The following is a 114251-nucleotide window of genomic DNA, read 5'->3' on the forward strand; positions in this document are numbered from 1 at the left end:
TAAGTCGCTGGCCCATAATACAAAAGGTACGACGTCACCCAGAACGTATCTTGGGCTCCGTCTGTTTGTAGGTGTCCGGTTTCAGGTCTATTTCACTCCCCTCGTCGGGGTGCTTTTCACCTTTCCCTCACGGTACTGGTTCGCTATCGGTCGCTGAGGAGTACTTAGGCTTGGAGGGTGGTCCCCCCGTGTTCAGACAGGATTGCACGTGTCCCGCCTTACTCGTGGATACATCATCGCATTACTCGTACGGGGCTATCACCCTCTGAGGCCCTGCTTTCCTGACAGGTTCCGATTGTCTTTGATGTATCACTGGCCTGGTCCGCGTTCGCTCGCCACTACTAACGGAGTCTCGATTGATGTCCTTTCCTCCAGGTACTTAGATGTTTCAGTTCCCTGGGTTTGCTTAAAACCTCCTATTTGATTCAGAGGTCTCATACCTTCTCTTGATAACCGGAAATCCAAAACCTCAAGAGGTCATGGTTCCGATCATTTCTGGTCAAGCCCCAAAACACAAGGTTTTGGAGTTCCGGCTATCGAAGGTGGGTTTCCCCATTCGGAAATCCGCGGATCAAAGCTTCTTCGCAGCTCCCCACGGCTTATCGCAGCGTAGCACGTCCTTCATCGCCTCTCAGCGCCAAGGCATCCACCGAACACCCTTAAGGCACTTGATTGCTCTCATTATCAATGTCCACACACTCGGCAGAATGCTGTCTGTGCAATTGCCACTGAAGGCGCGCATCCTCGATGAATGCGATTGTCACAGCCGGACATTGACTAGAAAGACCAGCTTGCTTCGTAAGATCGGCCCGATAGCGAGGCGGTCAAGCTTCGCTAACAAAGGATCATTTACAACCCGCATTCAATCTCACGACTGAAGCGAGCGCCGAAATGATCCCGGAGATAGTGAATGGGTCAGGCGAATTGCTTCGCTTGATCCAAACTCGGATCGATCTCCTCTTTACGATGTCAGAAAACACACACGTCACTGTCCATCCGGACTCGTGAGTGCGAAGTGATGTTTCGCGGACGATTTGGTTACGAGGGCAACGATCAGCCCGTCTTCGCTCTATCGAGCTTCGCCGGGCACGCTTCGCGATCGCGCTTGGCCGCGCCACGCGAAGCCTTCAGGCGAAGCGTGGTGGAGCCAGACGGGATCGAACCGACGACCTCATGCTTGCAAAGCACGCGCTCTCCCAGCTGAGCTATGGCCCCGTAACCAGAAGACGAATGCTCCGCACTCGATCAAAGTGGTGGGCCTGGGAAGACTTGAACTTCCGACCTCACGCTTATCAAGCGCGCGCTCTAACCAACTGAGCTACAAGCCCCTAACGCTCATCTCTTGCGAGATGCCGGAGCCGGCTGGCGCGCAATCGGCTCGCGCCAATGCATCGCTCAAGCGCTCAGCCCCTGGCGCGTGTTCGTCCGCGAAGAAAGAGAAACGAAGACGGCGAAATCCCGCCAATGGAGCTCAATGATCTTGCGATCGATTGGCCCCTGAATGTTTCTAAAACGGTTCGATAGTGAGCGTGAGCTCTCTGAAGAACCATCCTTAGAAAGGAGGTGATCCAGCCGCAGGTTCCCCTACGGCTACCTTGTTACGACTTCACCCCAGTCGCTGACCCTACCGTGGCCGGCTGCCCCCTTTCGGTTAGCGCACCGTCTTCAGGTAAAACCAACTCCCATGGTGTGACGGGCGGTGTGTACAAGGCCCGGGAACGTATTCACCGTGGCGTGCTGATCCACGATTACTAGCGATTCCAACTTCATGGGCTCGAGTTGCAGAGCCCAATCCGAACTGAGACGGCTTTTTGAGATTTGCGAAGGGTCGCCCCTTAGCATCCCATTGTCACCGCCATTGTAGCACGTGTGTAGCCCAGCCCGTAAGGGCCATGAGGACTTGACGTCATCCCCACCTTCCTCGCGGCTTATCACCGGCAGTCTCCTTAGAGTGCTCAACTAAATGGTAGCAACTAAGGACGGGGGTTGCGCTCGTTGCGGGACTTAACCCAACATCTCACGACACGAGCTGACGACAGCCATGCAGCACCTGTCTCCGGTCCAGCCGAACTGAAGAACTCCGTCTCTGGAGTCCGCGACCGGGATGTCAAGGGCTGGTAAGGTTCTGCGCGTTGCGTCGAATTAAACCACATGCTCCACCGCTTGTGCGGGCCCCCGTCAATTCCTTTGAGTTTTAATCTTGCGACCGTACTCCCCAGGCGGAATGCTTAAAGCGTTAGCTGCGCCACTAGTGAGTAAACCCACTAACGGCTGGCATTCATCGTTTACGGCGTGGACTACCAGGGTATCTAATCCTGTTTGCTCCCCACGCTTTCGTGCCTCAGCGTCAGTATCGGGCCAGTGAGCCGCCTTCGCCACTGGTGTTCTTGCGAATATCTACGAATTTCACCTCTACACTCGCAGTTCCACTCACCTCTCCCGAACTCAAGATCCTCAGTATCAAAGGCAGTTCTGGAGTTGAGCTCCAGGATTTCACCCCTGACTTAAAGACCCGCCTACGCACCCTTTACGCCCAGTGATTCCGAGCAACGCTAGCCCCCTTCGTATTACCGCGGCTGCTGGCACGAAGTTAGCCGGGGCTTATTCTTGCGGTACCGTCATTATCTTCCCGCACAAAAGAGCTTTACAACCCTAGGGCCTTCATCACTCACGCGGCATGGCTGGATCAGGCTTGCGCCCATTGTCCAATATTCCCCACTGCTGCCTCCCGTAGGAGTTTGGGCCGTGTCTCAGTCCCAATGTGGCTGATCATCCTCTCAGACCAGCTACTGATCGTCGCCTTGGTGAGCCATTACCTCACCAACTAGCTAATCAGACGCGGGCCGATCTTTCGGCGATAAATCTTTCCCCGTTAGGGCTTATCCGGTATTAGCTGAAGTTTCCCTCAGTTGTTCCGAACCAAAAGGTACGTTCCCACGCGTTACTCACCCGTCTGCCGCTGACGTATTGCTACGCCCGCTCGACTTGCATGTGTTAAGCCTGCCGCCAGCGTTCGCTCTGAGCCAGGATCAAACTCTCAAGTTGGACTTGAAACCTTGAACCGGCTGATCACAACGTTTGACGAGGTCCCACCATTCTTCACCGGCCGAAGCCGGCAAGCTGCCCACGATTCACATCGCTGGCAGCGATGGTGTAACCTTTAAAACGTGTACCGCCGAAGTCTTTCGTCCACTCTCAGACAACGAAAGCCGAAGCTTTCAGATGTTCCGAGAGACGCAAGGACTCCGCCGTCCACGTTTCTCTTTCTTCATCTTCACTTGTCAAACAGCCCAGGATCCGAAGACCCCACACCCTATAGGGTGGTTTCGCTCTCAGCAACCGACGGTGAACCCCAGCCGACCTATACTAGGTCGACCGTTGCGTCACTCATCAAGGTGAGGAGCATCAAGGGCGCGAATGCTTGCCTTGGCCCCGAGGGCCAATGCAGCGCCGCGCTCAGTGGGTGCCTTATAGGCCGGCCCCTTCCGGCTTGTCAACGCCCATTGTCAGAAAATCGTCGCACGACGACAAACTTTTTTCAGGTGCGGAAAAGCCCCTGATTTTTGGGGACCTTACGCCGCACTTGAGCCATAATCCTGCGACGTTCTGACGATAGTTATGCACTGAACCGCTCGAAACCTGTGGGGGCTCGGGCGGCTTTTCCGGGGGGAACAGGCGATTTCTCCAAAACCCGTCGCCTTTCCTCCTTCACGGCCGAGCAACATCGAGAGATCTGCACACCATTGACGTTCGAGATAGCGGCTAGCTAATGGCCATCGTCTCCCGGACTTCGATGCGAGTGGCTCGCTACGTTGCCGCAATCCCTCTCTAGAGGGCTGAGGCGGGACATGGGACGAGCGAAGGGTCGATCGCATGTTGGTGGAATTTGGGGGGACACTGGGTTGAGCCAACGGGCGTCACGCGGCAGCGGTTATGGGCGCGAGACCGGGATGATCGATCTCGGCCACGAACCGCCGCTTTCCGTCGACGGCACCGAGGCCGCGGTGATCGATCGCCGCCGTGTCTCCGTTCAGTGGTTCAGCGGCACGATTCTGACCGGACTATGCGGCGCGGCCCTCATCGGCGGCGCCGTTTTTGCGTCGCTCGATGGCGAGATGACGTTTGCCAAGGTGCCCGAGCGCGTCGAGAGCGCGCTGCGCGGCGCGCTCGGTGCCACCGATCGCGTCGTCAGCCTGCACAAGGGTGATCGTCTGCCGCCGCCGAGCGATTCGTCAGCCTCCCGCACGCTGATGCGCGTCTCGACGGTGACCCGCGTCGGCAATCGCGATGTGATGCGGGTGCGGCCGTTCATCCGCATTTCCGGCAATCTCGCGATGACGACGAGCGATCTGTCGGCAAAGGTGCCGCCATTCAACGCGCAGCGTCTGCTGGCCGACATCGGCACCAACACCCCGGCCACGGCCGAGGATCCCAACAATCCCGAGGCTGTCGAGCCCGACGCCGAGGTCTCCTTCGTCACCAAGGATCTCGGCAGCGTGCTGCCGAAGGCGAAGCTCGCCGCCATCGTCCCGCTCGACGACGTCCTGATGCGGGTACGCGACGCCGCGAACTGGCGCGGCTCCGGCGGATCGGTCCGTTACACCCTCGCCAATGCCACGGCCGATGCGTCCGGCGCCTCGGACATGAGGATGGCCTACGCGGCCGAGGGCAACGTCTCCGATCCCTACGCGGGCTTCGAGACCCGCGTGGTGCCGGAGAACGTCACCTTGCTGCCGAAGACCAAGGAGCAGGTCACCGGCGGCAATCCGGTCGGCGAGCGGGTCCATGTCGTCAAGAAGGGCGACACCATCGTTTCCATCCTGCGCGATCAGGGCGCGACGCCCGACGAAGCCAGGGCGATCGCCGCGAATCTCGGTCCGCGCGGCCGCGATGGCGGCCTCAAGGAAGGCCAGAAGGTGCGGATCCTGATGGCGCCGGCCGCGCCGGGACCGGGCGTACGGCTACAACCCTATCGCGTGATCGTGGCCAACGATTCGGTCATCGAAGCCGTGGCCGCGCTGTCCGACATGGGCAAATATGTCGCTGTCGACGCGCAGAGCATGAACACGGTCACCGATACTGCGGACAATTCCAGCGACGATGACGAGGATGACGGCAGCGGCGTGCGGCTCTATCAGAGCATCTACGAGACCGCGCTGCGCAACAAGGTGCCGCCGACGGTCATCGAGGACATGGTCCGCATCTACTCCTATGACGTCGACTTCCAACGCAAGGTGCAGCCTGGCGATTCCTTCGACGTGTTCTATGCCGGCGAGGATGAAGGCACGACGAGCACCGACAAGACCGAGGTGCTCTACGCTGCGCTGACGGTGGGCGGCGAGACCAAGAAATACTACCGCTTCCAGAGCTCCGACGACGGTCTGGTCGACTACTATGACGAGACCGGCAAGAGCGCGAAGAAGTTCCTGGTGCGCAAGCCGGTCAACAACGCGATCATGCGCTCGGGCTTCGGCGCCCGGCGCCACCCGATTCTCGGCTACGTGAAGATGCATACCGGCGTCGACTGGGCGACCGCCTACGGCACGCCGATCTTCGCCTCCGGCAACGGTGTGGTCGAGAAGGCTGAACTCGAGGGCGGCTACGGCAAGTATATCCGGATCAAGCACGCCAATGGCTACGAGACCGCCTATGGCCATCTGTCGGCTTTCGCGAAGGGCATGGAGGCCGGCAAGAAGGTGCGGCAGGGCCAGGTGATCGGTTTCGTCGGCTCGACCGGTCAGTCAACCGGTCCGCACGTCCATTACGAAATCCTGGTCAACGGCCGCTTCGTCGACCCGATGCGCGTGAAACTGCCGCGCGGCCGTTCGCTCGAAGGCCCGATGCTGGCCGCCTTCGAAAAGGAGCGCGACCGGATCGACACCCAGATGAACAGCCGTGGCAGCTCGCGCATCGTCTCCGACGCCACGGGCAGCGCTCCGATGACGCGCTCCATCAGCAACCGCTGATCATAGTCCCGAGGGCCGTACGAACCACCTCAGGACGCCGGTGCGCGGCCATTGGAACCGGCTGGCGCGTCGCAACAGGCGCCGACGGAGCCCCCGTACGGCGGCAATTTCACCCAAATTTCGCGGAACAAGACCGGAACCCGTCCGGCCATAGTCCAGTTGACTCATAGGTGAAACCTCCAATGGAGGGTGTCATGGAGAACTGGACGAACGCAAAACTGTGCGACGTCGCGAACCTGATCCTCGGCGCGATTCTTTTCGTGTCACCGTGGCTGTTCAAGTTCGACGACGGGACGGTTTCCACCAACGCCCATATCGTCGGCCTGGTCATGGCGATTCTTGCGATCGCTGCGCTTGCGGCATTTGCGGTGTGGGAGGAGTGGCTGAACCTCATCGTCGGGCTTTGGGCGCTGGTCTCGCCCTGGGTTCTTGGCTTCCAGGGAAGCACCACCCCGATGACCGTGCACGTGGTCATTGGCATCGCCGTCGCGGTCCTCGCCGCGATCGAGCTCTGGGCAATGTCCCAGCATCCGCCACGGCTCACGACGCACAGCTAAGGCTTTGAAGACTCATGCATCCTTACCCGCCGGCCCGCGATGGCCTGCGGGTAAGGGCCTCTCTGTGCCCAATGGGGATTTGCAACCATGACTCGGCTTACCCGCGACGACGTGTTGAAGGCTGTCGGCCAAGCCGACGACGTGACGATCGCCAGAATCATCGCATCGGGCGCAACCGTCACCGAGCTTGCCGAAGCCCAGGCTTGGCTCGCCAATGACGAGCCGCTGATGAATGCCGGCAAGCCGCTCGCCACAGGCCGCGCCCGAGAACTGGTCGACATCCTTTCCGAGCTCGAGCCCAGCGAGGATGACGATCCGGCTCCGCCGAGCACCGCTCCGCAGGAATGACCCGCTACGACGCCAGGCTCGCGCAGACCAGGAACACGATTCCGATTGCGGTCAATCCGAAGGCGACGGCGGCGAGCGGCAGCAGCATATCAATCGTGGCATGGGTGCTATTGAGTGTGCTGCCCCACACCGCGAAATCGGCAGCGCGCCATTCGCGGAACGGGACCGTCTGCTGATGCGCATCGAGCGGACGGCGATGTTTTCGCCAGATCAGCGAGAGCAGCCACGGTAGCAGCACCGCGACAAACAGCAGCACGCTGACCATCGCAAGCGAAAGCTCGATATCGTTCTTGCGATCGAACAGGAGCCACGCCGCGAGCGCAAACCATGCGACCAGGCCGGCGGCCAGGCCATAGACATACGGGTGGAGCCCATCATAGACGGGCCGGTTATGGGCAGTCAGTTCCCTGCTCATCAGATACACCTTCCTGCGAGAGGGATCGGCGGCACGGTCTCGCGCAATGACGCGACCATCAAGGCCAAGTCTGTCTTCGGGGGCAGCACCGCTGATATTTGCCGCGCAACCGATCGAGCTGATTGACAAACGGCGGCCGTGCGCCAGCAGTTTCATTAAACTTCGGCGAGCTATCGGGAACCACAGCGCGCGACGCATGGTCATGAGATCGCTGGATGCAGCCCTGTCGCCAGGCTGCATCCAGATTGGTGAAGTGATCAGTTCAGCTTGCGCTTCGGGACGGGCGTCTCGAACTGCACGATCTCGGCGGTGTTGGGCACGCGACCGTTGAAGGTCAGCACGTTGCCTTTCTCCGAGATCACCACGCGATCGCCATCCTTGACCTCACCGGCGAGGATCATTTCGGCGAGCGGATCCTGCACGCTGCGCTGGATCACTCGCTTCAACGGGCGAGCGCCGTAGGCCGGATCCCAGCCCTTCTCGGCGAGCCAGTCCCGCGCCTTGGCGTCGAGCTTGAGCTCGATCTTGCGATCCTCGAGCAGCTTGGTGAGCCGCGCGAACTGGATCTCGACGATCCGGCCCATCTCGCTCTTCTGCAGGCGGTGGAACAGGATGATCTCGTCGATGCGGTTCAGGAACTCCGGCCTGAAATGCGTCCGCACGACACCCATCACCTGGTCGCGGACCGCTGACGTGTCCTCGCCCTCCGGCTGATTCACCAGGAATTCCGAACCAAGGTTCGAGGTCATGATGATCAGTGTGTTGCGGAAGTCCACCGTGCGGCCCTGACCGTCGGTCAGACGGCCGTCATCGAGCACCTGCAGCAGCACGTTGAACACGTCGGGATGCGCTTTCTCGATCTCGTCGAACAGCACGACCTGATAGGGCCTGCGCCGCACCGCTTCGGTCAGCGCTCCGCCCTCATCGTATCCGACATAGCCGGGAGGCGCGCCGATCAGCCGCGACACCGAATGTTTCTCCATGAACTCGGACATGTCGAGGCGGACCATTGCGGTCTCGTCGTTGAACAGGTCAGCGGCGAGCGCCTTGGTCAGCTCGGTCTTGCCGACGCCGGTGGGCCCTAAGAACATGAACGAGCCGGTCGGCCGGTTCGGATCCTGCAGGCCCGCACGCGCACGGCGCACGGCGGTTGCCACCGCATGCACGGCCTCGGCCTGGCCGACGACGCGCTTGGCAAGCGAGTCCTCCATTCTCAGGAGCTTGTCCTTTTCGCCCTCCAGCATCTTGTCGACCGGCACGCCGGTCCAGCGCGAGACGACCTGCGCGATGTGGTTGGCGGTCACCGCCTCCTCCATCATCCCGCTGTCGTTCTGCTTGCCGCTCTCCTTGGCCTCGATCTCGGCAAGCTTCTTCTCCAACTCAGGGATCCGGCCATAGGCCAGTTCGCCCGCCTTCTGGAATTCGCCGCGGCGCTGCGCGTTGGCGAGTTCGACGCGGAGCGCATCGAGTTCGCTCTTCAGCTTCTGTGCATTGGAGAGCTTGCTCTTCTCCGCACTCCAGCGCGCCGTCAGCGCCGCCGACCTCTCCTCGAGCTCAGCCAGTTCCTTCTCGAGCGTCTGCAGGCGGCTCTTGGAGCCTGCATCGCTCTCCTTCTTCAAGGCCTCCTGCTCGATCTTGAGCCGGATGATGTCGCGGTCGAGCGAGTCGAGCTCTTCGGGCTTGGAATCGACCTGCATCTTCAACCGCGCCGCCGCTTCGTCCATCAGGTCGATGGCCTTGTCGGGCAGGAAGCGGTCGGTGATGTAGCGGTTCGACAGCGTGGTCGCGGCCACCAACGCGGAGTCAGTGATGCGGACACCGTGATGTTGCTCGTACTTGTCCTTGAGGCCGCGCAGGATCGAGATCGTGTCCTCGACGGTGGGCTCGCTGACATAGATCGGCTGGAACCGTCGCGCCAGCGCGGCATCCTTCTCGACATGCTTGCGATACTCGTCGAGCGTGGTCGCGCCGATGCAGTGCAGCTCGCCGCGGGCGAGCGCCGGCTTCAACAGGTTGGACGCGTCCATCGCGCCGTCGGCCTTGCCGGCGCCGATCAGCGTGTGCATCTCGTCGATGAACAGGATGATGCCGCCCTCGGCGGACGAGACCTCCTGCAGCACCGCCTTCAGCCGCTCCTCGAACTCGCCGCGGTATTTCGCGCCGGCAATCAGCGCGCCCATGTCGAGCGACAGGAGCTTCTTGTCCTTCAGGCTCTCCGGCACGTCCCCGTTGAGGACGCGCAACGCCAGGCCCTCGACGATCGCGGTCTTGCCGACACCGGGCTCACCGATCAGCACCGGATTGTTCTTGGTTCGCCGCGAGAGCACCTGAATGGTGCGGCGGATCTCCTCGTCGCGGCCGATCACCGGATCGAGCTTGCCGTCGCGCGCAGCCTGGGTCAGGTCGCGCGCATATTTCTTCAGCGCGTCATAGGCGTTTTCGGCGGTCGCCGAATCCGCCGTGCGGCCCTTGCGCAGCGCTTCGATCGCCGCGTTCAGGCTCTGCGGCAAGACGCCGCCCTTGCTCAGGATGGTTGCGACCTCGCTGTTCTTCTCGAGCGCGAGCCCGAGCAGCAGCCGCTCGACGGTGACGAAGCTGTCGCCGGCCTTGTCGGCAGCCTTCTCGGCCGCATCGAAGGCGCGCGCCAGCTCCGGAGACAGATAGACCTGCCCGGCACCGCTTCCCGACACTTTCGGCAGCTTGTTCAGCGCCTCTTCGGTCGTTTTCAGGATCGCTCTGGAATTGCCGCCGGCGCGGTCGATCAGACCGCCGGCGAGCCCCTCGCTATCGTCCAGCAGCACTTTCAGCAGATGCAACGGCGAGAACTGCTGGTGGCCATCGCGCATTGCGAGCGACTGGGCAGACTGGATGAATCCGCGCGCGCGCTCGGTGTACTTCTCAATGTTCATTCGTTTTCCCTCGGCCTGCCGTCACCACCCGGGGCGCGATCAGCAAAAGTGGGCACCGGTTTTGCGTCCGATCGCGCCCAAACCTTTAGGTTTGCGCGTGGTCTTGTCGCGAAACCGCACACACTTTCGCGGACCACGCGCGAAGGCATGACAACGGCATCTTCATTGGGTTTCCGCGGGCCGCGTTGACTTTCTCAACCAGCCTCTGGTCGTCGCCATCATTTCTTAGGCTTGCCGCAGATGTGGGCACTTGGTTCCAAAACGGAAGAGCCACAGCCTGCGATTTCGTCCGGTCGAGCTCAGCGCCGCACGATGGCGACAAGGTAGCGGCAGGACTGAGCACTCTCATTACGGAAGACGATGTCCGACGGCGGGCCGAGCTCGATACGGTCGCCCGCGGCAAGCTCGTGACGGACCGCCCCCTCCACCAGGATGAGGCGGCCGTCGATGACCCAGACCACCTGACGGATCAGGTGATAGGCGCTGGCGGGGAAACCGACCTCCTGTGTGGCCGGAAGCTCGATCTCGACCAGCTCTAGCGGATTGGCAGGATGCAGGAATACCTGCCGCCGCAAATAGGCCGCCTTCGGATCGCGCCAGACCGGTTGGTCCTTAGCGCGCTGGAGGCGGGGGCCTGCTGGCACTGTCGTCTCGAACAGCGCGGCCATGGTCAGGCCATAGGCCGTCGCAATCCGCGACAGCGTCGCCGCCGTCGGGCTCGCCTCGGCCCGTTCGATCTTGCTGAGCATGGCCTTGGACACGCCAGCCCGGCCGGCAAGCTCCGCAAGCGACCAGCCACGGCCCTCCCGCTCGGCGCGCACGCGCCGTCCAAGGGTTTCGTCCGCCTTGTCCTCTATAATTGACATGACGTCTTATATAGTAGACGATCAGATTCATTCAAGACGTCCGACCGAGGAACCCCACGATGATCATCCGCCCTGCCACCGAGCACGACATCCCCGCGATCACCGCGATCTACAACGAGGCGGTCGCGAACTCGAACGCGGTCTGGACGGAGAAGCAGGACAGCGAGGCCGAACGGCTCGGGTGGATGGAGGCGAAACAGGCCCTGGGTTACCCCATCCTAGTCACGACCGAGGGGCCGACTGTCCTCGGCTATGGCACATTCGGCGACTTCCGGGCCTGGCCGGGCTACCGCTACAGCGTCGAGCACAGCGTCTACATCCATACCGACCATCGCGGCCGCGGACTCGGGCGCTTGATCGTCGAAGAGCTGGCAGTCGCCGCAACCGCGCTTGGCAAGCACGTCTTGATCGCCGGGATCGATGGCGGCAATCAGGCCTCGCTCCGGCTGCATGCCGGCATGGGCTTCGTCGAGGTGGCGCGGATGCCGGAGATCGGCCGCAAGTTCGGCCGCTGGCTCGATCTCGTGTTCATGCAGCGCGTGCTGGACGCACCCGGAGCCGCGCGCGGCGACTAGCCGCTTTCCTCTTCCCGGAGGTTCTCGTCGCGCGTCAAACAGGTTAGATGGGGCGGATGGACAACACACATACCTCCGCCGCCAGGATCGCCGGCATCTACCGTTATCCCGTCAAGGGCCTCACGCCCGAGCCCCTGCCCCGTGCCGAGCTGAAGGCTGGCCAGACGCTGCGGTCCGACCGCCGCTACGCGATCGAGAACGGCCCAAGTGGCTTCGATCCAGCCGCTCCGACATGGCTGCCCAAGCCGCATTTCCTGATGCTGCAGCGGGACGAGTGGCTGGCACCACTGCGCGCCCATTTCGACGACGACAGCCACGTGCTGACGCTGCGGCGCGACGGCGCGGTGGTGGCGCAGGGCGACCTCGAGACGACGGAAGGCCGCGTGGCGATCGAGCGCTATTTCGCCGCTCAACACGCCGGTGAGATCAAGGGACCGCCCAAGGTGCTGACGAGCCCCGGCCACAGCTTCTCCGACGTCGCACGCAAGGTGGTCTCGATCATCAATCTCGCGAGCCTGCGCGCGATCGAGACCATGGTGCAGGCGCAGGTCCATCCGTTACGCTTTCGCGCCAACCTGTATGTCGATGGCTGGCCTGCCTGGCATGAGGCCGGCCTGCTCGACCAGACCATCGCGATCGGCAGCGCGCGGGCCAAGGTGGTGAAGCGCATCACCCGCTGCGCCGCGGTCAATGTCGATCCCGACACCGGCGCGCGCGACCTCTCTATTCCGAACATGCTGATGCAGCGCTTCGGCAACAACGAATGCGGTGTCTACGCCGAGATCATCAGCGACGGCAGTGCGGCCATCGGCGACACCATTGCCGCCGAACAGCCGACGCTGGTTTAGCGCCGCAGTCGCGTAGGATGGGTAGAGCGCAGCGAAACCCATCACTTTCGCCCGAGATGCCGACGGTGGGTTTCGCTTCGCTCGACCCACCGTACTCCGGCTCGCATTGAGAGTTCAGTTGGTCGGCATCACGTAGGCATAGATCCGACCGCGTGACACCGGCGCTTCGCGGACGCGGTTGCCGTTGTTGCCCGAGATCATGATCGGATTGCCCTTGGCATCGATGCCGGTGATGATGCCGACATGACCGCCGCCGCGGCGGCTCATCACAGCGATGGCGCCGATCTGTGGTCCCGAAACGCGCTGGCCGTAATGGGCGAATGAGCTCGCCATGTCGGAGCCGGTGCCGCGATAGCCCGACTCTTTCAGCACCATGTTCATGAAGCGCGCGCACCACAGGCTCGCGCGGCTGGTCGGATTGCCGCCGAGATAGCGACGTGCCTCGGCCACGAGACCGGACGAACCGAAGCTGCTTGTTTCCGTCGCGGCGACCGTGTCCGGCGTCACGCTGGCGTTGGCATCGGCGAGATCGCGGCTCTGCATCCGCGCGACGCCGCGCTCCCAGCGCGAAAGGCGAGATGCGTGCCGATGGTGATGATGGACGTAGTGACGCGCGTGATGGCCTGCATGGGCCGAATGCGCGTGACGTGAATGGTGCGGACGGGCGGAAGCAGGAGCGGCGGACACGAAGGCGAGAGCAAGCGAACCTAGAGCCAGCGCGACGAGACGAAGCGGCTGGCAATACGCAAACAACTGAATCATACTTTCACGAGATCCTCTGTGATACCCCCAATTGCGTTCCCTGCGGAACACGGTTGGCGTTTGAAAATGAGATGTGGCGAAAGGAAGGCTTCATGCGGCGCTGCGGAAAACGATTTCTAGCCCCTTCTTCGCGAATCTGATGACGAGCAAGAAGCTAGAACTGGCGCATTGCAGCTCGGGAAATTAATTGCAAATCTAGGGCCGCCCACGGGAAGGAAATTCAAATGCCGGCCGCTGTCACGAAAGATAATGTCCGTCTCCATTTCGAAGAGGCGGGCAGCGGGAGCCCGATCATTTTCCTGCATGAGTTCGCCGCGGATCACACCAATTGGGAGCCGCAGATGCGATATTTCTCGCGCGGCCACCGCTGCATCGCCTATTCCGCGCGCGGCTACACGCCGTCGGACGTGCCGCCGAACGCCGACGTCTATACGTACCGGCATTTCTATACCGACGCGCTTGCGGTGCTCGACCACCTCGGCATCGCCAAAGCGCATTTCGTCGGCCTTTCGATGGGCTCTTATTCGTCGCTGCAGGTCGCCCTCAACGCGCCGGAGCGCGCACTCTCGATGACGCTGGCCGCTGTCGGCTCCGGCTCCAGCCTGGAGAATCTCGACGCTTTCCGCGCGCAGTGCCGCGCCAATGCCGAGCAATATGAGGCGATCGGCTCGGTCGAGGTCGCGAAGGTCACGCGCGAGGCGCCGAGCCGGATTCCGTTTCTGCTGAAGGACCCGCGCGGGCATGCCGATTTCTACGCGGCGCTGGCCCGTCATGACGCCAAGGGATCGGCCAACACGATGCGCAGCTTCCAGGGCGGCCGCCCCTCGATCTACACCATGACGGAGGCGATCCAGCGCGTGCCGACGCCGGCACTGATCCTGTGCGGCGACGAGGACGACAATTGCATCGAACCCAGCATGTTCCTGAAGAAGCATCTGCCGGCGGCTGGCCTCGCCTTCTTTCCGAAGTCGGGCCACGTGCTCAATCTCGAGGAGCCCGCACTGTTCAACGAGATGGTTGAGCGCTTCATCGCGCTGGTCGAGGCCGGCCGCTGGCCGGTGCGCGATCCACGCTCGCTGGTGGCTGTATCGGTTTGACGGATCGTCATTGCGAGCCACCCGGTCGGCGCGGAGCGCCGCCGGATGACAGGCTCCGCGAAGCAATCCATTCGTCCGCACATGCGGAGAGATGGATTGCTTCGTCGCTTCGCTCCTCGCAATGACGGCAGCTATTTCACACCGCCCCGGCTCAGTAGGAACACGCCCTGCTCGCCGAACATGTTCCAGACCCACCAGGGCAGATTGAGCGGCACGGGACGGCCGTAGAGATCGAGCGCGACCGCGCGCTCCATCTTGACGTTGATCTCGTCGCAGAGCTGCACGAAGTCCTTGATGGTGCAGAAATGGATGTTGGCGGTGTCGTACCAGGTCGCCGGCAGGTTCTCGGTGCGCGGCATGTGGCCGCCGATCAGGAGCTGCAACCGCATCTTCCAGAACCCGAAATTCGGGAACGAGACGATCGCGCGATGACCGATGCGCAGCAGATTCTCCAGCACCACCTTCGGCTGCCGCGTCGCCTGCAGGGTCTGCGATAGGATCACGTAGTCGAAGGCGTCGTCGGGATAGTTGGCGAGGTCGGTGTCGGCGTCGCCCTGCACCACCGCGAGCCCCTTGGCGACGCAGCGGTTGACGCCCTCGCGCGACAGCTCGATGCCGCGGCCGTCGATGCCGCGGCTCTCCAGCAGCTCCAAGAGGTCGCCGTCGCCGCAGCCGACATCGAGCACGCGCGAACCCGAAGCCACCATGTCGGCAACCAGCAGATGGTCAGTGCGGAAGCTTCCGGTGCGCTCGTGCTCGACGCCGGGCAGCGGCAGGGTTTGCTGGATGCTCATGACTGGCCCTCGCCATCCTTAAGCCCGCGCGCCTTGCCCGCGGCCTGCAGAAAGGCGCGCGCGATGTCGAAGAATTCCGGCACGTCGAGCAGGAACGCGTCGTGGCCCTTGTCGGTCTCGATCTCGGCGAACGACACCCGCGCGCTCGAGGCATTCAGCGCGTGCACCAGCGCGCGCGACTCCGAGGTCGGGAACAGCCAGTCGCTGGCGAACGAGATAACGCAGAAGCGCGTCTTGATGCCGGTGAACGCCTTCGCCAGCACGCCGTTGTGGTCGGCGGCGACGTCGAAATAGTCCATCGCGCGCGTCAGATAAAGGTAGCTGTTTGCATCGAAGCGCTCAACGAAAGACGAGCCCTGGTATCGCAGATAGCTCTCGACCTGGAAATCAGCATCGAACGAGAAGGTCGGCAGCTCGCGATCCTGCATCCGCCGTCCGAACTTGCGATGCAGCGCGGCGTCCGAGAGATAGGTGATGTGCGCGGCCATCCGCGCCACCGCGAGCCCGCGATGCGGATGGGTGTCCTCATCGACATAGCGGCCGCCGCGCCAGTCCGGATCGGCCATCACGGCCTGCCGTCCGAGCTCGTGGAAGGCGATATTCTGCGCGGAGTGACGCGTCGCGCAGGCGATCGCGAGCGTCGAGAACACGCGCTCAGGATAAGCCGCGGCCCATTGCACCGCCTGCATGCCGCCCATCGAGCCGCCAACCACGCAGAACAGCGTCGTGATGCCGAGGTGATCGATCAGCATCGCCTGCGCGCGCACCATGTCGGGGATGGTGATGATCGGGAAATCCAGCCCCCACACCTTGCCGGTGGCGGGGTTGAAGGAAGCCGGCCCGGTTGAGCCCATGCAGCCGCCGATCACGTTGGAGCAGATAATGAAATACTTGCTCGGGTCGAGCGGCTTGCCGGCACCGACCATGGTCTCCCACCAGCCGGGCTTGCCGGTGACGGGATGGATATTGTTCACGTGCTGATCGCCGGTCAGCGCGTGGCAGACCAGGATCGCGTTGGAGCGGTCGGCGTTGAGCTCGCCGTAGGTCTGGTAGGCGATCTGGAACGGTGCGAGATCGACGCCGCAATCGAGCTTCAGCGGCTGGTCCATGCCGAACTTCGCCACCAACGACGACGGATGATCGGCCTCCTGGGCGCGATCATCGCTGTTGATCGAAGGGCTCGGTATCGGACGCACGTTGCTCATTTAGGCGACCCTGCCTCCGCGCGGGAGGCCTCGAACAGAAATCAGGCCATAAAAAACCCGGCCTGAACAAAGGTTCGGCCGGGAGCTGATCTGTCCCCGGCCTGTTTAGCGAGTTGTTTAACGTGGCTGCAAGCCGGCCGGCTCAAATGACCACGGAAGTCGAGGGAAACTAGTCTTTGGATCCCGCGTCGTCAAGATTGGCCTCGCCCGCCCCATGGTTAATCCCGGTCGCGCAAGGCACGCCTGCGACGTTTCTCTTTGCTTTCGGCGGCGGTCTTTCCTAATCAGGGACGTCGTCATCGGGCCGCCCGGATCACAAGGTTTTCAGATGTCCAACCCACCCCCGTCGCCGCCTTCGCTGCAGGATCTGCGCAAGGAAATCGACGCCATCGACGAGCAAGTCCATCGTCTGCTGATGGCGCGCGGTGACATCATCGACCGCCTGATCCAGGTCAAGAAGACCCAGGAGGTCGGCTCGGCCTTCCGTCCCGCACGCGAGGCCAGCATGATGCGCGAGCTGGTGAAGCGTCATCGCGGCATCCTGCCGCTCGACACCATCGAAAGCATCTGGCGCGTCATCATCTCGACCTTCACCTATGTGCAGGCACCGTTCTCGGTGCATGCCGATGTCTCGGTCGGCGAGTCCGCGATGCGGGATTCGGCGAGATTCCATTTCGGCTTCGTGGTGCCCTATGTCGCACATTTCAACGCGCAGGCCGCGGTCGACGCGGTGGCGAAATCGAAGGGCGACCTCGCGCTGGTCTCCGCGATCGCAAGCCGCACGCCGTGGTGGAACGCGCTCGAAGCCGATGGCGCGCCGAAGATCATCGCGCGGCTGCCGTTCCTCGAGCGCGCCGATCATCCGGCCGCACTGCCGGTGTTCCTGGTCTCGCGGGTCGCCGACGACGCCATGGTGACGGAAGTCCAAATGTGGAGCGTGCGCGTCTCCGGCTGGAACGCCGACGTCGCGCGCGCGCTGGCGCCGCTTGCGGAAATCGTCGCGGTGCCCGACACCGCCTTCGACGGCGCGGCGCTGCTGATCTCGGTCGCGGGACACGATTTCGAGGCGATCAAGTTTGCCCTGATCGAGGCCGGCGCCTCGGTCCGCTCGTCGGCCCTCGTCGGCAGCCACGCAACGCGCTATACGGTGCCTTCTGGCGGGCCGGCCAGAAGCTAGGCCGACCGCCTCCATGCTTGTTTTGACGCGTTTCCTTGCGCGAGCCGGTATCCACTTCGCGGGAAAACGCTCTGTCCGGAGTTGATGATGTCCCGCCCCGTGCCGAACCCCGGCATCCTCGATATTGCGCCCTACACGCCGGGCAAGAGCCCGGTGCCGGAACCGGGGCGCAAGGTGTTCAAATTGTCGGCCAACGAGACGCCGTTCGGCCCGTCGCCGAAGGCGATCGCGGCCTACAAGCAGGCGGCCGACCATCTCGAGGATTATCCGGAGGGCTCCTCGCGCGTGCTGCGCGAAGCGATCGGCCGCACCTACGGCCTCGATCCCGACCGCATCATCTGCGGCGCCGGCTCCGATGAGATCCTCAATCTGTTGGCGCACACCTATCTCGCACAAGGTGATGAGGCGATCTCGACCACCCACGGCTTCCTGGTCTACCCGATCGCGACCATGGCGAACGGCGCGAAGAACGTCATCGCCGCCGAGAGCAATTTCACCGCCGATGTCGACGCCATCCTCAAGGCGGTGACGCCGAAGACCAAGCTGGTCTGGCTCGCCAACCCGAACAACCCGACCGGCACCTATCTGCCGTTCGACGAGGTCAAGCGCCTGCGCGCCGCCTTGCCGTCGCAAGTGCTGCTGGTGCTCGACGCCGCCTATGCCGACTACGTCTCGCGCAACGATTACGAGCTCGGCATCGAGCTCGTCGCTACCACCGACAACACGGTGGTCACCCACACCTTCTCGAAGATTCATGGACTCGCCGCGCTGCGCGTGGGCTGGATGTTCGGACCGGCGCATATCGTCGATGCCTGCAACCGCATCCGTGGTCCGTTCAACGTCGCGACGCCGGCGATGCTGGCGGCCGCGGCGGCGATCGAGGACTCCGCGCATGTCCAGATGTCGAAGACGCACACCGAGCAGTGGCGCAACTGGCTGACCGAGGAGATCGGCAAGCTCGGGCTCAAGGTGACGCCGAGCGTCGCGAACTTCGTGCTGATCCACTTCCCGACCGACAAGGGAAAGACCGCGGCGGAAGCCGACGCCTTTCTCACCAAACGCGGCCTCGTGCTGCGCGCACTGAACAATTACAAGCTGCCGCATGCGCTGCGTATGACCATCGGCACCGAGGAAGCCAACCGCCTCGTGGTCGCGGCCCTGCGCGACTTCATGGCTGGAAAGTGAGCCCAACGTGACCTCTGCTCCGCTCTTCAAACGCCTCGCGCTGATCGGCTTCGGCCTGATCGGCGGCTCGATCGCGCGCGCCGCCCGCGCGCAGGGCCTGGTCGACGAGATCGTCACCACCGCGCGCTCGGAGAAGACGCGCGCGCGCGTCGTCGAACTCGGCATCGTCGACCAGGTCGTGGCGACCAATGTCGAGGCAGTAAAGGATGCCGATCTCGTCATCCTCTGCATCCCCGTCGGGGCCTGCGGTCCGGTCGCGGCCGAGATCGCGGCTCACCTCAAGCCGGGCGCCATCATCTCCGACGTCGGCTCGGTGAAAGGCGCGGTCGTCAAGGACATGGCGCCGCACCTGCCCGATGCCGTGCACTTCGTGCCGGCGCATCCGGTCGCCGGTACCGAACATTCCGGACCGGATTCCGGTTTCGCTGAGCTCTTCATCAACCGCTGGTGCATCCTGACGCCGCCCGATGGCATCGATCCCGCCGCGACGGATCGGCTGCGCGCCTTCTGGGCCGCGCTCGGTGCCAAGGTCGAGATCATGACGCCGGACCATCATGATCTCGTGCTCGCGATCACCAGCCATCTGCCGCATCTGATCGCCTACACCATCGTCGGCACCGCCGACGAGCTGGCGCAGGTGACGGAATCCGAGGTGATCAAGTTCTCGGCCGGCGGCTTCCGCGACTTTACCCGCATCGCGGCCTCGGATCCGACGATGTGGCGCGACGTGTTCCTCGCCAACAAGGAGGCCGTGCTGGAGATGCTCGGCACCTTCAACGAGGACCTGTCGAAGCTCACCCGAGCGATCCGCCGCGGCGACGGCGAGGCGCTGTTCGACCACTTTACCCGCACCCGCGCGATCCGCCGCGGCATCGTCGAGATCGGCCAAGACTCCGCCGCCGCCGACTTCGGCCGGCCACATGCGAATCTGGGGAAGAAGACAGAGTAAAGTGCAGCGCACTCGGTATCGTCCCGGAGAAAGCACGGACTCATACCGCGCGGCGGACTCTGCGTTCGTCGTCCTGCGAAAGCCAGGACGACGCCAGGGATAGTTCTCGTCCGTTGTCTCACGCCGTTATTGCGAGGAGCCAACGGGTCGCGCGAGCGTGCGCCCGATGACAGGCTCCGCGAAGAAGCAATCCATCCTTCCGCGCTTGCCGCGCGATGGACTGCTTCCGCCTTTGCCAAGGCTTCGGCGGACAAGCCGCTTCGCTCGCAATGACCGGGCCGCCACTCCCCCCCCCCGTGGTCATCCCCCGCGCATGCGGGGGATCCAGTACGCTGCGGCCTCTCGGATCAATCACTGCGGCCTCTGGAATACTGGATCGCCCGCCTTCGCGGGCGATGACAGTTGTTGAGATATGGCATTGCATTCTCGCGACATGAATTGTCCGAGCTTTGCATCTCGTTCCCGCCCTCTTCGAGCAGAGGGCGCAGGGAAAGCCGGGTGCCGATCGCACCCATGGGCCCGGTGCAATAAAAGTAGCACCGGGGGTAGGACCACAGGTGTAACCGGAAACACTCCGGCTTTCCCTGCGCGATGGGTTACGGCTTATACGTGCTCGCCCCGGCGAGACTGGGCTTGGTTGTCACCGCCGTTGCAAGACGCAATTGCGTCTTGCAACAGGACACCTGCCACTAGGGCGTCAGGCCTGCACGACTTCGCCGTCCGCCTCGCATGCGCTCGTCAGTCACACGCTCGGCGTCCACCGCATCTCGACCCGGCACTCGTGACGATCGCGAAGCGCCCCTCAGGCGGGTGAGACGGACTGTTCATACACTGAGTTGCACTTCTTGAAAACCGAAATATTTTTGCATGAGGGTCTTGCGCCGTCGGGCAACTCAGTGATTGGCATGTGAGGAAGGCACCGGCAGGCGGGTTCCCCCTCTCCTCATGTCCGCCGAAGCCTGGCGAAGGCGGATGCGAGAGAGGCAGCCGAGCAGCGTGCTCACCTCACCGTCGCCTCGCCTGTCGGGTCATCGCGATCGCAGTCAGATCGTTCTCACCCTCGACGACTTTGCGGTTCTTGGACGTTTCACCTTGGCGTGACTGTCCCGGGCAGCGGAGCGGTTGCGCGCCTTCGTGTCCAGTGCCGCCTGTTGCGTTTTGGCGCCATGGTTGTGAGCGGCATATTCCTTGCCGTCGATCGGGGCCGTGTGCGGCGGATCCCGATCGAGATAGGGGCGCCCGACGCCGAACTCCCGTCCATGCGCGTCGATCCATTTCCAGAGTTTATCCGACGCCCGCCATCGCTCGTCGCGTGTCGCGCCGTCGACGCTGACAATGTCGGCCGCAAGCCCGTGGCCGTAGCCGCCGCGGAAGCTGCCGCCGTGGTAAGACCTGTCGCTGGCCGCCTTGAGGCCGCTTGCAATCGACTGCCGGTAGTCATCGCGGAATGCGCTGGTGATGCCGGGCGACAGGCCGGCCCGTTCCGCCGCGAGAAGCGCATGAAAGAGCTTCAGCTTGAAGGTTCGATCCATACCTCCGATGACGTAATCCGCCATGGGCATGGCGGCTCTCTGGGCCGCCTTCGCGTCCTTCCAGGTGAAATCCTCATCGACAAGCTTGATGAAGGTTCGGGTGACCTTCACCATTTTCTTCTTTTTCTTGACCATCACCGTCCGTTGTTCCGGCACCTTGATGGTGTCTTCCTTCGGCGTTCTTTGATAGAGCGCCCACAAATAGCGGTCGATGCAGACGTTCACGTCCCAGCACTCGTCGAGAACCTGACCCTCGATGGGCCCCACCGTCACCTTGGCCTCGCGAGGCTCCGGATCCGGCGTGTTCACGATCGGCGCCTGAGCGGGTTGGGTTTCCGGCGACAGCGCGGGATCGGTCAATCTGGCCTCTCCGCTGGTTTCCGGCTCCTGAGAGGTCGGCTCCGGGCTGACGGTCGCCACCATGTCCGATCCGCCAGCGGTCGCCACCTCGGCGACATCGCTCGCGGTGTTCGACCCGGCAGTTGCTGGTGACGCGGCGGGCGCGGCATCAGCGACGACGGGAAGGGCGCGGACCTCATCCATTGACGCGCCGATATTCTCGAGTCCCGCCGAACCGAACATCGCAAACCCGGCGACAATGCAACCAGGCAGAACGACTGTCCGGCACACCGCCGCCGCCCCGATTCCCCGCGCGTTCATCATCCCAGCCTCCAAAGGCTCCTCGGAGCCTGATTGCACAGCCAAGCATGTGACGAGGCCGTGATTGTCGGCTCAGGGAATGGTCGCGCAATGGCGAAAGAAGGTTAACGATCCAACTTTCCGGAGAATGTTGCCCGAATGCAACTCGCCTCAGCAGATGCTCGCTGCTGCGAAGCACGCCTCTTGGCGCGCTGCTAGCGCCGCACCGTCTTCGTAGCGTCGCGCGCCGATCCACGCGCGCCCGCCATCGCGGCGACCGTCCGCCCCAGGCGCTGGCGGCCGAGCAGCCCGGCGGTGGCGAGCATCGCCAGGCCACTGATCCACCAGGAGCCGATCATGAAGGCCCAGGTCCGCGACGGCGCCTCGTCGAAGATGATGCCATAGACCGACACCAGAGCGGCCATCGCCGCAAGGAACGTGCCGCTCGCGCTGAGGAGCTCGACCGCATCGAGCTTGCGCGCACGGATCGCCGCCGACCGCCGCGGCACATCGATCCCGAGATAGAACCCGACAGCGCCGATCAGAATCGTCATCGCAATGAAGGAGACCGTGTCGAACATCGCGACATGGCCCTTCGCAAGCTGAGCGGCAACGAAGGTCCCGCCCATGGCGCCGGCCATCGCCAAGCCGGCTCGCTGCAACAGATGCGCGGCCCGGCTGACCATCATCAACTCGCGCGCGAAGGCGGCTCTGTCTCCGGGTTTGCTTGCGATCCTCATCTACAGTCTCCTTTAGAAGGGGTAGTAGCGGAGCTGGGTCATGACGATGTGGTCGTCCGTCTTCGGCGCGCCGCCGACGCCAGGGAACGCGAAGCGCTGGGTGTAGGAATATTGCGCGCCGGCCTTGATGGTGCCGTAGGAGCCCTTGAAGATCGTGTCGTAGAAGCCCGCGGTGTACTGCCTGACTTCGGAGGTGTTGCCGTTGCAGGTCGCCGCCGGCGAGTTCTCGATGTTGCAGCCGAGATTGTTGTAGAGCGGATTGCCGTAGCCGAACGGCACGGTGCCGACATCGGAGAACGTCGCCTTGGTCTTCTCCAGGCCGGCATAGGCGTAGAGATCGAGCGACGGCGTCGTGTGCCAGACGGTGCCGACCAGGAATGCCGTGATCGGCAATGGCTGGATCGAGCCGTCCTGCCGCACTGTGACATCAGGGAATGGCGTCGCCGTGAAGCGGCCGAGCGCGCCGTAGGAGGCCGAGGCTTGCACCTCCAGCGTCCTCGGCACGATCTCGGCCGAGATGTGCCCGCCAAAGCTCGCAGTGTTGACGTCATGATTGGCGAAATTGAAGCGATCGTAGAAATCGCGATACAACGCCCAGCCCTCGAGATGCAGCTTGTAGGGCCCGAGCCGCGGATCCCACGCGGCCTTCACGGTGATATCGGGAACGTGGTTGAGGCTGACATTGTTCAGGCTGTTGAAGAAGCTGCCGCCCGGGCCGGTCAGGTTCACCAGCAGGTTCGGATTGAGCACGCCTTGCGGCCCGACCGCGGGCGTGCCGACCAATGGCGTATTGCCGCCGAAGAACGAGGTCTGCGGATTTTCCGCCGAGATTGCCAGCTTGAGCTCGGGCCCGAGATCCTGCCAGACACGGATGCCCGGCTGCCGCGCGCCGAGGAAGCCCGGCACCAGTTCGAAATCGATCACGCCGGGCGTATCGGCCGCGCGCGGATCGATGCCCGCCTTGCTCGGCGTGTTCAGCGACCAGCTCTGGCCGGCGAGCACATGCAGGCCGAGATCGGTGCGATCGATCTCGATGCTCGCCTGCCGCAGCCGCGGATTGAACGAGTTGGTGGCGACCGAATTGGCGGTCTGCGCCGCGCCCTCAAAGTCGATCTCGCCATAGCCGGCGACATGGACGTCCGCCGTCGCATTGGCTTCGGCGAGCACGGAGAAACGGGTCTGGCGCGCGGTGAAGCGCGCTTCGTCGGTGTTGAAGTTCTTGCTCTGCGGGAACGGAATGAAGTTGTAGATCGAGCCGCTGTCAGAGGCGAGATTGCGGCTGCGATAGATGCCGGTGAGATCGATCCAGCCGCCGAAGGTGAAGGTGACGCCCTTGTAGCAGAGCTTGCCCGGCACACAGGGATCGAACGGCGACGGCGCCTTGGTCGCGACCTGCGTGTCCGCCCGCGCAGCCAGCGCCACCTGCCGGCGCGCCTGCTGCTCCATGCGCTGCTCGAGCTGCTTCAGCCGTGCCTTCAACGCACGCAGCTCGGACGCGTCATCGTCAGCCCATGCCGGACCGGCCACCACCAGAATGCCGCCGAGCAAAATCCCCCCAAGTCCTTTCATGTGCTCCCTCCCACGCGAGGATGTTTCCTCAGGCTGGAGAGAGCGGCGCTCGACTGCGGATATTCGCAACGAGACGCGATATTCCGATCACGTTTTTCTCATTGCCCGCTTGGGAATGTTTCGCCGTGATCGGCGATATCGCGCGCGCGAGGGCACCGTCCATCGGACCTGCTGACGTGCGAAGCCGAGGAATGATTGAATCGACTCGCTTGGCTCTATCCGCGTCATTGCGAGCGAAAGCGAAGCAATCCATTGCCGACCAAGCGGAAAGATGGATTGCTTCCGCCTTCGCCAAGCCTTCGGTGGACAAGTCGTCTCTTCAGCGCAAATTGCTTCGCAATTTTGTCGCGAGCTCCTCGCAATGACGGAGCTGCATATCTTCACAGCCTGCCGGGATGAAAGGCTATGTCGCCTGTGATGCAGTCACATCAGAACAGCGGCGGAATCTGCGCGACCTTCAGCGGCCCCAGAAACACTGCACCGTCGGCGAAGCGCAGCGGGAAGCTGCGCGCCTTCTTGCCCTCGAGCATGGCTTCGGTGCCGAGCGAATTGATGCCGGCGGTGATGCCGGCATTGGCGTTCTGCTTGATCACCTTGCCGAGACCGGGAATGGCGCGATCGAGCGCGCCGAGCAGATTGCTGAGATCCTGGCTCTTCACACCCGGCGCGACGCGATCGAGCGTTGACTGCGGCACGCCGTCGTCCAGCATCTTGTCGATGCCGAGCGCCGGGATGACGCGCTCGAGGCCGGCGACGGTCATCTGTAGCTCACCCTCGATGCGGCCCTGCGCGTTGAGGCGCAGCGTGCCTGCGGCGACCGAGAGAACGTCGCCCTGCTCGATCCGCGACTGCATGATCTCGACGCTGCCGCCGGCGGCCTGAAGCTCGCGGAAACGATCCGGCCACGGCTTCGGCGAAAGGTCCTTCAGCCCGTTCAGCCGCGCATGGATATCGGCGTTGAACGGCTGGGTCAGCAAGGGATGGACGTCCTGCAGGGTCCCGTTCGAGATCTGCAACACGGTCTCGACCGCCGGGCTGTCCGGGGTCGGCCCTTCGACCTGCCGGCCGTGCAGTTCGACATGACCCACGCGCGCCAGCGGCACCGCCGTCGCGCCGCCGATGCGATCGACGGCGAGATCGTCGAACACCAGCGAGGCGCGCTGCGGCACCGCCGGCAGCCCGACCACGCTGCTGCGCCCCTTGCTCCAGTCGATCGACAGCGACGGCGACGCGCCGTGTTCACCCAACGTTGCCGGCCCCTTGAATTCCGCGATCACAAGCCTGGGATCGTAGATCTGCGCGACGACCAGGATCTCGGCGAGCCGTGCGACGAACGAGGTTTGCGGCGAGGCGGTCTGCGAGACCAGCATCACGCTCGGATCAGCACAGCGGATTTCCAGCCGGAACGGGTAACCGGCCACCGACCGTTTGCCGCAGTCATAGACCCGGCCAGCCTTCGCCTCCTGCGCGCGCCAGGCATCGGCCTGCACCCCGACCTGCGAGGCGGCATAGAACCAGAACCCGCTCCACGCCACCGCGGCAACGAGGACCAGGGCAGGCACGATGTAAAGGCCAAAACGCGAGCGCCGGCGCGGCACGGAGGTCTTGTCGGACATATCGGGTCCTTTGGCGGGCGAATTTGTCAAAATCTAAGCGGCGGCAAGCCGCGGAAACATCGCGGAATTTGCTTCGCCTCGGCGATTCGTTCTGCTAGCCCATCGACGCCATGGCAGCAAATCATCCCTCATCATCCGGCCCGGCTGACGGCGACCTCTGGGTGTTCGGCTACGGCTCGCTGATGTGGAAGCCGGGCTTTGCCTTCATCGAGCAGCTTCCAGCCCGGCTGATCGGCGAGCACCGCGCGCTCTGCGTCTACTCCTTCGACCACCGCGGGACGCCGGAAAAGCCCGGTCTGGTGCTGGGACTCGACCGCGGCGGCGCCTGCCGGGGCATCGCGTTCCGTGTCGCCGCCCACCTGCGCCACGACACCATCGCTTACCTGCGCGCGCGCGAGCAGACCACCAATGTCTATCGCGAGGTGATGCGCTCGGTGTGGCTCGAGAACGAGGCGCGACAACGAGTCAGCGCGCTGGCCTATGTGGTCGATCGCGGCCACGTGCAGTACGCCGGACGCCTGTCGCTGACAGAGCAATTGCGCCTCGTGCAGCAGGGCCACGGCCGCTCCGGCAACAATCGCGATTATGTGCTCTCGACCGTGGCCTCGATCGAGAAGCAGGGCTTTCGCGACGCGCAGCTCCACCAGCTTGCAGTGATGCTGCACGACGCGCATCCGGCCCATCACCCGCTGCTGGATACGAGAGAAGCATAAGGTGGGTTGGCGCAAGCGTAACCCACGTCTTCCTCGCACCGGACATCGGTGGGTTACGCTTCGCTCCGCCCACCCTCCAAACTGGCCGTGATGCCCATATCGCGGCGTTGTGCGTTTATTCCAACGATTGCTCGTGATCCCGGCGCAGCTCCTCGCAGCAACGAAATCGCGGCGGACGTGTGGCGGTCCCCCGTGAGATTTGGGCTTTTGTATCTCGTCGCGGACGGATAGAAGCTCATCCGCAACGACGCCGATCGTGAATTCGATGAATCTCTCCGCCCCCTTTGTCCGCCGTCCAGTGGCCACCACGCTGCTGTCGCTGGGACTCGTGGTGGCAGGCGTCATCGGCTTCTTCAAGCTGCCGGTCTCGCCGCTGCCCGATGTCGACATTCCGACCATCATGGTGCAGGCGACTCTGCCCGGCGCCAGCCCCGCTGACGTCGCCGCCACCGTCGCAAGCCCGCTCGAGCGCCATCTCGGCCAGATCGCCAGCGTCACCGAAATGACGTCCGCGAGTTCGCTCGGTTCCGCCCGCATCACGCTGCAGTTCGACATCGACCGCGACATCAACGGCGCCGCGCGCGATGTGCAGGCCGCCATCAACGCTGCACGCGCCGACCTGCCGACCAACCTGCGCGCCAATCCCACCTACCGCAAGTTCAACCCGGCCTCGGCGCCGATCCTGATCTACACGCTGACGTCGGATACACTGACGCCGGCCCAGCTCTATGATGCCGCCTCGACCGTGCTGGCCCAGAAGCTGTCGCAGGTCGAGGGCGTCGGCGAAGTCTCGGTCGGCGGCGGCTCGCTGCCGGCGGTGCGCGTCGAGCTGGTTCCGTCGACGCTCTACAAGTATGGCATCGGGCTGGAGGACGTTCGTGCCGCGCTCTCCAGCGCCAACGCCCACAGCCCGAAGGGCGGCATCGACGTCGGCACGCGGCGCTACCAGATCTACGCCAACGACCAGTCCCGAAAGGCCGATGACTATAAGCCGCTGGTCGTCGCCTATCGCAACGGCGCGGCGGTGCGCCTGACCGATGTCGGTGACGTCATCGATTCCGTGGAGAACGTTCGCACGCTCGGCCTGTCCAATGGCAAGCCGGCGATCGTGATGATCGTGTACCGGCAGCCCGGCGCCAACATCATCAAGATGGTCGATCAGGTGAAGAACCTGATGCCGCAGCTCAAGGCCTCGGTCTCGCCGGCCATCGACATCACGCTTGCGGTCGACCGCTCGAAGACCATCCGTGCCTCGCTGCACGACGTCGAGATCACGCTCCTGATTGCCGTCGCCCTGGTGATCCTGGTCGTGTTCGCGTTCCTGCGCAACGCGCGCGCGACGCTGGTGCCGGTGGTCGCGGTCGGCGTGTCGCTGATTGCGACCTTCGCGGTGATGTATATGTTGGGATACACTCTCGACATCTTCTCGCTGATGGCGCTGACGGTGGCGACCGGCTTCGTGGTGGACGACGCCATCGTCGTGCTGGAAAACATTACCCGCCACATGGATGCCGGGATGTCGCGGCTGGAGGCGACGCTGCAGGGCACCCGCGAGGTCGGATTCACCGTGCTGTCGATGAGCGTGTCGCTGATCGCGGTGTTCGTGCCGATCCTGCTGATGGGCGGCCTGGTCGGGCGTCTGTTCCGCGAATTCGCCATGACGATCACGATCGCGATTCTGATCTCGCTGGTGATCTCGCTGACCACGACGCCGATGATGTGCTCGGTGCTGTTGCGCACCGAGCAGGGCCAGCGGCACGGGCGGCTCTACCGGGTCTGCGAGCGCGCCTTCGAGCTGATGCTGAGCGGCTACCGGTGGACGCTGGCGATCGCATTGCGCCACCCTGTGCTGGTGATGCTGATCCTGGGCACGACCCTCTACCTGAACTTCCACCTCTACGGCGTCGTGCCGAAGGGCTTCGTCCCGCAACAGGATACCGGGCTGCTGATCGGCTCGATCCAGGCCGACCAGAGCACCTCGTTTCAGTTGATGCGGCAGAAGCTGACGCAGTTCATCGGCATCGTCAAAAGCGATCCCGCGGTCGATACCGCCGTCGGCTTCACCGGCGGCGGCGCGGGCCCGGGCGGCGGAACCAACACCGGCACGGTGTTCGCGTCGCTGAAGCCGATGAGCGAACGCAAGATGCGCGCCGATCAGGTGATCGAGCGGCTGCGCGAGAGATTGTCGGAGGTCGCGGGTGCCACCCTGTTCCTGCAATCGATCGGCGATCTCGGCGCCGGCGGGCGGTCGGGCAACGCGGCGTATCAATACACGCTGCAGGGCTCGACCTTCGCGGAGCTCAATGAATGGACACCCAAACTCGTCGCAGCGCTGCAGAAGGAACCGACGCTCGCCGACGTCAACAGCGACCAGCAGAACAAGGCCCTGCAATCCAACCTGATCATCGATCGCGATGCCGCCGCCCGCCTCGGGATCACGGTCAGCCAGCTCGACAACACGCTCTACGACGCCTTCGGGCAGCGCCAGGTCTCGACAATCTTCGTCGCGCGCAACCAGTATCACGTGATCATGGAGGTCGCGCCCGCCTACTCGCAGGACCCGGAGACCTTGAAGCAGGTCTATATCTCGACCTCCGGCGGGGCAGCGACGGGGTCACAGACCACCAACGCGGTGGCGGGAACGGTGGCCTCCTCCTCGCAGAAGAGCTCGGTCAGTTCGGTCGCGGCCAATGCGGTGCGCAATCTCGCCACCAACTCGATCGGCGCCACCGGCAAGGGCGCGTCATCGACCGGGACGGCGGTCAGCACCAGCCAGGAGACGATGATCCCGCTCGCCAGCGTCGCGCGGTTCGAGCAGGGCGAGACGCCGCTGGTCGTCAACCATCAGGATTTGCTGGTCGCCAGCACCATCTCCTTCAACCTGCCGCCGGGCGTCTCGCTGAGCGCGGCGACCACGACGATCGAGACGGCCATGAAGCAGATCGGCATGCCGGCAGGCATTCACGGCGCCTTCGCCGGCGCCGCCAAGATCTTCCAGCAGTCGCTGGCGAACGAGATCTATCTCATTCTGGCGGCGCTGGCGACGATCTACATCTCGCTCGGCATGCTCTATGAGAGCTACATCCATCCGCTCACCATTCTGTCCACCTTGCCCTCGGCCGGCGTCGGCGCGGTGGCCGCGCTGATGCTGTCGCACACCGAGTTCGACATCATCGCCATGATCGGGGTGATCCTCCTGATCGGTATTGTGAAGAAGAACGCGATCATGATGATCGACTTTGCGCTCGATGCCGAGCGCCAGCGCGGGCTGTCGTCGCGCGACGCGATCTACGAGGCCTGCCTGATGCGGTTCCGCCCCATCATGATGACGACGCTCGCCGCCCTGTTCGGCGCGGTGCCGCTGATGATCGGCCTCGGTGAAGGCAGCGAGCTGCGCCAGCCGCTCGGCATCGCGATCTTCGGCGGGCTGATCCTGAGCCAGATCCTGACGCTCTACACGACGCCGGTCGTTTATCTCTATCTCGATCGCGCCAGGCACTGGACCATGCGGCGACGGGCCGCGCGCCGGGCGCGTTCGAGCATGGCGGGTCGTTGACAGGCCGGTCCCGATATTGCCAACTTGCCATCGACCGCAAGTGCAGGGAACAAGGCTGTGGCAGTCGCGCCTGAAATCTCGGTGTCGCGCTGGTTCAACACCGGCGAGCCTCTGACCCTGGCCGGGCTGCGCGGCCGCCCGGTTCTGCTGCATGCATTCCAGATGCTGTGTCCCGGCTGCGTCGCGCACGGCACGCCGCAGACGCAGCGCGCCTTCGAGCTGTTCAAGCATTCCGACCTGCAGGTGATCGGCCTGCACACGGTGTTCGAGCACCACGCCGCCATGACGGCGGTGTCGCTGGAGGCCTTCATCCACGAATACCGGCTGACCTTCCCGATCGGCGTCGACGAGGCCGGAGACGGCACGCCGATCCCGGTCACCATGCAGCGCTACGGCATGCAGGGAACGCCGACCAGCATCCTGATCGGGCGCGACGGCAGCGTGGTGCATCACGGCTTCGGCCAGCAAAGCGATATGGCGCTCGGCGCCATCATTGCAGCGGAGCTTGCCGCGGCGCGTTGACGCTAGCGCCGGAGCCGGCCGCGCCGCTTCACGCGACTGCGTATGACGGTACAACGCAAGGCGTGATATCGTTTGTTTCAATCAACGGCAGATCGACACGCGGGAGGATATCGTGAAGACCTATCAGCTCTACATCAATGGCCAATATGTCGACCCCGCCAACGGCGAATGGTTCGAGACGATCGATCCCTATCGCGGCGAGGCGTGGGCGAAGATCCCGCGCGGCTCGGCCGCCGATGCCGACAAGGCCGTGAAGGCCGCCAATGAAGCGATGTGGCGCGGGCCGTGGTCGAAGATGACGGCGTCCGCCCGCGGCAAGGTGATGCGCAAGCTCGGCGATCTCGTCGCCGCGAATGCGGAGCGTCTCGCCGAGATCGAGGTGCGCGACAACGGCAAGCTGATGGCGGAGATGCTGGGCCAGCTCCGCTATCATCCGGAGTGGTGGTGGTACTACGGCGGGCTGGTCGACAAGCTCGAGGGCGGCTTGGTGCCGATCGACAAGCCGGAAACCTTCGCCTACACGACGCATGAGCCGGTCGGTGTCGTCGCAGCGCTCACCGCCTGGAATTCGCCGCTCTTGTTCGTCGCCTGGAAATGCGCCGCGGCGCTCGCCGCCGGCTGCGCCGTCATCGTCAAGCCGTCGGAATTCACCTCGGCCAGCACGCTGGAATTTGCCGCACTGACCAAGGAGGCCGGAATTCCCGACGGCATCTTCAACGTGGTGACCGGCTTCGGGCCCGAGATCGGCACCGAGCTGATTTCCCATCCCGGCGTCGCCAAGATCACCTTCACCGGGTCGGATACCACCGGCGCCAAAGTCTACGAGACCGCGGCGAAGAGCCTGAAGCGCGTCTCGCTCGAGCTCGGCGGCAAGTCGCCCAACATCGTGTTCGAGGATGCCGACCTGACCGCCGCTGCGGCCGGCGCCATCTCCGGTATCTTCGCCGCAACCGGCCAGACCTGTATCGCCGGCTCGCGCCTGTTGGTGCAGAGCTCGATCAAGGAGAAGTTCGTGGAGCGCGTGCTGGAGCTCGGCCGCTCCGCCAAGATCGGCGATCCGATGCGGCCAGACACCAATGTCGGCCCGATCACGACGCCGGCGCAATACAAGAAGGTGCTCGACTACATCGACATCGCGAAAGCCGAGGGCGCGCGCTGCCTGCTCGGCGGCAAGCCGGCGTCCGGCGCCGGCATCTCGGGCGGCCAGTTCGTCGAGCCGACCATCTTCACCGATGTCGACAACACGATGCGGATCGCGCGCGAGGAGGTGTTCGGACCGGTGCTGTCGATCATCTCTTTCGATACGGAGGAAGACGCCATCCGCATCGCCAACGACACGATCTACGGCCTTGCGGCGGGAATCTGGACCCGCGATCTCGCGCGCGCCATCCGCGTGCCGAAGCAGCTCCGCGCCGGCACCGTGTGGGTGAACACCTACCGCGCCATCAGCTACATGATGCCGTTCGGCGGCATGAAGCATTCCGGCGTCGGCCGCGAAAGCGGCATCGACGCGGTGCGCGAATATCAGGAAACCAAGAGCGTCTGGATTTCGACCGCGCAGGACGTGCCGGCGAACCCCTTCGTGATGCGGTGACCGTTATCTACGGCGCGCCGCATCGGTGCGGCGCGCCGTCAGGGATTGCCGACTTCGAAGGCAAGCAGGACGTTGCCGGGCAATCCACTCCATTGCGCGTAGCCGGAAGTGACGTACAGCATGCCGTCCACGACGATCGGTCCGGGTCCGTCCATGGCACCGCCACGAGCCGCAACGCCATTCACCGTGGTGTAGTCGCGCGCGGTGTCGATTTCCCAAAGCAGCCTTGCGTTATCGGTCGCGTAGGCGCGCAGGAAGCCGCTTACGCCACCCGAGAAGACGACACCGGGAATAGCGGTAACCGCTGCGGACAGGGCAGGACTGCATTGAGGGCGGTCGCCACAGGCGACCGGCGCCACCTGCATCACGATTTTCCCGGTCGCAAGATCAAGGCCGAACAGGCCTCCGCCTTCATTTGCATTCAGACGCCTCGTGCCGTCACGAAGGAACCGTACATCCGAGTTGGCGACATAGACTCGGTCCTGGTCCGCGGCGGAGCCCCATTCGGTCCCTCCTAACGGGCCGCCCTTGCCGATCCGCGTCTGCCACAGGATCTTGCCTTCATGGTCGGGATCCAGCGCGTGGACCACGCCGGATTTCTGCCCGATGACCAGCACGCGTTGTCCGCCGTGCAAGCTCACCAGGATGGGCGATTGTCCAAAGTCATGGTCGGGGCCACGATCTTCCGGGCAGTTGCTCTGATCGAGGCCGAAACACGCAACGACGAAGCTGTCCTTGGGTGTAGTCTGCTGATGCCAAAGCATTCGGCCGGTCGCAAGATCGAACGCGAGGATGGCATCGCTGGTGTCGGTTGCGAGGTCGGAATAACTGTTCGATGTCGCGACATAGAGCGCCTGGCGCTGAACATCGATTGTCGGTGCGGACCAAACCGACGCTCCGGCCGGACCGAAGAGCTGCGTTCCGATGGCGTTCGTCCGCGTGGGATGCGCCGCTTCAGGGATGGTATAGGCTTTCCAAATCTGTGTGCCGGTCTCGGCCTTCAGCGCAACGACGCTGCCGCGAAACGTGCAGCATTGGTAGGTTGGGCGGGACCCCGTCGCCTCCTCGATCGATGAAACCCCGACATAAACAACGCCGGCATAGACGTTTGGTGCGCCGGTGATCCGAGCGGCTGGATGATCGTCGACCTTGCTCTTCCAGATCAGCATGCCGGTCGCCGCATTGACGGCGTAGACGTTGGCGCGCACGTCGCCAAAGAAGATGGCAAATTGGCCGTTATCGAGCGGGGCAAAACTGATGGCGGTGCGCACCGGCGCTTCGGTCGGAAAAGCCCAGCGGGTGCATCCGTTTTTCGCGTCGAGGGCATGGACCTTCCGGTCGCCGCCACCGACGAACAGCAAGCCGCCGACGACAGTTGGTTGAGCGTTGGCGTTGGACGTATCAGGAAATCCGAACGCCCATTTCAGACGTAACCGAGGGACCTGGTCTTGCGCGAGCCCGGCCATCGCTGCCGGCTGAAACCGCGTGTTGTTGAGATCCGCGCCCCAACCATTCCACCGCGGCCCATTGACCGCTTGCGGAAATCCGGCCTCGCTCGATGCGCATTGGCCTTTCTCAGTCGCCGCATGCGAAGCGACCTTTCCGGTGACGAGAGAGGCGATAGCCGCCCGCTCGTCATTGGTCAGCCCCTGCGCGAAGGACGCCATCGTGCCTGTGGTGATCGCACCCAGAACCTCCCCGAACGACCTTAATTGCAGTGCGGCGCGGCTCGGCGCACGCACATCCTTGTTGCTGCTGTCGTGACACTGCGCGCAGCGTTGCGCATAGAGGGTGGCACCGCCTGGCTGAGCGGTCGCGGGGAGTGAAAACGAGATTAATACAACGGCTGTCGCAGCACCCAGTTTCATCGTGTTTCACCGGCGTTGCTTTTGATGACAAGAACGATTGTAGCGTAGCAGAACGCGGATGGTTGCCAACGTGCCTGGCTACACAAACAAATCCCGTGCGGGCGATCCATCGAAATCCGCCTGCAGCCAATCGCCTCTCATTGTCGTGGCCGGATCTGTCCCGGCCATCCAGGTCTTTGTAGATGCAAGCAGCCAAATCGCGAATGTCCCGGACAAGGCGGGTATGACGATTTGTGTAAGGAACTCCGCTCTAACCCTTCGCCGGGCTCGGCACGCCGCCGAACAGTTGCGCCTGCTCGGCGCGGGCGGCGTCGACGATGCGGCTGGTGGCGGTTTCGATCTGGTCGCGCAGGCGGGCCATGAATTCGTCGCGCGGCAAGCCCGGCGGCAACGGATCGAGAAATTCGACCACCAGCGTTCCCGGATAGCGCATGAAGGTGCGGCGCGGCCAGAACAGTCCCGAGTTGAGTGCGACCGGCAGGCACGGCACGCCGCTCTCCACGTAAATCTGGGCGACACCGGCCTTGTAGTGCGGTGGTGCGCCGGGCGCGGTACGGGTGCCTTCCGGAAAGATCACGAGTTGGCGGCCAAGCTTCACCTCGGCCGCCGCGCGCTTCAGCGTCTTGAGCAGCGAGCGCGGGCCGCCGCCGCGCTCGACCTCGATCATCCCCGCCTTCTTCAGCAGCCAACCGAACACCGGGATCATCATCAGCTCGCGCTTGAGGATGAACAGCGGATGCTCGAAGAAGCGCGCCAGCGCAAACGTCTCCCAGAACGACTGATGCTTGGAGGCGATCAGCAGCGGCCCTTGGGGAATCTTCTCGACACCGCGAAATTCGATCCTGATGTTGCAAACCACGCGCATCAGGAACAGGCTGGTGTTGGCCCAGGTCGCCTCCAGCGCCATCAGCGCCGGCCGCGGCAGCAGCAGCGTCGGGATCGCGATGACGCAGAGCACCACCAGCACCAGATAGAACAGCACGTTGAAGACGAGCGAGCGCAGGAAGATCGAAGTCATCTCAACGGCTATCCCTTATGAAGTCACCGGTCATTCCGGAGCGCGCAGCGAACCCGGAATCTCGAGATTCCCCGATACACAAGTGTGTATCCGAAGTCTGGTGCTTGCGCGGAATGACGGTGCCAAAACATCAATTGGCCTGCGCCGTGGTCGGGGGACGCGGCGTGGCCGCCGGCTCGCCGAGATCGAAGGTCGGGTCGAGGCCGACATCGGCGAGCCGCACCCGCACCTCCGCGGCGACATACTTGGCGTATTCCGATAGCAGCAGCCGGAAGGTCGCGCCACTCGTCCACCAGGGCTCGTCGCGCCATTTGTCACCGACCACCGCGAACGGGATCAGCGTGACATCAGGCATCGCGTGCGACAGTTCTACGATGGCGCGCGGCATGTGGTAATTCGAGGTCACCACGATCAGCGACTTGAAGCCGCGCTCGCGCACCCAGCGGCGCGTTTCCGCTGCATTGCTGCGGGTGTTCACCGCGGAGCGGTCGAGATCGACGCAGCAGCTCATCAGCCCCTGGCTGTCCGGCACCGAGCGCGAGATGTCATGCGCGCCGTTGGTCGGATGCACGCCCGAGATCAGCAGCCGCTTGCCGTAACCCGCCGCCAGCAGCTCCATCGCGTCCGAGACCCGCGACGAGCCGCCGGTCAGCACCACGATGCCGTCGGCATCGTGCGGTGGATCAGTCTCGGCGCCCCGCAATTGCGACAGAAAGCCGACGAAGCCGACCGCCGCGGCGACGAACGCCAGCGCCAGCGAGGCGACCACGGCCGCACGCAACCGGCCCCGCGGGGGCGCGGCACGGCTGTCGAGCGACGTATCGTCGGTCTGCGAACTCATATGATGCGATACCCTTCCCTCCAGGCGATTTTAGAGCATGAACCAAAAAAGTGGAAACCGGTTTCCCCGCGACAGAAGCGAAGCAGCGGCGCTGCGAAGTCACGCGTGATGAGCGCAGGGATCACGAAGGCGGCATCCATGATCGCGACCGCGCAACCGTCAGTCGATATCATCGAGTGTTGCAAACAGCGTGCGGCGCGACGCCCAGGCGGTGATCGCGGCGATCAGCACCGCCTGTGCCGCCAGCGCCAGATAGCCGGACGGGCGCAGGGAAAAGGTGCCGAGCAGCGCCGCGAACTGGTCGCCGACCGGCGTGCCGGAGAACCAGTTGGCGATCGATTCGGAGAAGCCGAAGGCCAGCATCGCGGCGCCGCCGCCGATCAGCCCGCCTTCGAGACCGAGCCTGAGAAAATGCCGCTGGAAGCGGTTGGCGATGTAGCTGTCGCCGGCGCCGACGAAATGCAGCACCTCGACGATCGGGCGGTTGGCGGCCATCGCGCCGCGGGTGGCGAACGAGACCGAGATGATGGTGGCGACGATGACGAGAATGAGGATGCCAACGCCGGCAAATACCGTGGCGCCGGTCATGGAGCGCATGCGCTCGATCCAGGCGCGGTGATCGTCGACGCTGGCGGTCGGCGCGGCCTGCGTCACCCGCGTGCGCAGCGCGGCCAGGTCGAGCGTCGCGCCTGGCTGCACCCGGGCCACGATGACGCGCGGCACCGGCAATTCGTCGATCGAGAGACCGCTCCCGAGCCACGGCTCGAGCAGCTTGGCCGACTCCTCCTTGGTGAACGGGCGGACATCGAGGATGCCCGGTTGCGCCCGCATCGCGTCGGCCACGGCCTGCCCGTCGCGGTCGAGGTCGCGGCCAGTCGCGGGCCGCACCTGGATGGTGATCTCGCTTCCGACCTCCGACTGCCATTCGGCCGCCGACGCGCTGACCAGCAGCACGGTGCCGGTCGTGATCGAGGCCAGGAAGGTCATGATCGCGACGACCGCGACCAGCGCGCGGCCGGCGATCGAAGCGCGCGGCACGATCGGAGACATATTGCGCGCCGTCGCCGGCACCTGCGGGCGCTCGCGCCCGAGGTCCACCAGCGACACCTGCTCCTCGCTCCTATTCATAGACGTGCAACCGTCCCTGGTGCAGCACCAGCCGCCGCGCCTCGTACTGATCCATCAGCGTGATGTCATGGGTCGCGATGATGACGGCGGTGCCGGATTTGTTGAGCTCGATGAACAGCCGCAGCAGACGACGCCCGAGCGTCGGATCGACGCTGCCGGTTGGCTCGTCCGCCAGCAGCAGTTGCGGCCGCGAGATCACGGCGCGCGCGATCGCGGCGCGCTGCTTCTCGCCGCCCGACAGGATCGGCGGCAGCGCATCCATGCGCTCGCCGAGGCCGACCCATTTCAGGAGATCGATCACCTCGCGGCGGTAGCTCGATTCCTCCCGTCCCATCACGCGGAACGGCAGCGCCACATTCTCGTAGGTCGTCATGTGGTCGAGCAGGCGGAAGTCCTGCAGCACAATACCGATGCGCTTGCGCAGATCAGCGACCTGATCCTTGTTGAGCAGGGAGACGTCTTTGCCGAACAGATTGACCAGCCCGCGCGTCGGCCGCAGCGACAGGAACAACAGCCGCAGCAGCGAGGTCTTCCCCGCGCCCGACGGTCCGGTAAGGAACTGGAACGAGTGCGCCGGGATCACGAAGGAGAGATCGCGCAGGATTTCCGGGCCGAGCCCGTAGCGCAAACCGACATGTTCGAACCGAACCAAAGCACTAGCTCCGTTCGAGATGGGCAACAGCCCAAAACACCGCACAACGGGCCCGCCGGCCGGCGAACCGGCGGCGGACCGCCCAGCAGCGTTGTGCGTCGGTTATGGTTTCCGATTCGTTAACGGTCGCTAGGTAGCATCCGGGCAGAGACACGGTGAAGATTCGGCTCCATGCATATCGTTTGCCCGTATTGTACAACATCTTACGCCATCAAGCTGGCCACCCTCGGTGAGACCGGGCGCACCGTCCGCTGTTCCCGCTGCAAGGAGGTCTGGCTGGCGCGGCCAGAGGATGCGGTCGGGGCTGCGATGTCCACCATGGCGGCAGCCGACCCTTATGCCGGCTCCGCGGCCGCCGAATGGGAGGCGATGGCACGGGAGGAGGACGCGGAAGCGACCCCCCTAGTCGAGAGCCCCTCGATCTCCGCCGATTGGCCCGCCGAGGGCGATAGTGCCGTAGGGGACTGGCCGGCGGTGGCCAAGGATGATGCCGAGGCGCATGGCGACGTCCAGGTTGCCGACGGAACCCGGCGCCGCCGCCTTCGCCTGCCGACCCTGTTCCGTCCGCGCCAGTTCCGCCTGCCGTCGTTGCCGCGGATTCCCTTCATGCCTGTGGGTGGTGCCCTGCCGACCTCCTGCACGGCGATGGCGGCGCTGCTGGTTGCGCTGCTGGTCTGGCGCAATGATGTGGTGCGCCTGCTGCCGCAGACGGCGCTGTTCTACAAGATGGTCGGGCTCGAGGTGAATTTGCGCGGGCTCGCATTCAAGGACATCAAGGTCACCAACGAGACCGTCGACGGCAAGCCGGTGCTGGTGATCGAAGGCATGATCGTCGGGCAAACCCGCAGGCCGGTCGAACTACCGCGACTGCGCTTCTCGGTCCGGGACGCGCACGGCAGCGAGATCTACGCCTGGAACGCGGTGCTGGAGCAGTCGGTGCTCAAGCCTGGCGAACGCGCTTTCTTCAAATCGCGCCTCGCCTCACCGCCGTCCGAAGGACGCAATATCGACGTACGTTTCTTCAACAAGCAGGATCTGGTCGGCGGCCGTGCCTGAGACCGCCGAAAGATCGCTCTGCCAACCGATTGATCGCCATGCCACGTGTCCTGATTGCCGACGATGAAGACTCGATGCGCTCGCTAGTGGCGCGCGCGATCGCGATGGACGGCCACGAGACCGTGACCGCGCAAGATGGCGCCGAGGCGCTCGACATCCTGACCCGCGACCACGGCACCTTCGACCTGCTGCTCACCGACATCCAGATGCCGGTGATGGACGGCATCGCGCTGGCGCTCACCACGGCGCGCGACTTTCCCGAGTTGAAGATCCTGCTGATGACCGGCTTTGCCCACCAGCGCGAGCGTGCCTCCGGCCTCAATGCGATCGTGCATGACGTGGTGACGAAGCCGTTCTCGGTGGCCGACATCCGCACCGCGGTGGCGGACGCGCTGGCAGCGCGGAGGGTTTAGCGGCGCGTGATTGCCGGGCGCCTCTCCGCGATCCGATCGGGATGACCCGGCAGTCCGTCACAACATGGTTGTTCCGAAGCTTGATGGATGCGCGGGTCAAGCCCGCGCATGACGAGTGTGCGATGCGGACACGGTGTCGTCACTATGAAGCAACGGATCGCCCCACAAACCCGTCGTCATGCCCCGCGAAGGGGCATCCAGTACGCTGCGGCCCCTCGATGCAAGCGCTGGTGTCTCTGGAATACTGGGTCACCCGCCTTCGCGGGTGACGACAGTGTCGGGGTGCGGTTACTTTCAGTAATCCTTCAACAGCCGCTCGATGTAATCGAGCTCGTTCTGCGGCCGTGACGGATCGGCGAGGCGGCGGCGCAGTTCCTCCAGGATCCGGCGCACGCGCTGCACGTCGATCTCGCCGGGGACCTTGACCGTATAGTCGTCGCCGAATTCACGGCCGTGCAGCGGCCGGCCCAGCGGGTCGGTCTGATTGCCGCCGCTCTGCTGGCGGCCGGCGCGGTTGCCGGGGCTGTTGCCCGGCTGGTCGCCGTCGCCCTGCTGCATGGCCTCGGCGAGGCTCTGGGCGCCCTTGCGCAGCGCATCGAGCGCGCGTCCCTGCGAATCCACCGCGCCGTCGGCATTGCCCTCGCCGAGTCTCCCGGAGGCATCGCCCATCGCGGAATCGGCCTGGTCGAGCCCGTCGCCGTCGTCGGCCTGGTCGCCGCCTTGCTCGCCCTGTTGTCCTTGTTGGCCCTGCTGCGCCTGGTCGCCGCGCTGGCCCTTCTGGCCGCGCTGATCCGCTCCCATGCCGCGCTTGGCGAGCTCCTCCTGCAGCTTCTTCAGCCGGTCGCGCAGCGCCTGCTGATCCTGCTGCAGGTCGGACATCGACTGGTCACCCTGCTTGCCGCGCATCCGGTCACGCCGCGAATCCTGCCCCTGCTTGAAGGTCTTGTCGCGCAACTGCTGCTGCTTGCGGATCATGTCGCCGAGCTCGTTGAGCGCCTGCTCCATGTCGTTGTCGCCCTGCCCCGGCTGCGCCATCTGCAGGTTTTCCAGCATCTGCTGCATCTGATCGAGGAGCTGCCTGGCAGCCTCCTTGTCGCCGGAACGCGACAGCCGCTCCATGCGGTCCAGCATGTTCTTGAGATCCTGCTGGCTCAGCATCTTGGTGTTGGGATCGAGCGGCCGCGCCAACTGTTGCGGATTGTTGCGGGACTGCTCGGCGAGCTCGCGGAGGAAATTGTCAAGCGCGGCGCGCAGATTGTCGGTCAGCTTCTTGATCTCCTCGTCGCTGGCGCCGCGCTCCAGCGCCTGCTTGAGCGCGTCCTGCGCCGCACGCAGCGCCTTGTCGACGTCGGAGATGTTGCCGTCCTCGATGGTGACGGCCAGCGCCCACATGCTGGCGACGACCTCGCGCAACTGGTCGTCGGTGCGCGCCGCCTCGAGCTGCCGGCTCACATTGTAGAGGCCGAGATAGTAGCCGGCCTCCGGCGTGAACATCTCGGGCGCGATCATCAGCCCGTCGAGCGCGGCGAACACCTGCCCGTTCTGGTTGGCGTCCAGCGCCAGGATGCGGCGCTGCTCGATCAATGCGCGCGCCAGCGGCTTGGTGAAGACGCGCTCGGGAAGCCGCATGTTGAACGGCTCGCTCTTGCCCTCGTTGCCGGCCTCATCCTTCGCCGTCAATGTGAGCGTCACCTCGGCGCCGGCGTAGGGATCTTCGCTGAGATCCTTCACCGTCTGGCCAACGCCGTTGCGGGTTCGCGCGTTGGGCAACACCAGCGGGAATTGCGGCGGCTGGAACAGGGGCCGCGGCTCCGCAGCCTTGTCGCCGTCGCGGCTCGGGTCTTTCGGCATCTCGCTCGGGCGTGCGGCAAACTGCGCATGGGCTTCGGTGACGCCGTAATCGTCCTCGAGCCTGTAGGACATTTGCAGCGCGCCGTGCGCCTGCCGCTCCGGATCCTTGGCGAGCGCGATGCTCGGCGGACGGTCGGGGATCGCGGTGAACTTCCACTGCGGCTGTCCGGCCGGCGCCCGGACATGAGCGGTACCGTCGCTGGCGATCTTGAAATGGCGTTCGCTGGTGCCCTTGGGTGCCTCCTCGGCGGCCGCGACCTCGGTCACGCCGCCGCCGGCCACGACGTCGATGGCGCCGCCGCTAGAGCGCACCAGGAGCGTGCTGCCCGTCGGCACCGCCAGCGGGCCGTTGTCGGCCGCGGCGGCGTCCTTGTTGGCGTTCGACAGGATGATCGGCGGCCTGCCGGTGTAGTTCGGCGGCGTCACCCAGGCGTCGACGCGGATGTTGGCCGGCGCCATGATGCCGTTCCAGTCGAAGGCCGAGCCGACGCGCAGGCCGCGCTCGTCGCCGGCTGCGATATAGGTCGCGACCATCATCACGATGACAAGCGCGCGCAGTGCCCAGGGATCATGAAGCGCGACGCGCGGCCGCGGCAGACCGGCGCGGATGCGCCTGATCGAGGCCAGCGTGCGCTCGCGCTGCGCTTGCCACAGCGCCAGCGTGAACGGATCCTGGCTCGTGACCGTGTCGGAGAGCGTGGTCGCCGGACGATGGCGGATGCCAGCGCCGCGATCGAGCCGGCTCAAGCCCTCCTCGCGGGTCGGCCAGCGGAAGCGCAGCAGTGGCACCAACGCCACCAGCGCGGCGAGCCCGAACAAGGTCGTGCCGGCGACCCGTGCGACAAACGGCAACACCAACCATACCCCGGCCCATGACGCGACCAGGAACAGACCAGCGACCGTGAGGAACCGTGCCAGATGCGGCCAGGTCCGTTCCCATGCGATCGCAAATTTTGCCCGTTGCAGAGCCTGCGTCAGTTTCAGCCGCGCGATCGCCTCGCTGTCGCGCTCGGCGCGTAACGCAGTCTCTGACGGGTCGAAGTTGGCGCCGCTCAATCAAATCTCCGGGTTACCGGGCAGGTCAGCGTAGCACAGCGGCGCCATTGAGGCACCCGCTTCGGGGCGTAGCCCACACCGGGAAATACGCATAACACGAAGGCGTGACTGCGGCGTCTCCACCCCGTAACGTCCCGGCCGAACCATCGCATCAACGTGAGGAACATCATGGACCAGAAAACGCACGACAAGGGGCTTGAGATCCGAAAGGCGGTGCTCGGCGAGGCCTATGTCAACAATGCGCTGAAGAATTCCGACAGCTTCAACAAGCCGTTCCAGGAACTGGTCACGGAATATTGTTGGGGCGCGGTGTGGGGTCGCGAGGAGCTGCCGCGCAAGACCCGCAGCATGCTGAACCTCGCCATGATCTCGATCCTCAACCGGCCGCACGAATTGAAGGCGCACATCAAGGGCGCGCTGACCAACGGGGTCACCCGCGACGAGATTCGCGAGATCTTCATGCAGGTGTCGATCTATGCCGGCATTCCCGCCGGCGTCGACAGCTTCCGCATTGCGCGCGAGGTGTTCGCCGAGCTCGACAAGGCGTGACAAGGGCACTGCTCCCTCGCTGTCGTGCCGGGCAAGCCAACGGGCCGCGCGAACGTGCGCCCGATGAAGGGCTCACTGCGACGCAGGGCCCATAGCCACGGCATGGCATCGCTCCGGCGGCTGTGGCCCTGGCTGAAGAAGACAATTCGATCCCGGGGTTATGGGTTCCTGTTTTCGCAGGAAGGACGTCGAGATCGGGACAGGCTGCTTCGCGCGCAACATCGCGTCATAATGTAGAGGAAACGACCTATGGATATCGGATTCATCGGCCTCGGGAAGATGGGTTTCCCGATGGCGCGCCGGCTAATCGAGGCCAGTCACAAGCTCACCGTGTTCGACACCCGCAAGGACGCCGTCGACCAGCTCGTCGCACTCGGCGCTGCGGCGGGATCGTCGCCGAAGGACATCGCCGACCGCGTCGAGACCGTGATGGCAAGCCTGCCGTCGCTGCAGGCTTCGCTCGACGTCGCGACCGGCCCGGGCGGCGTGATCGAGGGCACGCGCGTCAAGCGCTTCATCGATCTCTCGACCGTCGGTTCGCAGATGGCGGTCAGGATTCACGATCTGCTGGCAAAGAAGAATATCGTGCAGATCGACAGCCCGGTCTCCGGCGGCGTCTCCGGCGCCGAGAAGGGCACGCTGGCGGTGATGGTGTCGGGCCCGAAAGCCGATTTCGAGCTGGTGAAGCCGGCGCTCGACATCATCGGCAAGGTGTTCTTCATCGGCACCAAGCCGGGCTCCGGCCAGACCATGAAGCTCGCCAACAACTTCCTGTCGGCGACCGCGATGGTCGCGACCTCCGAAGCGGTGGTGATGGGCGTCAAGTCGGGGCTCGATCCGGCGGTGATGATCGACGTCATCAATGCGGGCTCGGGGCTCAACACCGCAAGCCGCGACAAGTTTCCGCGCTCGGTGCTGCCGCGCAGCTTCGACTTCGGCTTCGCCACCGGACTGATGGTGAAGGACGTGCGGCTCGCGGTCGAGGAGATGAGATCGCTCGGACTGTTGATGGAGGTTGCCGAAGCGGTCGGCCGGCTCTGGGAGACCATCATCCGCGAGGAGGGACCGGAATCCGATTTCACCGCCGCGATCAAGCCGATCGAGAAGGCCGCGGGCGTGATCGTTGGTGGCGGAAAAGGCGGCGCGCACGCAGCGAAGTAAACTGCGTAGGATGGGTGGAGCGAAGCGATACCCATCCTACGCATTCTAGACCCTCACAACCATGGCGCCGGCTTGTCCATCGCGATCAGCGCGTCGACGTCGATGCGCGGGCGGACCACCGCGTACTGGTCGTCCTTGACCAGCACTTCCGGCACCAGCGCCCGTGTGTTGTAGGTGCCGGACTGCACCGCGCCGTAGGCGCCGGCGGTCATGATCGCCAGGAGATCGCCGGGCTTCGGCTGCGGCAGCGAGCGATCCAGCGCCAGATAGTCGCCGGTCTCGCAGACCGGCCCGACCACATCGGCGACGATGGTCGGCGCACCCTGCGCCGGCTCCCGCACCGGCAGGATGTCGTGATAGGCCTCGTACAACGTCGGACGGATCAGGTCGTTCATCGCGGCATCGATGATGACGAAGTTCTTCGCCTCGCCCTGCTTCACATAGATCACGCGAGCGACGAGGATGCCGGCATTGCCGACGATCAGCCGACCCGGCTCGAACATCAGCGTGCAGCCGAGATTGTGCGTCACGCGCTTGACCATCGCGGCATAAGCGTCGGGCGCCGGCGGCGCGGCGCGGTCCATATAATAGGGAATGCCGAGGCCGCCGCCGAAGTCGATATGCGAGATGGTGTGGCCGTCGGAGCGCAGCGTCTGCACGAATTCGGCGAGCAGACGGAAGGCGGTCTCCAGCGGTCCGAGATCGGTGATCTGGCTGCCGATATGGACGTCGGTGCCGGTCACCTTGATGCCGGGCAGCTTCGCCGCACGGGCATAGACTTCGCGGGCGCGGCTGAGCGGAATGCCGAACTTGTTCTCCGACTTGCCGGTCGAGATCTTCGCATGCGTGCCGGCGTCGACATCCGGGTTGACGCGCACCGAGATGCGCGCGGTCTTACCCATCTCGACCGCGAGCCGCGACAACAGCTCGAGCTCCGGCTCGGACTCGATGTTGATGCAGAGGATATCGGCGGCGAGCGCGGCGCGCAGCTCAGCCTCGGTCTTGCCGACGCCGGAGAACAGGATCTTGGAGGCCGGAAAGCCCGCCGCGAGCGCCCGCTTCAACTCGCCGCCCGACACCACGTCGGCGCCGGCGCCGAGCCTAGCCAGCGTGCGCAGCACCGACTGGTTGGAGTTCGCCTTCATCGCGTAGCAGACCAGGCTCTTCTCGCCAGCGAAGGCTTCGGAGAACACGCGGTAGTGCCGCTCCAGCGTCGCCGTCGAATAGCAGTAGAACGGCGTGCCGATGGCTTCCGCAAGCTCAATGAGATTGACCGCCTCGGCGTGCAGCACGCCGTTGCGATAGTCGAAATGGTTCATGACACGCTTTTGGTTGTCGAATTAATTACCGAGCAGCGGATCGAGGATAAAGGGCCTCTTGTTACCTTTCGGCGCGCTCGGCCCGGCATCCGCCCCATAGGTCGGGTTGAACACGCTGGGCTGGCTGGCGCGCTCGGTTTCGGTGTCGCCGTTCACCTGTGCGGTCGGAGCGGCGTTCGACGCCGTCGGCGGCAGGTCGAGCGGTCCCTTGCGGCCGCAGCCGCCGAGCACGAGCGCGGCTACGCTCAGCACAATGATGGCCCATCCCGACGGGGTCAGGCTTGTCTTGCTGGTCACGACGAAAATCCCCAATTCGGGCTGCACCATACAAACATTGCCACGCTCTGGCGAGACCCGGGCGGCCTCGAAATGATAGCGAAATTTCCCGTTCAGCCCAATTTTCGCTCTTTTTCCAGCCGCTTGGCCCAGGCCTTGGCCTGCGCCAGCACATTCTTCGGCGCCGTGCCGCCGAACGAGGTCCGGCTCTTCACCGACGACTCGACGCTGAGCACCTTCAGCGCATCCGCCGTGATCTTCGGCTCGACCTCCTGCATCGCCGCAAGCGGCAAGTCGTGCAGCGCCACGCCCTGCTCCGAGGCGAGTGCGACAATGCGCCCGGTGACGTGGTGGGCGTCGCGGAACGGCATTTTCAGAGTGCGCACCAGCCAGTCGGCGAGATCGGTCGCGGTGGCGTAGCCCTCGCCGGCGGCGGCCTTCATCCGCGCCTCGTCCGGCACCAGGTCCTCGACCATGCCGGTCATGGCGCGGATCGCGAGCGACAGCGCCGCGAATGCCTCCATCGCGCCCTGCTTGTCCTCCTGCATGTCCTTTTGATAGGCGAGCGGCAGGCCCTTCATCACGATCAGCAGCGCGGTCAGCGCGCCGATCACGCGGCCGGTCTTGGCGCGCACCAGTTCGGCGGCGTCCGGGTTGCGCTTCTGCGGCATGATCGAGGAGCCGGTGGTGAACTTGTCGCTGAGCCTGACCAGGCCGACCAGCGGCGAGGTCCAGATCACGATCTCCTCGGCAAAACGCGACATGTGCACGGCGCAGATCGCGGCCGCCGACAGCGTCTCCAGCACGAAGTCGCGGTCGGACACCGCATCGAGCGAGTTGGCCATCGGCCGGTCGAAGCCGAGCGCCTTGGCGGTGGCAGCACGGTCGATCGGAAACGAGGTGCCGGCGAGCGCAGCAGCCCCGAGCGGTGATTCGTTCAACCGCTTGCGCGCATCGGCAAAGCGGCCGCGGTCGCGACCGGCCATCTCGACATAGGCGAGCAGATGGTGGCCGAAGGTCACCGGCTGCGCGGTTTGCAGATGGGTGAAGCCCGGCATCACGGTTCCGGCATGCTCCTCCGCGCGGGCCACCAGCGCCGTCTGGAATGCAGCCAGCGCCGCATCAGTCTCGTCGATCGTGTCGCGGACATAGAGCCGAAAATCGGTCGCGACCTGGTCGTTGCGCGAGCGCGCGGTGTGCAGCCGGCCGGCGGCCGGTCCAATAAGTTCGGACAGCCGCGACTCGACATTCATATGGATGTCCTCGAGCGCGCGCTTGAAGTCGAAATCGCCCTTGCCGATCTCTGACAAAATCGTGTCTAGACCTTTGCGGATATTTTTCGCATCAGCAGCCGTGATGATGCCCTGCGCGGCCAGCATGGCGGCGTGGGCCTTGGACGCGGCGATGTCCTGGGCATAAAGGTGACGGTCGACGTCGATGGAGACGTTGATTTCCTCCATGATCGCGTCGGGGCGCTCAGAGAACCGGCCGCCCCACATCTTGTTGCTCATGACTTCTCGCTCACGACTTTGTATTTGAGGCCGCGCTGTTTCGTGCCGGAGCGGCGAAACAGCGCGGCGGTTCCGATCGTAATTCCCGGCACTGCATAGCCATAACTGCCCCAGGATGACAAACGATATGCCCGAGACGACCCCTCCCAAGCCTGCCGCCACGCGCCGGATTCCGCTCGTGCTGGGCGCGGTGCTGATTGGAGCCGTGATCGGCTACGTCGCAGTCTCCAACCTCAAGCATCCCGGCGGCGATGTGGCCTGCAACGGCGCGGTGGACCTGGCCAAGAAGATCGCCCCGCTGGCTCATGGCGAGGTCGCGGCGCTGACCATGGCGACCACGCCTCTCAAGCTGCCGGATCTCACCTTCGAGGACGCCAACGGCCAGCCGAGGAAGCTTTCGGACTGGCGCGGCAAGACGGTGCTGGTGAACCTGTGGGCGACTTGGTGCGTGCCCTGCCGCAAGGAGATGCCGGCACTGGACAGCCTCCAAACCAAGCTCGGCGGCAAGGACTTCGAGGTGGTCGCGATCAACATCGACACCCGCGACCCTGACAAGCCCAAGAACTTCCTGAAAGACGCCAACCTGACCAATCTCAGCTATTACAGCGACCAGAAAGCCAAGGTTTTTCAGGACCTTAAGAACATAGGAAAGGCATTGGGCATGCCGACCTCGGTACTGGTCGACGCCAAGGGCTGCGAAATCGCCAATATCGCCGGGCCCGCCGAATGGGCCAGCGACGACGCCATCAAGCTGGTCAAGGCCGCGGTGCAGCCGGCTCCGGCGGGATATTAGATCTCAGGCGATGGGTGTCAGGCCGTGATGTTGAGGTTGCCGCCGACGCCGGGCGCCAGATTGGCCGTCGAGGGCGTGCCGAGCAGGGTCTGAACCGCGAATTTCTCCGCATCGAGGTTCTGCTTGGTCAGCCGGGTCGCGATCTGGCCCTGCAGGTTGCCCTGCTGCATCGACAGGATGCTGGTGACCATGCTCATCATGTCCATACGCGGTATTCCCAACCCCGGCTTGCAGGTGAGGATGGCATAGCGCGGCGGGGTTAACGGCAGGTAAGGGCACGCCGCGTCAGGCTGACGCGTCGCCAGCCTGAGAGCTGATAGCGGAATTACCGCGTTGGGACCGGCTTGTCGCCACGATAGTCGTAGAAGCCGCGCTGGGTTTTGCGTCCGAGCCAGCCGGCCTCGACGTATTTCACCAGCAGCGGACACGGCCGGTACTTGGAGTCGGCGAGCCCCTCGTGCAGCACCTGCATGATCGACAGGCAGGTGTCGAGGCCGATGAAGTCGGCGAGCTCAAGCGGTCCCATCGGATGATGCGCACCAAGCTTCATCGCGGCGTCGATCGCCTCGACGTTCCCGACGCCCTCATAGAGCGTGTAGATCGCCTCGTTGATCATCGGCAGCAGGATGCGGTTGACGATGAAGGCGGGAAAATCCTCCGACACCGCGACCTGTTTGCCGAGCTTGGCAACGAAGGCCTTCGCGGTATCGAACGTCACATCGTCGGTCGCGATGCCGCGGATCAGCTCGACGAGCTCCATCACCGGCACCGGATTCATGAAGTGAATGCCGATGAAGCGCTCGGGGCGATCGGTCGACGCCGCGAGCCGCGTGATCGAGATCGACGAGGAGTTCGAGGCGATGATCGCCTCCGGCTTCAGCACGGCGCAGACATCGTGGAAGATCTTGCGCTTGGTCTCTTCCTTTTCGATCGCGGTCTCGATCACAAGATCGCAATCGGCCAGCGCATCGAGCGTCTCGGCGGGTGTAATGCGATCGAGCGCCTGCTTGCGGTCGGCGTCGGAGATGGTCTTCTTGGAGACTTGGCGGGTCAGGTGGCCGTTGATGGTCGCCAGCCCTGACTTGAGCCGCTCGGCGGACACATCGTTGAGTACCACTTCGAAACCGGCCAGCGCGGCCACATGCGCAATGCCGTTGCCCATCTGGCCCGCACCGATCACGCCGACTTTCTTGACTGTCACCGTCATCTTGTCATCCACCGGAACGGCGCGCACATCGCGCCTGCCCAATCCCAACGATACCCGAAGCGAAGCCTTCCGGATGCCCTATTGGCCGGAAAATTGGCCCCCGAGCTCATGATGCAGGAGGAAGCGCGTCATGACCTCATCTCTTTGTTTGAACATGATCTTTTCGGGAAACCGTTTCCGCTTTCTCAAGACCATGCCCGAAAAAATAACACCGGCCGGAGCCTAACTCATCCGGCCGGTGTCGTGTCGCTTACTTTCCGAGCTTGCCGAGCGCTTCGGTCAGCTCCGGAACCGCCTGATAGAGGTCCGCGACCAGGCCGTAATCGGCGACCTGGAAGATCGGCGCGTCCTCATCCTTGTTGATGGCAACGATCACCTTGGAGTCCTTCATGCCGGCCAGATGCTGGATCGCGCCGGAGATGCCGATCGCGACATAGAGTTCCGGGGCGACCACCTTGCCGGTCTGGCCGACCTGCCAGTCGTTCGGCGCATAGCCGGCATCGACCGCGGCGCGCGACGCGCCGACGCCGGCGCCGAGCTTGTCGGCGAGCGGCTCGATGTACTTGGTGAAGTTCTCGCGGCTCTGCATCGCGCGACCACCAGACACGATGATCTTGGCCGAGGTCAGCTCGGGACGGTCGCTCTTGGCGACTTCCTCGCCGATGAACGAGGAGAGGCCCGGATCGGCCGCCGCCGCGGCGTTCTCGATCGCCGCGCTGCCGCCCTCGCCGGTCGCGGCGAAGGTCGAGGTGCGCACCGTGATGACCTTCTTGGCGTCCTTCGACTTCACGGTCTGGATCGCGTTGCCGGCATAGATCGGCCGCTCGAACGTATCGGGCGCAACCACCTTGATGATCTCGGAAACCTGCATGACGTCGAGCAGCGCCGCGACGCGCGGCATCACGTTCTTGAAGCGCGAGGTCGCGGGCGCAACGATCGCATCATAGCTGCCGGCAAGCGAGACGATCAGCGCGGCCAGTGGCTCGGCAAGGTCGTGCTCATAGGCGGCCCCTTCGGCCACCAGCACCTTCTTGACGCCGTTGAGCTTGCTTGCTGCTTCCGCGGCCGCCTTGGTGCCCTGGCCGCCGGCGATCAGCACATGAACGTCGCCGCCGAGCTGGCTTGCCGCGGTCAGCGCCTTGTTGGTGGAGTCCTTCAGGGTCTCGTGGTGGTGTTCAGCAATCAAAAGCGTCGTCATCAGAGAACCCCGGCTTCGGTCTTGAGCTTGGAAACGAGTTCGGCGACGTCCTTGACCTTGACGCCTGCCTTGCGGCCCGCCGGTTCCGCGGTCTTCAGCACCTCCAGACGCGGGGTGAGATCGACGCCGTAATCGGCCGCCGCCTTCTCGTCGATCGGCTTCTTCTTCGCCTTCATGATGTTGGGCAGCGACGCGTAGCGCGGCTCGTTGAGGCGGAGGTCGGTGGTGACGATCGCCGGGCCCTTGAGCTTGACGGTCTGCAGACCGCCGTCGACCTCGCGCGTGACCTTGAAGTCGCTTCCTTCGACCTCGAGCTTGGAAGCGAAGGTCGCCTGCGACCAGCCAAGCAGCGCAGCCAACATCTGACCGGTCTGGTTGGAATCGTCGTCGATCGCCTGCTTGCCGAGAATGACGAGGCCGGGCTTCTCCGCCTCGACCACCGACTTCAGGATCTTGGCGACGCCGAGCGGTTCGACATTGCCCTCGGCCTTAACGAGGATGCCGCGGTCGGCGCCCATCGCGAGGCCCGTGCGGATGGTCTCGGAGGCCTGTGCCGGTCCGATCGACACAACCACCACCTCGGTCGCCTTGCCGGCTTCCTTGAGCCGCAACGCTTCCTCGACGGCGATTTCGTCAAACGGGTTCATCGACATCTTGACGTTGGCGAGCTCGACGCCCGATCCGTCACTCTTGACGCGGACCTTGACGTTGTAGTCGACGACCCGCTTTACCGGCACAAGAACCTTCATCGATCCTCTTTCGCTATGATTTTGTGGATTTCGGTTGGCTGGCGCGGAACCTAAAGGTCCGGATACCCCCGGTCAACGCGCGTGAGCCAAAAATCCGGCCTCCCGATTTGAGGCAGTCTAACGGTTCTGGCCCGGCACCCACAACACATCTCCCGCCCCCTTGTTATTCTGGAAGCGGCTGGCAACGAACAGGAAATCCGACAGGCGGTTCATATACTGGATGCCAGCGGCATTGACCGGCTCGTCGGGCCGTGCAGCGAGTTCCACCATCATGCGTTCCGCCCGGCGACATATCGTGCGGGCGAGGTGCAGATATGCAGATGGGGCTGTGCCGCCGGGCAGCACGAACGAGGTCAACGGCGCGAGCTGATCATTCAAGCTGTCGATGTCGCGCTCGAGCCGCTCGACCTGGCTTGCCAGCATCCGCAAGCGCTCGGCCTTGCCCTCGCGCTCGGGCACGGCAAGGTCGGCACCGAGATCGAACAGATCGTTCTGGATCCGCCCGAGCATGGCGTCGAGCTCGGGACTGTCAGCCAGATGCAGCCGCACCACGCCGATCGCGGCATTGGTCTCGTCGACGGTGCCATAGGCGGCGACGCGCAGGTCGTATTTCGGACGGCGTTCGCCGGAGCCGAGCGCCGTGGTGCCGTCATCGCCGGTACGGGTGTAGATCCGATTGAGAACGACCATGACCAGCTCCAGTGTTCGTGTCCACCTCTCCCTATGGGAGAGGTGAAGAGCCTGTCTCAGCTAGCGTCCCATCGCCCAGACCGCGAGCATGGCGATGACGATCGCGACGAACTGCAACAACACGCGCAGCCGCATCAGCCTTTGCGATGTGTTCGGCGAGCCGCCCTTCATCATGTTGACGAGGCCGAGCAGCAGAACCAGCGCCACGGCGGCGACGGCGATGGGAAGAATAAACGAGCTGAGAAAGGATGCCATCGGCGGTACATAACACCGTGTGGAGCGGACTTCCACAGAACCCTGCGATGCAACCAACTGGCTTTTCACCGCATAATATCAGAAGCTGACCCGCTTTCGGGTCGAACCTTTTCGACAACGTCGGGTGGAATGTGAAACAGCTTCGTTACGTCTACCGCGTCGTGATGGATGCCTTCTACACCTTTCTGTCCGACGACGGCTGGGCGATCGCGAGCCACATCGCGCTGTCGACGCTGATGGCGCTGTTTCCATTCCTGATCGTGCTGACTTCGCTGGCCGGCTTCTTCGGCTCCAAGGAGCTTGCCGACCAGGCCGTCGGGCTGTTGCTACAGGTCTGGCCGCAGCAGGTCGCCGAGGCGCTGTCCGGCCAGATCCACGACGTGCTGACCAACACCAGGGGCGACATCCTGACCATCGGCGCGGTGCTCGCGGTCTATTTCGCCTCCAACGGCGTCGAGGCGCTGCGGGTGGCGCTCAACCGCGCCTACGCCGTCGCCGAACCACGGCGCTGGTACTGGCTGCGGCTGGAATCGATCGGCTACACGCTGGTTGCAGCCTTCACCTCGCTCGCGATGGCATTCCTGATCGTGCTCGGACCGCTGATCATCGAAGCTGGGCGGCGCTATATTCCATTCTTCGTCGAATCGAATGAGAGCCTGCTCAACACCGCCCGCTACGGCACAACGATCCTGGCCCTGATCATTGCGCTGTTCATCCTGCACGCATGGCTGCCGGCGGGTCGCCGCAGCTTTTTACAGATCCTGCCCGGCATCATCTTCACCATGGTGGCATCGCTGATCTCGGGCATTGGGTTCGGCATGTATCTGGCACGCTTCGCCAACAACTACGTCACGATGTATGCAGGACTGGCCTCGGTGATCATCGCGCTGGTGTTCATGTATTTCATTGCCGCGATCTTCGTGTTTGGCGGCGAGCTGAATGCCGCGATCATCAAGTCTCGGTTGCCGCGCGGCGTGTCGCTGCAAGCAGCGCAGTCGCTAGCGCCCGCGGAGAGACAGGCTTGACCAGAAAGGCGTCGGCGCCTGCGGCGCGCGCAGCAGCCTCATCCTCGCTACGGCCGGAAATCCCGATGATCGCGACGCTTCCGTGCGGCGGCGGCAACGCGCGGATCCGCTTGATCGCTTCGACTCCGCCGATGCCCGGCAGCACCATGTCCATCAGCACGGCGTCGAAGCGGCCTTGAGTGAGCCGATCGGCTGCGGCTTCGCCCTCGCCGATGAATTCGGTGTGGTGACCGAGTTCGATCAGGATCGTGTTGAGCACGACGCGGCCGAATGGATTGTCCTCCACGCTGAGCAGCCGCAGCCCCTGCGCCGCGCGCGCGGCGGCGCCGTCATCCGACATGGCGCTGATCGGTCCCTTGGCCGGCGCAAGCACTACGCTCAGTGTGAAGATGGTGCCGCCGCCCTCGCGCTGAGCCGCGACGATGTCGCCGCCCATGGCGCGCGCAAGTTGCTTGACCGAGGACAGGCCGAGCCCGGCGCCACCGAACCGCGATGCGATCGAGACATTGGCCTGCGAGAACGGCCGGAACAGGCGCTTCACCTCCTTGAGCGTCAGGCCGATGCCGCTGTCGGAAATCGCGAAGCTGACACCGATCTTGCCCTTCGCCGCCCGAGCCGGGGCCACCCGCAGCGCGATGCCGCCGTGCTCGGTGAACTTGACGGCATTGTCGATCAGGTTCTCCAGCGCCGCCCGCAGACGAACGGGGTCGCCGACCGCAAAGGCAGGTAGTTCGTCTGATATCTCGACGGTGGCTTCCAGCCCCTTGGCAGCGGCGCGGCCGGCCAGCGAATCGCCGGCGGTGCGCGCCAGCGTGCGCAGATCGAAGAAATCCTGCCGGACCGCGAGCCCCGGCCCTTCGCTCCGGGCGGCATCGACAAACAGGGTGGCAAGGCTCGCCAGATGTTCCGCGCCGGCCTTGATGGTATCGACCCAACGCCGCTCCCGCTCGCCGAGATCGGAGGTCGCGAGCAGGTTGCTGATCGCCAGGATCCCGGTCAGCGGCGTCCGCACCTCGTGGGCAAAGGCGGCCAGTGCGGTCTCGACAGTCCTGGGGCCGGCCTTCTCGCTCGGCTTGGGCACAACCCGCTTGCGGCGCGGCTTGGCCGCCGTCTTGACGGCCCTCTTGGCAGCGCCAGTCTCGGAAATGCGCGTTCGGGGGGCGCGCGTTTTGGACGGCGCCCGCTTGGGTCGCCGTTTGTTGCGCCGTGCGCGCGATGTCGCCGCCATGGTCTCGAAATCCCGTCCCGGGAGCCAGCATGGCATGTAAGGAGCGTCGGAGTCACGGCGGTGTGTGCAGCTCGCCGCAGCAAAGCGCCGTGATGGTAACCGGATTTCCTTCGTCACCGAACGACGGCGAAAGCTAGGGCAAGCCCACAAGGCGGCGAATGTCGGCCGGGCTCGCGCCCTTGGCACGCAACTCGCGCAGTCCAGTCGCTTGCGTCGATTTCGACAGCTTGTGGCCCGCCTCGTCCCGCACTAGCCGGTGGTGCCGGTAGACCGGTGCGGCCAGACCGAACAGTTCCTGCAACAGGCGGTGGACGCTGGTCGACCAGAACAGGTCGGTGCCACGGACCACGTCGGTAACGCCCTGGAGGGCGTCATCGACCACAACTGACAGGTGATAGCTGGTCGGTGTCTCCTTGCGGGCCAAGATGACGTCGCCCCAGGCCTCCGGCCGCGCGGCGACCTCGCCGGTTTCACCGGCCGGGCCCTCGCCCGATTCGCGCCAATTAAGGCCGCCAGTGCGCCGGCGCGCCGCAGCCATGTCGAGACGCAGCGCGAACGGTGCGCCCTCGCCGATCAGCCGCTCGCGCTCCTCCGGCGACAGCGACCTGGCCGTGCCCGGATAAAGCGGTGCTCCATCCGGATCGCGCGGCCAGGCGCCCTTTGTTTCCCTCTTGGCAACCAGTCGCGCGATCTCCGCCCGGCTCTCGAAGCTCGGATAGACCAGTTCCTGCGCGGACAGCCGTTCGATGGCCTCGCTGTAGGCGGCAAAATGCTCCGATTGCCGCCGCACCGGCGTCTCCCAGGCGATGCCGAGCCAGGCGAGATCCTCGTAGATCGCCTCTTCGAACTCCGGTCGGCAGCGCGTCGCATCGATGTCCTCGATCCGCAGCAGCAAACGTCCGCCCGCCTGCCGCGCCAGATCGAAGTTGAGCAGCGCCGAGAAGGCATGTCCGAGGTGCAAGTAGCCGTTCGGGCTTGGGGCAAAACGGAAAACGGGTGGCATGGCGATTGGTCGCGCGTCATTGCCGGGACTCGATCCGGCATCCATCTGGGAGAGACTCTGTTACGATAGGCCATGGTGCGGGTCACCCCCAATCGAGTTCGAGCCTTATGCCCCCACGCGACATACTGATGCCGATCCCACGATGCTGATCCATCTCGAAACCCAGGCCGACCTCGACGACGCGGTTCACAAACTGGTCGATCAGGACCGCCGTCTGCGACCAATCCTCGAATTGACGGGCATGCCGGCGATCCGCCAGCGCGAGCCGGGCTTTGCCGGGCTTGCCGCAATCGTCTGCGGGCAGCAGCTCTCGACCGCGAGCGCCGCGGCGATCTGGGGCCGCATCAGCAAGGCGTTCGATCCGTTCCATCACGATGCGATCCGAAAAGCCCGCGCCGATCGACTTGGCCGGCTTGGGCTGTCCGCCGCCAAGATCAAGACGTTGAAGCACATCGCGCGCGAGCTCGCCGAGGAGCGGCTGAACCTCGAGGTGCTCGCCAATGAGGAGGCAGATGCCGCGCACAACACGCTGACCGCCCTGCCCGGCATCGGGCCGTGGACCGCCGACATCTATCTCCTGTTCTGCCTTGGCCATGGCGACGCCTGGCCCGCGGGCGACCTCGCGGTGCAGGAAGCGGTCAAGAGCGGCCTCGGGCTGAAGGAACGGCCGACGCCGAAGCAGATGGCGCCGCTCGCCGAACCATGGCGCCCTCTGCGGGGCGCCGCCGCGCATCTGTGGTGGGCCTACTATCGCGTGCTCAGGAAACGTGAGGGTGTCATCGCCGGCGACAGGCAAGCGAACAACGTTTCAAACTTTGTTGCTGTTGCGGAGCACCCCAGGGACAAGGCAAAGATCGCCCCGCGCAAAAGGCCGGGATCGAGGTCATGAAATCCACCGACTTCATCGTCATCCGCAACAATTTGCAGCAATGCAAGGTGATCGAGACGCACCTGCCTGATCCCACGGCGCTGCCCACCGATGCGCTGCTGGTGAAGGTCACGCGCTTCGCTTTTACCGCCAACAACATCACCTACGCCGTGATCGGCGAGCAACTGAAATACTGGCATCTGTTCCCGGCCCCTGAAGGCTACGGCATCATCCCAGTCTGGGGTTTTGGCGAGGTACTCGCCTCCAAACATCCTGATGTCGAGACCGGCGAGACGCTGTTCGGCTATTTCCCGATGGCGACGCACCTGGTGATCGAGGCCAGCGACGTCAGCAAGCGCGGCCTGCGCGATGCCGCTGCGCACCGGCAAGAGATATCACCGGTCTACAACGCCTATGTCCGCGTCTCCGGCGACCCGACCTATGCCGGACGGCAGGGCGATTATCGGGCGCTGCTGCTGCCCCTGTTCATGCTCTCGTTCCTGGTCGACGACTTCCTGGCCGAAAATGATTTCTACGGCGCACGCAACGTCATCCTGTCGTCGGCCTCGAGCAAGACCGCGTTCGGTCTCGCCCATCTGCTACATAATCGGCCGGGCATCCGCGTGATCGGGCTGACGTCCAACGGCAACGTCGATTTCGTCAAGTCGCTCGGCTGCTACGACGAAGTGGTCACCTATGACCACGCCACCGCGATGCCTGCGGCTGAGCCCGTCGCCTATGTCGACATGGCCGGCAACAGCGCGCTGCGCGAGACGCTGCACCGGCACTTCGGCACGCGGATGGTCTATTCCGGCCGGGTTGGGCTGACCCATCGCGCGAGCGAACCGGACGAGCCGGCTTTGCCCGGTGCCAAGCCGGTCTGGTTCTTCGCGCCGGATCAGATTCGCAAGCGCGCCAAGGAATGGGGACCGGGCGGCGTCGACCAGCGGTTCGGTGCGGCATGGGCCGGGCTGGTGCCGCGACTGCCGGAGTGGCTCGACGTGATCGAGCGGCGCGGACCACCCGCGGTGCGCGAGGCCTATCTCGATACCCTGCAGGGCCGGGTTCCACCGAAGCAGGGCTTGATCCTGTCACTGGCCGAATAGGCGGCATCCCGTCGCGTCCGTTCCGCAAGCCCGCGAAAATGGGTATAGGCTTTGGCTATGCGAATGCCGCCCAGACGGCCGATGACGAGAAACGCCCGATGCTCGACAAGACCGACGACATTTCGGTTGCCGCCGACAATTGGCTTGTGCAGTTCGAGGACGCGCTGGCAAGCCCCGATGACGTGCTGCTGAAGCCGCTGTTCCATCCCGACAGCTATTGGCGCGACGTGCTGGCGCTGAGCTGGAACATCCAGACCGTCAATCGCGCGTTCGCGATCCTCGAGGAATTGCCTGCGCATGCACGGCGCAGCGCGCCGCGCGACTTCCGCATCGATGCCGATCGCGCAGCGCCCAGGCGGGTGATGCGCGCCGGCACGCAAGCGATCGAGGCGATCTTCAAGTTCGAGACATCTGTCGGCCGCGGCCACGGCATCGTGCGGTTGGTTCCCGATGCTGGCGACGGCAACCGGTTGAAGGCCTGGACGCTGCTCACCGCGCTCGAGGAGCTCAAGGGATTCGAGGAACAGCAAGGCCATACGCGGCCGCGCGGCCAGGCTTACTCGCGCGACTTCCGCGGACCCAATTGGCTCGACCTGCGCAAGGCAGCCGCCGACTATGGCGACCGCGATCCCGCTGTGCTGGTGGTGGGCGGCGGGCAGGCCGGGCTCGCGATCGCCGCACGACTGAGGCAACTCGCGATCGATACGTTGATCGTCGATCGCGAAGCACGCGTCGGCGACAACTGGCGCAAGCGCTATCACGCGCTCACCCTGCACAACCAAGTGCAGGTCAATCACCTGCCCTATATGCCGTTTCCGCCGAACTGGCCGACCTATATCCCCAAGGACAAGCTTGCCAACTGGTTCGAAGCTTACGTCGACGCTATGGAGCTGAACTTCTGGACCGGCACGGAATTTGTCGGCGGCAGCTATGATGAGACGCAGGGGCGCTGGACGATCGAGCTACGCCGCGCCGACGGCACGACGCGCAGGATGCAGCCGCGCCATGTCGTGATGGCGACCGGCGTCAGCGGCATCCCGAACTTGCCCGACATCCCCGGCTTGAAGACCTTCGCCGGCAAGGTCGTGCATTCCAGCCGCTACGACGACGGCGACGACTGGACGAGCAAACGCGCGCTGGTGATCGGCACCGGCAACAGCGGGCATGACATCGCACAGGATCTGCATTCCTCCGGTGCCGATGTCACCCTGGTGCAGCGCTCATCGACTCTGATCACCAATATCGAGCCGTCGGCGCAGCTCGCCTACGCCGCCTACAATGAGGGCACGCTCGAGGACAACGATTTGATCGCAACCTCGATGCCGCTTGCGCTAGCCCGGCGCAGCCACGTGCTGATGACGGAACGGTCCAAGGAGTTGGACAAGCCGCTGCTCGATGACCTCGCCCGCGTCGGCTTCAAGCTCGACTTCGGCGACGGCGGCACCGGCTGGCAGTTCAAATACCTCACCCGCGGCGGCGGCTATTACTTCAATGTCGGCTGTTCCGATCTCGTCGCGAGCGGCGCGATCAAGCTCAAGCAATTTGCCGACATCGCGACCTTCGTTCCCGAGGGCGCTCGGCTGAAGTGCGGCGAGACGGTTGCAGCCGACCTCATCGTCCTCGCGACCGGCTACCGGCCGCAGGAGGAGCTGGTGAAAAAGCTGTTCGGCGAGGCGATGGCCGCGAAGGTCGGCCCGATCTGGGGCTTCGGCGACGGCCAGGAGCTGCGCAACATGTACACGCGTACGCCGCAGCCCGGCCTGTGGTTCATCGCCGGCAGCCTCGCGCAATGCCGTATCAACTCGCGCTACCTCGCCCTGCAGATCAAGGCGATCGAGGAAGGCCTGTTGCCGCGCGACGTCGGGCCTGTGGCGAAGCTTCCGTAACCTTCAGCCCGCGCAGCCAGATGGATTGCTTCGCTGCGCTCGAAAGGATGGCCGCCTCACTCCGGCTTGACACTGGACGCCGTGACTTCGCGAAGTCAAACCTCCCCGATCACCTCGCGCCGGCGCTGCTCGGATTCTTCCGCATAGCGCCGCATCGCGTGGGCCTCGGTGAGCAGGCCGATCGGCCGCCGGTCGCTGCCGTCCTCTACCACGGCAAGCGACTCGGCCTCGGCGGCGTCGAACACTGCGATCGCCTCCTGGATGTTCATCACCGGATGCAGCACCACATCCGCGTAGCGCAGAATGGTGGCGAGTCCCTTGTCGGCCGCGAGATCGGGTGCGTGAGCATCCGCGACCAGCGCCAATCCGGCATAGTGCCCCTGGCCGTCAATTGCGACGACCTGCGTCTTCGAGCCCGGCGGGAATTTCTCGCGGAATGTCTTGATCGGCATGGCGGCGTCCACCGTCGCCATGTCCTGCCGCATCATCCGGCCGACGGTGAGATCACGGATCCAGCCGACGTCGGCGGCGCTGCGGATGGTCTCGCCGCGCAAGTGCAGCCGCCAGGTCGCGAACGAATAGCCGAACAGTTCGCGCGTGATCATCGTCGAGATGATGACCGCGACCAGCACCGCGGCGGAGAGCCAGAGATTGCCTGTCGATTCCAGCGCGATGAACGACATCGTGAGCGGACCGCCGATCACCGAGGCCGACAGCGCGCTCATGCCGATCACCGCATAGGCGTTGGGATCGAGGCTCAAGCCCGGCCAGACGACATCGACGCCGGCGGCGAACAGGCGGCCGCCCAGCGCGCCCATGAACAGCGTGGCAAAGAACAATCCGCCGCGAAAGCCGGTGCCGAGCGAGACAATGGAGGCCATCGCCTTCAGCACGAAGATGCCGGCGATGACGGCGAGCGGCATCGCCGCAAGACCCGCGACATACAGCGCGCCATGGCCCGACGACATCACCTGCGGCGTCACCAGGGCCATCGCGCCGACGGCGAGCCCACCCAGCGCCGGCCGCAACGGTGGCCAGAGCCGGATCTTCGTCAGCAGCGTTTCGCACAGCGTCACCCCGCGCATGATCGCAATGCCGGTCAGGGCTGCGATGATGCCGAGCAGCGTGGCGATCGCGATGTCCCGCCCGAGCAGATCGCCGACGGTTCCGACGCCGACGCCAAGTGGCAGCAGCGCGAAGGCGTGGGCCACAAAATAGCCGGTGACCGCGGCCACCCCGACCGGCGTCAGGCTCGCTGGCGTATAGCCGCCGATCACAAGTTCGAAAGCATAGAAGGCGCCCGCCAGCGGCGCGCCGAACGCGCCGGCGATCGCCGCCGCCGCACCACATCCGACCATGATTCGCTGGTCGTTGCGGCGCAGGTGGAAGCCACGGCCGAGCGAGGCGGCAAGGCCGCTGGCGAACTGGGTGTAGCCGGCTTCGAGCCCGACCGAGGCGCCGACGCCGCTCGACCAGATCGTCTGCAACGCCACGATCAAGCTGCCGCGGAACGACATCCGTCCGCCATAGAGTGCGTTGGCCTCGATCGGGTCGATCTCGCGGGCCGGCCGAACGCGTAGCAGCAGGAGGAACGCAATCCCCAGCAACAGCCCGCCGAGCCCGGGAACCACGATCGCACGCAGCGGATCGATACTCGGCTGGCTCGACAGCCGCTCACCCCACGGCAAATTGAACAGCATGGCATGCAGCGCCGTGACCAGCCCGCTCATGGTCGCCACAACGAGCCCGCCCACGGCCCCGATCAGCGCGGCCAGCACTACCAGGCTTGTTTCATGCGCGCGCACGAACGCGCGGAGCCGGCGCGGCGCCTCCAAATAGCTGGACGTCGTGGTCGTCATCGGCAGGATCCGTCGGTGGCCGACAAAGGCCTCCCGGCTCCCTTTAGCGGGCCTGACGGGGCGGATGCAATCGGGGCAGGAACATGGCAAGCGCAGGGCGGATAAGCCGCGCAACGCTCTTCACAATCCCGTCACGCTGCCTGTAGTATGTCAGTGCATGCTGCTTCGCAGCGAATGGGAGTCAGGAGCGTTATTTGAACGCACATGTCTCGCAAGGCGGATGGCCGGTACTGGTGCTGAACGCGGACTTCCGGCCGCTGAGTTACTACCCGCTGTCGCTCTGGTCCTGGCAGGACGCGATCAAGGCGGTGTTCCTCGATCGCGTCAACATTGTCGAATACTACGACAGGGCGGTACGAAGTCCTTCCTTCGAAATCCAACTGCCGAGCGTCGTATCCCTCAAGTCCTTCGTCAAGCCGACCACCCACCCCGCCTTCACCCGCTTCAACGTCTTCCTTCGCGACCGCTTCGTCTGCCAGTATTGCCTCTCGGGCGACGACCTCACCTTCGATCACATCATTCCGCGCAGCAAGGGTGGCCAGACCACCTGGGAGAACGTCGTCGCTGCCTGCTCGCCCTGCAATCTGCGCAAGGGCAACCTGACGCCGCAGCAGGCCAAGATGTTTCCGAAGCAGACGCCCTTCGCACCGACGGTGCACCAGCTCCACCGCAACGGCCGCCTCTTCCCGCCAAACTATCTGCACGAAAGCTGGCTCGACTATCTCTACTGGGATACGGAGCTCGATCCCTAAGCGTGGGTCGGAGCTCACAAGCGCTCCATTTGTTCCCTTAACCTTGCTGTCCGCCAACAGCCGCGCCGGCTATTGCGGGGCCAGTGCGCATCCGGCTAACCTTTCGGTGGCTGGGCTTCATTGGAGGCAGGGATTGTGCATCCACGCCTGGTTGTTCTTTCAGCCCTGTGCCGCGACGTCACGATGCCGATCCTGGTCGTGCTCATCATGGCATCGTCTGGCCCGACGCGCGTTCGCGACGATCTTGACCTGACGCCCGCAACACGCAGCTCTCCGCCATCGCTATCCCACGCCGCGACCGACGTCACCGTAGAGTTGAGCGCGCACGCCAGTGCCAACGCGCCGATCGCTGACGTCCCCGCGAACGCGCCCGCGACATCGACTCCAGCGACATCGATTGACGAGCTGGCCGGGACCGACATTGAAACAATTCCACCGGCTGCGTTGACGCCCGAGCGAGAGTCTGTGCAGCCGACAGCTCTTCCCCCGTCGGGCGGTAGCGACGACCAGCACACCGAGGCGACCGACGTCGCCGTTGTTGACGAATGCCTGGTCCTGGAGGTTTGTGTCGATCGATATCTGTGGGCGCTCTATCAGCGCGCTCCCAAGGAGGACACCATAAAGACCGAGACGTACGAACAGGTCTCTACGAAGAAAAAGGGCAAACTGGTCACGATCACAAAGACGATCGCAAAGCTCACCGATGAAGATTTTTCGTGGAAGGACGCGAAAGCTGCTGACAGGGCCGGCATGTCTCTGGAGGCCTACGTCATCGGCGGAATGGATCGTGACTTCAAATTGAAGCTATTCTACATGCTTCATGCGGCCCAGAAGCAAGGCCTGTCGCCCGGCATCACCAGCGGCTTTCGTGATGACTATCGCCAATCAATTGCAAGCGGTCTGAAGGCTGCCGATAACCGCTCCTATCACGGCGGCACCCTTCGCGGCGGCTATGGTCACGGACTGGCAGCCGACATCGTCAGCATCGACGGCGCGACTCGGGCAGAGCGATATGCCTCGAGCCAAATTCTCTGGAAGTGGCTTGACAACCACGGCAACGAGTTTGGCATCGGACGCCCCTACCTTGATAGAGACCCACCCCATGTCGGCCCGATCGACGGACAGGAATACGCCGAACACCGTCTTGGTGTCCGAACTAGGCGAGTTGAAGCGGCAGAAAAGCAGAGCTCACCTGGAAAGCACGCGATCGGAAAGCGCGCCAAAACAGCGAAGCTGTGACCAGATCAAGATGCGATCAGATTGAGATCATGCTCACGCAACGAGTCGAAGCGCGATGACGCTTCAACTCGATCTCATCGCACTATTGCGTCGCGGCCGTCCGGTCATTTGCAGCGCCATCCTTGATCGGCATGCCATCGGCAATGTCGATTGGCGGATTCAGTATGATCCGTTCACCAGGATCGAGACCTTGCTTGACCTCGACCTCGGCCCCATTGTCCGCCTCAAGCTCGATATGGCGCAAATGTGCGCGGCCGCCTGCGGCGACCGCGACGCTGAGGCCCCGCTCATCGAAGATGACGGCTTCGGCCGGCACGATGATGACGGGCCGCTTGCGCGGAACACTGAAGCGGACCGTGCAGTAGAGGCCGGGATGGAGCGTGCCGTCCGTGTTGTCAACGTCCACTTCCGTCAAGAGGGTCCGTGTGCCAGCCTGCAGAGCGTTGGCATTGCGGGAGATCGTCCCCCGGAAGGTCCGCCCCGGAATTTCCGGGACGATGACATCGGCCTGCGCACCGTCCTCGATCGCTAGCGCGGCATCTTGTGGCACGTAAGACTGGACGCGCAGAGTATTGGTGCGCGCGATCGAAAACAATGGTGTCCCGGTTGCCGTATCCGCAGTCACCAGGCTTCCGACATCGACCTGACGGGAGGTGATGATGCCGTCAAACGGCGCGGTCACGCGCTCGAAGCCCGTGAGTTGCTCAAGCCGCGAGACTTGCGCCTGTTGCGCGGCGAGATTGGCCGTAGCGACGCGGACCCCCGCCGACTGCGCCGCGAACCCCAGGCGGTCGGTGTCGCCCTGCTGCTGGGATTGCCAGCCCTGCCCCACAAGACGGGATGTCCGTTCGTTGTTCGAGCGCGCGAGTTGCTCGTTGGCGCGCGCCTGTTCGAGCGCGGCTTCGAGCTGGGTCTCCTGCGCCCGCGCCTGAACCAGTTGCTGGTCAAGATCAGGCGCGGCTATCGTCGCCAGCAGATCGCCGGCATGCACACGGCTGCCGATGTCGATCCTGCGCTCCTTGATGTATCCCGTCGCCCGAGCAAAAAGCGTGGCATTCTCGAATGCCTCTGTCGTGCCCGTCAGGCTAAACGTCCTCGGGTTGATTGTCGCGCTGATCGACCGGGTGCGCACGGCCGGCACCATGGTCTGCTCATGCTTCAATGTTTGTTGAGCCATCGCACTGCTTTGCCCGCGCCGCCACGCGCCATAGCCGACGAGGCTGCTGATCAGCACAATGGCGACCAACAGCGCGCCCCAGGTGACGCGGCGGCGCCACCCGGATTGACTGTGATCAGGCTGCCGTCCGGGTTCGATCATTGCTGGTCCTCGCCTGCATTCCGCCGCTGAGGTCTCGTCCGCACGTGCTCATAGCGGCCCAGCACAGAATAGAGATACGGGACTATCAGCAATGTCGTGACAGTGCCCATCAAGACCCCTCCAACGACCGCCCGTGCGAGCACGGCGTTCTGCTCGTTGCCCGCGCTCCCCAGCGCCATCGGAATCATGCCGACCACCATGGCGGCTGCCGTCATCAACACAGGGCGCAATCTGGTCTTGCCCGCCTCGTGCGCCGCCTCCGTTGCCCCGACGCCCGCTTGGCGCCGCTCCCGCGCGAACGCCACAAGGAGGATGGAGTTTGCGGAAGCGACTCCCATCGCCATGATCGCGCCCATCAATGAAGGCACGCTCAACGGCGTTTCGGTCGCAAACAGCATGAGCACGATGCCACAGCCCGCGCCCGGCAGCGCCAGGAGCACGGCGAGCGGATCGAGAAAGCTCTGGAAGTTGACGACCATCAACAGGTAGACGAAGAGGACGGCGAACAGAAGTCCGATCAGCAGATCCTTGAATGCGGAGTTCATGCTTTCGATCTGCCCGCGCACGGCGATGCGATTACCCGGCTTGAGCTTGCCCTGGAGATCGCTGACGATCGCCTGGATCTTCCTCGCCGTTGTGCCGAGATCGGAATCCTGCACGCTGCCGTAGATGTCGTAGGCTGGCTGAACGTTCGAGTGATTGTAGACGGATTGCACCGACTGCCGCGTCATGCTTGCGATGTTTCCGAGTACGTTGGGGACCGGCGCTTGCGTGCCGGCCTGGCTTGTGATCGGCGTATTCTTGATGTCGTCGACGCTACCGATCCGGTACTGCGGAGTCTGAACTGCCAGATAGTAGGGAATTCCGGCCTTTGGATCCGTCCAGAAGTTGGGTGAAACCTGCTCCGACGAACTCAGACTGGTATTGATGTCGTTGGCGACGCTGTTGACGGTGAGCCCCAGCTCCTGCGCGCGATTGCGGTCGATGTCGTAGTGCAGTTCGGGCGCATCGAGTTCCTGCTGGATATGCACGTCGACGAGACCCGGCAGAGCGCTCAAGCGTTGCTTCAGCGTCTTGGCAAGCTCGCGGTTGCCGGCCCGGTCCTGCCCCTGCACCTCGACGTCGATCTGCGAGGGGATACCGAAGTTGAGGATCTGGGTGACCATATCGGCCGGCTGAAAATAGAAGAGGACGTCGGGGAAGGCCTGATGCAACTCCTCGCGCAGGCTTCTGACGTAGTCGGCGGTGGGACGATGGCCTTCATTGAGCGAGATCAGGATTTGTCCATCATTCACCCCGATCGTGGAGCCATCCGTGAAGGCGAGGTTATAGAGCCGCTGCGGCAATCCGATATTATCGAGAACGAGACCAAGGTCCTCCGGCTTGATGTGCTCGCGGATCTTGTTCTCGACGGCCTGGAAGGTGCGCTCGGTATCCTCGATGCGCGTTCGCGCAGGTGCGCGAACGTGAAGCTGGATCAACCCTGCATCGACGGGTGGGAAGAAATCGAGACCGACGAACGGCGCGAGCCCAATCGCTCCGCCGACGATGGCGACAGCGACGATTGGGACCACGATCCGGCGGGCCAGGAGACTGCCGAGCAGCCAATCATAGAACTCACGGAAGTGCTCGAACGCCCGGGTAAAACGCCCGTGAAGCCACGCCAGGAACCTCGCGGGGACTGATCGGCTGGAATCCCCCGCATGTTCGCCTCGCAGCAGGAAGCTGATGATGATCGGCGTGAGCGTGCGTGCAATCAGGTAAGACGCAAGCATTGCAAACGATACGGCAAGTCCCAGCGGCGTGAACAGAAAACGCGCGGGACCCTGCAGGAAGAACAGCGACACGAAGACCGAGCAGATAGCCAGCGTCGAGACGAGGGTCGGAAGGGCGATGCCGGCAGAGCCCTCAAGCACGGCCTGATCGAAATCCATACGGCGCTCGAACAGCCGGTGCGTGTTCTCAATCGCCACCGTGGAATCATCGACGAGAATGCCGATAGCCAGTGCAAGGCCGCCGAGCGTCATGGTGTTGATGGTCTGCCCCATGACTGCAAGTACGGCGATCGAGGTGAGGATCGACAGTGGAATCGAAACCGTGACGATCAACATCGAGCGCCATGATCCCAGGAAGAGCAGGATCATCAGCGCCGTCAGCGCCGTCGCGATCAAGCCCTCGCGCACCACCCCGTCGATCGCCTCGGACACAAAGGCAGATTGATCGAACAGCGGCCGAATCTCCATTCCGGGCGGAGCCGCTTTCTGAATCTCCGGAAGTGCCGCCTTGACGCGATTCACAACGTCGAGGGTGGACGCGTCACCGTTCTTGATGATCGTAAGCAGGATCGAGTGGCGGCCCTCGGCGCGTACCACGTTCTGCTGCACCGCCCAACCATCGCGAACATGAGCAACGTCCTTGAGCGCCACCGTTGTATTGCCGACTTGGCGAATCGGCACGCTGTTCAACGCTTCGACGGTCGACGGTTGCGCATTGATGCCGACGATGTATTGCTTGTTCCCAATCTTGGCGTCGCCTGAAGGCAGCGTCAGACTTTGCGCATTGACGGCATTGACCACGTCAGTCGGCGTCACGCCTTTGGCGCGCAGCGCCTCCGGGTCTATATCGACCATGACCTGACGATACTTGCCGCCGTAAGGCGTAGGCAGTGTGATGCCCTGGATCGGCGCAAGCGCTTGCCGCATGCGATAGATGCCGTAGTCATAGAGTTGTTGCTCGTTGAGACGATCCGAACTCAGGCTCAGTTGCAGCACCGGCACGCTGGACGCGTTGTACTGGACCACGATAGGCGGCTGAATGCCTTGCGGCATCAGGCTGCGGATCGAGTTGCTCGCCGAGACAATCTGACTCATCGCGAGGTCGACATTGACGTTGGGCTGAAAGTAGATTTTCTCGACACTGATGCCGGACAGCGTCTGCGACTCGATGTTGCGCACATTATTGACGCTCGAGCTGATCGAGTATTCGCTATATGTGGTGACCCGCTGTTCCATCTCCTCCGGCGTGAGGCCGGTGTATTGCCAGATCAGCGTGATGACGGGGACATCGATGCGCGGGAAAATATCCTTAGGCGAGCTCAGGATCGCGCTCACGCCAAGAACCAGCATGGCCAGCGCCATGACATAGAACGTATGTCGGTACTTCAGAGCAAACCGTACGATCGCCATCAGAGCATTCCGGTGTCGCGGATGATCTGCGCCGAGCCGGGTTGTTGCGATCCCGTTCTGACACGACGGCTGGGTAAAGCGAGCGCATGTTGGATCGTTCCGACAGACGCGTGACGCACAAATGCATCGCGTGATTTTGAAGCTGTGTGGCCCGGAGCGACGTTCATGCCCAGGCGACCGCGCCGGATTTAGTCAGCACTGCTGCTGCATGACTGACTTACGGGCAGATAGCCCGCCACCCTTGCGAAACGACGAATGGCCTCTCGGGTTTGCTGGACGCCCGACAAGCCCCTCGAGCGCGGCACGACGGTTGTCGGTGTGCGCGTTTCGCGAGACTCCGCTTGCCGGTTGGTTCCTTTAGTACTTACCCAGGATCGCGCGACGAAGACTCAGGCTGATCGGGCAGACGGTCCAAGGTCACATTTAACGAGCTCTCCTGCCCATCGCGAATCATCGCAACTCGAATCGAGGAGCCGGGTGACATCGCATGGATCTTCTTTGTCAGGTCGCCGGCAGTCTTGATTGGTTGACCGTCGACTGACGTGATCACATCTCCGCTCTTTAATCCGCTTTTCGCGGCGGGCCCGTCGTTGCGAACATTCGCGACAATCGCACCATGAAGATTGCTCATGCCGAGACTATCGGCGATTTCGGGCGTGACCGATTGGACTTCGGCCTGCATGGATCCGCGCGTGACGCTGCCCTTGTCCTTCAATTGGGGGATCACTGATTTGGCGGTATCGGCCGGTACTGCGAAAGCTACACCTGCCCAGCCTCCGGATGGCGAGACGATCATACTGTTGACGCCGATGACCTCGCCGCTAGTGTTAAAGCTCGGTCCGCCCGAGTCACCGGTGTTGATTGGCGCATCGATCTGGATGAATCCTTCGCTGGCGCCGGTCCCGATTTCGCGCTCGCGCGCCGAAACGATGCCCGCTGTGACGGTCCCGCCGAGCCCGAACGGGCTGCCCGCGGTGAGGATCCATTCCCCCACACGAGGAGGTTGGTCGGCGAGCTTCACATAGCTGAAATCCGTGCGCCCATCGACCTTGAGCAAGGCTAGGTCGCTGAGCGAATCCGCCCCGACGACTCGCGCCTGATAGGTCTTGTTATCGTTCGTCCGGATCTGAACGGTCTTGTTGTGTTCGACGACGTGGCTGTTTGTCACGGCATAGCCGTCTGACGAGATGAAGAAGCCTGATCCAACCGCAACCGCTTCACGAGCATTCGGCTTCTGCGCTGAGCCCGATCCGTCAGAGTCCGGCATCTTTTCCTCGTTTTCGTCGTTCGGAGTACGTTGATCGGGGACACCAAACTGGAAGGGCTGACCGGGAAGCAATTTCCGCGTTGCTGCGGTCCGGGAGACAACTCCAATCACCGCAGGCTGCACTTTTTCCGCGAGGTCGGCGAAGTTGGGTGCATCGTCATGCCGGGTATCCGCCACACGATGCATCCAGCTCGGCGCCCTCATGGATCCCGCGATATTAGGTTGCGAATGCACGATGCTTGCACTCACCAGGGTCGCAGGAGCAATGATGCTCCCTATGAGCAATGTTCGGGCGTAGAAGGACAAGTTTGGATATTCCATTCTCATGTCCATGTCTCGTTGTGGCCCAGCCGGCTTGCCATTGTTCCCGAGGTCCAACGATTTGCCGGAAGGGCCGTTCCAATTACCCTCTCACCAAGATCAGTCGTGCGGGCTTGCGTGCACGGGATCAGGCGCGTGCATAAGGGCTCGTACCCAGGTGTTACGGGGCTCAGAACTTGAAAGCGTAAACGCGCTCATCGGCCCCGATATACAGGCGGTCCTTGGTCGCGACGGCCGACTGAAAGCGTCTAAGGCCGCGCAATGTCTCGCTGGCATAAATCTGCTCGCCCGTATCGCCCCGGAACGCGTGCAGCCGATTGTCTCCTTCGGCGCCAAGCATCCACACGATCGGATTGGAATGCCCGTCCGTGGTGGTCACAATGGGAGAGCCACGGCCGCGGACAGTGCCGCACCACGCCGTGGCCATCGCCGGCTTGGCGCCCGCCGTGATCTTTAAGACGGTCAATTCACCCCGCTTCTCTGGGCACTGCGCCCCCTGAGCCCGGAAAGCGACAAAGACGCCGTCGTCGGCGCGATAGGAGGCGGGCGAGGTGATGATCAATGACTGCGAGACTGCTTTGACCGCCAACTGGCCACCGATGCCACCAAGATTATTGCGATCGAGAAGATAGGCCTTGCCATCCTTGCCCAGCGCCAGGATCAGGGCGCGGTCGCCGCCTGCGCCGGGAACGTCGAGAGGAATTGGATTGCTACCTCCGAGATCGACATCGCCGGCATCGAGTGTTTTCCAGTCTGACGGCGCAAAATAGTCCTTCTTGTCGTCGCTGCGGCGCAGGTCCGCTCCAACACGAAACACGGCTTCGCCGTCGCCCCAGGTTTGCGCACCAAATGTATTGCCGGTGGTGAAGTAGATGTCATGTCCGACAACGCTCGGGCCGCCAGGCGACCAGCTCCCGCCCCCACGCGCCCGTGTCTGGAAACTGATCAGCTTGCTCGGATCACGCAAGGAAATTCCGACGATCCAGCCATGATAATTGCCGCAATCGCCGAAATGGCCGCCGAAGGCGACGTAGAGTGTGCCGTCAAGCAATGTAAGCGCGCTACGTTGGTTCTGCACGCTCGCATCGAAATGCCGCCCCGACCTTTGCAACGCATCGGCAACGTCAATCGGCCAGCCGGGAAGAACGCTGCCATCCTTCGCCGAAAGGGCGAACACCTGATGGCTCGGCCCGCTTGCCCGCTCGACCGCCGCATCGAAATAAATGGCTTGCGTTGCGGGATCGATGACCGGTGTGCCGGTGATGCCAAGCGGATTGATGTTTCCGCACGGCAACGACGACGCCCGCACAGGACGCCCAACCGTGCGTTTCCACAGTTCCTTGCCAGTGGTCGCATCCAGGGCATATACGACGTCGTCTTCAGTCGCCACGAACAGCATCCCGCCATTCGCTCCGGGAGGCTGCCAGTAAAGCGGCTGGGCATATGTGGGCCCCGCGATACTGGCGTTGAACATCCCGTCGGTCTGGATCGATTTGGCCTTCTCCCAGGATAGCACCGGGACGACATAGTGGCCGCTTCGGCTGCTATCAGCGTGGTAGGTCAGGACTGCACTGTCCTGGGCGCCGGCCGATGGGGCTGACAGCGCAAGAGAGACGGCTCCAGCCAGCGCAATTGAAATCGACGAGGCGCGCCGGCTGTAGATGTGCCCGACGACCCTGGTACTCGGCGCCCACCAACACGGGGAGCCGTTCGCATCATCCTGATGGTTTGCTCCGCGGCCCAACAAACCTCCGACGCAAAGCCAGCTCACTGGCGATCACCAAGGACCTCGGTAATTTCATAGAGATGGGGATCGATCCCGTCGGTCACGCTTTCGAACTGGCTCCAAGCCTTCCGGAATTCGGGCGATTGGTGCGCTGCCCGGAGCTGGTCGCGGGTTTCCCATTGAACATAGTTCACGATCCGGCGCCCATCGAGGCTTCGATGCAAGCTGATCGAAATGAATCCCGGTTGACGCTGCATGAAGCGAGCGCGCTCCGTCATGAGCGACAATGCCTCTGCCTGCTTCTCCGGTTCGGCTTCGATGATGGTGATCTGCGTGACGGGCCGTTGTTTGGTCTCGGTACGGGTCATGATGCTCTCCTTTGCAAGGTTATCGATCGATCTCTCCGAAAACGATATCCAGCGACCCGATGATCGCAGCGACGTCGGCCAGCAAATGGCCGCGACAGAGCAGGTCCATCGCCTGCAGATGCGCGAACGAAGGCGCGCGGATCTTGCACCTGTAGGGCTGGTTCGTCCCGTCGGAGACCAGATAGACACCGAATTCGCCCTTGGGAGCCTCTACGGCCGCATAGACCTCGCCAGCGGGAACGCGAAAGCCCTCCGTGTAAAGCTTGAAGTGGTGGATGAGAGCTTCCATCGAACGCTTCATCTCACCGCGGCGCGGGGGAAAGACCTTGTTGTCTTGCACGGCAACGGGACCCTGCCCATCAGGTTCGCGCAGCTTGCTGATACACTGTCGCATGATGCGCACCGACTGACGCATCTCCTCCATGCGAACCAGATAGCGGTCATAACAGTCGCCGTTCTTGCCAATCGGAATATCGAAATCCATTTCCGGATAGCATTCGTAAGGCTGCGCCTTGCGCAGGTCCCAGGCCGCGCCGGAGCCACGCACCATGACGCCCGAAAAGCCAAGCTCCCAAGCTTGCTTGAGCGTGACCCTGCCGACGTCGACGTTGCGTTGCTTGAAGATACGAAGTCCCGTCAGCAAGCGATCCAGATCGTCCACCACGCGCAAGAACGGATCGCAGAACGTCTCAATGTCGTCAATCAGCTTCGGCGGCAGATCCTGATGCACACCACCGATACGGAAAAAGTTGGCGTGCATGCGCGCGCCAGATGCCCGTTCGTAGAACACCATCAGCTTTTCGCGCTCTTCAAATCCCCATAAAGGCGGAGTGAGCGCTCCGACATCCATCGCCTGAGTCGTGATGTTGAGAAGATGGGAAAGCAGGCGTCCGATCTCACAATAGAGCACGCGGATCAACTGGCCGCGGCGCGGCACTTCGAGGCCGAGCAGCTTTTCGGCGGCAAGGCAGAATGCATGTTCCTGGTTCATCGGAGCGACATAATCGAGCCGGTCGAAATACCCGATCGATTGCAGATAGGTCTTGTGTTCGATCAGCTTTTCGGTGCCTCGATGCAGCAAACCGATGTGCGGATCGACACGACGGACCACTTCGCCGTCGAGCTCCAGCACCAGTCGAAGCACCCCGTGGGCCGAAGGGTGTTGCGGACCGAAATTGACGGTGAAATTGCGAAGCCCTGCTTCAACCATGGCAAACTCGCGGTTGTGACGCCAGCGGATCCGCGACCGGCGGAGCTTGATCACGCATACTGTTTGGCGCGGTGACCCCCGGAGCGTCGCCGCCACGAGCGATCACTGGCGCCGACGGCCAAAGGATGCTGGCGGACCGTGTGACGCAGCCTCGGAAATGAGTCGTCGGATGAGCAGCATGGCGAACGCAGTCCGGCCTCGGTTGTTCCTAAAGGCTCGCAGGGCGCTCGTAGGGGGTGTGAGAACTCACCGTCTTCCACGCGGGAACTGAGGAACACCTGCACTTGCATTCGGTTAGGCAGATGCGGGACACAGGATATTGAGCCGACTGGCCTCTTTCGGATTTGCGGAGGAACAGGGATGGAAGTTGGCTTTATCGGGCTGGGAGCCATGGGATCCGCCATGGTGCGTCGGCTCATCGAGCTCGGTCACCATGTGCGGGTCTGGAATCGCTCGCGTGAGGCCATCGACAGCATCGTGCAAATGGGAGCGCATCGCGCCGACACCCCGCAGGATGCGCTTTCCGCACCAGCCGCCATCACGATGCTGGCTAATGACGAGGCCGTGCGCTCCGTGCTGCTTGAAAGCGGTGCGCTGCGTGCAGCCTCGCGCGGGCTCGTTCACGTGATGACCGCCACGATCTCGGTCGATCTGGCGAAGCAACTGGAGAAGGTCCACACCGAGTGCGGCGTCGCTTATGTGGCGGCTCCGGTGCTCGGTCGGGCCGACGTTGCTGCGCAGGGCGGGCTGCATGTGCTTGCGGCGGGAGACGCATCGGCGATTGGGTGCGCCCAACCGCTGCTCGATGCCATCGGCAAGAAGACCTGGTACGTGTCGGATCAGCCACACAAGGCCAACGTTGCAAAGATCGCCGCCAACCTGCTGCTTGCGTCCGCGATTGAGACGATGGCAGAGGCGATCACGCTTGCGGAGCGTCATCAGCTTGATCCAGCGCGCATGATGGCGGCGCTTACGGGAAGCCTGTTCTCGGCTCCCGTATATCGGACCTATGGCGAGCTTATCCTGAATCGGACATTCGAGCCCGCCCTCTTCAAGGCGAGCCTCGGCCTGAAAGATGTGAACCTGGCCGTTTCAGCCGGCGAGTCTGCCGGCGTTCCATTACCGATCGCCGGCCTGGTGCATGATTCGCTGCTCGACGCCATCGCACATGGTCACGGCGAGTCCGACTGGGCCGCCTTGGCCACCGCATCGGCACGGCGGGCAGGTCTCGGCGGCAACACCCGTAGGCATTGATGGCGGCGTGTCATCCGCCCGTGCTCGAAATTGGGAGACGAACACATGAACCGAACGGTCGAACTCCTGGCACAGGGACAGAGCTGCTGGATGGATGATCTCACCCGGCAAATGATCCGCAGCGGCGATCTGGCACGGCGGGTTGGTGAGGAAGGCCTGCGCGGCATTACCTCGAACCCGGCGATCTTCGAGAAGGCGGTGGCGGAGGGTGCGGACTATGCCGATGACATCGCCCGGGCCACCGCCGCGGGCCAGTCGCCGGAGGGCATCTACGAACGGCTGATCACCGCGGACGTCCGTGACGCCTGCGACATCCTGCTTCCAGTGTACAAGGAGACCGACGGCATCGACGGTTTCGTTAGCCTGGAGGTGTCGCCTCACCTCGCTCATGACACCGAGGCCTCAATAGAGGAGGCGCGCAAGCTGTGGAAGGAAGTCGAGCGGCCCAATCTATTCATCAAGATCCCGGGCACGCCGGCGGGCGTTCCCGCCATAGAGCAGTTGCTGTTCGAGGGCATCAACATCAACATCACGCTGCTGTTCTCGATCGCCCGCTACGAGGCGGTGGCCGAGGCCTATCTGCGGGCACTCGAGCGGCGGCTGGCCGCCGGTCGATCGGTCAATCATGTCGCGTCAGTGGCAAGCTTCTTCCTCAGCCGAATCGACGTGCTGGTGGATCGGCTGTTGCGGCAACGCATCGTGCCGGGCCGCTCACCTCCCGATCCCGATCCACGTGCGCTTCTCGGAAGGGTCGCGATCGCCAACGCCAAGCTCGCCTATCATGCCTTCAACCGTCATCTGACGAGCAATCGCTGGATGGCGCTTGCCGAGAAAGGCGCGCGTCCGCAACGAATGCTGTGGGCGAGCACCAGCACCAAGAACCCGGATTATCCCGACCTCATGTATGTCGAGCCGCTGATCGGTCCGATGACCGTCAACACGATGCCGCGCAAGACGATTGCGGCGTTCCAGGACCATGGCACCGTACGGGCGACCGTCCAGCAGGGCGTGCCGGATGCGCAACGCGTGATGGCCGACCTGGCGCGGGTCGGGGTGTCATTCGATCTTGTCACCGCCCAGCTCGAGAACGATGCGGTCCAGAAGTTCATCGATCCCTTCGATTCCCTGCTCAAGCAGCTCGCCGCCAACAGCGAACGGGCCAGAGCCTAGCGATCAAGCCAATGGTGGTGGAATGAATCGGGCGTCACCTTGTCGGCGGCGCCAGCGTCGTCGCAATGACCTTGCTAGACCATGTGGAAATCAGTCCAAGGAACGCGCCTGGACAACGATTCGATTCAGTCACAACGTGGTCTAACCGCGCCCCTTGTTTGCGACATGGTCCTGCAGTTGCTCGGTCGCAATCCATTTCCCGTCCTGGCCCCGCTCGCGCGAGTGCTCAGCCTTGTCGCGATTGGACAGAACCATGTTCTCACCGATCAGATCGTCTCGCAGATTGCTCAAACCTCCACTTCCGGCCCCTTTGCTCTTGCTTGTTGCGCCGGACCCGAAATGCTTTCCTGCTTTGTTCGTCATGCATTCGACCCTTACGGCTTCCGACCCTTACGGCTTCGGCCATTCTCTTACTGCCCCGGTTTCCGTTTCGGGGCCGGACGATTGTGCTTGTTGTGCTGGCTCTCCTGATTGAGACCGCCGCGGCTCACCGGGAATTCCGACTGCCGCGCACTGCGGTTGGCGAGCCGAGGGGCACTGTCTCCTTCCGCGCGGGCAATATCCTGCTCGACTTGCCGCGCATCCGGAACGTCGGGCTTCCGTTCCAAGATTCGCAACTGCTGTTCGTGGGTAATCCTGCCCTGCAACTCGACCGAACGGGAAGGACCGCCATGTTCTCGGCCCCGACGCGAGCGGCCTGCGCGCCGTCGCGGTTTCTCGACACCCCCTTGCGGATTGGTATCGTTTTCGACGTCGCCTTCGAAGGTGTTTTCGCCTTCCAAGGCATCAACATCGTCGGGCATCGCCTGCGCCATTGTGACGCCCTTCGATCCGCCGATCAGCGGATTGCGATGGAGATCCGTATCAATCGGCTTCTTCAGTTTCAGATGTCTGCTCATGAGGCCCTCTTCTTGGTCGCCGTGTTCCTCCGCCCTTGTCCACCGGGCGATGAGCATGATGAAGGTCGCGTTCGCCACCGCCACCAGACACTTTACTGTGCCGCCGCAAAGGATCGTCCGCGGCCGGCTTCCTGACCTCGAGTACGGCCTTTGCGTTTTCGCGCGCGGCCCCAGGGCCGCCTTGCCGGATGCTCGCGCGTGTCTTCGTGGACGTCGACATTGCTACCGGTCCTGCTGATATCCTTGGTGGGTCGTGTTCTGCCGGGTGTTGCCCTGGTGGGCCTGTTGATCGGGTTTCTCAACGTGCTTTTTTCCGGTTTGTACTTGATGCGGATTTCCCGATTTCGGATCACCGGGCCCCTTGTGGCTTTGATTTTCATAGGGAACTGGAGGGGGCTTCGTCATCATTTGCTCCCTAGCTGTGTTGCTTGGCTTCGCGTCACGCAGCCGACGAGACACCCTGTGCTGGCCATAGCGCACGAACCTCTTCGGGCAGCGAGTGCCGGACTTTTTCGGCCTGATTGGGATCGATATGGTGGTTTAATACACGGAACACCGCACGTGCCGCCTCGGCCGAATCCACCGGCTTATCCGAGTTCATTTGCGCCGATATGAGTGCAAGGAATTCCTGCTGCGAACGCCACGTTCGCGGCGTCTCGCTCGGCCGCCACTGCTCGAAGTAGGTGCCGCGCACCATGAGCGGCAGTTGCGCTCCAAGGTGAACAGCGAGATTGAGCGGAACGCGATCACGCACCGTTCGTAACACCGCACCAAGGACGTGCCACGCCAGTTGTTTGTCGCGGGGTAGCGTCGCCATGATTTCGTCCAACCATACATTCGTGAGGTGGATCGTTCTGTCGAATACATCGAGACCTGTTGCGCTCATGGGACTCATCCATCGTTGGTCGAACATGGGGGCAATACGACGTCCGCGGATAGGTTCCGAAGTGTTGATTTTCCGAGAGCATAGGCAGGATAGAAGAGCAAGATCGCGACCAATCGATGCGCCGCTTCTCCGTGATCGCGGGTACCATTGCTTTTTTGGTTCCGTTGAAGCATCCGTTCGAACAATCGCGCCACCCACGGAACGCTGGAAGAGCCTGGAAGAGATTGACTCGCTCCGCCTGACGCACTTCGACGCGATGATCGGCGAAAAGGAAACCCAGTGCCGAGCAGGACGTTGACTGGCAATCGATGCAGGTTCGAGGAGGACGCGTATGCAGGTGAAGCAGATCATGCAGCAGAAGGTAGCGATTGCTGACCCGAACATGACGATCCGCGATGTTGCCCGCAAAATGCGCGCTGGAAACATTGGTTGCTTGCCCGTCGGTGAGAACGACCGGCTGATCGGCATGGTTACGGATCGCGACATCGCCGTACGGGCGGTCGCGGATGGCCGCCCGCCGGGAAACACGTCGGTTCGCGACGTGATGTCGGAAGGCGTCGGGTACTGCTTTGAAGATGACGATGCGGAAGCGGCGGCGCAGATCATGGCCAAGCATCAAGTTCGACGATTGCCGGTCCTCAATCACGACAGGCGGCTGGTCGGAGTGATCGCGCTGGCCGACCTCGGCCGATCTGAGGCGCGTTCGGCGCAAGGCGCCTTGCAGGGGCTCTCCGAGCCGACCGAGAAGGAACGTCGTTACATCTAGGTTAGCGGCAGCAAAGCCGAGGGCGACGGCAATCCCATTGACCACTGGAGAAGGAGACGATCATGACGTTCAGCTTGACAAGTCCTGCGTTCCCTGACGGCGGTCAGATTCCGGCGAAATATACTGCGGATGGCGAAAACGTCTCTCCGCCTCTGGAGTGGTCCGACGCGCCGGCGGAAACCAAAAGCTTTGTGCTGATTGTCGAGGATCCCGATGCGCCATCCGGGACGTTCCGCCATTGGGGATTGTACAATATTATGGGCGAGCGAGCGATGTTGCCCGAGGGCGTTGGCCGCGGCGCGAAAACAGAGAAACTGGGTAAGGGCGTCAACGATTTCGGCGAACCGCGTTACTGTGGCCCCGCGCCGCCCAAGGGACATGGAACACATCACTACCATTTCAAGCTTGCGGCGCTGGACGTTGACGCGTTGTCACGGGCCCCCAAAATGTCCGTCGAGGACATCTGGAAAGCCGCCGAAAAGCACAGGCTCGCTGAAGCTGATCTGGTCGGAACATACAGCCGCTGATGAACCCATCCAGCCGCCTACCCCGCAACTCATCCGCCGGCTCAGCATTGCCAACCGGCCTGGTGCATTGGAGTGGGGTTATGAAAACAAAACGCAAGCAGAGCTTTGAAGAGGCCGCAGACCTTGTCCTGCATGCAGAAGTGGCGAACGGCTATCTGAGGGAGCTATGCGTGGCTTGTGCAAATGGCGACAAGCCTGCGGCGCGCAGATTCCTGCGCGAAGCGATCAGCGAGCTCGATATTGCCCGAGCGCTCTTACGTACCGGGATCGAATGACTTCGCGGAACATCTTCGCGCGTCCGATGACCGCGCAACTCCGCGAGGTCACATGCCTTACAACCGGCTCAGCCTGCCTGCGTGGGCCGGTTTGCGCCACAGCCGCCGCCAGCCGATCACAACGCCGCTGATCGACACGATCGTGCCGACGACCGACAGCAGCCAGACCACGATGGCGCGCGATGGGACGTAACGCAGCAGGGGCGGAAAATCGAAGCTGTGCAGCGCGTTGAAGAGCCAGCGATAGGTGCGGCGTCCGTCGTCGCTGCGATCGAGAATTTCCGCGGTAACAGGAGAAATATGCAGCCATGTGTGGACGGGATCGGCGAAGCCGACCCGCAACACGGGAAGCTCACGCTCATGGTGCAGCGAGTACCAGTAGGCGTCTGATACATCGATCTGGCGCGAGAACGCCATCGTCGCGTCGGGGACAACGCGACGGACCGCGTCGACGATCCGATCCTGCGATAATGCTACCGGCGCGCCGGTAGCTGGCTCTGCGAGGCTCCGACGGCCCTGATTGTCCTCCATCACCATCAACGGCCGCCCGCCGATCCAGACGAATTTCGCCTCCACGGCCGCCGTCGATGACGTCGATTGGAAGCTTGCGGCGACAGTGGGCGCGTCGTGGCCGCTGTACCTGACCGCGATGTCCCTGGTGATGCCGCGAGCGGAGAACGCCTCGCCGGGATTGAGCGATAGCCAGCCGCTGAGCATCCAGGTGACCACGAAGAGGCCGCCGATCAGGCCGGCGACGTGATGCCAGGCCATCCAGCCGCGATACGCCGAGATCGCGCCATCCGCGTAACGGCGCGTCAGCCGCAGCCGGAGAATGCCGATCCAGAAGCCGGTGATCGCCACCACGAGGCATATGCCTGATGTCCACAACACGACCTGCCGCCACAGCGGGCCGTCCTTACGCAGGACCGTCGGATAGATCCAGTGCGGGATCGAGCCGAGCCAGTTCCAGATGCGCTCTTGCCGCGTCGTGTCGAGCGCGATCTCGCCGGTGCGGGACGAAACGTAGAGCTCCGTGCCGTCGCGATCGCCGAGCGCAATCAGATAGAACGGCCGCAAGGGGTCGAAGCGCGCGGTGACCGACCATTGATCGCGCGTCACGGGCTCGAGCAAACGCGGCTGTACCGCATGAGGATGATGGGTGGCAATCGCAAGAGCCTGGTCCGCCGTGATCTCGTCGATGACGCTGCCATCGCTTGCGGAAATGGCGACGGGGCGCTCTCCCCACCACCCGGTCACCCGATAGACCGGCGTGTCATTCATCATCAAGAGGCGGAGATCGCGCGGATAGTGCTCCATGCGCGCGATGGCCATCGCGCGATCCGGCGCAATCTGCACCTTGTTCCAGGCAATGACGGGAAGCGCCGCAAGGCGCTCCCCATCAGTGAGGCGCGGAAACGCCACGTACATCATGACGAGGCCGGAGATGAACCACATCGCGAACAGCAGGCAGGTCGCGATACCGATCCAGCGATGCATGATGTAGAGCGATCGCCGTCCTCGCCGGATCAGTGCGCTGCGCATCGTCAGAACTTCACGTTGAGGGACAGTTCCGCCGTGCGCGGCATGCCCAGCAGCCACTGCCCCGTACCGTTCGAGGTCACCGCGTAAACCTTGTCGAACAGATTGTAGACGCGGAACGCGACCGTGGTGCGGTCGTCCGGCTTCCACCTGACACCGCCGTTGACCACGTTGTAGCCCGGCCGCAACTGGGTGTTGGCAAGATCGGAATACATCTGGCCGACGATCTGCACCCCGCCATAAACTGACCAGTTGGGCGCGAAGTCCCAGGTCAGCCAGACGTTGGAGACCTGCTGCGGAACGTTGACCGGGACATTGCCGTCATAGCTGACGATCTTGCCGCCGACCACCTGGCTGTTGTTGTCATACCTCGCGCGCAGCACTGCAAAATTGGCATCGATGCGCCAGCCGTCGTTCAGCGCAAGCCCGATCGATCCCTCGAGTCCGCGGGATGATTGCTGGCCGATCTGCAGCGCCAGGCCGCCGGTGGGATTGCTTGGGTCGGGAATGGTCAGGCCGGTCTTGACGATCTCATAGGCCGCCAGAGTCCACTCGCCGCGACCGCCCCAGAATGACTGCTTGACCCCGATCTCGGCCTGCTTGCCGGTAGCGAGCTGGAAGGTCTTTTGCGTGGTCGGCAGCGAGATGAGATTGGTGACCGGATCGACGCCGACTGCATATTGGCCGTAGAAGGCGAGGTGCTTGATCGGCTCGTATACGAGGCCGGCGCGCCAGCTCGTGCCCGACAGGCTGACGTCAAAGCTGTTCGACGGCACCCGGTAGTCGGTGCGATCGACCTCGGGGCGGTCGTACCTGACACCGGTGACGAACGACAGTTGGTCGGTCAGCGAAAGCCGGTCCTCGGCAAACAGCGCGTATTGGTTGACGATTGCATTGAAGCCCGGTGCGGTTGGAGACGTCGTCGCGATGAATGACCCGGGATCAAAGACGTAAGGATCGACCGACGATGCGCCGGCGTAGGGCGAATTGTTGATGTGGGTGAAGTCGATCCGATTGACGTCGAACCCGACCACGAACTGGTTCGCAAGACCGAAGATATGACCGCTGAGGGTCGTATCCATCCGGTTGCCGAACTGCTTCTGGTCGTGGAAGATCTCGATATAGCTGGAGCGATCGATCTGCTGGGTCGCCGGATTCCAGGTGTAGTTCTCGACGTCGCGCCAATGCCGCTCGCTGGTCAGATAATAGAGCGTATTGTTGACCTTGATTCCGTCGGCGACATCCCATTCGGTCTTGAATTGGGTCCAGTTGTCCCGATAGCGAATCGTGCTGTCCGATGCGTTGTAGTTCTTGAAGCGCAGCGCATCGAGGATTCCGCCGTTGACGACAGGCGTGCCGAAATAGCGCGACGGGCTGCGGTCGCCATAGTCTTCGGAAAGCGTGAAGGCGAGATTGTCGGACGCCTGCACCCGCACTGCCGCGGAGACCACCACATTCGATGTCTTGTCGCGATCGACCCAGCCATCCGACACGTTGCCGGTGGCATTCACGCGGTACGACACATTGGGATTGATCGGCCCGGCGCTGTCGAGCGCGAGCCGTCGCGTCATGTTGCTATCAAGCGAGACCTCGGCGTCGTTGTAAGGCGTGGCGAGCGGCTTTTTCGAGATCACGTTGATGACGCCGCCGATCGCGCCTTCGCCGTACAAGACCGAGGCCGGGCCGCGCAGTACCTCGATGCGCTGCGTCGACCAGGTGTCGTATGGGAAGGTCAGGGTTCCAGAGCCGACATAGAAGCGCGTGCCGTCATACAGCGTCATCACCGAGTTGCTGCCGGCGAAGCCACGGGTACTGAACGACAGGCCGCCATTACCAGGAGCGGGCGTTGCGACGACCCCGGCCGCGTCCTGGGTGACGGCGTCGATCACATTGTGCTGACCGCGTTCAGCGATGGTCCCCGACGAGATGACCTCGACGCTGGCCGGCGTTTGCAGCGGCGTCAGGTTGAGGCGGCTGCCGGTTCCTTCCGGCTTGGTGGCATTGAGCGTCGGTGATGTCGGTGCGGACGACCCGGCGGGCTGCGCCGCGCTCTGGGCTGCCAGGTTTGTCGCCGGCCTCGCCTGCGACCGAATAGCGGCAGCCGCGTTGTTGCGCGCGGGACGCTTCGGCTTTGCGGCCTCGGGAGGCGAGACCTGGATCGGATCCAGCCTGGTGGATGGAGCAGCTTGCGCCAAGGCGTCGGCCGGCAGCAGCAGCGATGACAATGAGCAAGCGAGACCAAGGCGCCGTCCAAGCGCGATGGAGCAAGATGAGAACATGAAAGAACTCGCGGTTAACGTGGCACGTCACCGCGAACGCGGACACCGCACGCCGAAAAGCAATGCGCCGATCCCCATCAGGACGCCCCCGCCCGATGTGCTCGCGTGTGACCACGACTGACGGCAGGTCTCCTGGCTCACGGGTTATCGCCTGTCGACGCCTTCCCGGGCTGCCTGGCCCAGTGGCACGTTGACGAAAGGCTCGCCGTTTACAGTTGCGGGGACAGCTACGGCCTTGGGCCGACGCCCGCACCGCATTCCCTTTTGATCTCCCGAAGGAGAACCGTCGCCATCAACATAGTTTTATCTGGAAACAATTGTCAACGATTCGCCCGCGAGCACTGCAAACCAGAGTATTCCCATAGTGGCTTTCGCGACGAACCGCCAAAGTGCGGCACGCGAACCATCAGCGTCGCACCGTGAACTCGTCCGAACTTCGTCGCGATTCCCATCTGGCCTGCTCGAGCTCCGGGCGGTCACACTCGGTCTCGGGGTAGCCGATGCAGAGATAGCCGATGAACTTCCAACTCTCGGGTACGTCGAGAACACCGTGAACGCGGATCGGATCGAGGATCGACACCCAGCCGAGCCCAATGCCCTCTGCACGTGCGGCAAGCCACATCGAGCAGATCGCGGCGACGACGGAATATTCTGTGGTTTCGGGCATCGTCGCGCGCCCCAGGCCCGCACCGATGCTGCTCGTCTTGTCCGCGAACACGGCCAGATGGCCCGGCGCCTCCTCGAGCCCCGAAAGCTTGAGGGCGGCATACTTCGCCGCGCGCTCACCCGAATAGGACTGCAGGGCATCGGCATTGCAAGCCTTGAAGTCCTCGATCACCGCGCTGCGCCTCGCCGTGTCCTCGACGATAACGAACCGCCACGGTTGGCTCAGCCCGACCGACGGCGACAGGCAGGCCGTCTCGATCAGCCGCTCCAAGGCGCCATCCGGCAGCGGATCGCGTCGAAAGCGCCGCACGTCGCGGCGCCACACGAACAATTCGTGCAGTTGCCGGCGAAACGTATCGTCGAATGAGACCATCAGACTCATCATCCAATCTTTATTTAACCTTCATCGGCAGGCCTGCCACCACAAATTCCACCTCGTTTGCCACGCCGGCAATGGTCTGGTTCATGAGGCCGGCGGCGTCACGAAACGCGCGCGCCAGCGCATTGTCGGGCACGATGCCGAGGCCGACTTCGTTGGTCACCATGATCACCGGGCTGTGCTGCCGAGGCAGCGCCTCGGCAAGATACGCAACGTCCTGCGACCAGTCGCGCTCGGCATGAAGCAGGTTTGACAGCCACAGCGTGAGGCAGTCGACCAGCCTTGCTCCGCCACCGTCGGTCTCGGCCAAGGCCGCGACGAGATCGAGCGGCACCTCCCGTTCGATCCAGTCGCGGCCTCGCCGCGCGCGGTGGCGCGCGATGCGCTCCACCATCTCCGCATCGAGCGCTTCGGCCGTCGCAATATATATGGGCTGTCCCGGAAACGAGAGCGCGCGAGATTCGGCGCGCCGGCTCTTTCCCGATCGGGCTCCGCCCGTTATCAGAATGACGGCCATCGTGATCTCCTGTCGCGCCAGCACTAATCACCAAACGCTGCGAAAGACAAAGCCGAAATCGATCGCGGGAGGGCTTGCGCTCGCGCGGGGTCTTGCGCATCAGGAGAGATCGAGGCGGGAGACGTGCGTGAGCTTTGCGGGAGCGATGGTGGTGGCAATGGCGGTCGATGCCCTGATCGGCTGGCCGGATTGGCTGTTCGCGCGCGTCGGCCATCCCGTGACCTGGCTTGGCCGGCTGATCACCGCCGTCGATAGCGGCTGGAACCGGACGTCTGCTTCGCCTGCGCTGCGTCGCGCAGCCGGCATCGCAGCGGCAACTCTGGTGATTGCGCTGGCAGCATCGCTCGCCTGGGCTGTTCAGATCGTGCTCCCCGCAAGCTGGATTCGCGTTGTGCTGGTCGGAATTCTGGCATGGCCGCTGGTTGCCTTGCGTTCACTCCATGACCATGTCGCCGCGGTCGCAAATCCGCTGGAGGCCGGCGATATCACGGGCGCACGCGCGGCGGTTTCGCGCATTGTCGGGCGCGATCCCGCCACGCTCGATGATGCCGGCACTGCCCGCGCGACCATCGAGAGCCTGGCCGAGAATGCGTCCGACGGCATCGTCGCGCCGGTGTTCTGGGGCGCACTGTTCGGACTGCCCGGCATTGTCGGCTACAAGGCGATCAACACGCTGGATTCCATGATCGGCCACCGCACCGCGCGGCACGAGGCGTTTGGCTGGGCCTCCGCCCGCATCGACGACCTTGCCAATCTGATCCCGGCGCGCCTCACCGGCCTGCTGTTCGTACTGCTTGCGTCGCATCGGGCGCAGGCGTGGTCATGCATGCTGCGGGACGCGAGCCGCCATCGCTCGCCGAACGCAGGCTGGCCGGAAGCCGCGATGGCCGGCGCGCTCGGCGTGCGGCTGAGCGGTCCGCGCATCTACCACGGCAGCGTTGCGAAGGAGCCTTGGTTGAACGAGGCAGCGCACGATCCCGTCGCCGCCGATATCCGCCGGGGACTGACACTCTTTCGGCGCGCCATGATGTTGTTGGCCGGGGTGCTCGCGATCCTGGGCTTCGCGTGAAGGAGTGGCTCAATGCCTGAGCATGGAGGAAATCTCGACGTTGCCCAGCGGCGCTTCGGCGGCCGGCCGGAAGACTGGATCGACCTGTCGACCGGGATCAACCGGCTGCCCTATCCGTCGGTCGACGTGGAGCCGAGACTGTGGAATGCGTTGCCGTCGCGAACCGACATCGAATCGCTCCATGATGCGGCGCGGCATGCCTACGCCACCGATGCGCCGATCGTGGCGCTCGGTGGCGCACAAGCGGCCATCCAGTTGCTGCCGCATCTGTCGCCTCGCGGCCGCGCGCATATCCTTGCGCCGACCTATAATGAGTACGCCGCAGTTCTTTCGACCGCCGGCTGGGACGCGACCGAAGTGTCCGATCTCGAAGCCCTCGCGGGCGCCGATCTCGCCGTGGTGGTCAATCCCAACAATCCCGATGGAACACGTCACGATCGGAGCGAGTTGCTGGCGCTGCGGCCGCGTGTCGGCCGGCTCGTGATCGACGAGAGCTTCGCCGACACCGTTCCGGACCTGTCGCTTGCATCACAGGCCGGGCAAGATGGTCTCCTCATCCTGCGTTCGTTCGGTAAATTCTACGGGCTCGCCGGCCTGCGGCTCGGCTTCGCGATCGGCAGCGAGCGGGAGATCGCAGCGCTTGCGGCGATGGCAGGCCCGTGGCCGGTGTCGGCTGCTGCGATTGCGATCGGGCGGCGCGCATTGCGCGACGATGCCTGGAAAATGGCCACGTCGGCGCGGCTGGCCAGCGATTGCCTCAGGCTCGATGCGGCGGTGCAGTCGCAAGCATGGACACTGGTCGGCGGCACGCCATTGTTCCGCCTCTATGAGACCGGCGACGCCCTCGCCGCACAAGAGAAGCTGGCACGTGGGCAAATCTGGTCACGCGTCTTCGCACAACGCCCAGGATGGCTGCGCCTCGGCCTGCCCGGGAGCGAAGCGGAATGGTCCCGCCTTGCCGCTCTATTGTCGCGCCGATGATTCATCGCGCCAGCGCAAGCAGCCCATCGACGTCGAGATGCGCCTCGATGTGATCGGCAAGCGCATCGAGCGCGTCATCGACCCTGGCGCCGTACGCCTGGTCCGCGGCGGGAACGTCGAGTTGCGCGAGGAAGGCCTTGCGGAAATCGTCTGATGCGAACAGCCCGTGCAGATAGCTGCCGTGAACGCGCCCGTCGCCGGACACGGCACCTTCCGGCGCACCCACAACAAACGCGAAGGGCCGGGCCCGGTCCGGGCCGTCGGTCCGCCCGATGTGGATCTCGTAGGCGCTGATCGATTGATCGGTCGCGGCATGGACGGCGCTGACCCGCGTCAGCGTTTTCTGCTCGGTCATGACGGTCGCAACATCAAGAAGTCCGAGGCCGCGCGTCTCACCGGGGGGGCCTTCGATCCCGATCGGATCGGCCACGCTCTGTCCGAGCATCTGATATCCGCCGCACAGACCAAGCACATGGCCGCCGCGACGATGATGCGCCAGAAGATCGATGTCCCAGCCCTGCGCGCGCAGAAAGGCAAGGTCGCCGCGCGTCGATTTCGAGCCCGGCACGATGACGAGCCTGGCATCGCCCGGAATGGCGTCGCCGGGACGCACCATCACGAGGTCGACGCCCGGCTCGAGCTTGAGCGGATCGAGATCGTCGAAATTGGCGATGCGCGACAGCGCAAGAAACGCGATCTTGCATTGGCCGGGCTTGCGCGCGTCGCCGAGCCCGAGCGCATCTTCTGCCGGAAGCTCGCCGGCACGGATGAACCAGGGCAGCACGCCGAACCCGCGCCACGACGTGCGGGCTTCGATCAGCCGGTAGCCGTCATCGAACAGGGTCGGATCGCCACGAAACTTGTTGATGATGAAGCCACGGATCATTGCGGCGTCCTCGGGATCGATCACCGTCTTGATACCGACGAGTTGCGCAATCACGCCGCCGCGGTCGATATCGCCGACCAGCACCACCGGGACACCGGCCTTGCGCGCAAAGCCCATATTGGCGATGTCGGCCTTGCGCAGATTGACTTCGGCGGGGCTGCCGGCGCCTTCGACAAGCACGAGATCGGCGCGATGCTTCAGCCGCTCGAAACTCTCCAGTACTGCGCTCATCAGCGAGAGCTTCATGGCGGCATATTCCCGGGCACGCGCGGTTGCGACGCGCTTGCCCTGCACGATGATCTGCGCGCCGACATCGGTCTCCGGCTTCAGCAGCACCGGGTTCATGTCGGTGTGCGGCTCGACGCCGGCGGCGAGCGCCTGCAGCGCCTGCGCGCGTCCGATCTCGCCCCCGTCGACGGTGACGGCTGCATTGTTCGACATGTTCTGCGGCTTGAACGGCAATACGCGGAGGTCGCGCCGCTTCGCCGCGCGCGCCAGGCCCGCGACGATCAGCGATTTGCCGACGTCCGAGCCCGCTCCCTGGATCATCAATGTGCGCGCCATCGCGTGGTCCGGCTACGCTGTCAGAACTCGACGCCCGGCTGCGCCTTGATGCCGGACCGGAACGGATGTTTCACCAGCGTCATCTCGGTGACGAGGTCGGCGATCTCGATCAGTTCGTCCTTGGCGTTACGCCCGGTGAGTACGACATGCGTCATCGGCGGCTTCGACGTCTTGAGAAATTCGACGACGTCGGCGATCGCCAGATAGTCATAACGCAGTGCGATGTTGATCTCGTCGAGCACGACCATGCGCAGGCTTGCATCGGAGATCAGTTGCTTGGCTTTTTCCCAGCCGGCTTGGGCGGCGGCAATGTCGCGGGCGCGATCCTGCGTTTCCCAGGTGAAACCTTCGCCCATCGCGTGGAACTGACAGAGGTCGCCGAAGTGTCCGGTCAGCAGGCGGCGTTCACCGGTATCCCAAGCGCCCTTGATGAACTGCACCACCGCGCAGGGAAACCCGTGCGCCACGCAGCGGACGATCATGCCGAAGGCGGAGGACGATTTTCCCTTGCCCGCGCCGGTATGAACGATGATCAATCCTTTCTCACCGCTCTTGGTCGCCATGATTCGATCACGAGCGTCTTTCTTTTTGGCCATCTTGGCGGCATGGCGAGCTTCCAGCGCGGCCTCTGAGCCACCGGCTTCGTCCTCGGCGTCTCGTTCAGACATCATCTGACGTTCCTTCGGCTTGACAAGTTCCGGGCTTGGACGAATGGTGAGCCCTGCGTTGGTGCCTGTCCTACGACAGGCGAAGAGGGAATGCGATAGGGCTCAAGTCGGCCCGAAGCGCAGCCGCCCCCGCGACCGTGACCGGAGAGATGCCCAAAGCCACTGATTCCCAAAGGAATCGGGAAGGCGGGGATCGAAGGGATAACCCCCTGCTCCGCAAGCCGGGAGACCTGCCAGCGCAGACGTTGAGACCAGCGGACGGGGTGTTCCGCGACGGGGAACGAACCTTTCCATCGAACGGTTCGTCTGCCTCATCGCCTCCCGCTGTCAATCAGGAAGGGCGATGAGCGTTACACTTCATGTCTGCATCACCTGCCGCGCCGGCCAGACGGTCGCGGAAGGCGAAGCCACGCCCGGTGCGCGGCTGCATGCCGCGATCCGCGATACCGGTGTGCCTGACGGCGTCAATCTTGTTCCGGTCGAATGCCTGTCGGCGTGCAGCCAGGGCTGCTCGGTCGCGCTCAGCGCGCCGGGACGGTGGTCGTATGTCTATGGCCGCCTGTCCGAAGCCAATGCGACGGATGTGGTCGCCGGTGCTTCCGCCTATGCGGCGGCACCCGACGGCATCGTGCCGTGGCGCAGCCGACCGGAAATCTTTCGCAAGCAATCACTCGCCCGCATTCCACCCATCGCCGTTGTGCCAGAGGCTGCAGAATGACCACGCTCACCAAGGTGCCCGTCACCGTCGTCACCGGCTTTCTCGGATCGGGCAAGACGACGCTGATCCAGCATCTGATCAGGAATGCCAACGGCAAGAAGCTTGCGGTGCTGGTGAACGAGTTCGGCAGCGAAGGCGTCGACGGGGAGATATTGAAGTCCTGCGCGGATGCCAATTGTCCGAGCGAGAACATCGTCGAGCTCGCCAATGGCTGCATCTGCTGCACCGTCGCTGACGATTTCGTCCCAGCGATGGAGCAATTGCTGGCGCGGCGCGTGAAACCCGATCATATCGTGATCGAGACATCGGGGCTCGCGCTGCCGAAGCCGCTGCTGAAGGCGTTCGATTGGCCGGAGATCCGTTCGCGGATCACGGTCGACGGCGTGATCGCGCTGGCCGATGCGGAGGCCGTTGCGGCCGGCCGCTTTGCCCCCGACCCGGCCGCGGTCGACGCGCAGCGCGCCGCTGACGACAATCTCGACCACGAGACGCCGCTGTCGGAAGTGTTCGAGGACCAGATCGCCTGCGCCGACATCGTGCTGCTGACCAAGGCGGACCTCGCCGGCGCTGAGGGCCTCGAGGCCGCGAAGCTCGCGATCGCGGCCGAAATGCCGCGGCAGGTGCCGATGCAGCCGGTCGTCGACGGCGCGGTCGACGCGCGCGTGATCCTGGGTCTCGCGGCCGCAGCCGAAGACGACCTCGCAGCGCGTCCGTCGCACCACGACGGTGAGGACGAGCACGAACATAACGATTTCAACTCCGTGGTAATCGATCTTCCGGAAATCGCCGACGTCGATGCGCTGGTTGCATCGATCAAGGGACTGGCGCGCGAGCAGAATGTGCTGCGCGCCAAGGGCTATATCGCGATCCAGGGCAAGCCGATGCGCCTGCTGGTGCAATCTGTCGGCGAGCGGGTGCGACATCAGTTCGACATGCCCTGGGGCGCGCGGCCGAGGCAGTCGAAGCTCGTCGTGATCGGCGAACACGGCGACATCGATGAGGCCGCCATCAAGGCGCGACTTGGTGTCTGATGCACATCGTCTTCCGCGAGGGCCGCGGTCTCGAGGAGACCGTGACACCAAGGGACCTCGGCCAGGATCCGGCCGAACTTGTGGTGCTCTCGTTCTCCGACAGCGATCTTTCTGCGTTTGCTTCCGGCTGGCGGCGCGACCGCGGATCGCTGCCGTCTCTACGGCTCGCGAATCTGGCCGACCTGCGCCATCCGCTGTCGGTCGACACCTACATCGAACGGACCTTGTCGCAGGCGCGCGGCATCCTGGTGCGTCTGATCGGTGGCGAACCCTATTGGTCATATGGGCTGGCCGCGCTGCATCGCCTGGCGAAGGAGCGCAACATCGCGCTTGCGGTGCTGCCGGCGGACGGTCGCGATGACCCGCGGCTGGATGAATTCTCCACCCTGCCGGTCTCGACGCTACGCAGGCTCAAGGTGCTCTGCGACAAGGGCGGCCCCGTCGCGGCGCAGGCCGTGATCGCCCAGCTCGCGCTGGCGTCGGGACTGTATGCCGGACCGGTCGTCGGCGAGATCGACCTTCCGAAGTTCGGCTTCTACGATCCCGGGCTCGGCGCCGTCACGGCGCCGCCGTCACCAGATCACCGGCCACGGGCGCTGGTGACCTTCTATCGTTCCTATCTCGCAGCCGGCGACACGGCGCCGGTCGACGCGCTGATCACGGCGTTGCGGCAGAAGGGCTTTGATGCATACGGCGTGTTCGTCACCTCGCTGAAGGCAGCGGGCGTCGCCGATTGGATGCGCACCCAGTTCGCGCATTGTCCTCCCGCCGCTATCGTCAATGCGACCGCCTTTTCCGCAATCGGCGACGACGGCACGACGCCGTTCGAACTCGCATGCTGCCCGGTGTTCCAGGTCGCGTTGTCGACAGCGCGGCGCGATGATTGGGCCGAGTCGCTTCGCGGTCTTTCTCCCGGCGATCTGGCGATGCACGTGGTGTTGCCGGAGGTCGACGGTCGTCTGTTTGCGGGCGTCGTGAGCTTCAAGTCGCCCGGCGAGCGCGATCCCGACCTGCAATTCGCCCGTCTCGCGCACCGGCCGGACGAGGAGCGTGTCGCGGCGGTTGCCTTACGCGTCGCCGCTTGGCACAGGCTCGCGACCAAGCCGGCGCGCGAGAAGCGGCTCGCACTCGTGCTCTCGAACTATCCCGGCCGCCCCCATCAGATCGCGCATGCGGTCGGGCTCGATGCCCTCGCCTCGGTTGATGTGCTGCTGTCCGATCTCGCAGCCGCCGGCTTCGACACCGCGACCGTGGGGCCGCTCGGCGACGTTCTGTTGCGGCAGAAATTGACGTGGAGCGTCCACGACTATTGCGCGGCGCTGTCCCGCCTTCCACGGCAGCTTCAGGACGATCTCGCGAGTGCCTGGGGCGCGCCGGAGGACGATCCAGATTGCCGCAACGGCGAATTTCACTTCGCCGCAATACAATGCGGCAAGTCCGTCATTGCCGTTCAGCCGGAGCGCGGCGATGTGCGCCAGCGCGACGCCAACTATCACGATCTCTCGCGCACGCCTCGCCACGCCTATGTCGCGTTCTATCTCTGGCTCAGACAGCAAGGCATCGACGCCATCGTGCACATGGGTGCGCATGGTACGCTCGAATGGCTGCCGGGCAAATCGGTCGCGCTGTCGCCTTGCTGCTGGCCGGAGGCGTTGATCGGAGACCTGCCGGTAATCTATCCGTTCATCGTCAACGATCCCGGCGAGGCCGCACAGGCCAAGCGGAGGATCGGCGCCGTCACGGTCGGCCACCTGCCGCCGCCGCTCACGAACGCCACATTGCCGGAGGGCATGCGCCGGCTCGAACGGCTGCTTGATGAATATTCGACCGCCGACGGCCTCGATCCGGCGCGGCGCCGGCGCTTGATTGCTGATATCCGCGAGGAGGCGCGGCTCGCCGGGCTGGAGGACGATCTCGGTCTCGCCACATCGGTCTCGGCGGGCGAAGCCATTCCACAGATCGATCGCTTCGTCTGCGATCTCAAGGAAAGCCAGTTCGGCGACGGCCTGCATGTGTTCGGCCAGGGCGCGTGCGGCGAGGCGGAGAAGCGTGCGCTGCGCGATGCGCTCTCCGGCCGCCACGTTGCGCCGGGACCTTCGGGCTCGCCCTATCGCGGGCGCCGCGACGTGCTGCCGACCGGACGCAATGTGTTTGCCGTCGACCCGCGCGCGGTGCCCACGCCGTCGGCACATGCGCAAGGCGTCAAGCTTGCCGAGGAGCTGCTGCGCCGTCACCTGCAGGACCACGGCGACTGGCCGAAAGGGCTCGTCGTCGACCTCTGGGGATCGTCGACCATGCGTACCGCCGGCGAGGATTTTGCGATGGCACTGCATCTCGCAGGTATCGCGCCGCGCTGGGATCACGGCTCGGGCCGGGTGACGGGCTACGACATCATCGCACCGGCAGAACTGGGCCGCCCGCGCATCGACGTCACGTTGCGCGTGTCGGGGCTGTTCCGCGACGTCTTCTCAGGCCTTGCCCAACTGTTCGAGGCCGCGGCCGGGGCGCTGTCGGAACGCAGCGAGGAAGGCGACGAAAATCCGTATACGCAGCGCGTCTCGCGCGTGTTCGGGCCACGTCCCGGACGATATGGTGTTGGCACCGGCGCGACACCGGATGTCTTCACACCAGAATCGCGCGACACGGCCGGCGAGGCCTGGCTGTCGGCGTCATCCTGGTCATTTGCGTCCGACGGCGAGATGCGCTCCGACCGCGCCGGCATCGAGGCCCGGCTCGCTGCAGCCGATGCCTTCGTTCATACCCAGGATCTCCCGGAGACCGACCTGCTGCTGGCAGCGGACTATGCCGCGCATGAGGCCGGTGTCGCCGCGGCGGCCGAGCGCCTCGGCGCGAAGGCCCCCTCGCTCTATCACCTCGATGCGACGCGGCCGGATCAACCGCATGCCCGCCTGCTGACCGAGGAGATATCGCGGGTGGTGCGTGCGCGCGCCGCTAATCCAGCCTGGATCGCGGGCATGATGCGGCATGGCTTTCGCGGCGCGGCCGAGATCACCGCGACGCTCGAACACATGGCGGCCTTTGCCCATCTTGCCGGCGTGGTGCCGCCACATCTGTTCGATCTCTACTATGATGCGACACTCGGCAACGGCGACGTTCGCGCATTCATGGCGCGCGAGAATCCGGCAGCGCTGACGGCGATGGAAACGTGCTTCACCCGCTTGCATGAGGCTTCGCTCTGGAAGACACGTCGCAACTCGATCGCAGCCGCGCTGCGGGAGGCGTCATGAGCGCCGTCGCGATCAAGGGCTGGTGTCCCGGCGCGCTGCGGCCGATGCAGTCGGGCGACGGGCTCGTGGTGCGCATTCGCCCGCGTGGCGGACGGCTGGACGGGGCGCAGGCAGCGGGGATCGCCGACCTGGCTGGGCAGTACGGCAACGGCCTGATCGATCTGACCAGCCGCGCCAACCTTCAGATCCGCGGCGTCGAAGATTGCGGCCATCTCCCCTTGCTCGATGGGCTCACGCGGCTCGGATTGCTCGACCCTGATCCTGAGACCGAAGCGCGGCGCAACGTTCTGGTAACGCCGTTCTGGACTGGAGGCGATGAGACTTGCGCGCTCGTGGCCGAACTCGAACTCACTCTTGCCGGCGCTTCGCTCGAGCTTCCGACCAAGTTTGGCTTTGCGATCGACGATGGCCGCGAGCGGGTGCTGGCCGGCGCGTCTGCTGACGTCCGGATCGAGCGCGACGCCGACGGCAGGCTGCTGGTGCGCGCCGATGGCGAAAAGTTCGGCCGTTACGTCACACGAAGCGAGGCCGTCCAGGTCGCGCTCGCGCTGGCCGAATGGTTCGTCGCCTCCGGCGGCGCCGACGGCGACAGGCGGCGGATGGCGGCCCATCTCGCCGCCGGCGCGCGCCTGCCCGATACGCTTCGCGGCGATGCCGAACCGGCGCCTCGCGCGGCCGGTCCGCGTCCCGGTCTTTATGCACGAGACGCGATGGTTGGGTTTGCCTTCGGTCAAGTGCCGCACGGAACGCTGCGCCGCCTCGCCGCCGGCGCGCAAGCCCTTCGCCTGACGCCGTGGCGGATGCTGCTAGCGGAAGGGATGCGCGAGATGCCGCACGATACCGACCTCATCACGCGGGCCGACGATCCAGCGCTGCGTGCGATCGCCTGCAGCGGTGCGCCACGCTGCCGTGAGGCGCATGCCGATACTCGCGCGCTGGCATCCGTGCTTGCACCGCACGTTCCGGCCGATGCCCGGCTGCACGTCTCCGGCTGCACCAAGGGCTGCGCGCATGCCGGACCGGCCACGATCACGCTCGTTGCAACACGCGAGGGTTTTGACCTCGTTCGAAACGGCTCGACGCGAGATCTGCCTGTAATGCACGGACTGAGCGGCGCGAGCATCGTCGCAGATCCCGCCTTGCTGGTGAGGGACCGTTGATGCCGTATAGCTATGAAACCGATGGCGCCGCGATCTATCGGCAATCCTTCGCCACCATCCGGTCCGAGGCCGACCTCGCCGGCTTCACGCCCGACGAGGAGCCGGTGGTCGTGCGCATGATCCATGCCGCCGGCATGGTGGGGCTCGAAGTGCATATCCGTTTCACGCCCGGCATGGCCACTGCCGCACGCGCCGCCCTGCAAGGCGGCGCGCCGATCCTCTGCGACGCGCGCATGGTATCGGAGGGGATTACGCGTGCACGCCTGCCGGCCGGCAACGCCGTGATCTGCACGCTCGGCGACGCCGCCGTTCCCGCGCTCGCGCAATCGATGCGCAACACGCGCTCCGCGGCAGCGGTCGAGTTGTGGCGGCCGCATCTCGCCGGCGCCATCGTCGCCATCGGCAATGCGCCGACCGCCCTGTTTCATCTGCTCAACATGCTGGAGCACCAGAATTGTCCGAGGCCGGCGGCGATCATCGGCTGCCCGGTCGGCTTTGTCGGCGCCGCCGAATCCAAGGCGGCGTTGATGGCCGATCCACCCGCACCGGCGCTGACGGTCGAGGGGCGCCTTGGCGGTTCGGCGATCACTGTCGCAGCGATCAACGCGCTGGCGAGCCGGAGCGAATAGCCATGGGGCGCATCATCTGCTGCGGCCTCGGGCCAGGCGATCCGGACCTGATGAGCGTACGTGCCGACCGCACCGTGCGTGCGGCAAGGCACGTCGCCTATTTCCGCAAGAAGGGCCATCCCGGCCAGGCCCGCCGCATCGTCGAAGGGCTGCTCGCCGCTGATGTCTGCGAATATCCGATGGAATATCCGGTCACCACGGAGATTGCTTTCGACAGTCCCGACTATGCCCGCCTGCTCGCGTCCTTCTATGACGAATGGACGGAGCGCCTGGCGCGGCTGGCGCGCGCGGTCGATATCGTCGTGCTCTGCGAAGGCGATCCCTATTTCTACGGCTCGTTCATGCACCTGCATTCGCGCTTGCAAGGCCGCGTCGAGATCGAGGTGATCGCCGGCATTCCCGGCATGGCGGGCTGCTGGAATGCCGTCGGCCGGCCGATCGCGCTCGGCGACGACGTCACGACCGTCCTCATGGGCACGCTGCCGGAGGCGGAGCTCGAGCAACGGATGCGCAATTCCGACGCGCTGGTCATCATGAAGACCGGACGCAACCTGACGAAGGTTCGCCGGGCGCTGGCATCCACCGGCCGCCTCAACGAGGCATGGCTGGTCGAACGCGGCACCATGCCGAATCAACGCGTCGCGCGACTCGTGGATGTCGACGCGGCCGACTGCCCATATTTCGCGATCGTGCTGGTGCACGGGCAGGGCCGGCGCGGGGGATCAGTGGAATGACCGGAACCTTGACCATCGCGGGACTGGGACCGGGCGACGAGGCGTTGATCACGCCGGAAGTCTCCGCGGCGCTGGCGGCCGCAACCGACATCGTCGGTTACGCGCCCTACGTCACGCGCGTGCGCCCACGCGACGGGCTGACACTGCATCCCTCCGACAACCGCGTGGAGTTGCAGCGCGCCGCCGAAGCGCTGCGGCTCGCATCCGAAGGACGCCATGTCGTCGTGGTGTCCTCGGGCGATCCTGGTGTGTTTGCGATGGCGTCCGCCGTGTTCGAGGCACTCGAGGCGTCTCCGCACTGGCGCGACCTGCCGATTCGGGTTCTGCCCGGTGTCACAGCCATGCTCGCGGCGGCGGCGAGCGCCGGTGCGCCGCTGGGTCATGATTTTTGCGCAATCAACCTGTCCGACAATCTGAAGCCATGGCCTGTGATCGAGCAGCGCCTGCGACTCGCCGCCGAAGCCGATTTCGCGATCGCGATGTACAATCCACGCTCGGCAAGCCGGCCTGATGGCTTTGGCCGCGCACTCGAGATTTTACGCGAAGCCGGTTGCGGCGAGCGTATCGTGGTGTTCGCGCGGGCGGTGAGCACGCCCGAGCAGCGGATCGAAACGGTCAGGTTGGATGAGGCGAGGCCCGAGATGGCCGACATGCGGACGCTGGTGATCGTCGGCAATTCAGCGACGCGCCGCGTCGGCTGCTGGGTCTATGCGCCGAGGCATGCGCGATGACCGAGCCATTCCATCACCTCGGCGATGCTTTCCACCCTTGGTCTGTCGGGCAGTTGCGGCCGCGCGAGCATGATCACGGGGAGGCCGAGCACGCGGGCAGCATCGATCTTGGCGCGCGCACCCGCCCCGCCGGAATTGCGGGCGACGATCCATTCGATGGCGCGCGAGCGCAGCGTCTCGAATTCATCGTCAATCGTGAACGGTCCGCGCGACACGATGACGTCGGCATCGGGCAATGGCAGCGCGCCCTCGGGAGGATCGACGAACCGCAACGTATAGGCATGCTGCGGCCTCGCACCGAAAGGCGCGATGTGCTGGCGGCCGATGGCAAGGAATACGCGGACGCGGCGCTCCGGCAGGGCCGCGACGGCGGAGGTGATGTCCGCGACCTCGATCCAGTTGTCGCCGGCCGTCCTGACCCAAGGCGCGCGCTCGAGTGCGAGCAGCGGCGTGCCGGTTTCCGCGCAGGCCATAACAGCATTGCCGCTCATCTCGGCCGCGAAGGGATGGGTCGCGTCGATCACATGGGTAATGCCCTCGCGGCGAAGATAGTCCGAAAGACCTGTGACGCCGCCGAAGCCGCCGATCCGGGTCGGCAGCTTCTGGCCGGCGGGCGCGCGGGTGCGGCCGCCATAGGAGTAGACCGCCTCAAGCCCTGCTTGCGCGATGGTCTCGGCGAGCAGATTGGCGTCGGCGGTTCCGCCCAGAATCAGGGCGCGCATCATGGGTAATCCCTGGTTGACCATCATCGGCATCGGCGAAGATGGCCTCGCCGGCCTCTCCGAGGCAAGCCGAAAGGCGCTTCGCGAGGCCGAGACGGTGTTCGGCGGCGAACGGCATCTTGCTCTGGCCGGGATCACCGAGCGCGGCCGTGTGTGGCCCGTCCCGTTCGATGCGAAGGTCGTGCTGAGCTGCCGCGGCCGTCCGACCGCGGTGCTCGCCTCCGGCGATCCGTTCTGGCATGGCGTCGGCAGCAGTCTGACCGAGAAGCTCGAGGCCGGCGAATGGGTCGCGCATTCCGCGCCGTCGACGTTCTCGCTTGCGGCGGCGCGTCTGGGTTGGCGGCTCGAGAACATCGTTTGCGTCGGCCTTCACGCCGCGCCGTTCGAACGGCTGTTGCCGCATCTGGCGCGCGGCGCGCGGATCATCTGCCTGGTGCGTGACGGCAAGGCGGCGGGCGACCTTGCGCGCTGGCTCTCCGAACGCGGTTGGGGAGCATCGCCGATGTGGCGCTTGTCCGCGCTGGGCGGTCCGCGTGAATGTGTCACGCACCATCGCACGGACGATTGTGCCGCCGATCCGGATGAGCGGTTGGTCGCAGTCGCGCTGGAGGCGGTGGGATCGCATGGCATCGCGCGTAGCTCGGGTCTTCCGGACACACTTTTCGTGCATGAAGGGCAGCTCACCAAGCGGCCGATCCGCGCGCTTGCGCTGTCGGCGCTTGCACCACGGCGCGGCGAGAGATTGTGGGACATCGGCGCCGGCTCCGGCTCGATCTCGATCGAATGGGCGCTCAGCGGCGGCACGGCGATCGCCGTCGAAACGCGCAGCGATCGCGCTGACAACATTCGCAGCAATGCCGCAAGCTTTGGAATGACGCACCGGATCACCGTGATTGAGGGTGCAGCGCCTGGAGTCCTGGCGAGCCTCGCGACGCCGCACGCCGTCTTCATCGGCGGCGGCCTCGATGCCGCGATGTTCGATGCCGTGTGGTCGCACATCGCGCCTGGAACCCGGCTGGTTGCGCATGCCGTGACCCTGGAGACCGAAGCCCTGCTTGCCGATCTGCATCAACGCCATGGCGGCGAGTTGATGCGGGTCGAAATCGCCCATGCAGACCCGCTCGGCAAGTACCGTTCCTGGAAAGCCGCCCGTCCGATCGTGCAATGGAGCGCGGTCAAATGAAGGTCGCAGGACTCGGATTCAGGCGCGATACCACGCTCGCCTCGCTGCGCGAAGCACTCCGCGCGGCCGGCGGCCCCGAAGGCCTTGCAGCCGTCGCCACGGTGAGCGACAAGGCCGACGCGCTTGCGCTGAAATCGCTGGCGCATGAATTGGGGCTGCCGATCAGAAGCGTTCCCGCAGATATGCTGGCCGAGATCGTGACGACGACACAGTCCGATCTCATCAAGGAAAAGTTCGGCACGGGATCCGTCGCGGAAGCTGTGGCGATCGCCGCTGCAGGGCGAGGAGCACACCTGATTTCCACCCGGGCCCTTTCACAGGACCGGATGGCGACCGCGGCGATCGCGGAAGGAGACGGCGAATGACGGTGCATTTCATCGGCGCAGGACCGGGCGCGGCCGATCTGCTGACCCTGCGGGGACGCGATCTCATTGCCTCCTGCCCGGTGTGCCTCTATGCCGGCTCGCTGGTTCCCAAAGGCGTGCTGGCGCATTGCCCGCCGAATGCGCGCATCGTCAACACCGCGCCGCTGTCGCTCGACGACATCATCGCGGAGATCGCTGCCGCGCACGCCGACGGCAAGGATGTCGCGCGGCTGCATTCCGGCGACCTCTCGATCTGGTCGGCGATGGGCGAGCAACTGCGCCGGCTGCGCGCGCTGCAGATTCCCTACTCGATCACGCCGGGCGTGCCGGCCTTCTCCGCCGCGGCGGCCGCGCTCGAGACCGAGCTCACACTGCCCGGCCTTGCTCAATCCGTGGTGCTGACGCGCACGCCCGGCCGGGCCAGCGCGATGCCGGAGGGTGAAAAGCTCGCGGCCTTTGCCGCGACCGGTGCGGTGCTCGCTATCCATCTCTCGATCCATCTGCTCGACAAAGTCATCGCCGAGCTCACGCCGCACTACGGCGCGGACTGCCCGGTTGCAATCGTGTGGCGCGCGAGCTGGCCGGACCAACGGATCGTGCGCGCGACACTGGGTACGCTCGATGCCACCGTCGGTCCCGAGCTCGAGCGAACCGCGCTCATCCTGGTCGGCAGAACGCTGGGCGCGGAAGAGTTCGCCGAGAGCCGGCTTTACGCCGCCGACTATGACCGCCGTTACCGGCCGCTCGGTCCGGCGCCGCGCTTTCCCGAGGCACCGTGATGGCCGCCGGGCTTGTCATCTCCGCGCCAGCATCCAGCGTCGGCAAGACGACGCTGACGCTGGCGCTGGCGCGCGCCTATCGGAATCGCGGGCTGAAGGTGCAATGTCTCAAGAGCGGGCCCGACTATATCGATCCCGCCTTTCACGCGGTCGCTACGGGGCGCGTCTCCGTCAATGTCGATAGCTGGGCCATGCCGAGTGATGCGATCCGGCATCTCGCAAGCCGTGGCGCGGACGCCGATCTCGTGTTGACCGAAGGCTCCATGGGCCTGTTCGACGGCGTCGCCGTGCGTGGTGCCTCCGGCACCGGGACCACCGCCGACGTCGCTGAAATGACCGGGTGGCCAGTCTTGCTGGTGATCGACCCCTCCGGCCAGGCCCAGACGGCGGCGGCGGTTGCGGCCGGAATGCGCGACTTCCGCGCCGGCGTGACGCTTGCCGGCGTGGTACTCAATCGCGTCGCGAGCCCGCGGCACGAAGACCTGGTGCGCCACGCGATGGCGAGCGCCGGCATTCCCGTGTTCGGGGCGCTGCCCCGCCACGCCGAGATCACCCTGCCGAAGCGGCATCTGGGCCTGGTGCAGGCCGAGGAGCAAGCGCAGGTCGATGGCTTGATCGAGGAGGCGGCGCGCTTCGTCGCCGAGCGTGTCGATCTGGATGCCGTGCTGCAATCGGCCCGCGACTGGTCGCCGCCGTCAGCAACGAGAGGGTTCGAAATCAATCCGCCCGGACAGCGCATTGCCCTGGCGCGCGACGCCGCATTCTCCTTCATCTATCCGCACATGCTGGAAGCCTGGCGCCAGGCCGGCGCCGAGATTGTGATGTTCTCGCCGCTGGCCGACGACGGCCCCGATGCGAGTGCCGACGTATGCTGGTTGCCGGGCGGCTATCCCGAACTGCACGCCGGCAAGATCGCCGCCAACACGCGCTTTCTCGGAAGCCTGCGGTCCTTTGCCGAGACGCGGCCCGTGCATGGCGAATGCGGAGGCTATATGGTGCTGGGCAATGCCCTGACCGATGCCGACGGCGCGCGCCACGCGATGGCGGGACTGCTCGGCCTGGAGACGAGCTATGCCAAGCGTCGCATGCATCTCGGCTATCGGCTCGCTGAGCTTGCCGCGCCGATGCCCGGGCAGCGCCCGGGCACGCGCCTGCGCGGCCACGAATTCCACTATTCCACGATCGTCTCGCAGCCCGACACGCCCCTGGCGGTGGTCCGCGATGCGGCCGGGGCGATCGTTGCGGAAACCGGCTCGCGGCGCGGCCACGCGACGGGAACATTCTTCCATCTGATCGCGGAGGACCGGTGAGCGGTTTCGTCTCCTTTGTTTCGGCCGGCCCCGGCGATCCTGAACTCCTGACGGTGAAAGGCGCTGCGCGCCTGCGCGACGCCGACGTCGTGCTCTACGACGATCTCGCGTCGGGTGCGATCCTCGACCTCGCGCGGTCCGGCGCCAATCTGGTCGCAGTCGGCAAGCGCGCCGGCCGAAGGTCGACCAATCAGCAGCATCTCAACCGGCTGTTGATCGACTACGCCGCCACCGGCGCGCGCGTGGTGCGCCTGAAATCCGGCGACGCGGGAATTTTCGGCCGGCTCGAAGAAGAGATCGAGGCGCTGCGCACGGCCGGCATCGGCTACGAGATCGTCCCCGGCGTCACCTCCGCCTGCGTCGCGGCCGCGCAGGCCGGCATCCCTTTGACGCGACGACATACCTCGCGCCGGGTCCAGTTCGTGACCGGAGCCGATGTCACCGGCGAGCTGCCGGCGAACCTGAACCTGGCGGCGCTGGCCGACCCGGAAGCGACGACCGTTGTCTACATGGGGCGACGCACCTTCCCGGCCCTGGCCGCGAAGCTGATCGCACACGGTCTCTCGCCGGACACGCCCGCGCTGTTCGGCGAGTCGCTCGGCCGTGCCGACCAGCAGCTTGCCCGCAGCACGATCGCAGAACTCGCCGAGCAACTCACGAATGCGGGCCCGGCGACTGCAGCGACGGTCATTTTGTTCGGTCCGCTGGCCGGCGATCACGCGTGATGCGGTCATGTTGACGCTTTCCCTGATCGGCATCGGCTGCGGCGACCCCGCCCAGCTCACGCGCGCCGCAATCGGCGCCATCAACGCCGCTGATCTGATTCTGATCCCGCGCAAGGGGGCCGCGAAATCCGATCTTGCCGACTTGCGCCGGACGATTTGTGCCGACGTGCTGACCAATGACCGGACGCGCGTTGCGGAATTCGACCTTCCGGTGCGCGACACGGCCGAGGAAGACTATCGCAAGGGCGTGGACGATTGGCATGACGCCGTCGCCGCAGCGTGGTCGCGGCAAATCGCCGACCATCTCGGACGCGAGGGACACGTTGCGCTGCTGATCTGGGGCGATCCATCGCTCTATGATTCCAGTCTGCGGATCGCGCAACGGCTCGATCCGTTACCGAAGATCGAGGTGGTGCCGGGCATCACCTCGATCCAGGCGCTGTGCGCGGCGCATGCGTTGCCGCTCAACGAGATCGGCGAGCCCTTCCTGGTCACGACCGGGCGGCGGCTGCGCGACGGCGGCTGGCCCTCCGGCGTGGATACCGTCGTCGTGATGCTCGACGGCGGCGCAGCGTTCCAGACGCTTGATCCCAAGGGGCTGGAGATCTGGTGGGGCGCCTATCTCGGCATGCCCGACCAGATCACCATCGCGGGTGCGCTCGCCGAAGCCGGTCCCCGCATTGTCGCCACGCGGCGCGAGGCGCGCGCGCGGCACGGCTGGATCATGGATAGCTACGTCCTCAAGCGGCGATCGTGATCCGCCGATCGACCGATCCGCCCGCCTGATGTGTTATCCAGGCTCGACGCACCCTTGCATGATCGCATCGATCTCGGCGCGCGACAGAACGCCCATCTCGGCAATGAACACGATCCGTGTGCGCGGCACATCCGGCGCCGGCGCCTCGCCGGCCGCGAGCGTGGCCCGTCCGCCGGCAAGCTGAAATACCGTCGAGCGTCCGGGCTGCTCCACCGTCTCGAACAATCCCTTCGCTCGCGCGAGTTTCGGCGCCAGCCGGCCGATGGCCTGCTGCAGTCGCGGCAGGCTTACCTTCCGTTCCGAGGTCCAGCTCAGCGTCTCGAACCGCTCGACCGCGGGCCGGCGCGGCTCCGTCTCGCGCGGCGGTGGCACATGGTCGAGGTCGGCGGGAAACAGCAGCGCCGCGGGCACCTCGCCATTGATCGCATCGACCACCACCGCCGTAGGACGGTGCGCCCGGACCGCCTCGCGCATCTGCGCACGCTGCTCCGCGCTTGCCAGATCGACCTTGCTCAACGCCACCACATCGGCCGCCCGCAGTTGCGATCGCAGCAGCCCATCGTCGAGCCCAGCGGCAGGCTGCGTTGCGTCCACCACACACAGCACGGTCTCAAGCGGCGCTTCCCGCCAGATCACCGGATCCATCAGATTGCGCACGACGTCGGCGGGATCCGCCACGCCGCTGGTTTCGATCACGATGAACTCGGGGCGCGGATCACGCCGCAGCAGCGTGGCGAGCGTGCGAATGAGATCACCTTCCAGGGTGCAGCAGATGCAGCCATTGCTCAGGCTCACCACGCCGTCACTGGCGCCGGCGATCAGCTCGGCGTCGATATTGATCGCGCCGAAATCGTTGACCACGGCAGCGATCCGCCGGCCCTCGGCATGCGCCAGCAGATGGTTCACGACCGTGGTCTTGCCCGCCCCCAGAAAGCCCGCAACCAGCAGGATCGGGACCGGCACGATCAGCTCTCGGCAGTGACGGGCCGGCGCACCGGCCGGCCGGGCCGCGCCGTCACATCGAGCACGCCATCGGTGATCAACGGCTGGCCGCTGACCACGAGGTGGCGCACGCCCTCGGCCGGACGATTCATCGCGGTGAAGGTCGCGCGATCGCTCAAGGTCTCGTAGTCGAACACCGCGATATCGGCATCCGCGCCCACCTGCAGCCTGCCCTTGGCGCGCATTGCCGGCGTGCTTGCGGCCAGGATCTCCGCCGGAATCAGCGCGCATTTGCGGACGCCTTCGAGCAGCGAGATCGCCCGCCGCTCGCGCACCCACTCGCGGATGAAACGCGTGAAGCAGCCCGCCGATCGCGGATGCGAGGTTGCATCATCCGGCAACGGCCAGGCATCGCCGGTGTAGACCTTGCCATTCGACAACGTCCAGGGCATCGCATCGGACGCGATCGCGCCGCCGGGATAGAGCACGGAGATATCCAGGAGGTCGCGGTGATGCGGATTGTTCTCGATATCGAGCACGTGCCACAGCACCAGCGTGGACGGCTCCTCGGCCTGCGCCGCCAGCAGCTCCTCGCGGCTGCCGAAGCGGTGGCCGTCGGTCACGCGCTGCACCGAATCGTAGCCGAGGCCGTTGCGCTCCTCGAACTGCGGATCGCTGAAGAAGGTTGCCGCGAGCACGGTCGAGCCGGTGCCGTAGGGATAGGCTTCCACCGTGATCGGAAGGCCTTGGGCCTGCGCCTTCGCGATCAGCGCCGCGCAGCGCTCGACATCGGTCTTGCTGGATGAGTTGAAATGGCAGATGTGCATATGCGCGCCGGTGGCGCCGGCATAGCCGATCAACCGGATATAGGCCTCGGCCGCGCTTTCCGGATCGATGCGCGACATGTAGGCGACATGGGTGAAGGTCGGCACGGCATGCGCTGCCGCCAGTTGGCACACCGCGGTCAATTCCTGCACGCCGGCGCCCGGGGCATAGGCGTTCAGAATGCCGATCCCGATGCCACCCTCGTTCAGGCCGTTGCCGAGGCGGGCGAGGATGCCGGCCACCTCGCTCTCGCTCGCCACGTTCTCGATCCAGCGGCGGTCGCGCATCGCGCCGCCGAACGATTCCAGCGAGCTCTCCTCGTTGGAGCCGGTCATCGCGCCGATGCGCGCGAACGCCCAGTTGGCGGCGGCGCCATAGTTCAGTACTCGCCCCTTCTCGGCCTGCCGGCGATACCAGGCCGCGACCGGCAGCACGCCGGCCTCGAGATCGAGCGTCGTCGTCACCCCGTCGAAGGCCTGCATGCGGTCGGCCGGAATGGTCTGGCCGTGCGCGTGCAGATCGATGAAGCCGGGGGCGACCACAAGCCCGGTCGCGTCGATCTGCCGCTCAGCGCCACCCAGCCCGGTGCCAACAGCGGCGATTCGGCCGTCCAGCACCGCCACGTCGCCGACAGCATCCATCCCGCTGGCCGGATCCACCACCCGGCCGCCGCTGATCACCAAACCGCCCATAGTGCCACTCCCGCATTGTCCGAAACCGCGGTCCCCAAGCCGGCCGCTTTGCTAAAGGCTTACGACCGGTGCCGTGCCGGGCCAAGACACAAAAATGCATCGCATCTATCGCGACATCCGCGTCGGGATCGTCGTGGCATGGTGTAAGGCAATCGCCCTTCACGCGAGCGCGGGCAGCGCCAGGCCGCGCGTCCTGCAACGACAGCGCGTGTTAGATGCCCTCGAATTGCAGCCGCGCCAGCCGCGCATAGAGGCCGTTGGCGGCAACCAGCTCGGCGTGGGTGCCCTGCTCGACGATCTTGCCCTGGTCCATCACCAGGATGCGGTCGCAGGACAGGACGGTTGCGAGACGGTGCGCGATAACGAGCGTGGTGCGGTGGCGCATCAGTTCCTCCAGCGCGGTCTGCACCAGCGTCTCGCTTTCGGCGTCGAGCGCCGAAGTCGCCTCGTCGAGCAGGAGCAGCGGCGCGTCGCGCAGGATCGCACGCGCGATCGCGATGCGCTGGCGCTGGCCGCCCGAGAGCGTCACGCCGCGCTCGCCGAGCTGGGCCTCGAAGCCGCCAGGCAGACGACGCAGGAATTCGCTGGCATGCGCGAGATCGGCAGCGCGTTCGACCTCGGCGTCCGTGGCATCGGGCCTGCCGAAGCGGATGTTGTCGCGCGCACTGGCGGCGAACACGACCGATTCCTGCGGCACCAGTGCGATGCGCGCCCGCACGTCGGTCGGATCGGCCTCGCGGATCGGCACGCCGTCGAGCGAGATCGTGCCCGACTTCGGATCGTAGAAGCGGAGCAGCAGATGGAACAATGTGCTCTTGCCGGCGCCGGAGGGACCGACGATTGCAACCTTTTCGCCTGAGCGCACCGACAGCGATACGCCGTCGACCGCGAGCGCCTTGGGCCGGGTCGGATAGGCGAAGCTGACCCGATCGAAACCGACATCACCGCGCGGCGGTTGCGGCAGCGCCCGCGGCGTGGTGGGGGCGGCGATCGCCGGCTTGACGCGCAGGATCTCGAACAGCCGCTCGGCGGCGCCTGACGCGGCCGAGACCTCGCCCCAGACCTCGCTGAGCTGGCCGAGGCCGGTTGCGGCGAACGCCGCGTAGAGGATGAATTGACCAAGCCGGCCCGGGCTAATCGTGCCGACCAGCACGTCGTGCGAGCCGACCCAGAGGATCACGACGACGCTGGTGAACACGATGAAGATGATGATCAGCGTCAGCACCGCGCGCGCCTTGGTCGAGCTGCGCGCCGCCTCATAGGCCTGCTCGACCTCGCGGCTGAACCGCGTCTTGGCAAACCGCTCGCTGGTATAGGCCTGCACGGTGCGGATCGCGGTGACAAGCTCGGAGGCATAAGCGCTGGCATCGGCCAGCGTGTCCTGGGCATTGCGCGACAACCGCCGGACCCAGCGCCCGAACGCGACCAGAGGAAGCACGATGATCGGGATCGCCAGCAGCACGAAGCCGGAAAGCCGCGGGCTCGTGATCACCATCATCGCGGCGGCACCGATGAACAGCATCAGGTTGCGCAGCGCGATCGAGACCGAGGCGCCGACGGCGGACTTGATCTGCGTGGTGTCGGCGGTGAGCCGCGACACCAGTTCACCGGAGCGCGCGGAATCGAAGAACGACGGCGACAGCGAAATCAGATGCGCGAACACGTCGCGCCTGAGATCGGCGACGATGCGTTCGCCGATCGTCATCACGAGGTAGTAGCGCGAGGCGCTGGCGCCGGCCAGCACCGCGACGACTGCGATCATCACGCTGAAATAGCTGTTGATCATCGCGACGCCTTCGCGCGTGAAGCCCAGATCGATCATCCGCCTGACTGCGACCGGCACGATCAGGGTGGTGAGGGCCGCGACCGTCAGCGCGATGAAGGCAAGGATCGCGCGCCCCTTGTAGCGCGCCACGTAGGGCGCGAGCGCAAGCAAGGGCTTCAGGCGCGCGCGACTCTTCGCCGGCTCCGTCAACTGGCTCTCGATGAAGGCTTCCTCCTCGAGCAGCGCATCGCGCGGGGGCTGCGGGGCGCCACGAGGGGTCTCAAGCTGTTCGGCTACGCTCATGAATTCAGGACCGGTTTCTTTGCCCCCAGATAGGCCCGCCGACCCCCGGCTGGCAAATCCGGTAAAGTCCCAATCCGGTGATGGGCTTAGCCCGTTTCTTGGCTTGTTTTAGGGGGTCCCTTGCGTTATAGAGCCGGCCAAATCCCGTATCCGTGACATCTTGAGACGGGCGCCGGCGCGCCGAAGGAACTGCCATGAAAGCCGATATTCATCCGAATTATCATACGATTAAGGTCGTCATGACCGACGGCACCGAGTACCTGACCCGCTCGACCTGGGGCAAGGAAGGCGACACGCTGAACCTCGACATCGACCCCAAGTCGCATCCGGCCTGGACCGGCGGCACCCAGCAGATCATGGACCGCGGCGGCCGCGTGTCCCGGTTCCAGAAGAAGTTCTCGGGCTTCCTCAAGAAGGACTAAAGTCGTCCGGACCGACCGCCATCGCGGTCAGATGCAAACGCCCCCTTCGCGGGGGCGTTTTTATTTTGGGGGGCTAGCGATCCTGGAAGGCGAGCCGCGCCCCGAGCGCGACCAGAATGCTGCCGCCGATCCGCTGCATGATCCGCTGCGAACGGTGCGAGCGCCGCAGCTTCGACATCACGGCGCTGGCGAAGATCACGCAGACGATGTCAACCAGCGAGAATGTCAGGTTGACAATCGTGCCGAGCGCAAGCAGTTGGGCCCAGACCGGCAGGCTCGCCGAGGCGTCGACGAATTGCGGCAGGAACGCCAGGAAGAAGATCGCCGTCTTCGGATTCAGTACCTCGACGACGATGCTTTGCGCAAACGCGCGCGTCACGCTGAGCGGCGCGAGATCGGGGCGCTTCGCGCCATCGCCGTCACGAAACAACGACAGCCCCAGCCAGACCAGATAGGCCGCGCCAGCGAGCTTCATCGCCACGAACAGCGGCGGCACCGCGTGAAACAGGAAAGCGAGGCCGGCAGCCGCGGCGACCACATGCACATAACCGCCCAGATGCAGGCCGAGCGATGCCATCAGACCTGCGCGCCTTCCGCCCGCGAGCGTGCGCGCCGCGGCGTAGAGCATGGCGGGTCCCGGGATCAGCGCAAAGGTTGCGGTCGTGATCGCGAACGCGAGGTACAATTCCATGGCAGGCATTCGTGCCTCAATCCATCGGGATCATCGCCGCGACCTCGCGGTCAACCGGATTGTCGCTGGCGCTGAGCCCGGCGACGACGCCCGCGCGATCCTCGAGCTTGCGGTTCTGGCTCATCTTCTTCTTGGCGTCGATCCGCGTGATCGGCATGCGGATGCCGACGATGCCGCGCAGTTGCGCCTTGATGAAATCGGCCGGCGCGTCACTGACCCGCCAGACTTCCGCGCGCGATCTCTCGTGCAAGTTTGTGAGGCGCGTCACGACATCGAGCAGACGATCCGCGTCCTCGAAGAACTCGGTCGGCCCATAGGCGTGCACGGCGACGTAGTTCCAGGTCGGCACCACCTTGCCGTGCTCGGCCTTGGTCGCGTACCAGGACGGCGTCACATAGGCGTCAGGGCCGGTGAAGATCACCATCGCCTCGCCGACCGCCGGCGCCTTCCACTGCGGGTTAGGCCGTGCGACGTGACCGTACAGGGTACCGTAATCGCCCTCGCCTTCGTCGAGAATGAGCGGCAGTGGCGTGCCCATCAGCCCGTCCGCAGTTGCGGTGACTAGTGTCGCGAGCCGCGATGCCCGCATCGTGGCATGGATCGCGCCAAGCTCGTCGATCTTGAAATGTGGCGGCACGTACATGGAAAACCTCATCGGCTATCAGCTCGCACAATAGCCCCATAGTGGTCTATGATAAGGACCATTTTCGACCATACTGACCGAACCACTATGCCACGCCCGCGCGCCATCATCAGCATTCCCTCGCTCGGCGCGGTCGACCGCGCCGGGGGGCAGGTCGGACGCCAGATCGCGCAGGCGCTGCGCGCGGCGATCACCAAGGGCGAATTGAAGCCGGGTGAATTGCTGCCCTCGACGCGCGCGCTTGCGGCCTCGCTGCGGGTCGCGCGCGGCACGGTGGTCGAGGCGTTCGAGCAGTTGCAGGCCGAGGGCTACCTGGAATCGCGCGTCGGCGCGGGCACCCGCGTCGCATCCACGCTGGCGGACCCGCCTCGCCCGGTCCGCGCGCGGATCGAGCGCGATCCCAAAACTCAGCCGATCCAGTTGCCGCCGCGCGCGCGGCGACTAGCCGAGGTTGCCGTGGCCTTCACGCCGATGCCGGAAACACCGTTTGCGATCGCCGTCCCCGGAGGCAGTGTGGCGCCCGATGCCAGTTGGCGACGCCTCGGCAACCGGGTGCGGGCGTCGCGCGCAGCCGCACCCGCGAGTTACGGCGATCCGCGGGGCGCGATGGAGTTGCGGCGCGCGATTGCCGACTATGTCCGGACATCGCGTGCAGTGCATTGCGAGCCGGAGCAGGTCGTGATCACCGCCGGCACCCAACAGGGCCTCTACCTCGCCGGCCGCGTGCTACTGTCGCGCGGCGATCATGTCTGGGCCGAAGACCCCGCCTATCCCGGCATGACGGCCGTGCTCGACGATCTCGATCTCGTCACGACGCGCGTGCCGGTCGATGCCCAAGGAATCGATGTCGATGCGGCCCTCGCCGCACGCCCCGATGCGCGCGCCGCCTTTGTGACGCCGTCGCATCAATATCCGCTGGGCATGCCGATGAGCATGGCGCGTCGCAACGCGCTGCTGGCATGGGCTAAACACCAGGAAGCCTGGATCGTCGAGGACGATTATGACAGCGAGTTGCGCTATGCCGGCCATCCCTTCCCGTCACTGCAAGGTCTCGACCCATCGCACGTGATCTACCTGGGCACGCTGAGCAAGGTGCTGTTCCCCTCGCTGCGGCTCGGCTACGTCGTCGCGCCAGCGCCGCTGGTCGATGCCTTCGCCGGCGCGCGGGCGCTGCTCGACCGGCATTCACCGACCAGCGACCAGTATGTGCTGGCAGCGTATATGAGGGAGGGCCTGTTCGAGGCGCATATCAGGCGCATTCGCGGAGTCTACGCCGCGCGGCGCGCCACGCTGATCGCTGCGCTCGGCCATCACATGCCCGATGACGTTACGCTGCAGCCGAGCGACCAGGGCATGCATCTGCTGTTGTGGCTGCCGCAGGGCATTGACGACGTGCAGCTCGCGAAGGCCGCATTGGTCGACGGGATCGTGGTGCGGCCGATTTCGTCGATGTACCGGGCCGCACCGCAGCCCGGCCTCATGCTCGGCTTCGGCGGATTCGCGCCGGAGGAACTGGAGGCCGCTGCGTTACGTCTGCGACGCGTGATGGATCGGCACGGATCGCAGCGGCGCAGCCAACCACGCCGCGCGTCGTGACGACGCTTGGCGTCGACCTTACTGCTCGAACGCCGCCTTGAGACGATTGAGCTGCGGCACCAGCGGGTTGCCGATCGCCGAAGGATCGAAGGCCGGGGCGTGGATTGTGGTGTCGAGCCGGCGGACGCGGGCTTGCAGGTCCATCGAGCGTGCGATCAGGCCCTGCAATTGCTCGGGCAGCTTCGCGATCATATCGGCCGGGCCGGGATCGGCGGCCGACAGCTTGACCTTGGTCTTCTCGCGATTGGCCTGGGTCAGCGTCATCTCGCCTTCCTTGACCGCGCGATGCAGCAGCAGCCACGAGGCGAGCTGCATCAGGCGGGTGGTGAGGCGCATGCTTTCGGTGGCATAGGTCAGGCTGACCGACCGTTCGAGCGCCTTGGCCTCGGCGCGGCCGTCGCCGTCGAGATAGGCGGCGGTCTGCTCGACCAAGTCCATGCCTTCCCGGAACAGCACGCCAAATGCTGCGGAATTGGTCAGCCGTTCACTGAACAGCACAAGCCCGGCTTCGCTCTGTGAACGATCCGCCATGGTTAACGCCCTCACACCACCGTAACGCCCGCCTGCGTCTGTCGCGCCGGCTTATGATGAACAAATCATTGCGCGGGCGTGGCGAAGAGTCCAGCCGCAACCGGATTTATGGTTTCCAGCCGGTGGGACGCACAAAAAAGAGCCGCCGTTTCCGGCGGCTTTTGAAGTTGATAACAGGGAGGCGTCAAACAGAGTGGACAGGAGCCACTCGGTGTCCAAACGAGGACAATGCAGTCATAATCGAGAAAGCTTAATTGATCGTAAATGAACGGTTTTCTTGACGCTTTGTTTGCCATGTCGGCCACTGACCTAGTTTGAGACAGGCGCCCTCACGAGTCGTCCCGGCGAAGGCCGGGACCCATAACCACCAATGCCCGAGTGGCGCGCGGCCGTGGACCAGCCGTACGCGGCAAGGAGCAGCGGTGGTTATGGGTCCCGGATCGCGCTCGCCTTGCTCGCTTGTCCGGGACGACGCGATGTGATGTCGGCAGCGCTACGACTTGAAGAAGGCGTTGGCGGCATCCTTCGAGGCGCGCTTCTTCGTCATCGCCTCTTTCAATCGATCGACTTCCGCAGTGAGCAGCGCGATCCGTTCGGTCAATTCCTCAACCGACAGCAGCGAGAGATCCTGTCCGATCTCATGCGTGATTTTCTTCCGTGGCCGGTCGTCGTCCTCAATCGGCATGTGTCCTCCCGGCGATGATGATCTGGCACCTTACGTCCAGAAATGATAAATGATGATGCGAGGAGAATTTTGCAGTGACTTTCGCAGGCGTGCAACAGCAGACGCGAATGCCCCGGCCCGACCGCAAGGAGTCTGACCGGACGGGATAGCGCGCGTCCACGCGCGAGGCATCAGCCGACCCCAAGCCCTTCCGATCACGCGGGAGGGCGTTTTTATTTTCCGATTTGAGTTCTCGGGGGTCGGCATCGTCAAACGCGAAAGACCTTATCCCATGAGCAAGATTCTCATCACCAGCGCGCTGCCCTATGTGAACGGCGTCAAGCATCTCGGCAATCTGATCGGCTCGCTGCTGCCCGCCGATGTCCACGCCCGCTTCAGACGCCAGATCGGCGACGACGTCCTCTTCATCTGCGCGACCGACGAGCACGGCACACCCGCCGAGCTCGGCGCCGTCAGGGCCGGCCAGGAGGTTCAGACCTTCTGCGACCAACAACATGCGATTCAGGCCGACATCTACCGCCGCTTCGGCCTCTCCTTCGATCATTTCGGGCGAACCAGCTCGCCGCACAATCATGCCTTGACGCAACACTTCTATCGCCGGCTCGACGAGGCCAGCCTGATCGAGACGCGCGAGTTGCGGCAGATCTGGTCGCCGGTCGACCAGCGCTTCCTGCCCGACCGCTACGTGCTCGGCACCTGCCCACATTGCGGCGACGCCTCGGCGCGCGGCGATCAATGCGACCAGTGCGGCACGCTGCTCGATCCGCCGGAGCTGATCGCGCCGCGCTCCGCACTGTCGGGTGACCGCGCACTCGAAATCCGCGCGAGCCACCATCTGTTCCTGCGCCAGTCCGAGCTCATCGCACAGCTCGGCGCATGGATCGACAGCCGCTCCGGTTGGCCGCCCTTCGTGGTCTCGACCGCGAAGAGCTGGCTGACCTGCGAGCTCAGGGATCGTTGCATCACCCGCGATCTCACCTGGGGCATTCCGGTGCCGCGCGAGGGTTTCGACGGCAAGGTGTTCTATGTCTGGTTCGATGCCCCGATCGGCTACATCGCTGCCACACAGGAATGGGCAGCCGCAGCGCCTAGGCGCGACTGGCGGCAATGGTGGTGGCAGGCCGACGACGTCAGCTACATCCAGTTCCTCGGCAAGGACAACATCCCGTTCCATACCGTAAGCTTCCCGGCGACGCTGCTCGGCTCCGGCGAGCCGTGGAAGACGGCCGATGTGATCAAGGGATTTCACTGGCTCAGCTATGAGGGCGGCAAGTTCTCGACCAGCCGCAATCGCGGCATCTTCACCGACCAGGCGCTCGAGGAATTGCCGGCCGATCTCTGGCGCTGGTGGTTGATCGCAAACGCGCCCGAAAGCGCCGACACCGATTTCAGCGTCGCGAAATTCACAGCCGATGTGAACAAGGATCTCGCCGACATCTTCGGCAATCTCGCCAACCGCATCATCAGCTTCGCCCATCGCGCCTTCGACGGCCGCATTCCCGACGGCGGTACGCCTGGTGATGCCGAACGGCGGCTCGCTGAGGAATTGCAGCAGCGCATCGCGATACTCCGCCGTCATCACACGGCGCTGGAATTTCGTGCCGCTGCCGCCGCGACCCGCGCGATCTGGGACGCAGCGAATGCTTACCTGCAGCACACAGCACCATGGGCCGCCGTCAAGTCCGATTCCGTTCGCGCGGCCGTCGTGACGCGGACCGGACTGAACCTGGTCGCGATCTGCGCCGCCCTGGCGTGGAGCATCATCCCTCACCTCGCCGAACGCGTGCTGCGCGCGTTCGGCCGCGACGATGCCGTTCCACGCTGGCCCAATGGCCCACTCGCGCCGCTGCTCGACGAGGATGTGGGCGCGCCGGTCGCAAGGCTCGGCCCGTTGGTTGAAAAAATTGCGCCCGAGAAGGCCGCCCATCTTGTGACACGGTTCGGGGCTTAACGGCGTTCCACTCCGCCTGAAAAGGCGATATGCCATCCGCCAAGCCCCTTCACTGACCAAGGACGAACCATGCCCAAGCTGCCCGCGCAAATGACCGTCGTCGCCATCAGCAAGCCGGGTGGCCCGGAGGTGCTGCTGCCGGAGACCCGCGCGGTGCCGGTTCCGGGCCCGGGTGAAGTCCTGGTCAAGGTCGAGGCTGCCGGCGTCAATCGTCCCGACGTTGCGCAGCGCTCCGGCTCTTATCCGCCGCCGCCCGGCGCGAGCGATCTGCCTGGCCTCGAGATCGCCGGCGAAGTGGTAGCGCTCGGCGACGGCGCTATCAGGCACAAGATCGGCGACAAGGTGATGTCGCTCGTCGCCGGCGGCGGCTACGCGCAATATTGCATCGCGCAGGACGGACAGGCGATGACGGTACCGCCTGCGCTGTCGATGCAGGAAGCCGGCGCGCTTCCGGAAACGCTGATGACGGTGTGGCACAATGTATTCGAGCGCGGCGCGCTCACGGCCGGCGAGACGCTTCTGATTCACGGCGGCTCGTCGGGCATCGGCACGATGGCGATCCAGCTTGCGAAAGCGTTCGGCGCCAAGGTGATCGTAACCGTCGGCTCGCAGGACAAGGCGGATGCCTGTCGCAAGCTCGGCGCCGATCATGCCGTGAACTACAAGACCGAGGATTTCGTCGACGTGGTGAAGAAGATCACCGGCGGCACCGGCGCCAATGTCATTCTCGACATGGTGGGCGGCGATTACATTGAGCGAAACTTTGATGCCGCCGCCGTCGAAGGCCGCATCGTCCAGATCGCGTTCCTGTCGGGAACCCCCAAGGCCACCGCCAATTTTGCCAAGCTGATGGTCAAGCGGCTGCACCATACCGGCTCGACGTTGCGTCCCCGTAGTAATGCGGACAAGGCGGCGATGGTCGCGGCTATCGAGGCGAAAGTAATGCCGCTCTTGCGCGATGGCCGCATCAAGCCGCTGATGGACAGCACTTTCCCGCTGGAAAAGGCCGCCGACGCGCACCGGCGGATGGAGACCAGCGAACATATTGGCAAAATTGTGTTGGCCGTCTAACGATCGCACCGGGACCGAAGGCGGAAACCCTTTGATTCCCTTCGCTTTCATGGCATCTATCGCGCCACCCCTGAGCCGATCGTCAGGCTGGGGCCGTTTGTCGATCGCGGAGTACTGACATTGCGTCTGATCAGGTGCCTTGCGCTCTTGGCGCTGGGTCTCATGATGTTTGCTGCTGCGCCCGACGCGTATGCACTCGACGCCGTCAGCGTTCGCAGCGACGCGCCCGCCATCGATCTTACCGGCGTTCTTGACCATCAGCGCAGCGAGACCGATCGCATTCAGGTATCCACGGCACCTGGAACCGACGGCATCGTACGCCGCATCGAGGTGCGCGCCCGCGAAGGTGGGACGAACTGGGTGGTGTTCGCGCTCGCCAACAACACTGACGACCAGCTCGACCGCCTGATCGTCGCGCCGCACTATCGCATCGTATCGTCCGGACTGCTGTGGCCCGATCTCGGACTGTCGCGCATCGCTACGATCACGCCGTCGGTCGGTGATCGTCCCGAGCGGCAGGAGAGTCCGACCGCCGACGTGTTCCGCATCACGCTCGATCCGGGCGCGGTCGTCACCTATGTCGCGGAACTGCGCACCGACAAGCTGCCGCAGCTCTATCTGTGGGAGCCCG

101 protein-coding genes, 2 tRNA genes, 2 rRNA genes and 3 riboswitches (2 of these 108 only partly in view) are annotated in these 114251 nt (G+C 64.5%); of the genes, 49 read left to right on the plus strand and 56 right to left on the minus strand.

Translation table 11 applies throughout. The features are described from left to right. The 4 genes from P6U25_RS32860 to P6U25_RS32875 all read right to left on the minus strand — a co-directional run. Nucleotides 1–674, minus strand: a 23S ribosomal RNA gene (locus tag P6U25_RS32860); it reaches 2173 nt to the left of the window's first position. Nucleotides 675–1139: 465 nt separating this feature from the next. Next, a tRNA-Ala gene (locus P6U25_RS32865) sits at nucleotides 1140–1215 on the minus strand. Nucleotides 1216–1251: 36 nt separating this feature from the next. After that, nucleotides 1252–1328 (minus strand) — tRNA-Ile (locus P6U25_RS32870). A 228-nt stretch (nucleotides 1329–1556) separates the two neighbouring features. After that, nucleotides 1557–3045 (minus strand): 16S ribosomal RNA (locus P6U25_RS32875). The 16S and 23S rRNA genes sit together here with 2 tRNA genes alongside, the layout of an rRNA operon. A gap of 857 nt (nucleotides 3046–3902) precedes the next feature. Here P6U25_RS32875 and P6U25_RS32880 point away from each other — a divergent pair. From P6U25_RS32880 to P6U25_RS32890, 3 genes are all read left to right on the plus strand, one after another. Beyond that, entirely contained in the window at nucleotides 3903–5966 is a 2064-nt protein-coding gene (locus tag P6U25_RS32880; RefSeq protein ID WP_407148880.1) for a M23 family metallopeptidase, read from the plus strand. Nucleotides 5967–6160: 194 nt separating this feature from the next. Further along, a complete protein-coding gene (locus tag P6U25_RS32885) occupies nucleotides 6161–6523 on the plus strand; it encodes an SPW repeat protein (protein ID WP_407148881.1) in 363 nt (120 codons plus the stop codon). An 87-nt stretch (nucleotides 6524–6610) separates the two neighbouring features. After that, nucleotides 6611–6871 carry a hypothetical protein gene (locus P6U25_RS32890; RefSeq protein WP_407148882.1) on the plus strand — a complete coding sequence of 87 codons (261 nt, stop codon included), beginning with the start codon at nucleotides 6611–6613 and terminating at the stop codon, nucleotides 6869–6871. A gap of 4 nt (nucleotides 6872–6875) precedes the next feature. Here the strand turns inward: P6U25_RS32890 and P6U25_RS32895 are convergent, their stop codons facing one another. The 3 genes from P6U25_RS32895 to P6U25_RS32905 form a co-directional block, all read right to left on the minus strand. Next, nucleotides 6876–7442 (minus strand): hypothetical protein, encoded by a 567-nt coding sequence (locus tag P6U25_RS32895; RefSeq protein WP_407148883.1) that lies wholly within the window; start codon nucleotides 7440–7442, stop codon nucleotides 6876–6878. Nucleotides 7443–7543: 101 nt separating this feature from the next. Then, nucleotides 7544–10195 (minus strand): ATP-dependent chaperone ClpB, encoded by a 2652-nt coding sequence (gene clpB, locus P6U25_RS32900; RefSeq protein WP_407148884.1) that lies wholly within the window; start codon nucleotides 10193–10195, stop codon nucleotides 7544–7546. Nucleotides 10196–10494: 299 nt separating this feature from the next. Continuing rightward, the gene (locus P6U25_RS32905) at nucleotides 10495–11061 is read right to left on the minus strand and encodes a helix-turn-helix domain-containing protein (protein WP_407148885.1); all 567 of its coding nucleotides are present in this window, start codon (nucleotides 11059–11061) and stop codon (nucleotides 10495–10497) included. Nucleotides 11062–11120: 59 nt separating this feature from the next. On the opposite strand from P6U25_RS32905, the gene P6U25_RS32910 reads away from it, so the two are divergent. Both P6U25_RS32910 and P6U25_RS32915 read left to right on the plus strand, forming a co-directional pair. Next, on the plus strand, nucleotides 11121–11636 hold the full coding sequence (locus P6U25_RS32910) for a GNAT family N-acetyltransferase (RefSeq protein ID WP_407148886.1): 516 nt from the start codon (nucleotides 11121–11123) through the stop codon (nucleotides 11634–11636). Between the two features lie 56 nt (nucleotides 11637–11692). Then, a complete protein-coding gene (locus P6U25_RS32915) occupies nucleotides 11693–12484 on the plus strand; it encodes an MOSC domain-containing protein (RefSeq protein ID WP_407148887.1) in 792 nt (263 codons plus the stop codon). A 114-nt stretch (nucleotides 12485–12598) separates the two neighbouring features. Here the strand turns inward: P6U25_RS32915 and P6U25_RS32920 are convergent, their stop codons facing one another. After that, the gene (locus tag P6U25_RS32920) at nucleotides 12599–13246 is read right to left on the minus strand and encodes a TIGR02594 family protein (RefSeq protein WP_407148888.1); all 648 of its coding nucleotides are present in this window, start codon (nucleotides 13244–13246) and stop codon (nucleotides 12599–12601) included. 224 nt (nucleotides 13247–13470) lie between these two features. On the opposite strand from P6U25_RS32920, the gene P6U25_RS32925 reads away from it, so the two are divergent. After that, nucleotides 13471–14343 carry an alpha/beta fold hydrolase gene (locus tag P6U25_RS32925; RefSeq protein ID WP_407148889.1) on the plus strand — a complete coding sequence of 291 codons (873 nt, stop codon included), beginning with the start codon at nucleotides 13471–13473 and terminating at the stop codon, nucleotides 14341–14343. A gap of 131 nt (nucleotides 14344–14474) precedes the next feature. Here the strand turns inward: P6U25_RS32925 and metW are convergent, their stop codons facing one another. After that, nucleotides 14475–15137 (minus strand): methionine biosynthesis protein MetW, encoded by a 663-nt coding sequence (gene metW / locus P6U25_RS32930; protein WP_407148890.1) that lies wholly within the window; start codon nucleotides 15135–15137, stop codon nucleotides 14475–14477. Then, entirely contained in the window at nucleotides 15134–16342 is a 1209-nt protein-coding gene (locus P6U25_RS32935) for a homoserine O-acetyltransferase (protein ID WP_407148891.1), read from the minus strand. Before P6U25_RS32935 ends, metW begins: the two co-directional genes overlap by 4 nt. An 84-nt stretch (nucleotides 16343–16426) precedes the next feature. Further along, nucleotides 16427–16506: riboswitch (SAM riboswitch) on the minus strand. 164 nt (nucleotides 16507–16670) lie between these two features. On the opposite strand from P6U25_RS32935, the gene P6U25_RS32940 reads away from it, so the two are divergent. The 3 genes from P6U25_RS32940 (at nucleotide 16671) to P6U25_RS32950 (ending at nucleotide 19653) form a co-directional block, all read left to right on the plus strand. Continuing rightward, a complete protein-coding gene (locus tag P6U25_RS32940; protein ID WP_407148892.1) occupies nucleotides 16671–17519 on the plus strand; it encodes a chorismate mutase in 849 nt (282 codons plus the stop codon). A gap of 87 nt (nucleotides 17520–17606) precedes the next feature. Then, nucleotides 17607–18704 (plus strand): histidinol-phosphate transaminase, encoded by a 1098-nt coding sequence (gene hisC, locus P6U25_RS32945; protein WP_407148893.1) that lies wholly within the window; start codon nucleotides 17607–17609, stop codon nucleotides 18702–18704. Between the two features lie 7 nt (nucleotides 18705–18711). Further along, entirely contained in the window at nucleotides 18712–19653 is a 942-nt protein-coding gene (locus P6U25_RS32950) for a prephenate/arogenate dehydrogenase family protein (RefSeq protein WP_407148894.1), read from the plus strand. A 1043-nt stretch (nucleotides 19654–20696) separates the two neighbouring features. Here P6U25_RS32950 and P6U25_RS32955 read toward each other — a convergent pair. The 4 genes from P6U25_RS32955 to P6U25_RS32970 form a co-directional block, all read right to left on the minus strand. Further along, complete coding sequence (locus P6U25_RS32955) at nucleotides 20697–21848, minus strand: peptidase M15 (RefSeq protein ID WP_407148895.1); 1152 nt, start codon at nucleotides 21846–21848, stop codon at nucleotides 20697–20699. Nucleotides 21849–22039: 191 nt separating this feature from the next. Beyond that, the gene (locus P6U25_RS32960; RefSeq protein WP_407148896.1) at nucleotides 22040–22564 is read right to left on the minus strand and encodes a hypothetical protein; all 525 of its coding nucleotides are present in this window, start codon (nucleotides 22562–22564) and stop codon (nucleotides 22040–22042) included. 12 nt (nucleotides 22565–22576) lie between these two features. Continuing rightward, the gene (locus P6U25_RS32965; RefSeq protein ID WP_407148897.1) at nucleotides 22577–24133 is read right to left on the minus strand and encodes a hypothetical protein; all 1557 of its coding nucleotides are present in this window, start codon (nucleotides 24131–24133) and stop codon (nucleotides 22577–22579) included. Between the two features lie 428 nt (nucleotides 24134–24561). Then, complete coding sequence (locus P6U25_RS32970) at nucleotides 24562–25749, minus strand: DUF2125 domain-containing protein (protein WP_407148898.1); 1188 nt, start codon at nucleotides 25747–25749, stop codon at nucleotides 24562–24564. A gap of 110 nt (nucleotides 25750–25859) precedes the next feature. Between P6U25_RS32970 and P6U25_RS32975 the strand changes: the two genes are divergently transcribed. From P6U25_RS32975 to P6U25_RS32990, 4 genes are all read left to right on the plus strand, one after another. Further along, nucleotides 25860–26462 (plus strand): gamma-glutamylcyclotransferase, encoded by a 603-nt coding sequence (locus tag P6U25_RS32975; protein WP_407148899.1) that lies wholly within the window; start codon nucleotides 25860–25862, stop codon nucleotides 26460–26462. Nucleotides 26463–26727: 265 nt separating this feature from the next. Continuing rightward, on the plus strand, nucleotides 26728–30018 hold the full coding sequence (locus P6U25_RS32980) for an efflux RND transporter permease subunit (RefSeq protein WP_407148900.1): 3291 nt from the start codon (nucleotides 26728–26730) through the stop codon (nucleotides 30016–30018). 57 nt (nucleotides 30019–30075) lie between these two features. Then, on the plus strand, nucleotides 30076–30540 hold the full coding sequence (locus tag P6U25_RS32985; protein WP_407148901.1) for a peroxiredoxin family protein: 465 nt from the start codon (nucleotides 30076–30078) through the stop codon (nucleotides 30538–30540). A gap of 112 nt (nucleotides 30541–30652) precedes the next feature. Next, on the plus strand, nucleotides 30653–32134 hold the full coding sequence (locus tag P6U25_RS32990; RefSeq protein WP_407148902.1) for an aldehyde dehydrogenase: 1482 nt from the start codon (nucleotides 30653–30655) through the stop codon (nucleotides 32132–32134). A 38-nt stretch (nucleotides 32135–32172) separates the two neighbouring features. Here P6U25_RS32990 and P6U25_RS32995 read toward each other — a convergent pair whose 3' ends face one another. The 5 genes from P6U25_RS32995 to ftsE form a co-directional block, all read right to left on the minus strand. Next, on the minus strand, nucleotides 32173–34002 hold the full coding sequence (locus tag P6U25_RS32995; RefSeq protein ID WP_407148903.1) for a PQQ-binding-like beta-propeller repeat protein: 1830 nt from the start codon (nucleotides 34000–34002) through the stop codon (nucleotides 32173–32175). A gap of 250 nt (nucleotides 34003–34252) precedes the next feature. Further along, the gene (locus tag P6U25_RS33000) at nucleotides 34253–35020 is read right to left on the minus strand and encodes a lysophospholipid acyltransferase family protein (protein ID WP_407148904.1); all 768 of its coding nucleotides are present in this window, start codon (nucleotides 35018–35020) and stop codon (nucleotides 34253–34255) included. Between the two features lie 130 nt (nucleotides 35021–35150). Then, complete coding sequence (locus P6U25_RS33005) at nucleotides 35151–35861, minus strand: YdcF family protein (protein WP_407148905.1); 711 nt, start codon at nucleotides 35859–35861, stop codon at nucleotides 35151–35153. 159 nt (nucleotides 35862–36020) lie between these two features. After that, a complete protein-coding gene (locus tag P6U25_RS33010; protein WP_407148906.1) occupies nucleotides 36021–36989 on the minus strand; it encodes a cell division protein FtsX in 969 nt (322 codons plus the stop codon). Next, nucleotides 36982–37641, minus strand: coding sequence for a cell division ATP-binding protein FtsE (gene ftsE, locus P6U25_RS33015; RefSeq protein ID WP_407148907.1), 660 nt, complete (start codon nucleotides 37639–37641; stop codon nucleotides 36982–36984). The genes P6U25_RS33010 and ftsE overlap by 8 nt, the downstream gene beginning before the upstream one ends. Before the next feature lie 171 nt (nucleotides 37642–37812). On the opposite strand from ftsE, the gene P6U25_RS33020 reads away from it, so the two are divergent. Beyond that, a complete protein-coding gene (locus P6U25_RS33020; RefSeq protein ID WP_407148908.1) occupies nucleotides 37813–38697 on the plus strand; it encodes an MJ0042-type zinc finger domain-containing protein in 885 nt (294 codons plus the stop codon). Nucleotides 38698–38735: 38 nt separating this feature from the next. Further along, entirely contained in the window at nucleotides 38736–39110 is a 375-nt protein-coding gene (locus P6U25_RS33025; protein WP_407148909.1) for a response regulator, read from the plus strand. A 294-nt stretch (nucleotides 39111–39404) separates the two neighbouring features. On the opposite strand, the gene P6U25_RS33030 is transcribed toward P6U25_RS33025, so the two are convergent. Continuing rightward, nucleotides 39405–42017: a TIGR02302 family protein gene (locus P6U25_RS33030; protein WP_407148910.1), complete on the minus strand. Its 2613-nt coding sequence runs from the start codon at nucleotides 42015–42017 to the stop codon at nucleotides 39405–39407. A 168-nt stretch (nucleotides 42018–42185) separates the two neighbouring features. Between P6U25_RS33030 and P6U25_RS33035 the strand changes: the two genes are divergently transcribed. Further along, a complete protein-coding gene (locus tag P6U25_RS33035) occupies nucleotides 42186–42566 on the plus strand; it encodes a carboxymuconolactone decarboxylase family protein (RefSeq protein ID WP_407148911.1) in 381 nt (126 codons plus the stop codon). A 249-nt stretch (nucleotides 42567–42815) separates the two neighbouring features. Further along, nucleotides 42816–43727, plus strand: a complete 912-nt coding sequence (locus tag P6U25_RS33040; RefSeq protein WP_407148912.1) for an NAD(P)-dependent oxidoreductase — start codon at nucleotides 42816–42818, stop codon at nucleotides 43725–43727. Between the two features lie 53 nt (nucleotides 43728–43780). Here the strand turns inward: P6U25_RS33040 and lysA are convergent, their stop codons facing one another. The 3 genes from lysA to argH all read right to left on the minus strand — a co-directional run bounded on the left by lysA (nucleotide 43781) and on the right by argH (nucleotide 46833). Continuing rightward, the gene (lysA, locus tag P6U25_RS33045) at nucleotides 43781–45046 is read right to left on the minus strand and encodes a diaminopimelate decarboxylase (protein WP_407148913.1); all 1266 of its coding nucleotides are present in this window, start codon (nucleotides 45044–45046) and stop codon (nucleotides 43781–43783) included. 21 nt (nucleotides 45047–45067) lie between these two features. Next, a complete protein-coding gene (lptM, locus tag P6U25_RS33050; protein WP_407148914.1) occupies nucleotides 45068–45343 on the minus strand; it encodes an LPS translocon maturation chaperone LptM in 276 nt (91 codons plus the stop codon). A gap of 92 nt (nucleotides 45344–45435) precedes the next feature. Next, the gene (argH, locus tag P6U25_RS33055; RefSeq protein ID WP_407148915.1) at nucleotides 45436–46833 is read right to left on the minus strand and encodes an argininosuccinate lyase; all 1398 of its coding nucleotides are present in this window, start codon (nucleotides 46831–46833) and stop codon (nucleotides 45436–45438) included. Nucleotides 46834–46948: 115 nt separating this feature from the next. Here argH and tlpA point away from each other — a divergent pair, with 115 nt between their 5' ends. Beyond that, nucleotides 46949–47626, plus strand: a complete 678-nt coding sequence (gene tlpA, locus P6U25_RS33060; RefSeq protein WP_407148916.1) for a thiol:disulfide interchange protein TlpA — start codon at nucleotides 46949–46951, stop codon at nucleotides 47624–47626. A gap of 17 nt (nucleotides 47627–47643) precedes the next feature. Here tlpA and P6U25_RS33065 read toward each other — a convergent pair whose 3' ends face one another. The 6 genes from P6U25_RS33065 to P6U25_RS33090 form a co-directional block, all read right to left on the minus strand. Next, nucleotides 47644–47832, minus strand: coding sequence for a putative motility protein (locus P6U25_RS33065; protein WP_407148917.1), 189 nt, complete (start codon nucleotides 47830–47832; stop codon nucleotides 47644–47646). Nucleotides 47833–47951: 119 nt separating this feature from the next. Next, a complete protein-coding gene (locus tag P6U25_RS33070) occupies nucleotides 47952–48833 on the minus strand; it encodes a 3-hydroxybutyryl-CoA dehydrogenase (RefSeq protein ID WP_407148918.1) in 882 nt (293 codons plus the stop codon). Nucleotides 48834–49083: 250 nt separating this feature from the next. Beyond that, nucleotides 49084–50031 carry an electron transfer flavoprotein subunit alpha/FixB family protein gene (locus tag P6U25_RS33075; protein ID WP_407148919.1) on the minus strand — a complete coding sequence of 316 codons (948 nt, stop codon included), beginning with the start codon at nucleotides 50029–50031 and terminating at the stop codon, nucleotides 49084–49086. Next, entirely contained in the window at nucleotides 50031–50780 is a 750-nt protein-coding gene (locus P6U25_RS33080) for an electron transfer flavoprotein subunit beta/FixA family protein (protein ID WP_407148920.1), read from the minus strand. The genes P6U25_RS33075 and P6U25_RS33080 overlap by 1 nt, the downstream gene beginning before the upstream one ends. 117 nt (nucleotides 50781–50897) lie before the next feature. After that, nucleotides 50898–51470 (minus strand): cob(I)yrinic acid a,c-diamide adenosyltransferase, encoded by a 573-nt coding sequence (locus P6U25_RS33085; RefSeq protein WP_407148921.1) that lies wholly within the window; start codon nucleotides 51468–51470, stop codon nucleotides 50898–50900. 60 nt (nucleotides 51471–51530) lie between these two features. Further along, a complete protein-coding gene (locus P6U25_RS33090) occupies nucleotides 51531–51725 on the minus strand; it encodes a twin transmembrane helix small protein (RefSeq protein WP_280981631.1) in 195 nt (64 codons plus the stop codon). A 164-nt stretch (nucleotides 51726–51889) separates the two neighbouring features. Here P6U25_RS33090 and P6U25_RS33095 point away from each other — a divergent pair, with 164 nt between their 5' ends. Beyond that, nucleotides 51890–52750 (plus strand): YihY/virulence factor BrkB family protein, encoded by an 861-nt coding sequence (locus P6U25_RS33095; RefSeq protein ID WP_407152679.1) that lies wholly within the window; start codon nucleotides 51890–51892, stop codon nucleotides 52748–52750. On the opposite strand, the gene P6U25_RS33100 is transcribed toward P6U25_RS33095, so the two are convergent. Then, nucleotides 52677–53978 (minus strand): ATP-binding protein, encoded by a 1302-nt coding sequence (locus tag P6U25_RS33100; RefSeq protein WP_407148922.1) that lies wholly within the window; start codon nucleotides 53976–53978, stop codon nucleotides 52677–52679. The two genes, P6U25_RS33095 and P6U25_RS33100, sit on opposite strands and share 74 nt — an antisense overlap. 133 nt (nucleotides 53979–54111) lie before the next feature. Further along, nucleotides 54112–54981 carry a tRNA glutamyl-Q(34) synthetase GluQRS gene (gene gluQRS / locus P6U25_RS33105; RefSeq protein ID WP_407148924.1) on the minus strand — a complete coding sequence of 290 codons (870 nt, stop codon included), beginning with the start codon at nucleotides 54979–54981 and terminating at the stop codon, nucleotides 54112–54114. A 142-nt stretch (nucleotides 54982–55123) separates the two neighbouring features. On the opposite strand from gluQRS, the gene P6U25_RS33110 reads away from it, so the two are divergent. The 3 genes from P6U25_RS33110 to P6U25_RS33120 all read left to right on the plus strand — a co-directional run bounded on the left by P6U25_RS33110 (nucleotide 55124) and on the right by P6U25_RS33120 (nucleotide 58841). After that, nucleotides 55124–55870 carry a DNA-3-methyladenine glycosylase family protein gene (locus P6U25_RS33110; protein ID WP_407148925.1) on the plus strand — a complete coding sequence of 249 codons (747 nt, stop codon included), beginning with the start codon at nucleotides 55124–55126 and terminating at the stop codon, nucleotides 55868–55870. After that, on the plus strand, nucleotides 55867–56955 hold the full coding sequence (locus P6U25_RS33115; RefSeq protein ID WP_407148926.1) for a DUF2855 family protein: 1089 nt from the start codon (nucleotides 55867–55869) through the stop codon (nucleotides 56953–56955). Before P6U25_RS33110 ends, P6U25_RS33115 begins: the two co-directional genes overlap by 4 nt. A gap of 98 nt (nucleotides 56956–57053) precedes the next feature. Beyond that, nucleotides 57054–58841: a flavin-containing monooxygenase gene (locus P6U25_RS33120; protein WP_407152680.1), complete on the plus strand. Its 1788-nt coding sequence runs from the start codon at nucleotides 57054–57056 to the stop codon at nucleotides 58839–58841. Nucleotides 58842–58936: 95 nt separating this feature from the next. Here P6U25_RS33120 and P6U25_RS33125 read toward each other — a convergent pair whose 3' ends face one another. Then, a complete protein-coding gene (locus tag P6U25_RS33125) occupies nucleotides 58937–60700 on the minus strand; it encodes a chloride channel protein (RefSeq protein ID WP_407148927.1) in 1764 nt (587 codons plus the stop codon). Nucleotides 60701–60894: 194 nt separating this feature from the next. Between P6U25_RS33125 and P6U25_RS33130 the strand changes: the two genes are divergently transcribed. Both P6U25_RS33130 and P6U25_RS33135 read left to right on the plus strand, forming a co-directional pair. Then, nucleotides 60895–61452, plus strand: coding sequence for an HNH endonuclease (locus P6U25_RS33130; RefSeq protein ID WP_407148928.1), 558 nt, complete (start codon nucleotides 60895–60897; stop codon nucleotides 61450–61452). Nucleotides 61453–61587: 135 nt separating this feature from the next. Then, the gene (locus P6U25_RS33135) at nucleotides 61588–62691 is read left to right on the plus strand and encodes a hypothetical protein (protein ID WP_407148929.1); all 1104 of its coding nucleotides are present in this window, start codon (nucleotides 61588–61590) and stop codon (nucleotides 62689–62691) included. 82 nt (nucleotides 62692–62773) lie between these two features. On the opposite strand, the gene P6U25_RS33140 is transcribed toward P6U25_RS33135, so the two are convergent. The 6 genes from P6U25_RS33140 to P6U25_RS33165 form a co-directional block, all read right to left on the minus strand. Further along, the gene (locus P6U25_RS33140; protein WP_407148930.1) at nucleotides 62774–64009 is read right to left on the minus strand and encodes an efflux RND transporter periplasmic adaptor subunit; all 1236 of its coding nucleotides are present in this window, start codon (nucleotides 64007–64009) and stop codon (nucleotides 62774–62776) included. Beyond that, nucleotides 64006–67194, minus strand: a complete 3189-nt coding sequence (locus P6U25_RS33145; protein WP_407148932.1) for an efflux RND transporter permease subunit — start codon at nucleotides 67192–67194, stop codon at nucleotides 64006–64008. Before P6U25_RS33145 ends, P6U25_RS33140 begins: the two co-directional genes overlap by 4 nt. A gap of 364 nt (nucleotides 67195–67558) precedes the next feature. Next, entirely contained in the window at nucleotides 67559–68782 is a 1224-nt protein-coding gene (locus P6U25_RS33150; protein WP_407148934.1) for a S1C family serine protease, read from the minus strand. A 169-nt stretch (nucleotides 68783–68951) separates the two neighbouring features. Beyond that, on the minus strand, nucleotides 68952–70181 hold the full coding sequence (locus P6U25_RS33155) for a PQQ-binding-like beta-propeller repeat protein (RefSeq protein WP_407148935.1): 1230 nt from the start codon (nucleotides 70179–70181) through the stop codon (nucleotides 68952–68954). Nucleotides 70182–70549: 368 nt separating this feature from the next. Then, nucleotides 70550–70876 (minus strand): antibiotic biosynthesis monooxygenase family protein, encoded by a 327-nt coding sequence (locus P6U25_RS33160; RefSeq protein WP_407148936.1) that lies wholly within the window; start codon nucleotides 70874–70876, stop codon nucleotides 70550–70552. Between the two features lie 19 nt (nucleotides 70877–70895). Continuing rightward, a complete protein-coding gene (locus P6U25_RS33165; RefSeq protein ID WP_407152681.1) occupies nucleotides 70896–72086 on the minus strand; it encodes an NADH-quinone oxidoreductase subunit D in 1191 nt (396 codons plus the stop codon). Nucleotides 72087–72488: 402 nt separating this feature from the next. Here P6U25_RS33165 and P6U25_RS33170 point away from each other — a divergent pair, with 402 nt between their 5' ends. Both P6U25_RS33170 and tal read left to right on the plus strand, forming a co-directional pair. Next, complete coding sequence (locus tag P6U25_RS33170) at nucleotides 72489–73340, plus strand: NAD(P)-dependent oxidoreductase (protein ID WP_407148937.1); 852 nt, start codon at nucleotides 72489–72491, stop codon at nucleotides 73338–73340. Between the two features lie 45 nt (nucleotides 73341–73385). Beyond that, nucleotides 73386–74510, plus strand: a complete 1125-nt coding sequence (gene tal, locus P6U25_RS33175; RefSeq protein ID WP_407148938.1) for a transaldolase — start codon at nucleotides 73386–73388, stop codon at nucleotides 74508–74510. Between the two features lie 141 nt (nucleotides 74511–74651). Here the strand turns inward: tal and P6U25_RS33180 are convergent, their stop codons facing one another. From P6U25_RS33180 to P6U25_RS33195, 4 genes are all read right to left on the minus strand, one after another. Next, nucleotides 74652–74873, minus strand: coding sequence for a hypothetical protein (locus P6U25_RS33180; protein ID WP_407148939.1), 222 nt, complete (start codon nucleotides 74871–74873; stop codon nucleotides 74652–74654). Nucleotides 74874–74920: 47 nt separating this feature from the next. Beyond that, the gene (locus P6U25_RS33185) at nucleotides 74921–75409 is read right to left on the minus strand and encodes a hypothetical protein (RefSeq protein ID WP_407148940.1); all 489 of its coding nucleotides are present in this window, start codon (nucleotides 75407–75409) and stop codon (nucleotides 74921–74923) included. Beyond that, nucleotides 75375–75629: a hypothetical protein gene (locus P6U25_RS33190; RefSeq protein WP_407148941.1), complete on the minus strand. Its 255-nt coding sequence runs from the start codon at nucleotides 75627–75629 to the stop codon at nucleotides 75375–75377. Before P6U25_RS33190 ends, P6U25_RS33185 begins: the two co-directional genes overlap by 35 nt. Nucleotides 75630–75848: 219 nt before the next feature. Then, complete coding sequence (locus P6U25_RS33195) at nucleotides 75849–76295, minus strand: DUF2267 domain-containing protein (protein WP_407148942.1); 447 nt, start codon at nucleotides 76293–76295, stop codon at nucleotides 75849–75851. 331 nt (nucleotides 76296–76626) lie between these two features. Between P6U25_RS33195 and P6U25_RS33200 the strand changes: the two genes are divergently transcribed. The 3 genes from P6U25_RS33200 to P6U25_RS33210 all read left to right on the plus strand — a co-directional run bounded on the left by P6U25_RS33200 (nucleotide 76627) and on the right by P6U25_RS33210 (nucleotide 77863). After that, nucleotides 76627–77061, plus strand: coding sequence for a CBS domain-containing protein (locus P6U25_RS33200; protein ID WP_407148943.1), 435 nt, complete (start codon nucleotides 76627–76629; stop codon nucleotides 77059–77061). A 62-nt stretch (nucleotides 77062–77123) separates the two neighbouring features. After that, nucleotides 77124–77588, plus strand: coding sequence for a YbhB/YbcL family Raf kinase inhibitor-like protein (locus P6U25_RS33205; RefSeq protein WP_407148944.1), 465 nt, complete (start codon nucleotides 77124–77126; stop codon nucleotides 77586–77588). 80 nt (nucleotides 77589–77668) lie between these two features. Then, nucleotides 77669–77863 (plus strand): hypothetical protein, encoded by a 195-nt coding sequence (locus P6U25_RS33210; protein WP_407148945.1) that lies wholly within the window; start codon nucleotides 77669–77671, stop codon nucleotides 77861–77863. Nucleotides 77864–77920: 57 nt separating this feature from the next. Here the strand turns inward: P6U25_RS33210 and P6U25_RS33215 are convergent, their stop codons facing one another. The 4 genes from P6U25_RS33215 to cobU all read right to left on the minus strand — a co-directional run bounded on the left by P6U25_RS33215 (nucleotide 77921) and on the right by cobU (nucleotide 83243). Next, on the minus strand, nucleotides 77921–79405 hold the full coding sequence (locus P6U25_RS33215) for a PepSY domain-containing protein (RefSeq protein WP_407148946.1): 1485 nt from the start codon (nucleotides 79403–79405) through the stop codon (nucleotides 77921–77923). Between the two features lie 2 nt (nucleotides 79406–79407). Then, nucleotides 79408–81681, minus strand: coding sequence for a TonB-dependent receptor (locus P6U25_RS33220; protein WP_407148947.1), 2274 nt, complete (start codon nucleotides 81679–81681; stop codon nucleotides 79408–79410). A gap of 104 nt (nucleotides 81682–81785) precedes the next feature. After that, nucleotides 81786–81984, minus strand: a riboswitch (cobalamin riboswitch). Nucleotides 81985–82087: 103 nt separating this feature from the next. Further along, nucleotides 82088–82720 (minus strand): 5,6-dimethylbenzimidazole synthase, encoded by a 633-nt coding sequence (gene bluB / locus P6U25_RS33225; RefSeq protein WP_407148948.1) that lies wholly within the window; start codon nucleotides 82718–82720, stop codon nucleotides 82088–82090. Between the two features lie 19 nt (nucleotides 82721–82739). Further along, the gene (cobU, locus tag P6U25_RS33230; RefSeq protein ID WP_407148949.1) at nucleotides 82740–83243 is read right to left on the minus strand and encodes a bifunctional adenosylcobinamide kinase/adenosylcobinamide-phosphate guanylyltransferase; all 504 of its coding nucleotides are present in this window, start codon (nucleotides 83241–83243) and stop codon (nucleotides 82740–82742) included. 127 nt (nucleotides 83244–83370) lie between these two features. Here cobU and cbiB point away from each other — a divergent pair, with 127 nt between their 5' ends. Continuing rightward, the gene (gene cbiB, locus P6U25_RS33235) at nucleotides 83371–84312 is read left to right on the plus strand and encodes an adenosylcobinamide-phosphate synthase CbiB (protein ID WP_407148951.1); all 942 of its coding nucleotides are present in this window, start codon (nucleotides 83371–83373) and stop codon (nucleotides 84310–84312) included. A gap of 12 nt (nucleotides 84313–84324) precedes the next feature. Beyond that, the gene (gene cobD / locus P6U25_RS33240) at nucleotides 84325–85293 is read left to right on the plus strand and encodes a threonine-phosphate decarboxylase CobD (RefSeq protein ID WP_407148952.1); all 969 of its coding nucleotides are present in this window, start codon (nucleotides 84325–84327) and stop codon (nucleotides 85291–85293) included. 1 nt (nucleotide 85294) lies between these two features. On the opposite strand, the gene P6U25_RS33245 is transcribed toward cobD, so the two are convergent. Both P6U25_RS33245 and cobO read right to left on the minus strand, forming a co-directional pair. Further along, nucleotides 85295–86743 carry a cobyric acid synthase gene (locus P6U25_RS33245; protein ID WP_407148953.1) on the minus strand — a complete coding sequence of 483 codons (1449 nt, stop codon included), beginning with the start codon at nucleotides 86741–86743 and terminating at the stop codon, nucleotides 85295–85297. Nucleotides 86744–86763: 20 nt separating this feature from the next. Continuing rightward, nucleotides 86764–87411 (minus strand): cob(I)yrinic acid a,c-diamide adenosyltransferase, encoded by a 648-nt coding sequence (cobO, locus tag P6U25_RS33250; protein ID WP_407148954.1) that lies wholly within the window; start codon nucleotides 87409–87411, stop codon nucleotides 86764–86766. A gap of 42 nt (nucleotides 87412–87453) precedes the next feature. Further along, a riboswitch (cobalamin riboswitch) is annotated at nucleotides 87454–87664 on the plus strand. 90 nt (nucleotides 87665–87754) lie between these two features. Here cobO and P6U25_RS33255 point away from each other — a divergent pair. From P6U25_RS33255 to cobJ, 7 genes are read left to right on the plus strand one after another with little or no spacing between them, the layout of a single operon-like run. Further along, nucleotides 87755–88129, plus strand: a complete 375-nt coding sequence (locus tag P6U25_RS33255; protein WP_407148955.1) for a DUF1636 family protein — start codon at nucleotides 87755–87757, stop codon at nucleotides 88127–88129. Beyond that, entirely contained in the window at nucleotides 88126–89160 is a 1035-nt protein-coding gene (gene cobW / locus P6U25_RS33260) for a cobalamin biosynthesis protein CobW (RefSeq protein ID WP_407148956.1), read from the plus strand. Before P6U25_RS33255 ends, cobW begins: the two co-directional genes overlap by 4 nt. Next, the gene (cobN, locus tag P6U25_RS33265; protein WP_407148958.1) at nucleotides 89160–92408 is read left to right on the plus strand and encodes a cobaltochelatase subunit CobN; all 3249 of its coding nucleotides are present in this window, start codon (nucleotides 89160–89162) and stop codon (nucleotides 92406–92408) included. Before cobW ends, cobN begins: the two co-directional genes overlap by 1 nt. After that, entirely contained in the window at nucleotides 92405–93568 is a 1164-nt protein-coding gene (cobG, locus tag P6U25_RS33270) for a precorrin-3B synthase (protein WP_407148959.1), read from the plus strand. The genes cobN and cobG overlap by 4 nt, the downstream gene beginning before the upstream one ends. Continuing rightward, nucleotides 93568–94197, plus strand: a complete 630-nt coding sequence (locus P6U25_RS33275) for a precorrin-8X methylmutase (protein ID WP_407148960.1) — start codon at nucleotides 93568–93570, stop codon at nucleotides 94195–94197. The genes cobG and P6U25_RS33275 overlap by 1 nt, the downstream gene beginning before the upstream one ends. 2 nt (nucleotides 94198–94199) lie before the next feature. Continuing rightward, entirely contained in the window at nucleotides 94200–94931 is a 732-nt protein-coding gene (locus P6U25_RS33280; protein ID WP_407148961.1) for a precorrin-2 C(20)-methyltransferase, read from the plus strand. Then, entirely contained in the window at nucleotides 94928–95662 is a 735-nt protein-coding gene (cobJ, locus tag P6U25_RS33285) for a precorrin-3B C(17)-methyltransferase (protein WP_407148962.1), read from the plus strand. The genes P6U25_RS33280 and cobJ overlap by 4 nt, the downstream gene beginning before the upstream one ends. On the opposite strand, the gene P6U25_RS33290 is transcribed toward cobJ, so the two are convergent. Next, a complete protein-coding gene (locus P6U25_RS33290; RefSeq protein ID WP_407148964.1) occupies nucleotides 95638–96387 on the minus strand; it encodes a cobalt-precorrin-6A reductase in 750 nt (249 codons plus the stop codon). The two genes, cobJ and P6U25_RS33290, sit on opposite strands and share 25 nt — an antisense overlap. Here P6U25_RS33290 and cbiE point away from each other — a divergent pair. The 6 genes from cbiE to cobF are packed head-to-tail and all read left to right on the plus strand — an operon-like array spanning nucleotide 96386 to nucleotide 101503. Next, nucleotides 96386–97567, plus strand: a complete 1182-nt coding sequence (gene cbiE, locus P6U25_RS33295) for a precorrin-6y C5,15-methyltransferase (decarboxylating) subunit CbiE (protein WP_407148965.1) — start codon at nucleotides 96386–96388, stop codon at nucleotides 97565–97567. The two genes, P6U25_RS33290 and cbiE, sit on opposite strands and share 2 nt — an antisense overlap. Then, nucleotides 97564–97932 carry a cobalamin biosynthesis protein gene (locus P6U25_RS33300; RefSeq protein ID WP_407148966.1) on the plus strand — a complete coding sequence of 123 codons (369 nt, stop codon included), beginning with the start codon at nucleotides 97564–97566 and terminating at the stop codon, nucleotides 97930–97932. Before cbiE ends, P6U25_RS33300 begins: the two co-directional genes overlap by 4 nt. After that, nucleotides 97929–98711, plus strand: coding sequence for a precorrin-4 C(11)-methyltransferase (gene cobM, locus P6U25_RS33305; RefSeq protein WP_407148967.1), 783 nt, complete (start codon nucleotides 97929–97931; stop codon nucleotides 98709–98711). The genes P6U25_RS33300 and cobM overlap by 4 nt, the downstream gene beginning before the upstream one ends. Next, nucleotides 98711–100021 (plus strand): cobyrinate a,c-diamide synthase, encoded by a 1311-nt coding sequence (locus tag P6U25_RS33310; RefSeq protein WP_407148968.1) that lies wholly within the window; start codon nucleotides 98711–98713, stop codon nucleotides 100019–100021. Before cobM ends, P6U25_RS33310 begins: the two co-directional genes overlap by 1 nt. Further along, the gene (cobA, locus tag P6U25_RS33315; protein WP_407148969.1) at nucleotides 100018–100746 is read left to right on the plus strand and encodes a uroporphyrinogen-III C-methyltransferase; all 729 of its coding nucleotides are present in this window, start codon (nucleotides 100018–100020) and stop codon (nucleotides 100744–100746) included. Before P6U25_RS33310 ends, cobA begins: the two co-directional genes overlap by 4 nt. 7 nt (nucleotides 100747–100753) lie before the next feature. After that, the gene (cobF, locus tag P6U25_RS33320) at nucleotides 100754–101503 is read left to right on the plus strand and encodes a precorrin-6A synthase (deacetylating) (protein WP_407148970.1); all 750 of its coding nucleotides are present in this window, start codon (nucleotides 100754–100756) and stop codon (nucleotides 101501–101503) included. A gap of 33 nt (nucleotides 101504–101536) precedes the next feature. Here cobF and P6U25_RS33325 read toward each other — a convergent pair whose 3' ends face one another. The 3 genes from P6U25_RS33325 to P6U25_RS33335 form a co-directional block, all read right to left on the minus strand. Continuing rightward, nucleotides 101537–102466 carry a CobW family GTP-binding protein gene (locus P6U25_RS33325; protein ID WP_407148971.1) on the minus strand — a complete coding sequence of 310 codons (930 nt, stop codon included), beginning with the start codon at nucleotides 102464–102466 and terminating at the stop codon, nucleotides 101537–101539. 2 nt (nucleotides 102467–102468) lie between these two features. Further along, nucleotides 102469–103962 (minus strand): amidohydrolase family protein, encoded by a 1494-nt coding sequence (locus P6U25_RS33330; protein WP_407148972.1) that lies wholly within the window; start codon nucleotides 103960–103962, stop codon nucleotides 102469–102471. A 211-nt stretch (nucleotides 103963–104173) separates the two neighbouring features. After that, entirely contained in the window at nucleotides 104174–106030 is a 1857-nt protein-coding gene (locus tag P6U25_RS33335) for an ABC transporter ATP-binding protein/permease (RefSeq protein ID WP_407148973.1), read from the minus strand. 194 nt (nucleotides 106031–106224) lie between these two features. Between P6U25_RS33335 and rpmE the strand changes: the two genes are divergently transcribed. After that, nucleotides 106225–106452 (plus strand): 50S ribosomal protein L31, encoded by a 228-nt coding sequence (gene rpmE, locus P6U25_RS33340; protein ID WP_280981677.1) that lies wholly within the window; start codon nucleotides 106225–106227, stop codon nucleotides 106450–106452. 73 nt (nucleotides 106453–106525) lie between these two features. Here the strand turns inward: rpmE and P6U25_RS33345 are convergent, their stop codons facing one another. Both P6U25_RS33345 and P6U25_RS33350 read right to left on the minus strand, forming a co-directional pair. Next, entirely contained in the window at nucleotides 106526–107152 is a 627-nt protein-coding gene (locus P6U25_RS33345; protein WP_407148974.1) for a LysE family translocator, read from the minus strand. Between the two features lie 7 nt (nucleotides 107153–107159). Further along, nucleotides 107160–107786, minus strand: coding sequence for an FMN-binding negative transcriptional regulator (locus P6U25_RS33350; RefSeq protein ID WP_407148975.1), 627 nt, complete (start codon nucleotides 107784–107786; stop codon nucleotides 107160–107162). A gap of 87 nt (nucleotides 107787–107873) precedes the next feature. Between P6U25_RS33350 and P6U25_RS33355 the strand changes: the two genes are divergently transcribed. Beyond that, nucleotides 107874–109382, plus strand: coding sequence for a PLP-dependent aminotransferase family protein (locus P6U25_RS33355; protein ID WP_407148976.1), 1509 nt, complete (start codon nucleotides 107874–107876; stop codon nucleotides 109380–109382). A gap of 18 nt (nucleotides 109383–109400) precedes the next feature. On the opposite strand, the gene P6U25_RS33360 is transcribed toward P6U25_RS33355, so the two are convergent. Then, entirely contained in the window at nucleotides 109401–109913 is a 513-nt protein-coding gene (locus P6U25_RS33360; RefSeq protein ID WP_407148977.1) for a DUF1465 family protein, read from the minus strand. Between the two features lie 493 nt (nucleotides 109914–110406). Further along, on the minus strand, nucleotides 110407–110598 hold the full coding sequence (locus tag P6U25_RS33365) for a DUF1192 domain-containing protein (RefSeq protein ID WP_407148978.1): 192 nt from the start codon (nucleotides 110596–110598) through the stop codon (nucleotides 110407–110409). Between the two features lie 271 nt (nucleotides 110599–110869). Between P6U25_RS33365 and metG the strand changes: the two genes are divergently transcribed. From metG to P6U25_RS33380, 3 genes are all read left to right on the plus strand, one after another. After that, complete coding sequence (gene metG / locus P6U25_RS33370; RefSeq protein WP_407148979.1) at nucleotides 110870–112549, plus strand: methionine--tRNA ligase; 1680 nt, start codon at nucleotides 110870–110872, stop codon at nucleotides 112547–112549. A gap of 69 nt (nucleotides 112550–112618) precedes the next feature. Further along, nucleotides 112619–113620 carry an NAD(P)H-quinone oxidoreductase gene (locus P6U25_RS33375; RefSeq protein WP_407148980.1) on the plus strand — a complete coding sequence of 334 codons (1002 nt, stop codon included), beginning with the start codon at nucleotides 112619–112621 and terminating at the stop codon, nucleotides 113618–113620. A 120-nt stretch (nucleotides 113621–113740) separates the two neighbouring features. Then, nucleotides 113741–114251, plus strand: partial view of an EAL domain-containing protein gene (locus P6U25_RS33380; protein WP_407148981.1) — the start only. Its footprint extends 2366 nt past the window's final position; the window shows 511 of its 2877 coding nt (coding positions 1–511); the start codon lies at nucleotides 113741–113743; its stop codon lies beyond the right edge, outside the window.

The organism is Bradyrhizobium sp. ORS 86, assembly GCF_045571475.1.
Taxonomy (GTDB): Bacteria; Pseudomonadota; Alphaproteobacteria; order Rhizobiales; family Xanthobacteraceae; genus Bradyrhizobium.

Bases quoted from the DNA above. Each gene is read 5' to 3' on its own strand.
- P6U25_RS32885 (WP_407148881.1), top strand. From the start codon at position 6,161: ATGGAGAACTGGACGAACGCAAAACTGTGCGACGTCGCGAACCTGATC.
- P6U25_RS32890 (WP_407148882.1), top strand. From the start codon at position 6,611: ATGACTCGGCTTACCCGCGACGACGTGTTGAAGGCTGTCGGCCAAGCC.
- P6U25_RS32895 (WP_407148883.1), bottom strand. From the start codon at position 7,442: ATGAAACTGCTGGCGCACGGCCGCCGTTTGTCAATCAGCTCGATCGGT.
- clpB (WP_407148884.1), bottom strand. From the start codon at position 10,195: ATGAACATTGAGAAGTACACCGAGCGCGCGCGCGGATTCATCCAGTCT.
- P6U25_RS32905 (WP_407148885.1), bottom strand. From the start codon at position 11,061: ATGTCAATTATAGAGGACAAGGCGGACGAAACCCTTGGACGGCGCGTG.
- P6U25_RS32910 (WP_407148886.1), top strand. From the start codon at position 11,121: ATGATCATCCGCCCTGCCACCGAGCACGACATCCCCGCGATCACCGCG.
- P6U25_RS32915 (WP_407148887.1), top strand. From the start codon at position 11,693: ATGGACAACACACATACCTCCGCCGCCAGGATCGCCGGCATCTACCGT.
- P6U25_RS32920 (WP_407148888.1), bottom strand. From the start codon at position 13,246: ATGATTCAGTTGTTTGCGTATTGCCAGCCGCTTCGTCTCGTCGCGCTG.
- P6U25_RS32925 (WP_407148889.1), top strand. From the start codon at position 13,471: ATGCCGGCCGCTGTCACGAAAGATAATGTCCGTCTCCATTTCGAAGAG.
- metW (WP_407148890.1), bottom strand. From the start codon at position 15,137: ATGAGCATCCAGCAAACCCTGCCGCTGCCCGGCGTCGAGCACGAGCGC.
- P6U25_RS32935 (WP_407148891.1), bottom strand. From the start codon at position 16,342: ATGAGCAACGTGCGTCCGATACCGAGCCCTTCGATCAACAGCGATGAT.
- P6U25_RS32940 (WP_407148892.1), top strand. From the start codon at position 16,671: ATGTCCAACCCACCCCCGTCGCCGCCTTCGCTGCAGGATCTGCGCAAG.
- hisC (WP_407148893.1), top strand. From the start codon at position 17,607: ATGTCCCGCCCCGTGCCGAACCCCGGCATCCTCGATATTGCGCCCTAC.
- P6U25_RS32955 (WP_407148895.1), bottom strand. From the start codon at position 21,848: ATGATGAACGCGCGGGGAATCGGGGCGGCGGCGGTGTGCCGGACAGTC.
- P6U25_RS32960 (WP_407148896.1), bottom strand. From the start codon at position 22,564: ATGAGGATCGCAAGCAAACCCGGAGACAGAGCCGCCTTCGCGCGCGAG.
- P6U25_RS32965 (WP_407148897.1), bottom strand. From the start codon at position 24,133: ATGAAAGGACTTGGGGGGATTTTGCTCGGCGGCATTCTGGTGGTGGCC.
- P6U25_RS32970 (WP_407148898.1), bottom strand. From the start codon at position 25,749: ATGTCCGACAAGACCTCCGTGCCGCGCCGGCGCTCGCGTTTTGGCCTT.
- P6U25_RS32975 (WP_407148899.1), top strand. From the start codon at position 25,860: ATGGCAGCAAATCATCCCTCATCATCCGGCCCGGCTGACGGCGACCTC.
- P6U25_RS32980 (WP_407148900.1), top strand. From the start codon at position 26,728: ATGAATCTCTCCGCCCCCTTTGTCCGCCGTCCAGTGGCCACCACGCTG.
- P6U25_RS32995 (WP_407148903.1), bottom strand. From the start codon at position 34,002: ATGAAACTGGGTGCTGCGACAGCCGTTGTATTAATCTCGTTTTCACTC.
- P6U25_RS33000 (WP_407148904.1), bottom strand. From the start codon at position 35,020: ATGACTTCGATCTTCCTGCGCTCGCTCGTCTTCAACGTGCTGTTCTAT.
- P6U25_RS33005 (WP_407148905.1), bottom strand. From the start codon at position 35,861: ATGAGTTCGCAGACCGACGATACGTCGCTCGACAGCCGTGCCGCGCCC.
- P6U25_RS33010 (WP_407148906.1), bottom strand. From the start codon at position 36,989: ATGAATAGGAGCGAGGAGCAGGTGTCGCTGGTGGACCTCGGGCGCGAG.
- P6U25_RS33020 (WP_407148908.1), top strand. From the start codon at position 37,813: ATGCATATCGTTTGCCCGTATTGTACAACATCTTACGCCATCAAGCTG.
- P6U25_RS33025 (WP_407148909.1), top strand. From the start codon at position 38,736: ATGCCACGTGTCCTGATTGCCGACGATGAAGACTCGATGCGCTCGCTA.
- P6U25_RS33035 (WP_407148911.1), top strand. From the start codon at position 42,186: ATGGACCAGAAAACGCACGACAAGGGGCTTGAGATCCGAAAGGCGGTG.
- P6U25_RS33040 (WP_407148912.1), top strand. From the start codon at position 42,816: ATGGATATCGGATTCATCGGCCTCGGGAAGATGGGTTTCCCGATGGCG.
- lysA (WP_407148913.1), bottom strand. From the start codon at position 45,046: ATGAACCATTTCGACTATCGCAACGGCGTGCTGCACGCCGAGGCGGTC.
- argH (WP_407148915.1), bottom strand. From the start codon at position 46,833: ATGAGCAACAAGATGTGGGGCGGCCGGTTCTCTGAGCGCCCCGACGCG.
- tlpA (WP_407148916.1), top strand. From the start codon at position 46,949: ATGACAAACGATATGCCCGAGACGACCCCTCCCAAGCCTGCCGCCACG.
- P6U25_RS33065 (WP_407148917.1), bottom strand. From the start codon at position 47,832: ATGGACATGATGAGCATGGTCACCAGCATCCTGTCGATGCAGCAGGGC.
- P6U25_RS33070 (WP_407148918.1), bottom strand. From the start codon at position 48,833: ATGACGGTGACAGTCAAGAAAGTCGGCGTGATCGGTGCGGGCCAGATG.
- P6U25_RS33075 (WP_407148919.1), bottom strand. From the start codon at position 50,031: ATGACGACGCTTTTGATTGCTGAACACCACCACGAGACCCTGAAGGAC.
- P6U25_RS33080 (WP_407148920.1), bottom strand. From the start codon at position 50,780: ATGAAGGTTCTTGTGCCGGTAAAGCGGGTCGTCGACTACAACGTCAAG.
- P6U25_RS33085 (WP_407148921.1), bottom strand. From the start codon at position 51,470: ATGGTCGTTCTCAATCGGATCTACACCCGTACCGGCGATGACGGCACC.
- P6U25_RS33090 (WP_280981631.1), bottom strand. From the start codon at position 51,725: ATGGCATCCTTTCTCAGCTCGTTTATTCTTCCCATCGCCGTCGCCGCC.
- P6U25_RS33095 (WP_407152679.1), top strand. From the start codon at position 51,890: ATGGATGCCTTCTACACCTTTCTGTCCGACGACGGCTGGGCGATCGCG.
- P6U25_RS33100 (WP_407148922.1), bottom strand. From the start codon at position 53,978: ATGGCGGCGACATCGCGCGCACGGCGCAACAAACGGCGACCCAAGCGG.
- gluQRS (WP_407148924.1), bottom strand. From the start codon at position 54,981: ATGCCACCCGTTTTCCGTTTTGCCCCAAGCCCGAACGGCTACTTGCAC.
- P6U25_RS33110 (WP_407148925.1), top strand. From the start codon at position 55,124: ATGCTGATCCATCTCGAAACCCAGGCCGACCTCGACGACGCGGTTCAC.
- P6U25_RS33115 (WP_407148926.1), top strand. From the start codon at position 55,867: ATGAAATCCACCGACTTCATCGTCATCCGCAACAATTTGCAGCAATGC.
- P6U25_RS33120 (WP_407152680.1), top strand. From the start codon at position 57,054: ATGCTCGACAAGACCGACGACATTTCGGTTGCCGCCGACAATTGGCTT.
- P6U25_RS33125 (WP_407148927.1), bottom strand. From the start codon at position 60,700: ATGACGACCACGACGTCCAGCTATTTGGAGGCGCCGCGCCGGCTCCGC.
- P6U25_RS33140 (WP_407148930.1), bottom strand. From the start codon at position 64,009: ATGATCGAACCCGGACGGCAGCCTGATCACAGTCAATCCGGGTGGCGC.
- P6U25_RS33145 (WP_407148932.1), bottom strand. From the start codon at position 67,194: ATGGCGATCGTACGGTTTGCTCTGAAGTACCGACATACGTTCTATGTC.
- P6U25_RS33150 (WP_407148934.1), bottom strand. From the start codon at position 68,782: ATGGAATATCCAAACTTGTCCTTCTACGCCCGAACATTGCTCATAGGG.
- P6U25_RS33155 (WP_407148935.1), bottom strand. From the start codon at position 70,181: ATGCTGTTCGTGGCGACTGAAGACGACGTCGTATATGCCCTGGATGCG.
- P6U25_RS33160 (WP_407148936.1), bottom strand. From the start codon at position 70,876: ATGACCCGTACCGAGACCAAACAACGGCCCGTCACGCAGATCACCATC.
- P6U25_RS33165 (WP_407152681.1), bottom strand. From the start codon at position 72,086: ATGGTTGAAGCAGGGCTTCGCAATTTCACCGTCAATTTCGGTCCGCAA.
- P6U25_RS33170 (WP_407148937.1), top strand. From the start codon at position 72,489: ATGGTGCGTCGGCTCATCGAGCTCGGTCACCATGTGCGGGTCTGGAAT.
- tal (WP_407148938.1), top strand. From the start codon at position 73,386: ATGAACCGAACGGTCGAACTCCTGGCACAGGGACAGAGCTGCTGGATG.
- P6U25_RS33180 (WP_407148939.1), bottom strand. From the start codon at position 74,873: ATGACGAACAAAGCAGGAAAGCATTTCGGGTCCGGCGCAACAAGCAAG.
- P6U25_RS33185 (WP_407148940.1), bottom strand. From the start codon at position 75,409: ATGAGCAGACATCTGAAACTGAAGAAGCCGATTGATACGGATCTCCAT.
- P6U25_RS33190 (WP_407148941.1), bottom strand. From the start codon at position 75,629: ATGTCGACGTCCACGAAGACACGCGCGAGCATCCGGCAAGGCGGCCCT.
- P6U25_RS33195 (WP_407148942.1), bottom strand. From the start codon at position 76,295: ATGAGCGCAACAGGTCTCGATGTATTCGACAGAACGATCCACCTCACG.
- P6U25_RS33200 (WP_407148943.1), top strand. From the start codon at position 76,627: ATGCAGGTGAAGCAGATCATGCAGCAGAAGGTAGCGATTGCTGACCCG.
- P6U25_RS33205 (WP_407148944.1), top strand. From the start codon at position 77,124: ATGACGTTCAGCTTGACAAGTCCTGCGTTCCCTGACGGCGGTCAGATT.
- P6U25_RS33210 (WP_407148945.1), top strand. From the start codon at position 77,669: ATGAAAACAAAACGCAAGCAGAGCTTTGAAGAGGCCGCAGACCTTGTC.
- P6U25_RS33215 (WP_407148946.1), bottom strand. From the start codon at position 79,405: ATGCGCAGCGCACTGATCCGGCGAGGACGGCGATCGCTCTACATCATG.
- P6U25_RS33220 (WP_407148947.1), bottom strand. From the start codon at position 81,681: ATGTTCTCATCTTGCTCCATCGCGCTTGGACGGCGCCTTGGTCTCGCT.
- bluB (WP_407148948.1), bottom strand. From the start codon at position 82,720: ATGGTCTCATTCGACGATACGTTTCGCCGGCAACTGCACGAATTGTTC.
- cobU (WP_407148949.1), bottom strand. From the start codon at position 83,243: ATGGCCGTCATTCTGATAACGGGCGGAGCCCGATCGGGAAAGAGCCGG.
- cobD (WP_407148952.1), top strand. From the start codon at position 84,325: ATGCCTGAGCATGGAGGAAATCTCGACGTTGCCCAGCGGCGCTTCGGC.
- P6U25_RS33245 (WP_407148953.1), bottom strand. From the start codon at position 86,743: ATGGCGCGCACATTGATGATCCAGGGAGCGGGCTCGGACGTCGGCAAA.
- cobO (WP_407148954.1), bottom strand. From the start codon at position 87,411: ATGTCTGAACGAGACGCCGAGGACGAAGCCGGTGGCTCAGAGGCCGCG.
- P6U25_RS33255 (WP_407148955.1), top strand. From the start codon at position 87,755: ATGAGCGTTACACTTCATGTCTGCATCACCTGCCGCGCCGGCCAGACG.
- cobW (WP_407148956.1), top strand. From the start codon at position 88,126: ATGACCACGCTCACCAAGGTGCCCGTCACCGTCGTCACCGGCTTTCTC.
- cobN (WP_407148958.1), top strand. From the start codon at position 89,160: ATGCACATCGTCTTCCGCGAGGGCCGCGGTCTCGAGGAGACCGTGACA.
- cobG (WP_407148959.1), top strand. From the start codon at position 92,405: ATGAGCGCCGTCGCGATCAAGGGCTGGTGTCCCGGCGCGCTGCGGCCG.
- P6U25_RS33275 (WP_407148960.1), top strand. From the start codon at position 93,568: ATGCCGTATAGCTATGAAACCGATGGCGCCGCGATCTATCGGCAATCC.
- P6U25_RS33280 (WP_407148961.1), top strand. From the start codon at position 94,200: ATGGGGCGCATCATCTGCTGCGGCCTCGGGCCAGGCGATCCGGACCTG.
- cobJ (WP_407148962.1), top strand. From the start codon at position 94,928: ATGACCGGAACCTTGACCATCGCGGGACTGGGACCGGGCGACGAGGCG.
- cbiE (WP_407148965.1), top strand. From the start codon at position 96,386: ATGGGTAATCCCTGGTTGACCATCATCGGCATCGGCGAAGATGGCCTC.
- P6U25_RS33290 (WP_407148964.1), bottom strand. From the start codon at position 96,387: ATGATGCGCGCCCTGATTCTGGGCGGAACCGCCGACGCCAATCTGCTC.
- P6U25_RS33300 (WP_407148966.1), top strand. From the start codon at position 97,564: ATGAAGGTCGCAGGACTCGGATTCAGGCGCGATACCACGCTCGCCTCG.
- cobM (WP_407148967.1), top strand. From the start codon at position 97,929: ATGACGGTGCATTTCATCGGCGCAGGACCGGGCGCGGCCGATCTGCTG.
- P6U25_RS33310 (WP_407148968.1), top strand. From the start codon at position 98,711: ATGGCCGCCGGGCTTGTCATCTCCGCGCCAGCATCCAGCGTCGGCAAG.
- cobF (WP_407148970.1), top strand. From the start codon at position 100,754: ATGTTGACGCTTTCCCTGATCGGCATCGGCTGCGGCGACCCCGCCCAG.
- P6U25_RS33330 (WP_407148972.1), bottom strand. From the start codon at position 103,962: ATGGGCGGTTTGGTGATCAGCGGCGGCCGGGTGGTGGATCCGGCCAGC.
- P6U25_RS33335 (WP_407148973.1), bottom strand. From the start codon at position 106,030: ATGAGCGTAGCCGAACAGCTTGAGACCCCTCGTGGCGCCCCGCAGCCC.
- rpmE (WP_280981677.1), top strand. From the start codon at position 106,225: ATGAAAGCCGATATTCATCCGAATTATCATACGATTAAGGTCGTCATG.
- P6U25_RS33345 (WP_407148974.1), bottom strand. From the start codon at position 107,152: ATGCCTGCCATGGAATTGTACCTCGCGTTCGCGATCACGACCGCAACC.
- P6U25_RS33350 (WP_407148975.1), bottom strand. From the start codon at position 107,786: ATGTACGTGCCGCCACATTTCAAGATCGACGAGCTTGGCGCGATCCAT.
- P6U25_RS33355 (WP_407148976.1), top strand. From the start codon at position 107,874: ATGCCACGCCCGCGCGCCATCATCAGCATTCCCTCGCTCGGCGCGGTC.
- P6U25_RS33360 (WP_407148977.1), bottom strand. From the start codon at position 109,913: ATGGCGGATCGTTCACAGAGCGAAGCCGGGCTTGTGCTGTTCAGTGAA.
- P6U25_RS33365 (WP_407148978.1), bottom strand. From the start codon at position 110,598: ATGCCGATTGAGGACGACGACCGGCCACGGAAGAAAATCACGCATGAG.
- metG (WP_407148979.1), top strand. From the start codon at position 110,870: ATGAGCAAGATTCTCATCACCAGCGCGCTGCCCTATGTGAACGGCGTC.
- P6U25_RS33375 (WP_407148980.1), top strand. From the start codon at position 112,619: ATGCCCAAGCTGCCCGCGCAAATGACCGTCGTCGCCATCAGCAAGCCG.